General features: G+C 35.8%; 121 protein-coding genes, 6 tRNA genes, 3 rRNA genes, 1 pseudogene and 1 riboswitch (2 of these 132 cut by a window edge). Of the genes and pseudogenes, 14 read left to right on the forward strand and 117 right to left on the reverse strand.

What is annotated here, in order from left to right:
* From FGL66_RS07345 to fdaB, 24 genes are all read right to left on the reverse strand, one after another.
* A protein-coding gene (locus tag FGL66_RS07345; RefSeq protein ID WP_180809190.1) for a F0F1 ATP synthase subunit epsilon crosses the window boundary here: on the reverse strand, positions 1 to 51 show its 5' portion. The gene continues 354 nt to the left of window position 1, outside the view; the window shows 51 of its 405 coding nt (coding positions 1–51); the start codon lies at positions 49 to 51; the stop codon falls past the left edge of the window.
* Positions 52 to 72: 21 nt separating this feature from the next.
* A complete protein-coding gene (atpD, locus tag FGL66_RS07350) occupies positions 73 to 1,485 on the reverse strand; it encodes a F0F1 ATP synthase subunit beta (RefSeq protein WP_180809191.1) in 1,413 nt (470 codons plus the stop codon).
* A gap of 23 nt (positions 1,486 to 1,508) precedes the next feature.
* On the reverse strand, positions 1,509 to 2,375 hold the full coding sequence (gene atpG / locus FGL66_RS07355) for an ATP synthase F1 subunit gamma (protein WP_180809192.1): 867 nt from the start codon (positions 2,373 to 2,375) through the stop codon (positions 1,509 to 1,511).
* A 31-nt stretch (positions 2,376 to 2,406) separates the two neighbouring features.
* Positions 2,407 to 3,918: a F0F1 ATP synthase subunit alpha gene (gene atpA, locus FGL66_RS07360; RefSeq protein WP_180809193.1), complete on the reverse strand. Its 1,512-nt coding sequence runs from the start codon at positions 3,916 to 3,918 to the stop codon at positions 2,407 to 2,409.
* A 26-nt stretch (positions 3,919 to 3,944) separates the two neighbouring features.
* Positions 3,945 to 4,484 (reverse strand): F0F1 ATP synthase subunit delta, encoded by a 540-nt coding sequence (locus tag FGL66_RS07365; protein ID WP_180809194.1) that lies wholly within the window; start codon positions 4,482 to 4,484, stop codon positions 3,945 to 3,947.
* Positions 4,484 to 4,999, reverse strand: coding sequence for a F0F1 ATP synthase subunit B (locus FGL66_RS07370; RefSeq protein WP_180809195.1), 516 nt, complete (start codon positions 4,997 to 4,999; stop codon positions 4,484 to 4,486). The genes FGL66_RS07365 and FGL66_RS07370 overlap by 1 nt, the downstream gene beginning before the upstream one ends.
* A gap of 162 nt (positions 5,000 to 5,161) precedes the next feature.
* Entirely contained in the window at positions 5,162 to 5,374 is a 213-nt protein-coding gene (gene atpE, locus FGL66_RS07375) for a F0F1 ATP synthase subunit C (protein WP_014613343.1), read from the reverse strand.
* A gap of 38 nt (positions 5,375 to 5,412) precedes the next feature.
* The gene (atpB, locus tag FGL66_RS07380; protein WP_180809196.1) at positions 5,413 to 6,132 is read right to left on the reverse strand and encodes a F0F1 ATP synthase subunit A; all 720 of its coding nucleotides are present in this window, start codon (positions 6,130 to 6,132) and stop codon (positions 5,413 to 5,415) included.
* Positions 6,133 to 6,169: 37 nt separating this feature from the next.
* On the reverse strand, positions 6,170 to 6,520 hold the full coding sequence (locus FGL66_RS07385; RefSeq protein ID WP_180809197.1) for an ATP synthase subunit I: 351 nt from the start codon (positions 6,518 to 6,520) through the stop codon (positions 6,170 to 6,172).
* A 158-nt stretch (positions 6,521 to 6,678) separates the two neighbouring features.
* Complete coding sequence (wecB, locus tag FGL66_RS07390; protein ID WP_180809198.1) at positions 6,679 to 7,818, reverse strand: non-hydrolyzing UDP-N-acetylglucosamine 2-epimerase; 1,140 nt, start codon at positions 7,816 to 7,818, stop codon at positions 6,679 to 6,681.
* 23 nt (positions 7,819 to 7,841) lie between these two features.
* A complete protein-coding gene (gene upp / locus FGL66_RS07395; protein WP_180809199.1) occupies positions 7,842 to 8,471 on the reverse strand; it encodes a uracil phosphoribosyltransferase in 630 nt (209 codons plus the stop codon).
* A 23-nt stretch (positions 8,472 to 8,494) separates the two neighbouring features.
* Entirely contained in the window at positions 8,495 to 9,736 is a 1,242-nt protein-coding gene (gene glyA, locus FGL66_RS07400; protein ID WP_180809200.1) for a serine hydroxymethyltransferase, read from the reverse strand.
* Positions 9,737 to 9,756: 20 nt separating this feature from the next.
* Positions 9,757 to 10,284, reverse strand: coding sequence for a TIGR01440 family protein (locus tag FGL66_RS07405; RefSeq protein ID WP_180809201.1), 528 nt, complete (start codon positions 10,282 to 10,284; stop codon positions 9,757 to 9,759).
* Between the two features lie 122 nt (positions 10,285 to 10,406).
* Positions 10,407 to 10,832, reverse strand: coding sequence for a low molecular weight protein arginine phosphatase (locus tag FGL66_RS07410; protein WP_180809202.1), 426 nt, complete (start codon positions 10,830 to 10,832; stop codon positions 10,407 to 10,409).
* Positions 10,832 to 11,878, reverse strand: a complete 1,047-nt coding sequence (locus FGL66_RS07415) for an L-threonylcarbamoyladenylate synthase (RefSeq protein WP_180809203.1) — start codon at positions 11,876 to 11,878, stop codon at positions 10,832 to 10,834. Before FGL66_RS07415 ends, FGL66_RS07410 begins: the two co-directional genes overlap by 1 nt.
* Positions 11,879 to 12,090: 212 nt before the next feature.
* The gene (gene prmC / locus FGL66_RS07420) at positions 12,091 to 12,930 is read right to left on the reverse strand and encodes a peptide chain release factor N(5)-glutamine methyltransferase (RefSeq protein ID WP_258007267.1); all 840 of its coding nucleotides are present in this window, start codon (positions 12,928 to 12,930) and stop codon (positions 12,091 to 12,093) included.
* A complete protein-coding gene (prfA, locus tag FGL66_RS07425) occupies positions 12,917 to 13,993 on the reverse strand; it encodes a peptide chain release factor 1 (RefSeq protein WP_180809204.1) in 1,077 nt (358 codons plus the stop codon). Before prfA ends, prmC begins: the two co-directional genes overlap by 14 nt.
* Positions 13,993 to 14,595: a thymidine kinase gene (locus FGL66_RS07430; RefSeq protein ID WP_180809205.1), complete on the reverse strand. Its 603-nt coding sequence runs from the start codon at positions 14,593 to 14,595 to the stop codon at positions 13,993 to 13,995. The genes prfA and FGL66_RS07430 overlap by 1 nt, the downstream gene beginning before the upstream one ends.
* 200 nt (positions 14,596 to 14,795) lie before the next feature.
* Positions 14,796 to 15,050: a type B 50S ribosomal protein L31 gene (locus FGL66_RS07435; RefSeq protein ID WP_044359146.1), complete on the reverse strand. Its 255-nt coding sequence runs from the start codon at positions 15,048 to 15,050 to the stop codon at positions 14,796 to 14,798.
* A 122-nt stretch (positions 15,051 to 15,172) separates the two neighbouring features.
* The gene (gene rho / locus FGL66_RS07440) at positions 15,173 to 16,498 is read right to left on the reverse strand and encodes a transcription termination factor Rho (protein ID WP_180809206.1); all 1,326 of its coding nucleotides are present in this window, start codon (positions 16,496 to 16,498) and stop codon (positions 15,173 to 15,175) included.
* Between the two features lie 370 nt (positions 16,499 to 16,868).
* Positions 16,869 to 18,296, reverse strand: coding sequence for an aldehyde dehydrogenase family protein (locus FGL66_RS07445; protein WP_180809207.1), 1,428 nt, complete (start codon positions 18,294 to 18,296; stop codon positions 16,869 to 16,871).
* Between the two features lie 165 nt (positions 18,297 to 18,461).
* Complete coding sequence (locus FGL66_RS07450; RefSeq protein WP_180809208.1) at positions 18,462 to 18,788, reverse strand: winged helix-turn-helix transcriptional regulator; 327 nt, start codon at positions 18,786 to 18,788, stop codon at positions 18,462 to 18,464.
* Positions 18,789 to 18,834: 46 nt separating this feature from the next.
* Entirely contained in the window at positions 18,835 to 20,097 is a 1,263-nt protein-coding gene (murA, locus tag FGL66_RS07455) for a UDP-N-acetylglucosamine 1-carboxyvinyltransferase (protein ID WP_180809209.1), read from the reverse strand.
* Positions 20,098 to 20,675: 578 nt separating this feature from the next.
* Positions 20,676 to 21,548, reverse strand: a complete 873-nt coding sequence (gene fdaB, locus FGL66_RS07460) for a class IIb fructose-bisphosphate aldolase FdaB (RefSeq protein WP_180809210.1) — start codon at positions 21,546 to 21,548, stop codon at positions 20,676 to 20,678.
* Positions 21,549 to 21,764: 216 nt separating this feature from the next.
* Between fdaB and FGL66_RS07465 the strand changes: the two genes are divergently transcribed.
* Positions 21,765 to 22,286 carry a DUF2529 family protein gene (locus FGL66_RS07465; protein WP_180809211.1) on the forward strand — a complete coding sequence of 174 codons (522 nt, stop codon included), beginning with the start codon at positions 21,765 to 21,767 and terminating at the stop codon, positions 22,284 to 22,286.
* Between the two features lie 110 nt (positions 22,287 to 22,396).
* On the opposite strand, the gene FGL66_RS07470 is transcribed toward FGL66_RS07465, so the two are convergent.
* The 5 genes from FGL66_RS07470 to FGL66_RS07490 form a co-directional block, all read right to left on the reverse strand.
* A complete protein-coding gene (locus tag FGL66_RS07470) occupies positions 22,397 to 22,753 on the reverse strand; it encodes an MmcQ/YjbR family DNA-binding protein (protein WP_180809212.1) in 357 nt (118 codons plus the stop codon).
* Between the two features lie 98 nt (positions 22,754 to 22,851).
* On the reverse strand, positions 22,852 to 24,210 hold the full coding sequence (glpT, locus tag FGL66_RS07475) for a glycerol-3-phosphate transporter (protein ID WP_180809213.1): 1,359 nt from the start codon (positions 24,208 to 24,210) through the stop codon (positions 22,852 to 22,854).
* Positions 24,211 to 24,499: 289 nt separating this feature from the next.
* Positions 24,500 to 26,107 carry a CTP synthase gene (gene pyrG / locus FGL66_RS07480; protein WP_180809214.1) on the reverse strand — a complete coding sequence of 536 codons (1,608 nt, stop codon included), beginning with the start codon at positions 26,105 to 26,107 and terminating at the stop codon, positions 24,500 to 24,502.
* A 334-nt stretch (positions 26,108 to 26,441) separates the two neighbouring features.
* On the reverse strand, positions 26,442 to 26,978 hold the full coding sequence (rpoE, locus tag FGL66_RS07485; RefSeq protein ID WP_180809215.1) for a DNA-directed RNA polymerase subunit delta: 537 nt from the start codon (positions 26,976 to 26,978) through the stop codon (positions 26,442 to 26,444).
* Between the two features lie 256 nt (positions 26,979 to 27,234).
* Complete coding sequence (locus FGL66_RS07490) at positions 27,235 to 28,095, reverse strand: GNAT family N-acetyltransferase (protein WP_180809216.1); 861 nt, start codon at positions 28,093 to 28,095, stop codon at positions 27,235 to 27,237.
* Positions 28,096 to 28,454: 359 nt separating this feature from the next.
* On the opposite strand from FGL66_RS07490, the gene coaW reads away from it, so the two are divergent.
* Positions 28,455 to 29,252, forward strand: coding sequence for a type II pantothenate kinase (gene coaW, locus FGL66_RS07495; protein ID WP_180809217.1), 798 nt, complete (start codon positions 28,455 to 28,457; stop codon positions 29,250 to 29,252).
* 152 nt (positions 29,253 to 29,404) lie between these two features.
* On the opposite strand, the gene FGL66_RS07500 is transcribed toward coaW, so the two are convergent.
* The 3 genes from FGL66_RS07500 to FGL66_RS07510 form a co-directional block, all read right to left on the reverse strand.
* Positions 29,405 to 30,076: a DUF2750 domain-containing protein gene (locus FGL66_RS07500; RefSeq protein ID WP_180809218.1), complete on the reverse strand. Its 672-nt coding sequence runs from the start codon at positions 30,074 to 30,076 to the stop codon at positions 29,405 to 29,407.
* Between the two features lie 208 nt (positions 30,077 to 30,284).
* On the reverse strand, positions 30,285 to 31,484 hold the full coding sequence (gene ldmS, locus FGL66_RS07505) for an L-aspartate--L-methionine ligase LdmS (protein ID WP_180809219.1): 1,200 nt from the start codon (positions 31,482 to 31,484) through the stop codon (positions 30,285 to 30,287).
* Positions 31,481 to 32,668, reverse strand: coding sequence for a M20 family metallopeptidase (locus FGL66_RS07510; RefSeq protein WP_374757659.1), 1,188 nt, complete (start codon positions 32,666 to 32,668; stop codon positions 31,481 to 31,483). The genes ldmS and FGL66_RS07510 overlap by 4 nt, the downstream gene beginning before the upstream one ends.
* 98 nt (positions 32,669 to 32,766) lie before the next feature.
* Positions 32,767 to 32,873, reverse strand: a riboswitch (SAM riboswitch).
* A 318-nt stretch (positions 32,874 to 33,191) separates the two neighbouring features.
* Here FGL66_RS07510 and FGL66_RS07515 point away from each other — a divergent pair.
* On the forward strand, positions 33,192 to 33,659 hold the full coding sequence (locus FGL66_RS07515; protein ID WP_180809220.1) for an S-ribosylhomocysteine lyase: 468 nt from the start codon (positions 33,192 to 33,194) through the stop codon (positions 33,657 to 33,659).
* A gap of 123 nt (positions 33,660 to 33,782) precedes the next feature.
* Here the strand turns inward: FGL66_RS07515 and FGL66_RS07520 are convergent, their stop codons facing one another.
* On the reverse strand, positions 33,783 to 34,139 hold the full coding sequence (locus tag FGL66_RS07520) for a DoxX family protein (RefSeq protein WP_180809221.1): 357 nt from the start codon (positions 34,137 to 34,139) through the stop codon (positions 33,783 to 33,785).
* A gap of 13 nt (positions 34,140 to 34,152) precedes the next feature.
* Positions 34,153 to 35,454 (reverse strand): pyrimidine-nucleoside phosphorylase, encoded by a 1,302-nt coding sequence (locus FGL66_RS07525; RefSeq protein ID WP_180809222.1) that lies wholly within the window; start codon positions 35,452 to 35,454, stop codon positions 34,153 to 34,155.
* 269 nt (positions 35,455 to 35,723) lie between these two features.
* Between FGL66_RS07525 and deoD the strand changes: the two genes are divergently transcribed.
* The gene (deoD, locus tag FGL66_RS07530; RefSeq protein WP_180809223.1) at positions 35,724 to 36,434 is read left to right on the forward strand and encodes a purine-nucleoside phosphorylase; all 711 of its coding nucleotides are present in this window, start codon (positions 35,724 to 35,726) and stop codon (positions 36,432 to 36,434) included.
* A 132-nt stretch (positions 36,435 to 36,566) separates the two neighbouring features.
* On the opposite strand, the gene rbsK is transcribed toward deoD, so the two are convergent.
* The 6 genes from rbsK to FGL66_RS07560 all read right to left on the reverse strand — a co-directional run bounded on the left by rbsK (position 36,567) and on the right by FGL66_RS07560 (position 42,475).
* A complete protein-coding gene (rbsK, locus tag FGL66_RS07535; RefSeq protein WP_180809224.1) occupies positions 36,567 to 37,451 on the reverse strand; it encodes a ribokinase in 885 nt (294 codons plus the stop codon).
* Between the two features lie 13 nt (positions 37,452 to 37,464).
* Complete coding sequence (locus FGL66_RS07540; RefSeq protein ID WP_180809225.1) at positions 37,465 to 37,848, reverse strand: thiol-disulfide oxidoreductase DCC family protein; 384 nt, start codon at positions 37,846 to 37,848, stop codon at positions 37,465 to 37,467.
* Between the two features lie 94 nt (positions 37,849 to 37,942).
* Positions 37,943 to 39,307, reverse strand: coding sequence for a Na+/H+ antiporter NhaC (gene nhaC, locus FGL66_RS07545; RefSeq protein WP_374757684.1), 1,365 nt, complete (start codon positions 39,305 to 39,307; stop codon positions 37,943 to 37,945).
* 367 nt (positions 39,308 to 39,674) lie between these two features.
* A complete protein-coding gene (locus tag FGL66_RS07550; RefSeq protein ID WP_180809227.1) occupies positions 39,675 to 41,039 on the reverse strand; it encodes an EVE domain-containing protein in 1,365 nt (454 codons plus the stop codon).
* Between the two features lie 76 nt (positions 41,040 to 41,115).
* Entirely contained in the window at positions 41,116 to 41,352 is a 237-nt protein-coding gene (locus FGL66_RS07555) for a hypothetical protein (protein ID WP_180809228.1), read from the reverse strand.
* Positions 41,353 to 41,776: 424 nt separating this feature from the next.
* Entirely contained in the window at positions 41,777 to 42,475 is a 699-nt protein-coding gene (locus tag FGL66_RS07560) for a FadR/GntR family transcriptional regulator (protein ID WP_180809229.1), read from the reverse strand.
* A gap of 167 nt (positions 42,476 to 42,642) precedes the next feature.
* Between FGL66_RS07560 and FGL66_RS07565 the strand changes: the two genes are divergently transcribed.
* Positions 42,643 to 43,545, forward strand: a complete 903-nt coding sequence (locus FGL66_RS07565) for a hypothetical protein (protein ID WP_180809230.1) — start codon at positions 42,643 to 42,645, stop codon at positions 43,543 to 43,545.
* 232 nt (positions 43,546 to 43,777) lie between these two features.
* Here FGL66_RS07565 and FGL66_RS07570 read toward each other — a convergent pair whose 3' ends face one another.
* The 23 genes from FGL66_RS07570 to FGL66_RS07680 all read right to left on the reverse strand — a co-directional run bounded on the left by FGL66_RS07570 (position 43,778) and on the right by FGL66_RS07680 (position 66,074).
* Entirely contained in the window at positions 43,778 to 44,641 is an 864-nt protein-coding gene (locus tag FGL66_RS07570; RefSeq protein WP_180809231.1) for an HAD family hydrolase, read from the reverse strand.
* 76 nt (positions 44,642 to 44,717) lie between these two features.
* Complete coding sequence (locus FGL66_RS07575) at positions 44,718 to 45,497, reverse strand: ABC transporter ATP-binding protein (RefSeq protein ID WP_180809232.1); 780 nt, start codon at positions 45,495 to 45,497, stop codon at positions 44,718 to 44,720.
* A 233-nt stretch (positions 45,498 to 45,730) separates the two neighbouring features.
* Positions 45,731 to 47,533 carry a glutamine--fructose-6-phosphate transaminase (isomerizing) gene (gene glmS / locus FGL66_RS07580; protein WP_180809233.1) on the reverse strand — a complete coding sequence of 601 codons (1,803 nt, stop codon included), beginning with the start codon at positions 47,531 to 47,533 and terminating at the stop codon, positions 45,731 to 45,733.
* 682 nt (positions 47,534 to 48,215) lie between these two features.
* Positions 48,216 to 49,565, reverse strand: coding sequence for a phosphoglucosamine mutase (gene glmM / locus FGL66_RS07585; RefSeq protein WP_180809234.1), 1,350 nt, complete (start codon positions 49,563 to 49,565; stop codon positions 48,216 to 48,218).
* A gap of 23 nt (positions 49,566 to 49,588) precedes the next feature.
* A complete protein-coding gene (locus FGL66_RS07590; RefSeq protein ID WP_180809235.1) occupies positions 49,589 to 50,521 on the reverse strand; it encodes a CdaR family protein in 933 nt (310 codons plus the stop codon).
* On the reverse strand, positions 50,522 to 51,328 hold the full coding sequence (cdaA, locus tag FGL66_RS07595) for a diadenylate cyclase CdaA (RefSeq protein WP_180809236.1): 807 nt from the start codon (positions 51,326 to 51,328) through the stop codon (positions 50,522 to 50,524).
* 81 nt (positions 51,329 to 51,409) lie between these two features.
* On the reverse strand, positions 51,410 to 52,315 hold the full coding sequence (gene rocF / locus FGL66_RS07600; protein WP_180809237.1) for an arginase: 906 nt from the start codon (positions 52,313 to 52,315) through the stop codon (positions 51,410 to 51,412).
* A gap of 451 nt (positions 52,316 to 52,766) precedes the next feature.
* Positions 52,767 to 52,839 (reverse strand) — tRNA-Lys (locus FGL66_RS07605).
* Positions 52,840 to 52,842: 3 nt separating this feature from the next.
* A tRNA-Gln gene (locus FGL66_RS07610) sits at positions 52,843 to 52,917 on the reverse strand.
* Positions 52,918 to 52,921: 4 nt separating this feature from the next.
* A tRNA-Tyr gene (locus tag FGL66_RS07615) sits at positions 52,922 to 53,005 on the reverse strand.
* A 16-nt stretch (positions 53,006 to 53,021) separates the two neighbouring features.
* Positions 53,022 to 53,097, reverse strand: a tRNA-Val gene (locus tag FGL66_RS07620).
* A 10-nt stretch (positions 53,098 to 53,107) separates the two neighbouring features.
* Positions 53,108 to 53,179: transfer RNA gene (locus FGL66_RS07625), tRNA-Glu, on the reverse strand.
* Positions 53,180 to 53,182: 3 nt separating this feature from the next.
* Positions 53,183 to 53,257 (reverse strand) — tRNA-Asn (locus tag FGL66_RS07630).
* Between the two features lie 12 nt (positions 53,258 to 53,269).
* Positions 53,270 to 53,384 (reverse strand): 5S ribosomal RNA (gene rrf, locus FGL66_RS07635).
* Positions 53,385 to 53,457: 73 nt separating this feature from the next.
* Positions 53,458 to 56,382: ribosomal RNA gene (locus FGL66_RS07640) — 23S ribosomal RNA — on the reverse strand.
* A gap of 259 nt (positions 56,383 to 56,641) precedes the next feature.
* Positions 56,642 to 58,192: ribosomal RNA gene (locus FGL66_RS07645) — 16S ribosomal RNA — on the reverse strand.
* The 16S, 23S and 5S rRNA genes sit together here with 6 tRNA genes alongside, the layout of an rRNA operon.
* 530 nt (positions 58,193 to 58,722) lie before the next feature.
* Positions 58,723 to 59,787 carry an iron-sulfur carrier protein/transcriptional regulator SalA gene (salA, locus tag FGL66_RS07650; RefSeq protein ID WP_180809238.1) on the reverse strand — a complete coding sequence of 355 codons (1,065 nt, stop codon included), beginning with the start codon at positions 59,785 to 59,787 and terminating at the stop codon, positions 58,723 to 58,725.
* A 209-nt stretch (positions 59,788 to 59,996) separates the two neighbouring features.
* Positions 59,997 to 61,451: an MDR family MFS transporter gene (locus FGL66_RS07655; protein ID WP_180809239.1), complete on the reverse strand. Its 1,455-nt coding sequence runs from the start codon at positions 61,449 to 61,451 to the stop codon at positions 59,997 to 59,999.
* A gap of 159 nt (positions 61,452 to 61,610) precedes the next feature.
* A complete protein-coding gene (locus FGL66_RS07660; protein ID WP_308413114.1) occupies positions 61,611 to 62,066 on the reverse strand; it encodes a SepA family multidrug efflux transporter in 456 nt (151 codons plus the stop codon).
* Between the two features lie 39 nt (positions 62,067 to 62,105).
* Positions 62,106 to 63,434 (reverse strand): multidrug efflux MFS transporter SdrM, encoded by a 1,329-nt coding sequence (gene sdrM / locus FGL66_RS07665; RefSeq protein ID WP_180809240.1) that lies wholly within the window; start codon positions 63,432 to 63,434, stop codon positions 62,106 to 62,108.
* 174 nt (positions 63,435 to 63,608) lie between these two features.
* Positions 63,609 to 64,310, reverse strand: coding sequence for a PAQR family membrane homeostasis protein TrhA (gene trhA, locus FGL66_RS07670; RefSeq protein WP_180809241.1), 702 nt, complete (start codon positions 64,308 to 64,310; stop codon positions 63,609 to 63,611).
* 11 nt (positions 64,311 to 64,321) lie between these two features.
* Positions 64,322 to 65,512: a UTP--glucose-1-phosphate uridylyltransferase gene (locus FGL66_RS07675; RefSeq protein ID WP_180809242.1), complete on the reverse strand. Its 1,191-nt coding sequence runs from the start codon at positions 65,510 to 65,512 to the stop codon at positions 64,322 to 64,324.
* Between the two features lie 58 nt (positions 65,513 to 65,570).
* Positions 65,571 to 66,074: a metal-dependent hydrolase gene (locus FGL66_RS07680; RefSeq protein WP_180809243.1), complete on the reverse strand. Its 504-nt coding sequence runs from the start codon at positions 66,072 to 66,074 to the stop codon at positions 65,571 to 65,573.
* Between the two features lie 329 nt (positions 66,075 to 66,403).
* On the opposite strand from FGL66_RS07680, the gene FGL66_RS07685 reads away from it, so the two are divergent.
* Complete coding sequence (locus FGL66_RS07685; protein WP_180809244.1) at positions 66,404 to 66,664, forward strand: SunI/YnzG family protein; 261 nt, start codon at positions 66,404 to 66,406, stop codon at positions 66,662 to 66,664.
* Positions 66,665 to 66,720: 56 nt separating this feature from the next.
* Here FGL66_RS07685 and FGL66_RS07690 read toward each other — a convergent pair whose 3' ends face one another.
* The 7 genes from FGL66_RS07690 to FGL66_RS07720 form a co-directional block, all read right to left on the reverse strand.
* Positions 66,721 to 68,091, reverse strand: a complete 1,371-nt coding sequence (locus FGL66_RS07690; protein ID WP_180809245.1) for a YjiH family protein — start codon at positions 68,089 to 68,091, stop codon at positions 66,721 to 66,723.
* A 200-nt stretch (positions 68,092 to 68,291) separates the two neighbouring features.
* The gene (locus FGL66_RS07695; RefSeq protein ID WP_180809246.1) at positions 68,292 to 69,254 is read right to left on the reverse strand and encodes a FecCD family ABC transporter permease; all 963 of its coding nucleotides are present in this window, start codon (positions 69,252 to 69,254) and stop codon (positions 68,292 to 68,294) included.
* Positions 69,251 to 70,276 (reverse strand): FecCD family ABC transporter permease, encoded by a 1,026-nt coding sequence (locus FGL66_RS07700; protein WP_180809247.1) that lies wholly within the window; start codon positions 70,274 to 70,276, stop codon positions 69,251 to 69,253. The genes FGL66_RS07695 and FGL66_RS07700 overlap by 4 nt, the downstream gene beginning before the upstream one ends.
* A gap of 34 nt (positions 70,277 to 70,310) precedes the next feature.
* Positions 70,311 to 71,288, reverse strand: a complete 978-nt coding sequence (locus FGL66_RS07705) for an ABC transporter substrate-binding protein (protein WP_180809248.1) — start codon at positions 71,286 to 71,288, stop codon at positions 70,311 to 70,313.
* 68 nt (positions 71,289 to 71,356) lie between these two features.
* Entirely contained in the window at positions 71,357 to 72,430 is a 1,074-nt protein-coding gene (locus tag FGL66_RS07710) for an alanine racemase (RefSeq protein ID WP_180809249.1), read from the reverse strand.
* A gap of 5 nt (positions 72,431 to 72,435) precedes the next feature.
* Positions 72,436 to 74,202, reverse strand: coding sequence for an IucA/IucC family protein (locus FGL66_RS07715; RefSeq protein ID WP_180809250.1), 1,767 nt, complete (start codon positions 74,200 to 74,202; stop codon positions 72,436 to 72,438).
* A complete protein-coding gene (locus FGL66_RS07720; RefSeq protein ID WP_180809251.1) occupies positions 74,180 to 75,367 on the reverse strand; it encodes an MFS transporter in 1,188 nt (395 codons plus the stop codon). The genes FGL66_RS07715 and FGL66_RS07720 overlap by 23 nt, the downstream gene beginning before the upstream one ends.
* Before the next feature lie 102 nt (positions 75,368 to 75,469).
* Between FGL66_RS07720 and FGL66_RS07725 the strand changes: the two genes are divergently transcribed.
* Positions 75,470 to 77,458 (forward strand): IucA/IucC family protein, encoded by a 1,989-nt coding sequence (locus FGL66_RS07725; RefSeq protein ID WP_180809252.1) that lies wholly within the window; start codon positions 75,470 to 75,472, stop codon positions 77,456 to 77,458.
* 358 nt (positions 77,459 to 77,816) lie between these two features.
* The gene (locus tag FGL66_RS07730; RefSeq protein ID WP_180809253.1) at positions 77,817 to 78,971 is read left to right on the forward strand and encodes an MFS transporter; all 1,155 of its coding nucleotides are present in this window, start codon (positions 77,817 to 77,819) and stop codon (positions 78,969 to 78,971) included.
* Between the two features lie 58 nt (positions 78,972 to 79,029).
* Here FGL66_RS07730 and FGL66_RS07735 read toward each other — a convergent pair whose 3' ends face one another.
* From FGL66_RS07735 to FGL66_RS07755, 5 genes are all read right to left on the reverse strand, one after another.
* Positions 79,030 to 79,521, reverse strand: coding sequence for an Asp23/Gls24 family envelope stress response protein (locus FGL66_RS07735; protein WP_180809254.1), 492 nt, complete (start codon positions 79,519 to 79,521; stop codon positions 79,030 to 79,032).
* A 70-nt stretch (positions 79,522 to 79,591) separates the two neighbouring features.
* The gene (locus FGL66_RS07740; RefSeq protein ID WP_180809255.1) at positions 79,592 to 79,837 is read right to left on the reverse strand and encodes a DUF2273 domain-containing protein; all 246 of its coding nucleotides are present in this window, start codon (positions 79,835 to 79,837) and stop codon (positions 79,592 to 79,594) included.
* Between the two features lie 13 nt (positions 79,838 to 79,850).
* The gene (amaP, locus tag FGL66_RS07745; RefSeq protein ID WP_180809256.1) at positions 79,851 to 80,396 is read right to left on the reverse strand and encodes an alkaline shock response membrane anchor protein AmaP; all 546 of its coding nucleotides are present in this window, start codon (positions 80,394 to 80,396) and stop codon (positions 79,851 to 79,853) included.
* A gap of 401 nt (positions 80,397 to 80,797) precedes the next feature.
* A complete protein-coding gene (gene bglA, locus FGL66_RS07750) occupies positions 80,798 to 82,240 on the reverse strand; it encodes a 6-phospho-beta-glucosidase BglA (RefSeq protein ID WP_180809257.1) in 1,443 nt (480 codons plus the stop codon).
* An 18-nt stretch (positions 82,241 to 82,258) separates the two neighbouring features.
* Positions 82,259 to 84,172: a beta-glucoside-specific PTS transporter subunit IIABC gene (locus FGL66_RS07755; protein WP_180809258.1), complete on the reverse strand. Its 1,914-nt coding sequence runs from the start codon at positions 84,170 to 84,172 to the stop codon at positions 82,259 to 82,261.
* Positions 84,173 to 84,339: 167 nt separating this feature from the next.
* On the opposite strand from FGL66_RS07755, the gene FGL66_RS07760 reads away from it, so the two are divergent.
* The 5 genes from FGL66_RS07760 to FGL66_RS07780 all read left to right on the forward strand — a co-directional run bounded on the left by FGL66_RS07760 (position 84,340) and on the right by FGL66_RS07780 (position 87,916).
* Positions 84,340 to 85,044 carry a GntR family transcriptional regulator gene (locus tag FGL66_RS07760; RefSeq protein ID WP_180809259.1) on the forward strand — a complete coding sequence of 235 codons (705 nt, stop codon included), beginning with the start codon at positions 84,340 to 84,342 and terminating at the stop codon, positions 85,042 to 85,044.
* 162 nt (positions 85,045 to 85,206) lie between these two features.
* Positions 85,207 to 85,659 (forward strand): DM13 domain-containing protein, encoded by a 453-nt coding sequence (locus FGL66_RS07765; RefSeq protein ID WP_180809260.1) that lies wholly within the window; start codon positions 85,207 to 85,209, stop codon positions 85,657 to 85,659.
* 101 nt (positions 85,660 to 85,760) lie between these two features.
* Entirely contained in the window at positions 85,761 to 86,222 is a 462-nt protein-coding gene (locus FGL66_RS07770) for a DoxX family membrane protein (protein WP_180809261.1), read from the forward strand.
* Entirely contained in the window at positions 86,197 to 86,883 is a 687-nt protein-coding gene (locus FGL66_RS07775) for a response regulator transcription factor (protein WP_180809262.1), read from the forward strand. Before FGL66_RS07770 ends, FGL66_RS07775 begins: the two co-directional genes overlap by 26 nt.
* A 4-nt stretch (positions 86,884 to 86,887) precedes the next feature.
* Entirely contained in the window at positions 86,888 to 87,916 is a 1,029-nt protein-coding gene (locus tag FGL66_RS07780) for a sensor histidine kinase (protein WP_180809263.1), read from the forward strand.
* A 74-nt stretch (positions 87,917 to 87,990) separates the two neighbouring features.
* Here FGL66_RS07780 and FGL66_RS07785 read toward each other — a convergent pair whose 3' ends face one another.
* From FGL66_RS07785 to FGL66_RS09980, 11 genes and pseudogenes are all read right to left on the reverse strand, one after another.
* The gene (locus FGL66_RS07785; protein ID WP_180809264.1) at positions 87,991 to 88,719 is read right to left on the reverse strand and encodes an amino acid ABC transporter ATP-binding protein; all 729 of its coding nucleotides are present in this window, start codon (positions 88,717 to 88,719) and stop codon (positions 87,991 to 87,993) included.
* Complete coding sequence (locus FGL66_RS07790; protein ID WP_180809265.1) at positions 88,716 to 89,435, reverse strand: amino acid ABC transporter permease; 720 nt, start codon at positions 89,433 to 89,435, stop codon at positions 88,716 to 88,718. The genes FGL66_RS07785 and FGL66_RS07790 overlap by 4 nt, the downstream gene beginning before the upstream one ends.
* On the reverse strand, positions 89,416 to 90,195 hold the full coding sequence (locus FGL66_RS07795; RefSeq protein WP_180809266.1) for an amino acid ABC transporter substrate-binding protein: 780 nt from the start codon (positions 90,193 to 90,195) through the stop codon (positions 89,416 to 89,418). The genes FGL66_RS07790 and FGL66_RS07795 overlap by 20 nt, the downstream gene beginning before the upstream one ends.
* Positions 90,196 to 90,727: 532 nt before the next feature.
* Positions 90,728 to 90,988, reverse strand: coding sequence for a hypothetical protein (locus tag FGL66_RS07800; RefSeq protein ID WP_258007268.1), 261 nt, complete (start codon positions 90,986 to 90,988; stop codon positions 90,728 to 90,730).
* A 340-nt stretch (positions 90,989 to 91,328) separates the two neighbouring features.
* Positions 91,329 to 92,765 (reverse strand): ATP-binding protein, encoded by a 1,437-nt coding sequence (locus FGL66_RS07805; protein ID WP_180809267.1) that lies wholly within the window; start codon positions 92,763 to 92,765, stop codon positions 91,329 to 91,331.
* Between the two features lie 328 nt (positions 92,766 to 93,093).
* A pseudogene (gene rpsI, locus FGL66_RS07810) lies at positions 93,094 to 93,186 on the reverse strand (30S ribosomal protein S9); the annotation flags it as partial.
* Between the two features lie 115 nt (positions 93,187 to 93,301).
* On the reverse strand, positions 93,302 to 94,093 hold the full coding sequence (locus FGL66_RS07815) for a Shedu anti-phage system protein SduA domain-containing protein (RefSeq protein ID WP_180809268.1): 792 nt from the start codon (positions 94,091 to 94,093) through the stop codon (positions 93,302 to 93,304).
* 392 nt (positions 94,094 to 94,485) lie between these two features.
* Complete coding sequence (locus tag FGL66_RS07820; RefSeq protein WP_180810503.1) at positions 94,486 to 96,105, reverse strand: ATP-binding protein; 1,620 nt, start codon at positions 96,103 to 96,105, stop codon at positions 94,486 to 94,488.
* A 1-nt stretch (position 96,106) separates the two neighbouring features.
* A complete protein-coding gene (locus FGL66_RS07825) occupies positions 96,107 to 97,273 on the reverse strand; it encodes an SIR2 family protein (protein WP_180809269.1) in 1,167 nt (388 codons plus the stop codon).
* Between the two features lie 278 nt (positions 97,274 to 97,551).
* A complete protein-coding gene (locus FGL66_RS09975) occupies positions 97,552 to 97,818 on the reverse strand; it encodes a type ISP restriction/modification enzyme (protein WP_180810504.1) in 267 nt (88 codons plus the stop codon).
* A 108-nt stretch (positions 97,819 to 97,926) separates the two neighbouring features.
* Positions 97,927 to 98,085: a type ISP restriction/modification enzyme gene (locus FGL66_RS09980; protein WP_374757660.1), complete on the reverse strand. Its 159-nt coding sequence runs from the start codon at positions 98,083 to 98,085 to the stop codon at positions 97,927 to 97,929.
* A gap of 87 nt (positions 98,086 to 98,172) precedes the next feature.
* Between FGL66_RS09980 and FGL66_RS07845 the strand changes: the two genes are divergently transcribed.
* On the forward strand, positions 98,173 to 99,189 hold the full coding sequence (locus FGL66_RS07845) for a tyrosine-type recombinase/integrase (RefSeq protein WP_258007322.1): 1,017 nt from the start codon (positions 98,173 to 98,175) through the stop codon (positions 99,187 to 99,189).
* 110 nt (positions 99,190 to 99,299) lie between these two features.
* Here FGL66_RS07845 and rpsI (FGL66_RS07850) read toward each other — a convergent pair whose 3' ends face one another.
* From rpsI (FGL66_RS07850) to rplB, 31 genes are all read right to left on the reverse strand, one after another.
* Positions 99,300 to 99,692, reverse strand: coding sequence for a 30S ribosomal protein S9 (rpsI, locus tag FGL66_RS07850; protein WP_219621802.1), 393 nt, complete (start codon positions 99,690 to 99,692; stop codon positions 99,300 to 99,302).
* 19 nt (positions 99,693 to 99,711) lie between these two features.
* Positions 99,712 to 100,149 carry a 50S ribosomal protein L13 gene (gene rplM / locus FGL66_RS07855; protein WP_180809273.1) on the reverse strand — a complete coding sequence of 146 codons (438 nt, stop codon included), beginning with the start codon at positions 100,147 to 100,149 and terminating at the stop codon, positions 99,712 to 99,714.
* Between the two features lie 209 nt (positions 100,150 to 100,358).
* The gene (truA, locus tag FGL66_RS07860; protein ID WP_180809274.1) at positions 100,359 to 101,165 is read right to left on the reverse strand and encodes a tRNA pseudouridine(38-40) synthase TruA; all 807 of its coding nucleotides are present in this window, start codon (positions 101,163 to 101,165) and stop codon (positions 100,359 to 100,361) included.
* A gap of 14 nt (positions 101,166 to 101,179) precedes the next feature.
* The gene (locus tag FGL66_RS07865) at positions 101,180 to 101,983 is read right to left on the reverse strand and encodes an energy-coupling factor transporter transmembrane component T family protein (RefSeq protein WP_180809275.1); all 804 of its coding nucleotides are present in this window, start codon (positions 101,981 to 101,983) and stop codon (positions 101,180 to 101,182) included.
* Positions 101,973 to 102,839: an energy-coupling factor transporter ATPase gene (locus FGL66_RS07870; RefSeq protein ID WP_180809276.1), complete on the reverse strand. Its 867-nt coding sequence runs from the start codon at positions 102,837 to 102,839 to the stop codon at positions 101,973 to 101,975. The genes FGL66_RS07865 and FGL66_RS07870 overlap by 11 nt, the downstream gene beginning before the upstream one ends.
* On the reverse strand, positions 102,836 to 103,645 hold the full coding sequence (locus FGL66_RS07875) for an energy-coupling factor transporter ATPase (protein WP_180809277.1): 810 nt from the start codon (positions 103,643 to 103,645) through the stop codon (positions 102,836 to 102,838). The genes FGL66_RS07870 and FGL66_RS07875 overlap by 4 nt, the downstream gene beginning before the upstream one ends.
* Before the next feature lie 337 nt (positions 103,646 to 103,982).
* Positions 103,983 to 104,351: a 50S ribosomal protein L17 gene (gene rplQ, locus FGL66_RS07880; protein ID WP_180809278.1), complete on the reverse strand. Its 369-nt coding sequence runs from the start codon at positions 104,349 to 104,351 to the stop codon at positions 103,983 to 103,985.
* 16 nt (positions 104,352 to 104,367) lie between these two features.
* The gene (locus FGL66_RS07885; protein ID WP_180809279.1) at positions 104,368 to 105,312 is read right to left on the reverse strand and encodes a DNA-directed RNA polymerase subunit alpha; all 945 of its coding nucleotides are present in this window, start codon (positions 105,310 to 105,312) and stop codon (positions 104,368 to 104,370) included.
* 77 nt (positions 105,313 to 105,389) lie between these two features.
* Positions 105,390 to 105,779, reverse strand: a complete 390-nt coding sequence (gene rpsK / locus FGL66_RS07890; protein ID WP_014613235.1) for a 30S ribosomal protein S11 — start codon at positions 105,777 to 105,779, stop codon at positions 105,390 to 105,392.
* A gap of 24 nt (positions 105,780 to 105,803) precedes the next feature.
* Entirely contained in the window at positions 105,804 to 106,169 is a 366-nt protein-coding gene (gene rpsM / locus FGL66_RS07895; protein ID WP_044359405.1) for a 30S ribosomal protein S13, read from the reverse strand.
* Between the two features lie 22 nt (positions 106,170 to 106,191).
* The gene (gene rpmJ, locus FGL66_RS07900) at positions 106,192 to 106,305 is read right to left on the reverse strand and encodes a 50S ribosomal protein L36 (RefSeq protein WP_002509257.1); all 114 of its coding nucleotides are present in this window, start codon (positions 106,303 to 106,305) and stop codon (positions 106,192 to 106,194) included.
* A gap of 31 nt (positions 106,306 to 106,336) precedes the next feature.
* Positions 106,337 to 106,555 carry a translation initiation factor IF-1 gene (gene infA / locus FGL66_RS07905; protein ID WP_001118443.1) on the reverse strand — a complete coding sequence of 73 codons (219 nt, stop codon included), beginning with the start codon at positions 106,553 to 106,555 and terminating at the stop codon, positions 106,337 to 106,339.
* A gap of 161 nt (positions 106,556 to 106,716) precedes the next feature.
* Complete coding sequence (locus FGL66_RS07910) at positions 106,717 to 107,367, reverse strand: adenylate kinase (protein ID WP_180809280.1); 651 nt, start codon at positions 107,365 to 107,367, stop codon at positions 106,717 to 106,719.
* 17 nt (positions 107,368 to 107,384) lie between these two features.
* Positions 107,385 to 108,677 carry a preprotein translocase subunit SecY gene (gene secY / locus FGL66_RS07915; RefSeq protein WP_180809281.1) on the reverse strand — a complete coding sequence of 431 codons (1,293 nt, stop codon included), beginning with the start codon at positions 108,675 to 108,677 and terminating at the stop codon, positions 107,385 to 107,387.
* Complete coding sequence (gene rplO, locus FGL66_RS07920; protein ID WP_180809282.1) at positions 108,677 to 109,117, reverse strand: 50S ribosomal protein L15; 441 nt, start codon at positions 109,115 to 109,117, stop codon at positions 108,677 to 108,679. The genes secY and rplO overlap by 1 nt, the downstream gene beginning before the upstream one ends.
* A gap of 16 nt (positions 109,118 to 109,133) precedes the next feature.
* Positions 109,134 to 109,313 carry a 50S ribosomal protein L30 gene (gene rpmD, locus FGL66_RS07925; RefSeq protein WP_180809283.1) on the reverse strand — a complete coding sequence of 60 codons (180 nt, stop codon included), beginning with the start codon at positions 109,311 to 109,313 and terminating at the stop codon, positions 109,134 to 109,136.
* Positions 109,314 to 109,329: 16 nt separating this feature from the next.
* Entirely contained in the window at positions 109,330 to 109,830 is a 501-nt protein-coding gene (gene rpsE / locus FGL66_RS07930; RefSeq protein ID WP_180809284.1) for a 30S ribosomal protein S5, read from the reverse strand.
* Positions 109,831 to 109,850: 20 nt separating this feature from the next.
* Entirely contained in the window at positions 109,851 to 110,210 is a 360-nt protein-coding gene (rplR, locus tag FGL66_RS07935) for a 50S ribosomal protein L18 (protein ID WP_180809285.1), read from the reverse strand.
* 31 nt (positions 110,211 to 110,241) lie between these two features.
* The gene (rplF, locus tag FGL66_RS07940; protein ID WP_180809286.1) at positions 110,242 to 110,778 is read right to left on the reverse strand and encodes a 50S ribosomal protein L6; all 537 of its coding nucleotides are present in this window, start codon (positions 110,776 to 110,778) and stop codon (positions 110,242 to 110,244) included.
* A 28-nt stretch (positions 110,779 to 110,806) separates the two neighbouring features.
* Positions 110,807 to 111,205 (reverse strand): 30S ribosomal protein S8, encoded by a 399-nt coding sequence (gene rpsH / locus FGL66_RS07945; protein WP_180809287.1) that lies wholly within the window; start codon positions 111,203 to 111,205, stop codon positions 110,807 to 110,809.
* Between the two features lie 32 nt (positions 111,206 to 111,237).
* The gene (locus FGL66_RS07950) at positions 111,238 to 111,423 is read right to left on the reverse strand and encodes a type Z 30S ribosomal protein S14 (protein WP_009382778.1); all 186 of its coding nucleotides are present in this window, start codon (positions 111,421 to 111,423) and stop codon (positions 111,238 to 111,240) included.
* 21 nt (positions 111,424 to 111,444) lie between these two features.
* On the reverse strand, positions 111,445 to 111,984 hold the full coding sequence (gene rplE, locus FGL66_RS07955) for a 50S ribosomal protein L5 (RefSeq protein ID WP_044359552.1): 540 nt from the start codon (positions 111,982 to 111,984) through the stop codon (positions 111,445 to 111,447).
* Positions 111,985 to 112,008: 24 nt separating this feature from the next.
* Positions 112,009 to 112,326 (reverse strand): 50S ribosomal protein L24, encoded by a 318-nt coding sequence (gene rplX / locus FGL66_RS07960; protein WP_180809288.1) that lies wholly within the window; start codon positions 112,324 to 112,326, stop codon positions 112,009 to 112,011.
* A 38-nt stretch (positions 112,327 to 112,364) separates the two neighbouring features.
* Positions 112,365 to 112,733, reverse strand: coding sequence for a 50S ribosomal protein L14 (gene rplN / locus FGL66_RS07965; RefSeq protein ID WP_044359554.1), 369 nt, complete (start codon positions 112,731 to 112,733; stop codon positions 112,365 to 112,367).
* Between the two features lie 30 nt (positions 112,734 to 112,763).
* The gene (gene rpsQ, locus FGL66_RS07970; RefSeq protein ID WP_000004086.1) at positions 112,764 to 113,027 is read right to left on the reverse strand and encodes a 30S ribosomal protein S17; all 264 of its coding nucleotides are present in this window, start codon (positions 113,025 to 113,027) and stop codon (positions 112,764 to 112,766) included.
* Between the two features lie 24 nt (positions 113,028 to 113,051).
* Positions 113,052 to 113,261, reverse strand: coding sequence for a 50S ribosomal protein L29 (rpmC, locus tag FGL66_RS07975; RefSeq protein WP_014613220.1), 210 nt, complete (start codon positions 113,259 to 113,261; stop codon positions 113,052 to 113,054).
* The gene (rplP, locus tag FGL66_RS07980; protein ID WP_180809289.1) at positions 113,251 to 113,685 is read right to left on the reverse strand and encodes a 50S ribosomal protein L16; all 435 of its coding nucleotides are present in this window, start codon (positions 113,683 to 113,685) and stop codon (positions 113,251 to 113,253) included. The genes rpmC and rplP overlap by 11 nt, the downstream gene beginning before the upstream one ends.
* Before the next feature lie 2 nt (positions 113,686 to 113,687).
* Positions 113,688 to 114,341 (reverse strand): 30S ribosomal protein S3, encoded by a 654-nt coding sequence (rpsC, locus tag FGL66_RS07985; protein WP_044359571.1) that lies wholly within the window; start codon positions 114,339 to 114,341, stop codon positions 113,688 to 113,690.
* Between the two features lie 24 nt (positions 114,342 to 114,365).
* Positions 114,366 to 114,719: a 50S ribosomal protein L22 gene (gene rplV, locus FGL66_RS07990; protein ID WP_016426354.1), complete on the reverse strand. Its 354-nt coding sequence runs from the start codon at positions 114,717 to 114,719 to the stop codon at positions 114,366 to 114,368.
* A gap of 32 nt (positions 114,720 to 114,751) precedes the next feature.
* Positions 114,752 to 115,030, reverse strand: a complete 279-nt coding sequence (gene rpsS / locus FGL66_RS07995; protein WP_180809290.1) for a 30S ribosomal protein S19 — start codon at positions 115,028 to 115,030, stop codon at positions 114,752 to 114,754.
* Between the two features lie 64 nt (positions 115,031 to 115,094).
* Positions 115,095 to 115,343, reverse strand: the final stretch of a protein-coding gene (gene rplB / locus FGL66_RS08000; RefSeq protein ID WP_180809291.1) for a 50S ribosomal protein L2. Its footprint extends 585 nt past the window's final position; only the last 249 of its 834 coding nucleotides appear in the window; its start codon lies beyond the right edge, outside the window; its stop codon occupies positions 115,095 to 115,097.

Below are 115,343 nucleotides of genomic sequence, written 5' to 3' on the forward strand. Positions count from 1 at the left end.
GTTATAAACAGAACCATTAGGAGTGACGATATCTAAGGTTAATGTATTCATTATCCAAGCCTCCTAATTGTATTATACTTCAACACCCATGTCTTTTGCTTTAGCGATAACATCATCAATGCCACCTACTAAACGGAATGCATCTTCAGGGATGTGATCATATTTACCTTCTAAAATAGCTTTAAAGTCTTGAACTGTATCTTTAACAGGTACATAAGAACCCGGTTGACCTGTAAACTGTTCTGCTACGTGGAAATTTTGTGATAAGAAGAATTGAATACGACGTGCACGTTCAACCGTTTTCTTATCTTCATCAGATAACTCATCCATACCAAGAATTGCAATAATATCTTGTAATTCACGATATTTTTGAAGTGTTGACTGTACTTGACGTGCAACTTCATAATGCTCTTGCCCCACAATCGTTGGCTCCAATGCACGTGAAGTAGATGCCAACGGATCCACAGCAGGATAGATACCCATCTCACTTAATTTACGCTCTAAGTTTGTAGTAGCGTCTAAGTGCGCGAAAGCTGTCGCTGGCGCTGGGTCAGTGTAGTCATCTGCCGGCACGAATACAGCTTGAATTGATGTAACAGATCCTTTATTCGTTGATGTAATACGCTCTTGCAATTGACCCATTTCTGTTGCAAGTGTTGGCTGATAACCTACAGCGGAAGGCATACGACCTAATAACGCAGACACCTCTGAACCCGCTTGTGTGAAACGGAAGATGTTATCAATGAATAATAAAACGTCTTGCCCTTGCTCATCTCGGAAATATTCAGCCATTGTTAAACCAGATAATGCTACACGCATACGTGCACCCGGTGGCTCGTTCATTTGACCGAATACCATTGCTGTTTTTGCAATAACACCACTGTCTTTCATTTCATAGTAAAGGTCATTACCTTCACGCGTACGTTCACCTACACCGGCAAATACTGAAATACCACCGTGTTCTTGTGCAATGTTATTAATCAATTCTTGGATTAATACCGTTTTTCCTACACCGGCACCACCAAACAAACCGATTTTACCACCTTTAATATAAGGTGCTAATAAATCAACGACTTTAATTCCTGTTTCTAAAATTTCTACTTCTGTGGACAACTCATCAAATGTTGGTGCTTGACGATGAATTGGATCACGACGTACAGATGCATCTATCTCACCATCTAAGTCGATATGATCTCCTAATACGTTAAATACGCGACCCAATGTCGCATCACCTACTGGTACACTAATTGGTGCACCTGTGTCTTTTACTTCGGCACCACGTTGAACACCATCCGTAGAGTCCATCGCAATTGTACGCACAACATCATCACCTAAATGAAGCGCCACTTCTAAAGTTAAGCTCTCAGTTTCACCATCTCTAGGTACTTCAATAATGAGTGCGTTATTAATATTGGGCATTGCATCATGCTCAAAACGCACATCGATTACTGGCCCCATGACCTGAGTTACACGGCCTAATCCCATGTTTGTTCCTCCTTATAATCAATTTATTCCAATGCTGCTGAACCACCAACAATTTCGGTAATTTGTTGTGTAATGGCTGCTTGACGCGCACGGTTGAATTCTAAAGATAAATCATCAATCATTTCGGTTGCATTATCAGAGGCATTTTTCATTGCGTTCATACGAGAAGCATGCTCACTCGCTTTAGCATCTAAAATTGTACCGTAAATTAAACTTTCGATATACTGCGGTAACAATACTTTTAATATCGATGCTCTATCAGGCTCAAATTCATAAGATGACATTTCACCATGACCCACGCTTGAATCCTCTTGAGATAATGGTAACAACTGTTTACTTGTCGGTTTGTTCTCAATGACACTAATATAATGGCTATAATAGACATGTAGCTCGTCGATACTTTCATTCACATATAAATCAACAGCTCGTTTAGCAATCGCTTGTACTGCTTTGAATGAAGGCTGATCCGGAATATCCGTTAATGCATTTGCCACTTGGTAACCTCTATTTTGAAGGAATGATACACCAATTTGTCCTAATACAATGATACTATACTCTTCCGGACTATTATGGCGTTGCTCAATATCACGAATCATTTGTTTCAAAACATTGGCATTATAGGCACCAGCTAAGCCTCGATCACTTGTCAATACCATATATCCCACACGTTTTGTCGGACGTTTCACCAACATTGGATGACCTGAAGATGTATTAGATCCTGCAATCGCTGTAATCGCATCTTGCATTTTCTCCATATAAGGACGAAATGTTCTGGCATTACGTTCTGCCTTACGCAATTTAGAGTTTGATACCATGTTCATCGCACTCGTAATTTGCTTCATCTTTTTTGTTGATTTTATACGAGAATCTATTTCTTTTAAAGAAGCCACTATCTCACCACCTTCATCGTTTAATTATCAATTATTGCTCAGTTTTTTTGAATCCTTTTTTGAATTCATTAATAGCAGCTTCAAATTTATCATCTGCTGGTAAGCCACCTGTTTCACGAATCTCAGTAAAGATGTCGTTCGCGTTCATTTTTGTCCATTCAATAATTTCATCTTCAAAGCGCGTAATATCCTCTACCGGAATATCATCTAAGTAACCACGTGTTAACGCATAGATAATCAAAACTTGATGTTCCACTGGCAACGGTTTGTTTTGATCTTGCTTTAATACTTCAACTGTACGTTTACCACGTTCAAGTTTACGAGATGTTGCCTCATCTAAATCTGAACCAAATTGTGCAAACGACTCAAGCTCACGATATGATGCCAAATCAAGACGTAATGTACCTGCTACTTTTTTCATCGCTTTGATTTGTGCAGAACCCCCTACACGAGATACTGATAAACCAGCGTTAATTGCAGGACGGATACCTGAGAAGAACAAGTCTGATTGTAAGAATATTTGTCCATCTGTAATTGAGATAACATTCGTCGGTACATAAGCAGAGATATCGCCTGCCTGTGTCTCAACGAATGGTAATGCTGTAATAGATCCACCGCCTAGTTCATCATTCAACTTAGCAGCACGTTCTAGTAAACGACTGTGTAAGTAGAAAACATCACCTGGATATGCTTCACGACCTGGTGGACGGCGTAAAAGTAATGATAATTCACGGTAAGCTGCTGCTTGTTTTGTTAAATCATCATATACAATTAATACATGTTTGCCATTAAACATAAATTCTTCAGCAATAGACACACCTGCATATGGTGCGATATATAACATCGGTGCTGGTTGTGCCGCAGATGCAGATACAACAATCGTATAATCAAGTGCACCCGCTTGACGTAATTTTTCAACCGATGCACGTACTGTTGACTCTTTTTGACCGATTGCTACATAAACACAAATCATATCTTGGTCTTTTTGGTTTAAAATAGTATCAATTGCAACTGTTGTCTTACCCGTTTGACGGTCTCCAATAATCAATTCACGTTGTCCACGTCCAATTGGTACAAGCGCATCAATGGCTTTAATACCTGTTTGTAATGGTTCATCTACTGATTTACGTGCCATTACACCTGTTGCTTTCTTTTCGATCGGACGTGTTTTTGTTGTATTCAATGGACCCTGTCCATCAATCGGTTGCCCTAATGGGTTTACAACACGACCAATTAATTCGTCACCCACCGGCACTTCCATGATACGTCCTGTACGTTTAACTTCGTCCCCTTCTTTAATTTCATCAAAAGGTCCTAAAATAACGACACCGACATTTGTTTCTTCTAAATTTTGTGCCAATCCAAGAACGCCGTTATGGAATTCTAATAATTCCCCAGCCATAACGTCATTTAATCCGTGAACTAATGCAATACCGTCACCAATTTGAATAACTGTACCTACATCTGTTACCGACATCTCAGACTCATAGTTTTCAATTTGTGAGCGAAGTAATGCACTAATTTCTTCAGCTTTTATGGCCATCTATGTCACTCCTCTTTCATACAAAATTAATAGACTCTGCTAAATTGCTTAACAAGTTGATTTAAATCATTTTGAATACTACCATCATAGACTTTCGTACCGATTTTCACACGTATGCCACCGATTAATTCAGGTTTTACTGTGCTGTGTACATTCAAGTCTTTTAAGCCTGTACGATCTAATAAAGCATGTTTCACTTGTGTTACTTCATCGTCAGAAAGTGCCGTTGCCGATTCGATATATGCATCTGCCAAACCATGAAATGTATAATAGTTTGCTTCGAACGCTTCATATATATAGGGCAACAATCGAAAGTTACGTTGCTCTGCAATCACCTTTAACGTATTCATCAAATAAGGATGTACACCTTTAAAAATATGGTTGATCATTTCACGACGTTCGTTTGCTGTGATTTTAGGCTCATAGTCAACGGTCGCTAAAGTATTTTTTTGATTTTGAATAGCCGTTTGTATTTCAGTAAATTCCTTATATACTTCCGTTAACACTTCTGCTTTCAAAGCAACATCGAAAAGTGCTTGGGCATATTTTTGAGCTACATTAGCCATTATTTATCCCCTACCTCTTTAATGTACTTTTCTACGAGTGCTTTCTGATCTTGCTCAGAGATTTCTTTACGCAAAACTTTTGATGCAATCAATACTGATAACTCAGATACTTGATTATTAATCTCAGCCAATGCACGCTCTTTTTCGCTCTTAATTTCGCTTTGAGCTGTTTCAATCATACCATTCGCACGTTTATTTGCTTCATGGATGATCTCTTCTTGCTGACGACGTGCTTGTAGTTTTGCGTCTTCAATGATTTTATGAACTTCATCTTGTGTTTCTTTTAATATCTTTTGATTTTCTTCTTCTAGCTGTTGCGCGTTAACTTTCGCACGCTCTGCATCATCAATATCTTGATTGATTGAACGCTCACGGTCGTCCATCACTTGTTTTAATGGTCCCCATGCATATTTTTTCAAGAGTATTAACAAGATAATAAAAGTCGCTAAAGTTACGATAATATCACCAATGTTAACACCACTTCCTGCTGCAAAGGTAAATAAGTTGGCAGTCACTATGCTGTACACTCCTTTCAATCATTTCATCTCACTATATAAAACGAATGGCGAAGGTCTATATATCATTAGACTTCGCCGCAGACAATAGCGCTTAGCACTTTAAAAGCAAGCTGTCATCGTCTCGATTATCGTCATGACTTGTACGACATTGTGTCATTATTAAATAAATAATACGATAAATGTAATAACTACGCCGATGATAGGAAGTGCCTCAACTAAACCAATACCGATGAACATGATTGACATTAATTGTGTACGTGCTTCAGGTTGACGTGCTACACCTTCAACTGTTCGAGATACGATTAAACCGTTACCAATACCTGCACCTAATGCTGATAAACCAATTGCGATTGCTGCTGCGATTAAATTCATTATATATTTCCTCCTAAATGTTTAAAGTTAATTTTTATTTAATGGTTATCTGCCACTTTGTGTGACATATATACCATTGATAACATGATAAAGATATACGCTTGGATTGTACCGATAAATATCGAGAAACCTTGCCATACTATAAGACCCGGTATACCGATAATAAAACCAACACCTATAAATGTTACTTTTGCAAGTAAGCCCAATAAAATCTCACCTGCATAAATGTTACCGTAAAGACGTAATCCAAGAGTCAATGTTGATGCAAACTCTTCAAATACATTGATTGGAATTAATGCTGCGTATGGTTTAGCATAACCTTTGACATATGCTTTTGCCCCACGCATTTTCACACCGTAATAATGTGTTAATAATACCATCATTGTCGCAAGTGTTAATGTCACATGTGGGTCTGCTGTTGGTGATTTCCACCATAACGTATGACCGTTAACAAACTGCATTGGCAGTCCAAGCATATTAGCAACAAAAATAAAAAGAATTAATGTCACCGCTAAAAAGTGGAACTGTCCACCTTTTGACCATGCCATATTACTCTCAATGACTCCCCTCACAAAGTCAAATACCCATTCAATAAAGTTTTGAGCACCTGATGGTCTTTTTTGAAGATTGCGTGTACATAAAACTGCAATAACAAAAACAATGACTGCTGTAATCAAAAGCATCATGATTGTAGATAAGTTAAAGTTAATATCTAAACCAAGAAAGTGCCAAGTTACAATAGGATTTTCATGTTGCATTTTTTGATTTCACCTCTTTTCAGTTTAAGAATATCCCCTATCCCCTTTTGATTAAGGGACGAAAAACAACCAATGCGTATGAAATCATTAGTCCAATCAGTACACCCATAATATGTATTTGAGATTGATTTAAAACCCACACAATACAAGTGACCAAAGCGACTAAATATCGCCAACCATTCCCTGTTGATATGTGACCAATCTTTTGTTGTTGCGCTCGCCAAAGGTAATATTCAAATATAAACGTATTGATTATAGAAGCACATGTTCCTACAAGCAATCCTGCAACAAAAGCATGATGATATAACAGATACAAAATAACAAGAACCATTACAATAATAGAATAGTATGTTAAAAATGGTTGTGATTTTTTATAGAAACGTTTCATTTTGAGCCCCTTTTCTGCCGTAAGACACAAATGTGAAAGCCGTTCCACACATACAACTTTCATGATAATATAGGGGCAAAAGTGTGTCAATTGTGCATTGAAAAGGGCTTTTAATCGACTTTCTCTTTGTCACAATTTAGACACAAATTGCCATATCTTTACTTTTCTATTTCAAAAGGTAAAGGTTTTTCATTTAATAAACCTAAAAAATATTGAATATGTGCACAAATACGTTGTGAAGCATAGCCGTCTCCATAAGGATTTTTGGCAATACACATTTTTTCATATAACTGGTTATCATTTAATAGCTGTTTTGTATGATGATAAACCGTTTCTTCTTCTGTTCCAACTAACTTCAATGTTCCTGCTTCAACGCCTTCTGGTCTTTCAGTCGTTTCACGCAACACCAGCACTGGTTTTCCAAGAGATGGCGCTTCTTCTTGTACTCCTCCTGAATCAGTGAGTATTAAATAAGCATGCTGTGCAAAATTATGAAAATCAATCACACCCAATGGTTCAATCAGTTCAATACGCTCATGGTTATTGAGTTGCTCATATGCGATAGCACGCACTTTAGGATTCCGGTGCATTGGATAAATTAATACAACATCTTCCATCTCTTCAACAATTCGACGTACAGCTTTAAAAATATTTAACATAGGTTCGCCAATATTCTCACGTCGATGTGCTGTCAACAAAATAATACGCCTATCTTTATGCTTTGACAAAATAGCTGAATGATAATTGTTATCAATCGTTGTACGCATCGCATCTATCGCTGTATTTCCCGTCACAACAACAGTATGTGCTGCTTTGCTCTCATTCAATAGATTCTGACGCGCTTGTTCTGTTGGTGCAAAATGAAGATCTGCCATATTACTTGTCATTTGACGGTTAATCTCTTCCGGAAACGGTGCATATTTACGATAAGTACGCAAACCCGCTTCAACATGGCCGATACTCACTTCATTGTAAAATGCGGCTAGACTTCCTGCGAATGTTGTTGTCGTATCACCATGCACTAAAACCATGTCAGGTTTTTCTTCTTGAATAACGCGTTCAAGCCCCAATAACACACGAGAAGTCACTTGAGAGAGCGTTTGATCCGGTGTCATGACATTCAAATCATAATCGGGAACAATACCAAATGTTTCTAATACACCATCTAACATTTCACGATGTTGTGCTGTCACAACGACAACTGGTGCAAGGTTCTCTTCCCTTTTAAGCTGCAATACAAGTGGTGCCATCTTAATAGCTTCCGGTCTCGTTCCAAAAATAGTCATGATTTTTTTCATATGCGTCATGCTCCTCGCACAAATTATTTTGTACCGAATAAGCGATCCCCAGCATCACCTAGACCTGGAATGATATAAGCATGATCATCTAATTTTTCATCTAATGCAGCAATAAAAATATCTACGTCTTCATGTGCTTGTTGTAACTTTTCAACACCTTCTGGGGCTGCAATTAAACACATAAAGCGAATATGCTTAGCGCCACGCTTTTTCAATGAAGTAATAGCTTCAATAGCAGAAGCACCTGTCGCTAACATAGGATCTACTACGATAATTTCACGCTCTTCAATATCTTGTGGTAACTTCACAAAATACTCCACCGCTTCTAATGTCTCGGGATCACGATATAAGCCCACATGACCGATACGTGCTGCAGGGACAAGATTTAAAATCCCAGTTGTCATACCTAAACCCGCGCGTAAAATAGGAATAAAAGCTAGCTTCTTACCAGATAAACGTTTTACTGTTGCCTTGGTTACGGGTGTTTCAATTTCAACGTCTTCTAATTCCAAATCACGCGTTACTTCATAAGCCATTAGCATTCCTACTTCATCGACAAGTTCACGAAACGCTTTTGTTCCCGTATTAACATCTCGAATAAAGCTCAATTTATGTTGAATTAAAGGGTGATCAAGTACATGTACATTGCCCATTGTTGTGTATCCTCCATTTTGTCCTATTTATTATATAAAGGGAATTGTTCAGTCAATGCTTTGACACGCTGCTTCGCTTTGTCTAAAACATTTTTGTCTTCATGATTTTTAAGAACGTCACTTATAATATGTGCGACTTCTGCAAAAGCTTTTTCGTCAAAGCCACGTGTTGTTGCTGCTGGTGTACCAAGTCGAATACCACTAGTCACAAAAGGTTTCTCCTGATCAAATGGAATCGTATTTTTATTGCAAGTAATACCTACCTCATCTAATACATGTTCTGCTACTTTTCCTGTAATACCCACAGAACCTTTAACATCTACTGCAACTAAATGATTATCCGTTCCACCTGATACAATACGAAAACCATTCTCTTGTAATGTCTCTGCAAGTGTTTGAGCATTTTTAACCACTTGTGCTTGATACTGCTTGAAGTCTGGTTGTAGTGCTTCACCAAATGCAACTGCTTTGGCTGCAATAACATGCTCCAGTGGTCCTCCTTGAATACCAGGGAAGATTGTTTTATCAATTTCCTTTTGATATTCTGCTTTACAAAGAATCATACCCCCGCGTGGTCCACGTAGTGTTTTATGTGTCGTTGTTGTCACAAAGTCAGCATATTCAACTGGATTTTGGTGTAATCCTGCTGCTACTAAACCTGCAATATGTGCCATATCAACCATGAGTTTTGCACCCACTTCATCCGCAATCTCTTTGAAGATTTTAAAATCAATTGTACGAGAATATGCCGATGCCCCTGCTACAATCAGTTTCGGTTGATGTTTTTTAGCGAGCTTACGAACTTCTTCATAGTCAATACGCTCTTCATCTTTTGTCACACCATACTCAACAAAGTTATAGAACTTCCCACTAAAGTTAACGGGTGAACCATGTGTTAAATGACCTCCATGACTCAAGTTCATACCTAAAACTGTATCTCCATGTTCTAATGCCACTAAATATACCGCCATATTCGCTTGTGAACCTGAATGAGGCTGTACATTAACGTGTTCTGCGTTAAACAATTTTTTAGCACGTTCAATTGCTAATGTCTCTGTTTCATCAACAAAGCTACACCCACCATAATAACGACGCCCCGGATAACCTTCAGCGTATTTATTAGTCATTACAGACCCTTGTGCTTCCATAACAGCTTCCGAGACAAAGTTTTCAGAAGCAATCAATTCAATGTTGTTATTTTGACGATTGAATTCTTTCTGGATTGCATCAAAAACAGATTGATCTTGTTTTGCAATAAATGACATAGACAGTTCCCTCTTTTCTATTAAAGTTGATATTTTGCACGTTCGCCACCAATCTTCTTCGGTCGACTTGTTGCAACTGTGACGATTGCTTCACCTATTCTCTTAATAGAGGTACGAACAGGTACTGCAACATGTTTAAGATGCATACCAATGAGCGTCTGACCAATATCAATCCCTTTGTCCGCACAGATAAACTCTACGACAATTGGATCTTTCATATGACGATATGCATATGTGGCTAATGATCCTCCTGCATGCGTGTCTGGAACAACAGACACTTGTTCCATCACATACGGGTTAAAATCTTTACGCTCAATTGTTAATGCACGATTAATATGTTCACAACCTTGATACGCAAAAACAACACCTGTTTCATGCTGCACTTGTACAAGTGCTTCATAAATTTCTTTTGCAATATCTAGTGAACCCGCAGTTCCAATACGATTGCCTTGTACTTCAGAAGTCGAACACCCAATCACACATAGCTCTCCATTACCAAAGAAAGATTTTGACTTGAGTTCATCTAATAACTGGTTAAAGTCTTCCATTACCATGACCTCCTTATGATTATGTATGACTCAAAACATACAGCTATTAGACACTCTTCTTACATGCTGTATGTTTACTATTATAACTTATTTTTTCTATGACTTATACTGATTACTTAATTTTATTGCATATCTAATTGTTTTGCCAACTGACTAATAAGCGCTGTCAATTGGTCAAATGTTTCTTTGTACATTTCATAACTTCCACCATAGGGATCCGACACTTCATAAGTTGTGCCCACATATTCACTCAATGTTGCAACACGGACATCATCTCCATAAATCATGCGAATATGTTGCTTATGTCCTGAAGTCATAGTCAATATTAAGTCTGCTCGACTGTCATCCTCAGTAAATGGTTCTGAACCTTGTGGCACATCATAATCCCCGGCACTTAATAATGTTTGAGCATGTGCAGAAACACGCATACCTTGTTGTGCCATCAAGCCTCTGGATATAATATTATGCTGAGGTAAAAGCGCACGTGCAATTCCTTCTGCCATTGGACTACGGCATGTATTACCTGTACAAACAAATACAATTTTCATTATAATTCACCCTCTACATATTGGTAATTTGCGGCTTTACACATACGATTGCGTAAGGCTTCAGCTTCTTCATGATGTGGATAACCGTAAATATAGGCTTGTTCAACATCTACAAGTTGATCAACTTTATGTAATGCATCGTATAAATTATAATTGGCTTGCTGTATATCTTCTTCAGTATCACTTAAGATAATAGTATATGCTTCTTCTGGCAACAATGGTATGAATGATTTAGGGACGATAAATACAATATGTGACCATTCTTTATATCTCAACGCATTAATCGAATGTTCTAAGTTCTCGAAAATGGCTATTGGTGTTTCAGGTGCATAGTGTTTATATTTCATCCCCGGTGCAATAGGTTTCTCCATATCTTCTGAACGCACTTCATCTACTGCATTAGGTAAAATATCATTGAGCATATTCCGTGTAATTGTCCCCGGTCTCGCAACACGGTACGGAAATGTACGACAATCCAATACTGTACTTTCTAATCCAGCTTCACTCTGTGTTGAATGTATCACACCATCAATACGACCATTCAAATCATGATATACGTGTTCAAAAGTTGTTGGTGATGGACGTCCGCTTAGGTTTGCACTCGGTGCAGCAATAGGAAGATCTACTAACTTCAATAATTCTCGCGCAACTGGATGACTTGGCATTCTCACTGCAACTGAATTGAGCCCTCCTGTCACACTGTTACATAAAAAACCCGGTTTCAATGGTAATATAAATGTAATAGGTCCTGGCCAAAAAGCCTCCATCAACTTTTCTGTCGCTTCCGGTATTTCAGTTACAAAATCTTTGAGCTGCTCTGAATCATAAATATGAACAATGAGAGGGTTATCAGAAGGACGCCCTTTTGCTTGATAAATTTTTTGTACTGCACTCTCATCTAAAGCATTGGCACCTAATCCATACACTGTTTCAGTAGGTAATGCAACTAAGCCTCCACGTCTATATGTTTCAATAATTTCTGATAAACGGGGGTAATCTGCTAATTGTGTTGTATAAGCACGAACATCCCAAATCTCTGTTTTCATATCATTCAACACCTTTCCTTGGACTCTATTTTACTGCAAAATAAAAGGTTATGCACAGATGAATGTTTCCATACATAACCTTATTACATATTGAATTCAAGACACTCCATTTGAAAAGTTTATGATACGTACATGCACTGTTTCAAATCTGTTATCTTCTCCTCCTAATGTACAAGAATCCCATATTTATAATTTTTAATAAAAAACGATTATCAGAACCAGTTCATATGTAATATACGTGCATGACCATTAATGTCATTTAAAACTTGAGGCTTTAAATCCGGATAACGCGACTTTATCATAGCCATCAAGGTATCTCCTTGTTGATATCCTATTTCAAAAACAATCGGTGCGTTAGCATTCATGACATAGGGTAAATCTTTTAATATTTTATCATAAATGGCATATCCCGATTCATCTGCAAATAATGCAAGATGAGGTTCATGCTTTATCACATTTGTTCCCATGACTGCAACTTCTTCTTTTGCAATGTAGGGCGGATTACTAATCAATCCATCTAAATGTATGTTTTGTGTAATAAACGGCTGAAGTACGTCTCCTTGTATAAAAGTCACATTTGTGTGGAAATGCTGTGCATTATATTTTGCCACAGACAAAGCATCTAATGAAATATCTGACGCAATAACGTCTAAATCTTTTTTTTCATTTTTAATCGTCAATGCAATAGCACCTGAACCCGTTCCAATATCTGCTACAACGCCAGAATTGGGACAAATTCCTAAAAAATATTCAACTACTTCTTCTGTTTCAGGGCGAGGGATTAAAACACGCTCATCAACAAAAAATGTCTGACCGTAAAATGACGCTTGTTGGGTAATATATTGAACAGGTTTTCCTTCTAGCAGTTGCTCTAGTGCCTCTGTTAATTGCTCTAGCTGAGTCTCTGATATTAACTCGTCTCCTCTATATAACAATGTTGTACGTGTCCACTGCATAAAATCCAATAATAGCCACTCAACTGCTGAAACCTCGACACTTGCTCGTTCAGCTTGCCTTTTAGCTTCTACTAACCATTTTTTATAACTCACCATGATTAAGATCTTTCAACTTCTCTGTTTGTTCATGCATTGTAAGGGCATCTACAATCTCATCTAGCTTCCCTTCCATAATTTGATCTAACTTTTGTAATGTTAAACCAATACGATGGTCTGTCACACGACTTTGTGGATAGTTATATGTTCTGATACGCTCCGAACGATCACCTGTTCCAACTGCTGATTTACGCTGTGCAGCATACTTTTGTTGCTCTTCTTGAAGTTTCATATCATATAATCGTGCTTTTAATACTTTCATCGCCTTCTCACGGTTTTGAATTTGTGACTTTTCCGATGATGTCGCAATAACTCCCGTTGGTAAGTGTGTGATACGAACAGCCGAATCTGTTGTATTCACGTGCTGTCCTCCTGCACCACTCGAACGATATGTATCAATTTGTAAATCTTCTTTACGGATTTCAATTTCAACATCTTCAACCTCAGGCAAGACAGCTACTGTTGCTGTCGATGTATGAATACGTCCTCCTGATTCTGTTTCAGGTACACGTTGCACACGATGTGCACCGTTTTCATACTTCAACTTACTATATGCATCTTGACCAGATACTGAAAAGCTAATCTCTTTAAAGCCACCATGATCACTTTCTGTTGCTTCAACAACCTCAGTTTTAAGTTGATGTGACTCTGCAAACTTTGAGTACATGCGAAATAAATCTCCGGCAAAGATTGCAGCTTCATCTCCACCTGCTGCTGCTCGCACTTCAACAATAACGTCTTTTTCATCATTTGGATCTTTAGGAATTAACAACAATTTGAGCTGTTCTTCCAACTCTGGTATTTGCCCTTTTAACTGTACGGCATCTTCTTTTAACATCTCAATTTCATCTGCATCCGTTGTTTCAGCTAGCATCAATTCAACTTCATTCACATCTTCTTTAACTTGTTTATAGTTTCTATAAACATCAACAGTCTTTTGTAAATCAGATTGTTCCTTTGAATACTTGCGCAATTTATCCGCATCACTAACTACATCAGGATCACTTAATAATTCATTGAGTTGCTCGTATCTCTCTTCTACAATATCTAATTGGTCAAACATTACTTCTCTTCCTCCTCTGTCTTATTACTCGGTACAACAACATGATGTGCGCGACATCTCGGTTCATAACTTTCATTTGCACCGACTAAAATAATCGGATCATCTACTTTAGCAGGTTTGCCATCAATAAGACGCTGTGTACGGCTCGAAGAAGCACCGCAAACGGCACATACTGCTTGTAATTTTGTAATATGTTCACTCACTGCAAGCATTTCTGGAACAGGGTCAAAAGGTTCCCCTTTAAAATCCATATCCAAACCTGCTGTAATCACTCGATAACCTTTGGCGGCTAGTGATTGCGCGATGTCTACAATCTCTCTATCAAAAAATTGAATTTCGTCAATACCAATAATATCTACGCCTTTGAAATCGTGCTGCCATATCTCTTTTGCATTCGTTATATTAATTGCCTCTATCGCATTGCCATTATGAGAAACTACTTTTTCTTTATGATAACGATCGTCAATCATAGGTTTAAAGACAACTACTTTTTGTTTAGCATAAACACCACGGCGTAAACGACGAATTAACTCTTCAGATTTTCCGCTAAACATACTTCCAGTAATACACTCTATCCAACCTGAATGGTACGCTTCATACATGAGTTTTTTCCACCTTTTTCAAAACAAATCACTTCATTATATCATAAAATATCAACAATCTTGATGTACACATAAAAGAAAACTTCATTCACTCAAAATTTGATCTTCTTCGTTTGAAATTAAAAGTTTTAAAATATTAATTTTCGTATATACCAATAAAAAAAGCATCCTCGTATATTTTGAGAATGCTTGAATGATCATTAGTTGTTTGATTTGAGACCAAATTTTTTGTTGAAGCGTTCCACACGACCATCGGCTGCTGCGAACTTTTGACGTCCAGTGTAGAATGGATGTGAATCAGAAGAAATATCTAAACGAATAACTGGGTATTCATTACCATCTTCCCATTCCATCGTTTCACTTGTTGTTTTAGTTGATCCACTTAAAAACTTAAAATTAGTCGTTGTATCTAAAAAGATAACTTTACGATATTCTGGATGAATTCCTTGTTTCATTCTTTTCAGCTCCTTTGCCCTGAACCATCTGGAACAGAGTTATTTGTGAGTTTTTACCCAATACTTAGTTATTATAAAGGGAGTCTATTTAAAAAGCAACCCCATGTCATTAAATTCCTCTACTAAATAATAGGACGCCCCGTTTTTGTACTTTCCGATGCACTTTTTTGTAATTCAGCAAAAAATTCTTCGTTTGATTTTGTCTTTTTTAACTTGCGTATAAAACGTTCCGTAAAATCTGGTGCATTAGAAAACATATTGCGAAGCTGCCATAAACTTTCTAATTCATTTTTAGGGATAAGTAACTCTTCTTTACGCGTCGAACTGCGTATAATATCAATTGCTGGGAAAATGCGTCGTTCAGATAAACGACGATCGAGATGAAGTTCCATATTGCCTGTTCCTTTAAACTCTTCATAAATCATATCATCCATGCGTGAACCTGTATCTACAAGCGCCGTTGCTAGAATGGTCAAACTACCACCTGCTTCTATATTACGTGCCGCGCCAAAAAACGCTTTAGGTCCATGTAATGAAGCCGGATCCAAACCACCGGATAATGTTCTACCACTTGGCGGAACAACGAGATTATATGCACGTGCTAGTCGCGTAATAGAATCCATCAGAATAATAACGTCTTCACCGATTTCAACTAATCGCTTTGCACGCTCCAATAACAACTCTGCTACTTTCACGTGATGTTTTGGATGTTCATCAAATGTAGAATGTACGACTTCTGCTTCGTCAACGGAACGCTCTAAGTCTGTAACTTCTTCTGGGCGTTCCCCAACAAGCAAAATAAATAATTTTGCACTTGGTTTATTCGCTACAATAGCATTTGCAATTTCTTTTAATAATGAGGTTTTCCCCGCTTTAGGTGGTGCAACAATTAAGCCACGTTGTCCAAGACCAATTGGCGTCACAAGATCCATAACACGGGTTGAATAATTATGAGGATTCGTTTCTAACTTAATACGTTCTTCTGGATAGAGGGGCGTTAAAGCTTGGAAGTGTGGTCGCTTTTTGACTTCCTCTGCATTTTGATCATTAACAAAATCAACTTGTAATAAGCCATAATATTTTTCATTTTCTTTAGGCTTTCGAACTTTTCCAGTCACTTTATCACCGAGTTTAATTTCAAAACGTCTGATTTGACTGGCAGAAATGTAAATATCCTTTTCTCCTTTGGAATAGTTTACAGTTCTTAAAAAACCATATCCATCTGGCTGAATATCATCTAAGATACCTTCCATGTAATAATTACCATCTTTTTCCATTTGCGCTTCCATAATAGCTAAAACAAGTTCTTTTTTATTCAACTTACTATAATTGACTAGTTTTAATGCCTTTGCTTTTTCTGTCAGGGCTTTTGTCGTATTGTTCTTGTATAACTCATGGAATGATTCATACTGTGGTGAAGTCCTCTCCCTAGTATCCCTTGTAGACATGTAACACACTCATTTCATTAAAAATTTATTATTGACTATGTAACATAACATACAATAGCACGCTTAATATGGCAAACAAATTTTTGGAAATCTTAGAAGGATATCACTCAAATATGACATTTTGTAATGATTCCGTTATATTTTATTTTTTCAGATCATACCGCTTAAAACACCCTCATATGTATAATATAGTCATTATTAACGATATGTGTATTAAAGGTTTTTATCGTCAAAAGCATATTATTTTATTGTCCTCTAATATGTTAAACCTACTCAAATAAAGAGTGGAATTGAAACCCAAATAAACTTAAAGATTCCATTTCCACTCTTACTCTTTAAATTTTCACAACATTTGTATGTGAACCGTCATTTAATTGTAATAACCTGTAATAGATTTTACTTCTAAAAACTCCTCGATACCATAGTCGCCCCATTCACGACCAATACCAGATTGTTTATAACCACCAAACGGTAAATCCGGTGTGCGTTCTGATTCATTAATAACTAACATCCCTGCTTCAATGCTACGTGCTACCTTTCTTAATACTTCTTTATCTCTTCCAAATACATAACCCGCTAAACCATATTTAGTATCGTTTGCGATAGCAATAGCTTCATCTAAAGTTTTATAAGTGATCACTGACATCACAGGACCAAAAATCTCTTCTTGTGCAATCGTCATACTATTGACCACATCAGCAAAAATAGTAGGTTGTGCAAAATAACCTTTCTCTATGCCATCTGGTTTGCCTAAACCTCCTGAAACCAATGTCGCACCTTCATCTATACCTTTTTGGATATACGATTGAACTTGATTATATTGCTTTTCACTTACAATTGGACCGACCTCTGTCTCTGCTTGCTGTGGATCACCCACTTTAACATTCTCCATCTCTGCTTTTGCTTTTTCTAAAAATGCTTCTTTCAATTGCTCTGGCACAAGCGTTCTTGTCCCTGCCGTACATACTTGCCCTGTGTTATTTACAACTTTTGCAACAGCTGCTTGAACCGCTTCGTCTAAGTCTGCATCATCTAATATAATAAATGGTGACTTTCCTCCTAGTTCAAGTGACACTTTTTTAAAATCCTTACTTGCTTGTTCCATAATTTTAGAACCTGTACCGCCAGAACCTGTAAAGGACATCATACGCACATCTCGATGTTGGCTCAATGGTGTCCCCACACCTTCTCCGTCACCATTCACAAGGTTAAACACACCTTTAGGTACGCCTGCTTCATCAAATATTTCAGCTAATATTATAGCCGCAAATGGTGTTAATTCTGAAGGTTTTAATACGACTGGTGAACCAGCAGCAAAAGCAGCCGCAAGTTTTAATGAAGTTTGATTCGTCGGAAAGTTCCATGGTGTTACAAGCCCTGCTACACCAATAGCTTCTTTAATAACTAAATTATTTCCTCGGCGCTCCTCAAACTCAAAGTTTTCTAGCGCATCATAAGCTGCTTGAAAGTGTTTCAAACCACTTTGATAGTGTACTTGCTCAGATTTTGTAACGGGCGATCCTAATTCTAAGGTCATCGCTTCTATTAGATCTTCTTTGCGTGCTTTATACGCTTCAACAATACGACCTAACATTTCTTGTCGCTCTTTAACCGGTGTATTACGAAATGTTATATATACATCTTTAGCTGCTTGTACGGCTTTATCGACGTCCTCTTTGTTGCCTTTTGCAATGACACCAAATACTTCCTCAGTTGCTGGATTAATGACATCGATTGTTTCACCGCTCGCACTATCCATCCATTCACCATTAATATATTGCTTAATATTACGTCTCATAAACACACAGCCTTTCTACTTATTATCATATTAGTAGTATAACCTTTTTATAATCTTATGAAACTTCAACTGCTCATCTACATGCGGTGATGATCAAAAAAGCTAATGACAGAATGTGCCATCAGCTTTGTTAACATTTTTTATTTTTTGCACACAGCAGACATGCTATGAATGATCAGGTAATTCCATGTAATGATGTGCCCAATCTTCTAGTGGTTCGAGTGCGTGTGCTAAAGTCGCACCTTTTTCTGTTAAATAGTAACAAACAGACGGGGGATTTTCTGATATAATCTCTTTCACTAAAAATTGTGCATCAGCTAACTCAGCCAATTTTAAAGATAACGCACGATTTGTTATAGGTTTAAGATCTCGTTTAATATCAGAAAAATGCGCTCGATTTTCCGGACATTTTGATAAATAATGTAAAATCAAACCATTCCAGCTACGTCCTAAAATTTTAAATGTTTCCTCAATATATGGACAAACTTCCATGGTCATCACCTCTTTTGATTAACGGTTGTGATAACAAAACATACACTTAGTCTACATATTCTGTCCAAATATCAGCACCTAGTGACTTCAAAGTATTAACAATATTCGAATAACCTCGATAAATATGACGAACATTATAAATCGTTGTTACACCATCTGCAATCAGACCTGCGATAATCAAACAAGCACCAGCACGTAAATCACTGGCATATACATCCGCACCAGTCAACTGAGAGGGTTTAATCGTTGCTGTCCCTTGATCAGCCGTTATTGCTGCATTCATATTTTGTAACTCTGGAACATGCTTAAAACGTTCTGGATATATTGTCTCAGTCACAAAACTTGGTCCCTGCGCTAAAAAGAGGAGTGGGGTAATCGGTTGCTGTAAGTCTGTCGCAAAGCCCGGGTAGACAAGTGTTTTAATATCAACATTTTGGTAAGGTGCTGATGACTTAACAATCATATAGTCATCACCCGTCTTAACTGTAACACCCAACTCCTTCAACTTCACCGTCAGCGGCTCAACATGTTCAGGAATAATGTTGTCGATATATAATTCTTCGCCACTCGCTGCTGCAATACACATATACGTTCCCGCTTCAATACGGTCTGGTATAATAGCATGTCTGCTGCCAGATAAATGTGCAACACCTGTAATTTTAATCGTACTTGTACCTGCACCAGTAATTTTTGCGCCCATACTGTTTAAAAAGTTCGCAACATCTACAACTTCTGGCTCCTTAGCTGCATTTTCAATGAGTGTCTGCCCTTCTGCACGTGTTGCAGCTAGCATAATATTAATTGTCGCTCCAACACTAACAATATCTAAATAAATATTTGTTCCTATCAAACGTTCCGCTTCTAATTTCATTGATGTTTCATTGGATTCGTCGATTTTTGCACCTAGTGCTTTGAAACCTTTAATATGTTGGTCAATCGGTCTCGGACCTAATGGACAACCACCCGGTAAGCCAATAACACACTTCTTAAATCGACCAAGCATTGCGCCCATCATATAATACGAAGCACGTAAAGATTCCACTTTATTATTAGGTAAAGGGGCATTTTCAATATGTGTTGGATCAATACTTAAAGTTGTCTCTTCTAAATGGGTATGAATGTTTAAGTCCTCAAGCAAGCTGACTAACGTCTCAACATCAGAGATTTTGGGTAAACCATCTAATGTCACAGGAGATTCAGCCATTAATGCTGCTGGAATGATTGCAACAGAACTATTTTTGGCACCACTGATTTCAACCTTACCCTTTAACTTTTGGCCACCTCTTATTTTAATCACTTCTTGTGCCATGTTTCAGAACTCCCTTTCCATCTCTTATAACCCTAGAATATCATATTTAAGGGCATTATAATGTACTTTTTTTCAAATTGCAAAACGTATTATTTATGACTTCTAAAGAATATAGCGTCTGTCAGATTGAGCGATCGGATCATAGAAAACAAACACAAAATACAAATCACAAATAAAGGGTTTGTCCTCTCAATTTCATTTGCCCAATCAACATCACTAAGATAACGTTATCTGATACGTCTCATTCTTATTTAAGCGTTATGGATTGTTGCAACCGACATTATAATCAATCGCTTCATATCAAAGTTTTAAAGCATGATATAAAATGTTTACACCTAAAGTTAACTACAATCGATATAACTACTATGTATGTACAAAATCTTTTTATATTCCAATCTTATTCATTACATTGCTTCATTGAAAGTTCTCATCATATTAGCCATTCTCACTCAATCATAAAGACAGAATATCGTCACTTTGTACTTATCCCCATAATTTTAACAACATAGTAAAAGCTGGAAAACAACATCCAATAGTAGTGTTTCCCAGCCTTTATACTTGCTAAACTTTAAAATGTATTATCCTTTAAAGTTATCAGCTTTATTTGAAGTACCAAATTCACGAATTTTACCGATGACTGTTTCTTTAATTGCTTCACGTGCTGGTCCTAAATATTTACGTGGATCGTAAACTTCAGTATCAGCAGCCAATACCTCACGTACACGTTTTGCTGAAGCGATTTGATTTTCAGTATTTACATTGATTTTTGCAGTACCAAGTGAAATTGCTTTTTTAATGTCATGCGTTGGAATACCTGTACCACCATGTAATACTAGTGGTAAACCTGTTGATAAACCAATTTCTTCCATTTCTTTAAATCCTAAGTTTGGTTCACCTTTATATGGTCCATGTACAGAACCTAATGCTGGCGCTAATGTATCAATACCTGTTTCTTTAACTAAGTTTTGACATTCAATTGGATCTGCATAAATCACACCATCAGCAACAACGTCGTCTTCTTGTCCGCCAACAGTACCTAATTCTGCTTCAACAGATACACCACGTTCATGTGCATACTCTACTACTTTTTTCGTGATTTTAACGTTATCTTCATAGGGTTCATGTGAAGCATCAATCATAACAGATGTAAAACCTGCATCGATAGCTTCTTTACATTTTTCAAAGCTTGAACCATGGTCTAAATGGATCGCAACCGGAATCGTAATATTATAGTCATGCATAAGACCTTCAACCATTTTAACAACTGTGTAGAAACCACCCATATAACGACCAGCGCCCTCAGAAACACCTAAAATAACTGGTGCATTTTCTTCTTGAGATGCTTGCAAAATCGCTTGTGTGAATTCTAGGTTGTTTAAGTTATATTGACCAACCGCATAACCATTTTCTTTGGCATCGATTAACATTTCTTTCATTGAAACTAAAGGCATGTAAGTTCCTCCTTGAGTGCTTTTGCACTAAATTTTATAACTACAGTATAGCAAAATACATACATCAATGCATGAGAAATCACTTTAAAAATCATCGTTTTTGTGAAAAAAATCTCATTTTTAACATGTAAGCGTCATCATTTTTGCAAATTGCTAAATATAGTTATTTTATTATAAAATGAAGCTATCTATTCATCTTTTAAGGAGGCCCATAACGTGTCAAAAATGTTAACTACGCAATTGACTGGTGTTTTTAATCGTTTAGATACCCAATCTCTTGATATACAAATGGCTGCACAAAGTTTAATCCAAGCGATTGGTGGAGAAGGTCATATTTTTATTAAAGGTTATGGTGACTTGAAGTGTTTTGAAACTTATATATTACAAAGCGAAGAAAAATTAGAAAGCAGTCTCTCACTCGAATGTTTATCATCATTTTCAGATCTTGATTCCACAGATCGTATCCTTTTATTTGGTGCTTACTATACCGAAGAGATGGCTAACGATTTAGCACAATTACTCAAAAATAACCATGATGTTGTTATGATTACAAACAAACCAAAATCAATAGAAATCCCTGATCATCTTATTCACTTTGTAGACTTATCGACACCTCGTCCTCTTGTTTTTACAGAAGACTACGACAAGGTTGTTATTCCCCATATGATGGCTTTGAATTATATTTACTATGAAATTTATACACAAATGGTTGAAATGATTCGTGATTTAAATTTATAGTCCAAAGGCAAATATCAAATATATAAAACCATTATGATAGAGCAGAGGGGAATCTTAATGATAAAAGGATTCTCCTTACTCATTGTATTTATAAGAGACTTCTCCTCATTTTACACTGTCAGTTCATAGCTCTCTTTAATCAAATCTTCAATTTGATCAATCTTCTCAATTTCTTCCAAATCAATCGTAATCCAATTCGCTTTATTCATATGATATGCCGGGTAGATCCCTTTTTTCTCCCTCAATCCACCGATAAATGCTTTGTTCACTTTAATATTGATTACATCAATTTTCTTACTACGCTCTAAGCCCAACTTATCTGCTGTGATATCCATTACTAAACAAAACCACTTTTGATTTTCTTTATGCCGAAATACTGCGTAATTAGGATGATTTTTCCATGGATAGTCCGGTGTGACTGCATATGTTTTCACAATAAAATCAAATACTTGCTTTTGAGTTACCATTCGAATCCCCCATCAAAACTTTATTTATATATATTATAAACAAACGAGTGAAATACCTAATGTATTTCACTCGTTTATTACATCTCATATTTATTATATTAATGCACAATTTCTTGACCACGTTTATTCCATGTAAAGATGAAACTTACCATAGCTAAAATACTTACTACAAGAAGAAGTATAAATCCTGCATCCCAGCCCATATTATCAACGACAATACCCATGATAATATTAGCCATCACAGCACCACCTAGATAACCGAATAGACCTGTCAGCCCTGCTGCTGTTCCAGCTGCTTTTTTCGGTACATAATCCAAAGCTTGTAGACCAATTAACATAACAGGCCCATAAATTAAAAAGCCGATTGTAATTAAAGCAAGGTTATCAACTAATGGATTTCCCGGTGGATTTAACCAATATACCGCTACAGCAATTGTTACACCTACCATGAAAATAAAACCTGCTGGCCCTCTACGTCCTTTAAAAACTTTGTCAGACAACCAACCACACAGAAGTGTACCCGGTATACCTGCCCACTCGTATAAGAAATAGGCCCAACTTGAACCTTTCATATCAAAATGTTTAACATCGCTCAAGTATAATGGTGCCCAATCAAGTACACCATAACGTACAAAATAAACAAAAATATTTGCAATAGCAATTATCCATACCCATTTGTTATTCAATACATATTTGAACAGAATTTCCTTTGTTGTTAATTCAGTTTCAAATGTTTTCTTCTCTTTAGTTGGATAATCATTGCGATATGCTTCAATTGGTGGTAACCCCACAGACTGAGGTGTATCACGTACCAATACATATGAGATAATCGCTGTAATAATAGCGATTATTGCAGGAAAAATAAACACACCTTCATAACCTTTTAAATAACCAAATCCAAACATGGATACAAGATACACACCAAATAATGCAAAAGGTGCCATTAAGCCACCACCAACATTGTGTGCAACATTCCAAATAGCAGTTTTACTTCCACGCTCACTTACACTAAACCAGTGGACAAGGACACGACCAGAGGGTGGCCATCCCATACCTTGAAACCATCCATTAAGAAATAGCATAATGAACATAATGGTAATCCCTGATGTAAATGCAGGCACAAATCCCATTAACAAATTGACAATTGCTGTTAAAACTAATCCTAATGTCAAAAATATTCGTGCATTACTTCTGTCACTCACCGTTCCCATTACAAATTTACTAATACCATATGCAATAGAAATTGCTGATAATGCAAAACCAAGACCTGTTGTTGAAAAGCCTTCATCTGCTAAATATGGCATTGCAATAGAAAAGTTTTTACGTAATAAGTAATACCCCGCATAGCCAATAAAAATCCCCATAAAAACTTGAAAACGTAATTTTTTATACGTCTCATCAACTTGTTGTTCTGCCACCGGTTCTGCTGGCTTTGGTGGTCTTAAAAACTTTAACATACACAAACCTCCCATAATCTATTGTGATATAAAAGCAGTAATTCATATAAATTTTAAATATCTACAAATTCTTTGTCAATGTCATTTAAAATAATATTCACTAATAAAACTTTTAATGATTTAAATATTTTATAATAGTTATCTTTTTGTAAGATGAAATCATATTATTATCATAAAATACCAACCAGATAATGATATGTACGAGAAACACTATTAAAAAAGACTAAATGTACCTCTACAAATATCTCTGTTGGATACATTCAGTCTTTAAATACTTTGATACTATATATTATTTATTTTGTTGTGCTACTGCAGCTCCTATAAAATGTTTGAAAATATGTTGTGGTCGATTAGGACGTGATAAAAATTCTGGATGGAACTGACATGCAATAAAGAATGGATGCTCCGCTAATTCCACCATTTCAACTAAACGACCATCTGGACTTGTTCCTGAAAAAATCATACCTGCTGCTTCTAATTTTTCACGATACTCATTGTTGAACTCATAACGATGGCGATGGCGTTCTTCAATCTTTGTTTCACCATAAATTTGCTCTGCTAATGTACCTGGTTTAATCTCACAAGGATACAAACCAAGTCGCAATGTCCCACCAAGGTCTTCAATATCTTTTTGTTCCGGTAATAAATCAATAACTGGATACGGCGTATTAGGGTCTAACTCTGCTGAATGTGCATCTGCTAAACCAACAACATGACGTGCATACTCTACCGTTGCCAACTGCATACCTAAGCAAATACCAAAGAATGGTACTTTGTTTTCACGGGCATATTTAATCGCTGAGATTTTACCTTCACTTGCACGGAAGCCAAAACCACCAGGTACTAAAATACCATCAACATCACTGAGATACGTTGCTGCGTTTTCATCTGTAACTTCACTTGAATCAATCCAACGAATCTCAATATCTTTCATAAATTGATACCCTGCATGTTTTAAAGCTTCAGCTACCGATAAGTAGGCATCTTGTAACGCAACATATTTACCAACTAGTGCAATTGTCACCTTGCCTTCTAAGTTATTAACAACACTTAGTAAATGCTTCCATTCATCTAGTTGTGTGTCACGCTCTACTTCTAATCCCAATCGCTCAATCACAATATCATCCATGTTTTGACGACTTAACTGCAATGGAATTTCGTACAATGACTCTGCATCACGACATTCAATAACACTCTTCTTATTAATATCACAGAATAACGCAATTTTATCTTTTAAATCTTGTGTCATTTCATATTCTGTACGTACAACGATCAGATCAGGTTGAATACCTAAACCACGTAATTCTTTAACACTATGCTGTGTCGGTTTAGTTTTCATCTCACCTGCTGCTTTAATATAAGGCAACAACGTACAGTGCACATACATGACATTCTCTCTGCCTAAATCACTACGAATTTGACGAATAGCTTCGATGAATGGTAATGACTCAATATCTCCCGTTGTTCCTCCAATTTCAGTAATAACAACATCTGCATTTGTACTTTCTCCTGCTAGCAATAAACGTGACTTAATTTCGTTCGTAATATGAGGAATAACTTGCACTGTTCCACCTAAGTAGTCCCCACGACGTTCTTTTTGTAAAACATGTGAGTATACTTTTCCAGCCGTTACATTAGAATATTTATTTAAATTAATATCAATAAAGCGTTCATAATGTCCTAAGTCTAGGTCTGTCTCAGCTCCATCATCTGTAACAAAGACTTCTCCATGTTGATATGGGCTCATCGTTCCCGGATCAACATTTAAATACGGATCAAATTTTTGGATTGTCACTTTCAGTCCACGGTCTTTTAACAAACGTCCAAGTGATGCTGCTGTAATACCTTTGCCAAGCGAAGATACAACGCCACCCGTCACAAATATAAATTTAGTCATGCTCAATTTCCTCCTCATTATTGATTCATCTTATGTTTAATGCAATATACGTAACTTAATCTATGTAGTTGTATGCTGAAAATAAAAAAAGTCCCCTCTCACAACCATCAATTTGTAAGGGGGAACATTATTACGTCATTTGTGCTCATCCGCACAATAATATCAATCTTTGAAGAAATTATTTCTAACTTCTGACGCATTTCTTTATTCATTCGTCCTCATTAAAGTAGCCCGAATAAAATTCTATCACTTTGATACGAAAAGTCAATAAACTTCCCAAATGAATTCGTAAAAATTTCTAACGATGTGTTACCTATCATTTTTAACATCGATATTAAAATGATTCTTCCTCTTCTTCGAGTTCATCATCTTCTAACTCATCGTCACCTTCATATGCCTCATCGTCTTCAACAACAAGATCCGATTCTTCTATTTCATCTTCAACATGTTCATCTTCTGGATCTTCTAATTCTTCTTGATCATCTGTACGATTTGGAATATTATCGTCACCTTCAGCTTCATCTTCACCGAGTAATGTTAAATTTTTATCTTCCTCATCATCTTCATCTAAAATATCAAACTTTTGAATTGTTGGTGCAATCTTTTCTTCAATATCATCAACAGAGTACCAATCACGTAAACCCCAGACATTATCACCCACACTTAAAAAGCGACCGTCTGTATTTAAATCCGTATAAAATTGAACAATTCGGTCTTCAATGTCTACATCTTCATAATGCCCGATACGCTTAAATGCATCGATAATATCGTATAAGTTCATTGTTTCATTTTGTTCATTTAGTAATGTATAAGCCATATCAATAAATGACTTTTCATCCATCATTTCTTGTGTATAATCTTGTAATTTCATCAGCATATCTTCCCTTCAAAGATTCGCATTTATTCTCTGTTACATATTACTTCTCACAAATCATCTTACTTTATATTATTCCTATGTCATTAACTATAACAAAAATAGATTATAAAGGACTCTAGCGCTTTTCGCAATGGTCAAACGACAGAAACATCAAAATATATCCTTTCCACTTTTATCCTTATAAATTCAATATATGACAGTCTCGACACATCATAATTGGAAGATGATTCAAGCCTCTATCGGATCATCCTCAATAGTTAATGTACTTCTCAAATGCATGATAATCTTCTGTTGTTATCGTTTCAACAAAATTGCTTTTTTCAAACAACGGTTTCAATTGATGATGTGGTCCGAATAATGTTACTTCGATTACTGTAACATTTTTAAAATGCTTGCGAACATACGTAGCAAGTTGTCTCAATGCATTCTGTGCAATACCTGCTGATTGATAATCATCATACACATGAACTGAACGAATAATTAAACGTTTATCAAATTGCTCTAATGCGATAAACCCTACTTTCGTATGATTTAACATTAAATTTACAATATTAATTGAACCCTCCTGAGAACACGAGCTATATTGCAGCTTTAACGACGATACATATTTGGCATCTAAATCTAAATAATAAAGTCTCTCTTTACCAATAGGTCCTAATTCTTTCGTTGCTGCATGCATAAAACCAGCACGTTCGTATACGTTCCACGCCGCTTCATTTTCAGCGTCTACAACTAAATAAAGATGATTAAAATCCGGAAAAATACTTTGAACATATTGAGGGAGATTCATCATAATTTTTGTGCCGTAACCATATCCTTGATAATGCTCATTAACTGATAATGAACGGACATATACAACTTCGCTTGGTGTCTCATACCCTTCATGTTGATAATATTGATGCAACACAAAAAATCCAATCACTTCTCGATTTTCATTCAACACAACATTGGCTACACGATCTACGTCTTCTATTGCATCATCTAATACTTCTAATGGTAGCGATGAATAGATACGTTGACGTTCACTTAATTGAAAGCGGGAGAGCGCTTCACGATATTGTGGCTCATATATCTGTATCGTCATATCATCAAAGCGTTTAATTTTAGTCATTGAAAAGATCCATCCCTTTTATATAATTTATATTTTATTTATTAATACACTATTTGTGGCCATTTAAAACGTACTATCATATTTTTCAATATATGAACACTTAAACAATCGAGATAGAAGTGGTGAAAAATTTTAGTTTTTTAACATGTTGCGCTATACCATTGCCCACTTTTTGACCGGGACTTCTCGCCGATGAACAGCTTATGCTATGAACATACGAGATACTTCAAAATAATGTATATGAATCAAAATCATTTAAATATCTAAACGACATAACAAGACAATAGAAAATATGAATTGGCATTGCAGCAGATTTCAGATAAGATAAAAACGTAAATATTATGAAGAGGTGACGCAGAATGCGAATTGGTATTGACGCTGGTGGGACACTGATTAAAGTTGTTATAGAAGATAATAATACCCGCACGTATCAAACTTATTTATCTACACAGCTTGAGGAAGTAGCCGCATGGCTTAACACTCAACCATGCGAAAAGTTTCACATTACAGGTGGTAAAGCTAAAATACTCAACGACTTACTAAATTGTGAAGCACAGATGTCTATTGAGTTTGATGCTGCAAACAAAGGCACTCAAATTTTACTTAAAGAACAAGGTATTCATTTAGATCGTTATATATTTACAAATGTAGGAACAGGTACATCTATTCATTTATCTGAACACGATGGTCAAAAACGCGTGGGGGGAATAGGTACAGGTGGCGGTATGATACGTGGCCTTGGTTACTTATTAACACAGATTAGTGACTATGAAACTTTGACAAACTTGGCCCAAAAAGGAAACCGTGACATTATTGATTTAAAAGTCAAACACATCTACAAAAACGATACGCCTCCTATTTCAGGTGAATTAACAGCCGCAAACTTTGGTCATGTTTTACACAACTTAGATCAAACATTTACAGATGCAGATAAGTTAGCTTCGGTAATCGGTGCTGTCGGTGAAAGTGTTACAACAGTGTCTATTCATGTTGCACGTGAACACCATGCAGAAGATGTTGTATATATCGGTTCATCTTTCCACAATAATCCTTTACTCCAAAAAGTTGTAACGGATTATACTATTTTACGTGGATTCAAACCGCATTATTTAGACAATGGTGCTTTTTCTGGTGCTCTTGGTACGCTTTATTTATAAATAGCAAAGGCATTTGAATAACGCTCTATAAATAACAATAGATGACTATAAGAGAAACTGTGTATTAAAATACAATTTCTCTTATAGTCACCCTTACCAAATCACGTTTACGAAAGTTTTTTGCAAAAAGACATTTTCTGCCTCACTCTCATTTAGAACGTCAACGCATTAGCTAATTTTTGTGCAGAAACGATTGTTCCAACAACGCCTGGCTTAACATCAATTGCAACATAACGATTGTCATCACGTAATTCATCAAGCCATTCTGCAAAAACTTCACCTTCAACATCAATGAGTTCGAATGATTCAAAATCTTCTTGCGCCACTGCTTCTGCACGTTTATTTAAACTCCAAACTGGCATAAAGTGTGATTGTTCAAAGTTATCGTTTTCATCGTAAACAACAGCAAATTGATTCATATTTTTTTGGGTTAAACCATATACTGTATCTGTTTTAGCAACATCTTGGACAAACTCACGAATACGAATGTTGTCTAAGTCTGTCATAATATCATTGACAGCCTCCACAATTTTAATTTCATGACCGGCAGCTTTTTTCGTTATGTTAACAAGTGCCTCATCTTCTTGATCAAACATTTCGTCTAGCTCGTATGTTGCAAAACGATCAATATCCATTGTTTTAATTTTATCATATGCAATATCTAAAGTTTGCAAATATTCTTCAGCTAACGACTTACGTGTCCAAAAACAAAAATATTGACGACCATTATAAGTATGCTTAATAATCTTTTTATCTTTGACTGCAATAAAAAACTGTTCGTTCGTTAATATATCTTTATAAAAACGCTCACTCTTGTAAGACATGACATAACTCCTTCTCTGTTCCATTCTTTTCCGTTCAAATACCCATACTGTTCTAACCATTAGCTTATGATATAAAACACGTCCAATTAGTTAGACTATAACATATTTTACACATCTTGCATAAGAGGAATCGCTCATACCTTATTACCATAAATCAAGAGATTTTACGCTTTTACACATACTTTATAAAAAATACAATTTATAGATACTACTTTTCTTCAATACCTGCTTTTACTAAAAATGCTTGTTCATATTGTGTTAACGCTTCTTCAGATTCAACATGCCATACACAACCAAACCTAGAGTTGACATGTCTATCTGTATACCACTCTCCATCATAATAAGATAACGGATATAGTACACCTTGTTTTACAAATTCTACAATAGCATTATAAAAACGTGTATTATCTCCATTTGCAAAATAACTATAAAATTTATGATATTTTCCACTTAATACAGGTTCAAGTAACAACATACTGGTTGAACCATTTTGTCTGTAATTCAAATCAATGGCATAGACATCGTCTTGTGCATCTACTAACAAATCAAAACCTGCAATACCTATAAATCCTTTGTCAACACCTTTTTGCATCAATTCATATCCTGCTTCAATGACTTGTTGCGGTACATCTTGTACATTTGTATTGCCATTATAGAAACCATACGCATTCGTTAATTGCTTAGCTGCACCAAGATAAACAATCCCTTTATCTGGATGTTTCGCAAATTGAACACAATAATTTTCGACTGCATCAATACACTGTTCGATAATTAGTGTCTCTGTCGCTTCTCGTGCTTTTTTCACACGTCCAATCGCTTGCTCTAAATCCTCTTGTGTGTAACAAATCATAACACCATAACCACCAGCTGTCGGTAATTCATCACCAGGCTTGATAACGAGCGGTAATGACCAACGACGCACTGTACTTTCAAAATCATCAAAAGATACAATTTCTCGTTTGGGTAAGTACTTACCTCCTGTCCATTCCGGGATACGTGCTTTATTGTTTAAATCAATAAAGATTTGTTTATCCATCGCATAATGTTCGGGTGCAACAATATCCTCACCATGTACATATTGAAAATAAATTTTACGCCCTTCTTCAGCTGTCAAGTGTTGTAATAATGTTTCATACGTTTGTTGATCTCGGAAGCGGTACACATGATTAGGAACCTCGCGTCCAATCAGTTGAAATAATTTTTCGAGCTTTTGCGTTACACTCGCTTCATGTACAATGACCGGCATATCGGCAATTAATAGCTCTCTTGCTGATAAAAAGTTAGATTGATGTTCGTCTGGTTCTAACCACGGATTAGATACATAAGAGGGTCTTGATGAATAAACAACATCTTTCTCATATAACGTCCCCATTGTGAGGTCTGGATACTTATTTTTCACATCTGTCATAATAATTTCTCCTTCAATAATTGATGCTCTTGTTGTATCGCCTCAAGATGTACAGTGTCTTGTATGAGTTTTGCACCCATTAACGCAATAATCTTCGCTCCTTTGATGAGTGCTTTATCTCCCATAGGGCTTGCTGCTGCTTCTCTAAAACGATGTGTATGCCCTACTAAACTCCTCGGTCCAATTTTAACGTGGGGATGAATTGTCGGCACAACATGACTGACGTTACCTGTATCTGTTGAACCAAAACCAAAGTCATCATGACTCACTTCTTCTCCTAATTCTGTAGCATAACGCTCGAACAATTCATCCAACAGTGGAGATTTTATAAATTCATTAACACCATTTTGTATCGGACCAAACTCATACGTACAACCGGTTTGCAGTGCGGCACCTTTAGCCACATCATGAACTCTCTCTGTCAAAATATCTAAAGCTTTACGCGTCGTTGCTCGTGTATAAAAGCGTGCATGTGTGAAGTCTGGAATAATGTTCGCTGCCTTACCCCCATCCAATATCACACCATGTACGCGTTCTGATTGTTGAATATGTTGGCGCAATTGCGCTATGCCATTGAAAAAACTCAACATTGCATCTAGTGCATTACGCGCTTCATAAGCATTTTCTGATGCATGTGCACTACGCCCATAAAATTTAATATCCAAAACATCCACAGCCAATGTATGAATTGTTGGATACGTTTCGTTCCCCGGATGTACCATTAATGCTACATCCACATCATCTATAATACCTTCTTTGACATATGATGCCTTAGCTGAACCATTCTCTCCGCCCTCTTCTGCTGGGCAACCGTAAACGATAACCGTACCCCCAATTTCATCTATGACTTGCTTTAAAGCTACACCTGCTAATACGCTTGCTGTACCAATGATATTATGACCACATGCATGACCTAATCCGGGAAGTGCATCATATTCTGCTAAATAACCGATTTTAGGTCCAGGCCGTACAGATTCATATGTCGCAATAAAACCTGTCGCATGTCCTGCAATATCACGCTCTACTTTGAAGCCTTGTTCTTTCAAATGATCAATAAGTAAGCGCGATGCAAATAACTCTTCATTCCCTATTTCAGGGCGCTCATGTATTTGATGACTCATATCTAAATAACATAGTCTATTATTATCTATATAATCTAAAATTTGTTGTTGGACTGTAATCACGTTAAAAACCCCTTCCATAAAAAAGACCAGTTTTGTACATATATGTCGCAATAATTATCAAGTGCGATGTGTACAAAGCTGGTCGTTTTTCGCTTTAGCATTTATCTGTCAGCATCTCTTTGCTGTTGGATTTAGCACCTTTATCGTTTCCGATGAGGTTGCAGGGTTTCACAGGGCCAATTCCCTCCACCACTCTTGATAAATAAATATTGAATTAGTACTCATTCTATCGGATTTAAAGTCATTTGTCATGTGATTTTTTCGATATTTCACAATTTTCTTTCCTAAACTTTTTTATTATTACAACAAAATATTTTATGTAGCCATAATAACTATTAAAAACTTATTTATGATTCATAATTACAATAAAGATACATCATGCAACTATAAACTTTATAATCTTAAAATAATTTAATGTATATCTCAAATTAAACACGGGATACCTACTATCAAAAGTCATTAATATTTCTGTCTTATACACAGTATGTTAAAATAGCGTTAATAATAAAGGAGGTCTTAAACTATGCCAAAAATGAATGTTGAAAGCTTTAATTTAGATCATACAAAAGTCGTTGCACCTTATATTCGTTTAGCAGGTAAAATGAAAGGGGTAAATGGAGACGAAATTTATAAATATGATATTCGTTTCAAACAACCTAATCAAGAACATATGGATATGCCTGGACTGCACTCTCTTGAACATCTTATGGCAGAAAATATACGTAATCATACAGATAAAGTGGTGGATTTAAGTCCTATGGGATGTCAAACAGGATTTTACGTATCATTCATCAATCATGATGATTATACAGATGTTCTCAATATTGTTGAAAAAACAATTCATGATGTCCTCAACGCAACAGAAGTCCCTGCCTGCAATGAAATACAATGTGGATGGGCTGCTTCCCACTCATTAGAAGGCGCAAAAGCCATCGCTCAAGATTTTCTTAATAAACGTACACAATGGCACGACATCTTTGGTGAAGGTTAATACCTTGTCTTTAGGCAATTTTGTACTACCGTTCCAAAAAGACCTGATTTTATGCGAACAACATAAAATCAGGTCTTTTGCGTAAGAAGTGTTAAGATGATTCATCTACACTTCAAATTTATTTTATAGTCTTCTAATCCAAGCCATCAATACAAATTGCAAAGGTAATCTACCATATAATATCTTATTAGGAAGTGACTTATCACCTAATGGTAACTTTTTACGTGCCATATAAATATTTGCTGGAAAAACTGCCCATAAAAATGCAATCATTACATGTTTAAACGCATACCCGGGTTTTTTCACAATTAATAGTAAGCCAAACATAACTTCAAATATACCTGTAATCCATACCGCTTCTTTTCTCAAAGGTAAATAATGCGGCACAATCTTACGAAAATTTTCTTCTCTTTTAAAATGTAGTATGCCTGCTGTTAAAAACAATAATGCAACAATCTGTCTATTTATAAACTTTAGCATGTATAACGCCTTTCTATTCTGTAATGACTTTATGAATCAATGTTGGCACTTCACCGTGATCTGCAATTGTAATATTATCATATAACTTTTGTTTAACTTGCTCAACGTCTTCTTGATTCGCATAGATCGTTAACAACGACTCACCCTTTTCTACTGTGTCGCCTACTTTTTTGTGCAATACTAAACCTACTGCTAAATCAATCGTATCTTCTTTCGTTTGACGTCCCGCACCTAACATCATAGAGGCAATCCCTATTTCATTAGCGATCATCTCAGAAACCACACCTGATTGTTGTGCTGGTAATTCAAAAGTAAATTGTGCCGTTGGAAGTTTTGATGGATCATCCACAACTGATGCATCGCCACCCTGATTACTTAAAAATGTTTTGAACTTTTCAAGTGCTTTACCATTTTCTATAACACCTAATAGTTGTGTTCGCGCTTCCTCCAATGTAGATGCCTTTTCTGCCAGAACAACCATTTGTGAGCCGAGTGTAAGTACAAGCTCTGTTAAATCTTCAGGTCCTTCACCTTTTAATGTATCGATGGCCTCTTTCAACTCTAATGCATTACCAATCGCTCGTCCAAGAGGTTGTCCCATATCCGAAATAATAGCCATTGTATTGCGACCGACTTGATTACCGATTTTAACCATGGCATGTGCCAATTGTTCTGCATCTTCTACTGTTTTCATAAATGCGCCATTTCCTGTTTTAACATCTAATACAATCGCATCTGCACCCGCTGCAATTTTTTTACTCATAATAGACGAAGCAATTAAAGGAATAGAATTGACTGTTCCTGTCACATCACGTAATGCATAAATTTTTTTATCTGCCGGTGTTAAGTTACCCGTCTGACCAATAACTGCAAGGTGATCTTCATTTACAAGCTTAATAAATTCGTCTTCTGCGATCTCAACATGAAAGCCATCCACTGCCTCTAACTTATCAATGGTTCCACCTGTATGACCTAATCCGCGTCCACTCATCTTTGCTACTGGGATATCTAATGCTGCAACGAGTGGTGCAAGTACAAGTGTTGTTGTATCACCCACACCCCCTGTTGAATGTTTATCTACTTTAATGCCTTTAATCTCTGAGAGGTCGATTTGATCACCAGACTTTACCATTGCCATTGTCAGGTCTGCTCTCTCTTCATCTGTCATATCTTGGAAAAAAATAGCCATTGCTAAACTCGACATTTGATAATCTGGAATATCACCCTTTGTATAGCCATCTACAAAAAATTGAATTTCTTCTGTTGTTAAAGCATGTCCGTCTCTTTTTTTGGCGATAATGTCTACCATTCTCATGATTATTCTCCTCTTCTCTCTACATAATTGGAATTTGAATAAAGCTGTTCACATCATTATAAGCTTTGATTCATTCCTTTTTGTAAGCCTTTTCCTCTTTTATTATAAATGATTTCATCCCATTTGATAAATGTTATGAGAAGTGAAAATTTTAATATAAATATTATCTTCATCTTATGCACTTCAAAATATTAACTCTAATCGACATTTGATAGTCGGTCTGTTATCTTTAAAGTGATAACATTAATAAGATAAAGGAGCTGTTTGTTATGACACAAGGTACACCACATATTCAACCTAATGGTACAAAGATTGCTAAAACTGTTTTAATGCCCGGAGATCCTTTACGTGCAAAATATATTGCAGATCACTTTCTAGAAAATGTTGAACAATTTAATGAAGTTCGCAATATGTTTGGATATACAGGCACATATAAAGGTAAAGAAGTTTCAGTCATGGGTTCCGGTATGGGCATACCAAGTATTGGTATTTATTCATATGAACTTTATAATTTCTTCGATGTAGATACAATTATTCGTATTGGATCATGTGGTGCGATGCAAGATGATATTCAATTATATGACATTATTATCGCACAGGGCGCATCAACAAACTCTAACTATGTTGATCAATTCCAAATTCCAGGTCACTTTGCGCCACTCGCAGATTTTGACTTAATTGTAAAAGCAAAAAATACAGCAGATAGAATCGGTGCACGTACACACGTTGGAAACGTCTTGTCTTCAGATACATTCTATAATGCTAACCCAGACTTTAATCAAAAATGGATTGACATGGGCATCTTAGGTGTAGAGATGGAGTCTGCAGGTCTCTACTTAAATGCGATTAAAGCGGGTAAAAAAGCTTTGGGTCTCTTCACTGTATCAGACCACTTATTACGTGATGAAGCGACGACACCAGAAGAACGCCAAAACTCATTTACACAGATGATGGAAGTTGCACTAGAAATCGCTGAGTAATCATTACAAAACATGGGACGGCAAATAAGATAAAACAATCTTTTTGAGCTATTAAGATTTTTATCCTTATCCGTCCCAATTTATTGATATAAAGTTTCACTATCATGTATATTGATAGGCATTGTTCTCTTTTTATTTTAATGCTTGATCTACTTCTTCTCTCGTGGGAATTCCTCCTTGCGCGCCAAGCTTAGAAACAGCAAAGCAAGACGCCATATTGGCAAAATACAATGCTTCAGATAACGTCTTTTCTTCACTTAACGCCACCGCAAATGCACCATTAAATGTATCACCTGCTCCAGTCGTATCTATAGCTTTACATTGATAAGCAGGAATAATATGCTTATTTTGATCATAATACGCCACACCTTTTTCACCTAATGTAACAATTAATTGATTTGGATAATCTTTTATCGCCTCATCCCATGGCTTTCCAAATAACTTCTGGCATTCATACTCATTAGGTGTTAAATATGTAACTTTATCCAATAACTTAGCATCTATTGCTCGATATGGGGCAGGATTCAAAATAACTTTCAATCCTAACTCTACTGCCTTTTCAATAACTGCTTCTACTGTATTTGAAGGTATTTCCTGCTGCATTACAACAATATCGCCTTTATCAAATCGCGTTAAGAGTGGAACGACTATTTCTGGTGTAATAGCATTATTTGCTGCCGGTACGACAACAATGCGATTATCTTGATCGTATAATGTAATATGTGCAGTTCCGGAGTGTTCTCCTTTTACTACTTGCACATGTGACGTGTTAACATCGTACTGACGCAAATTCGTTAAAATTTCTTGACCAAAAGCATCTTGACCTACTGCACCAATCATATAGACTTCCTGAGTTTTGGCCAACTTTGCTGCTGATACTGCCTGATTTGCCCCTTTACCTCCCGGCGCCATAAAAAATGATGTGCCTAGAATCGTTTCACCTTGTTCTGGTAAAGCATCTGTACATACTGTCAAATCCATTGAGGCACTTCCTATTACAATAATATGTTTGTTCATAAGCCACCCCTTTCTATTCTATAAAGAATGATTGTTCATATTGTGTTGCTTTTATCCATTCTGCTCGCCATAACTTATTTCTATTTTCTGCAAAAGTTCTATAACCTAAATTACGAATAGGCTTTGGAACGATCCACAATAATGCACTCAACCACTTATAGTGATCTAGCGTATAAAGCATACGAATAATTGCCGTAGACTCATAAGTTAAGTGATCACCTTCTTGCAGTATCACACTATTATAATGTACTGTTTCTGGATGTGTTTTTTCTAGCAGGCGACCTGCTTTACTATTAAGAGGTATAAATTGATAATTTCTAGGTAAACCTTGACGTATAAGCCAAATGGCATAGTTATAACAATAAACACAACTGTCATCATAATAAATAATTGGCACTTTAATCACCTCATCTCTATACTAACTTTTATTATCGAGAATAGAAATTAAAAAGCTAAAACATCCTTTAAATGCCTTAGCTTTTCTCTATTTATTATTCAACTGCTTCTTGCTGACGATAATATGTTTGTTGTTCTTCTGTCATTTTCACAATTTTAAAACCTATAAATGCATAAAGAATTGAAATTAATGGAACAATGTAGTTTAAAATTGCGAATGGTGCATATTGCCATACTTCAACATTTAGTGTAGTCAAAATAAACACACCACATGTATTCCATGGAACAAAGACTGATGTTAATGTTCCACCATCTTCTAATGCTCGTGACAAGTTTTTAGGATGCAATCCTTTATCAATAAACGTAGAAACATACATACGTGATGGTACAATAATTGAAATATATTGTTCAGAACAAGATAAGTTTGTACCAAAACACGAAATAATAACCGACGCAATAAGTGTTCCTGTATTTTTAGCAAACTTTAATACAACAGAAATTAATGCTTTTAACATACCTGAGTATTCTAGCAATCCTCCAAATGTCATAGCAACAAGTGTTAGAGAAATTGTATAGAACATAGACTCAAGGCCACCACGATTAAACAGTTGGTCTATAATTTTATTTCCTGATTCTAACTCATAGCCTGTTTGAAGTGCTTTCACTGCATCTGCCAATGAGTCTCCTTGAACGCCAATTTGTGTAAAGAAACCTAAAACAATCCCTAAAACGATTGCTGGAATTGCAGGTATTTTCAATGCCACAGCAATAATAACAATAAGTGGTACAACCAATAGCCATGGCGATATAAAAAACGAATCATCAATTGCGTTCATAATACTATCAATGCGCCCTTGGTTTAAATGATCACTACCATACATTTGACCCAGAATAAAAAATACAACTAAACTAATAATCAAACCAGGTATCGTTGTGTAAAACATATGTTTAATATGTTCAAACAAATCAACATTTGTCAAACCTGCTGCCAAGTTCGTTGTATCTGAAAGCGGACTCATTTTATCACCAAAATAAGCACCTGAAATAACAGCACCTGCTACCATACCAGGTGATAACCCCATACTAATGCCGATACCCATAGAGGCTACGCCAACTGTTGCCATCGTTGACCAAGAGCTCCCGATAGCCAATGCAACAATCCCACATATTACAACAACAACTGCTAAAAAATAAGTTGGAGAAATCAGTTTGAGACCGTAATATATCATCGCAGCAACGATACCGCTACCAATCCATGCACCAATAATTAATCCAACGAGCATGATAATGACAACTGCTGGCAACGCATGTTTAATCCCCTTATACATCATTTCTTCAACTTCATCCCATTCATAACCATGGCACATCGTAATAATAATGGCAACCGTTGTACCAATTAGCAATGGGATATGCGGTGCCTGTTCAAGTTTTACAACGGTAAATAGCATAGCAGCAATCATAATACCAAGCGTCAAAAGTGCAAACCAAACACTAATTTCCTTTTTTTCTCGTTTTTTGATATTCAATTTTAACCTCTCCCCTTCACTTAAAACATAAGCGATTAAAAATATCATACTATTTCTTTTTTTAACTCGCAAGAATTTTTTGAATATTTTGAGGTTAAAAGTTAAACGATTCTTATCTTAATATGTAGCCTTTTCAAATACAGCAAGACGACGAATTTTTAATATGTTAAAAAATTCGTCGTCTCGAGATAGCGTCTATAAGAATGAAATACTTAATGGTGTAAAAAGGCTATTCTATCTTACTTTTTTATTGTATATACTTTGTACATATATCAATTCCTTATTTTCAGCCCGATTCACATTATTTTTTGACTTGTACAATGCGTGTATATTTCAACATTTGTGATGTATATTTTTCTTTCACCTCTTGCGGTGTTAAATAAGTTACGCCTACAATATGCCAGTTCGGATTGAAACGATAAAATGAATCTTTTTTTCGACTCCATTTAATCATACTTCCATCCTTATTATAACGTGGTAACGTGACTTCATATCCTTCTAATACATTGATAAAAGTTTGAAATACGTCTGGATCAATACGCTCAAACTGATCAATAATAAGATATTGGCGATCCGTTCTAGGCATTAAATCTGTAATAAAACCTTCTCTATAATATAGCGCTCCTGATTCATTAGGTAAGTATCGACCATATAACATTTCTTCCATAAAGTCAGGATGCCCCACCGTAATAACAGAGGTCGCATTCGCCTTTTCTACAAGAGATTCTGCTGCCTTTACGCCTTCTGACTTATCATCTACCAACAATAAAATAAACGGTTTTATATCATCTGATTCATCTAAAACATGTTCAGACTTAACCGTCTCAAATTGACCTTTTAACCCATCATTTTCACTCATATCCATCATTGCATGATACTGTGTCGGTGTTAAACTCGCAATAGCTTGTTTCGCATTCTCTTGTAAAAAGTAAAGATTTTTAAGCTTCGGATGTTTATTTAAATTCATCAAACTGATTGGATGAATATCTTCTAAGTAACGTATCTCAATCGCAGTGCTATTTGTACGCCCTGCTTCAGGAGGACGCGTATGTATGTGGTGTGCTACTTCTGCTCTGCCTACGATAGATTGATTCATATGTCTATTATAAATAATAATTTGATCGCCAATCTCAAGCTGTGTGTAATGGTGGTATCCATTGCGCTTGATCCCATTACGTGTATGTGTATAAATCGTATATGTTTCTTCAGGTTCAAATGTTTCTGTTTCCGCCATAAAGAAATAGCGTGGAATTGTCACATCACCCGTACCCAGACCTTTGATCAATTCAAACTCGTCATATGAAATTTTATTAAATAACGTTTCTTTCATATTATTCATGCGAAACTCTAATGCTTCACTTCGCTTTAAATAATCCGCCGTGAGTGGCTTAAACGTTTCATTGAACTTAAATTGCACATGTATTTTATTTTGTGCTCCCGTGGTAACACTTGTAATTTCACCGCATCCTAATAAACCAGCATCTGTTTGCACTTGATAAAAAATGACCTTATCTCCAACTTGTGCTTGCTTAAACGCACGAAATCCTTGTGTTGGATTGAATTGTGCACCTGATTCAAAGACAGTGGTTTGTCCTACTAACGGTTCATTATGATTCCATCTATTATAACCACAATTTAACCAAAAGTAATTTGTTTCTGCTGTCATAGCATATGAATCTCCTTCTCATATATTTATCTTATCCATTATAAGTGTTTCTAACTTAAACAACAACAGCTTTTCGCTAGTTTCCAAAGAGCTGTATCAATCCAACAATCACTGGGAATAAATTAATAAAGATGCCTCCTAATTTGAGCATGTTGCTAATATGTGGGTTGGGCAGTGTCCACAATGTAGCAATAATGCCAATCATTCCAAGAATAATAGGTATAATAGTCGATGAGAACACGTTTATATCAAAGAAAATACTTAATCCTGAAAACACACCACAAATCAATGCAATATATAATCCGATCTTCAAATCATACACCTCCTCTAAACTTCACACATCATTAAAACTTCAAAGGTATAATTTAAACCTTGTACAGTTAAAATAATGGGTACAAATGTATGCAAAAACTCAAATTAAATACTATTTTAGCAATAAATTATTCTGATGACTTTGTATCTTATCATCCGTTTCACTGTCAATCATCCATTCGCACGTTTTCATAACCTAAAGCGACAATTCATTTATACTTAAATTTGTTTCGATATATTTTTCTAATAGCAATAATTTGAATGCTACCTCTTAACCTTTAATGATTCTGCACCTTCTCAATCTTATATTCATTATAAAAAGAAAACATTGAAGTTGACTAAAATATTATTTCTTATGCTTTACTCGTATATATACAACAACCAAGTAAGCGTTTGCAAAAACAAGTAGAAAATTTTGCTATTATTTACTGCACCACTGCATGTTCTACTAATGTTTTACGCACCTCAGCCAAGTGGTGTGCCATCTGTTGACCTGCTAAAACACCATTTTGTTGCTCAATGGCTTCTAAAATAGCACGATGTTCATCTAATAACTTTTCCATTGTTTTCTGACGTTTATATAAATAGATATGACGTGTCCCCTTCATTGTTTGTTGAATCAAATCAGAAATATTATGTAATAACTCATACAATAAAGGATTATCTGAGGCTTTGGCAATTGCTAAATGAAACTTTAAATCAGCCTCTTCCCCAGACTTGTTTTGACTGATTGCTTTGACCATATCATCTAGTGCTAAGCGCATTTCTGTCAATCTATCATTCGTTCGTCGTTCTGCCGCAAATTGAGCTGTCGATAGCTCAACCACTTCACGCAGTTCTAAAATCTCTTGAACATGCTTTTCTGTCAAAGTTTGTGTTGTAAAATCAAATAGTTGAGGTGTTTTTTGTTTAACAAACGTCCCATAACCATGTTTAATCTCTACAAGACCAATCATACGCAATGCATTTAGCGCTTCTCTAACAGAAGCATTGCTAACGCCATATTGCTTTGCCAACTTTTGGATAGAGGGTAGACGCTCTCCTTCTTGAAGTACACCACTTTCAATTTGATCAATCAAGCGATTAGCAATTTGCTCATATAATTTTTGGCTCGATATCTTCATCTTTTTCCTCCTTGCTATATTCTTTTTTATTGTATCAAAATTTTAGCTTTGCAAACGTATTATTTTACGTCCTTATATGGATAAATCTAAATATTCCTTACCATTTTTATTTTCAAATGAGACTGTTTTTGATATTGTTTAATATATGTCGAAAGGAGTGCTTCACATTGTTTAAATTTACAAAGCAGTTTTGGCAACATATCAAAGCTCAGCGAAATAAATTATTAAGTATGAATATTGTCAACTTTACGTTGATGTTACTGATCTTCAGTCTTTCTATTTTTCCACTTAGCTTCATTGTGAATATGTGGTTACTGATGTTTATGACAGGGCAAGGCAACACAGCATCCCTTATTTTAGTCAGTATTGGTGGTGTACTCTTAACCGTATTACTCTTTTTAATGCTTATATTTCCATTGTTCACAGGATCTATCCGCGCATTATACAATGGTATTTCACATCAACAATCTGTACAATGGATAGATTTATTCCGTTCTTTCAAAGGAAAAGTATGGGGTAAAAGTGTACGCATTGGATTATTGACAGTTTTACTCTTTATTATCACTATGGTTATCAACTATTTCATAGGTCAAGCTGTATCCGTATTAACAACAAAAGGTATAGAAGCACTAAAAACTCATGATATTGACAATACATTATTACAAGTATTATCTTCATGTGGTACACTGATTGTCTCAGCTGTGACAAGTATCTTGACATTATGCATTACAATATTTATTACACTAACTGTTACAGCACTCATTCACGATACACAATACAAAGTAACACACTATATCAAGTCTGCATGGCACCTTATGAAAGGCGGGCGCAAATCTTTTGTATTATTTTTTATCGGTCTCTTTTTATTAAACTTTCTACTATTGGTGATTGCGGGACCTCTTAATACATGGATTCATTTGAGTCTTGCACATATCTCTCAAAATGTAGCTCAAGTCGTAATATGGATTGTGAATATTATTTTGTATTTAGTACGATATGTTATCTACTTCTTAATAATCGGATCAATTGTAATGTATTACTATGATAAAAATAACAACAAAATAATATAAACCGAAGCGGGACAGAAAGCTCATTTTTGAAAAAACTTTCTTAGTCCCGCTTCAATAATAGTGATTAGCAGCGAAAATCCCCTTAAAACCAATTTACATTTTAAAGATTTACTGCCATTTACAGATATGAGCTTACTCATTAAAAACAATTTTTACTACGCTCTTTTCATAATACTAAAGTTACTTTATAGCAAAAATTATATTCTTTTTAAATGTTAAGATGTCACTTGCTCTATACATCTTTTAAAAAATGTTGTTCAAGAAATACCGCAGCACCATCCTGATTATGAGTTAAAGCTGTTATATGACAAGCCATGTCTTTAATCGTATCATTAGCATTTTTCATTGCAACAGCAGAGACATCTTTTAATTTAAACATTGTATAATCATTATAACTGTCCCCCATGACAAGTGCTTCAGATAAATTCATCTCAAATTCTGCGCACATCTCCTGAACCCCCGTCCCTTTATTGACTTGATATGCCATCGTTTCAACATTATTTGGCGTTGATTGTGATACTTCAATATCTAGTGTCTGCGCCTCTCCCCTTATCTTCTCTCTAAACATAGCAATTTTTTCAAGATCTGGATGAAATAAATAAATTTTAGAATATCCAAGGTGATCAGGAATACGATCTTGCCATGTCAACTTACTCTCGACTGCTTCCTGTCGTGATAACCACTCACTCATCCCAACAGACTCAGGTTTATCACCTTCTACTAATGGTAACATCCATGTCTGATCTTCTGTACATGCAAAACGCGGTGCATCAAATGGAAAGATCTCATAATAAATCCCAGCCTCTTGTGCTTGTTTGACAATAGCTTGTACTGAAGAAACACTTAGGCCATGCTGGAACAATATTTGTTCACCTATATGACCCACTGTTCCATTCGATGTAATCATACCATCAAAACGTAATGTCTCAGGTATAAGAAGATGTATTTCTTCTTTTGCCCGTCCTGTCGCTAAAAACACTTTATAGCCTACACTTCTTAAACGTGCTATCGTATCCGCTGTGTATGACGATACGCGATTATTTTCTCTTAAAATCGTCCCATCCATATCTAAAAATATTGCCTTTATCTGTTGCATTGCCCATTTTCCTTTCATCAGTATTCTCGACTAAAGTGTGGCATCTTCTATAAATAAAAGCAATTAAAACCCCTTCTTACTGTCTCACAATTTGATAACGCTGTTTATGACGGTATAAGTCTACCTTCATATCCAATAGTTGAGAAAGTTGGGGTGCTGTTAAAACATCTTCAACCTGTCCTAAAGTTTGAATACGTCCCGCTTTTAATAACAAAGCGTGCGTAAACTCTGATGTGACTTCTTCCATAAAATGGGTTACATAAATGATTGCAGTCTGTGGGTACGACTGTTTAATATTAGAAAGCATCTCTAATAATTGTTCACGTCCAACATAATCTAATCCATTACAAGGTTCGTCTAAAATTAAAAGCTTAGGGTGATCTACAAGCGCACGTGCTAACAACACGCGCTGCTGTTCTCCCGTCGATAACTGTCCAAAATAATGCGCCTTAAAATGCGTCATATTCAAATCTTCTAACACTTGTTCTACACACTTCATATCATGATCAGTCGGCTTTTCATATAAACCAATAGACTTGTAAATACCACTTAATACAACATCCTGTACAATTTCTCCTTCTGCAAAGCGATCACGTAAACTACCTGAAATATAGCCTATTTGTTTTCTTACATTATGTGCTGAATACCCTTGATGTCCGGGAGATGTCCCAAACAGTGATACATCTCCTTGTGTCACAAAATCATAAGCATTGATAATATTTAGTAAAGTGCTTTTTCCTGCTCCGTTTAAACCATAAATCAGCCATCTCTCTCCTTCGTTCACTTGCCATGTTATGTCACGTAATAACATTCTTCCTTTTTTTATTTTATCTACATGATCTAATAAAAAGAGCATATCCATCTCCCCTTTTTGCTTGCGATATGATGATATAATTGTGATTTATCATAACATTATTGTTATAATATGAGAACTTATTTTTTTAAATATTCTAAATTTTATATGTATAAACAAGTATTAAAGTACAAAAAGCCGAATAAATCATAAAAAGATTAAAAGGCATTCATAAAATCGTAAATAAAAATTTAAGAGCTAAGACAAATATATGTCCTAACTCTTAATGCTATCTATTATTCTACTGTTACAGATTTTGCTAAGTTACGTGGCTTATCTACGTCTAATTCACGATGTAATGCTGCATAATAAGAAATTAATTGTAATGTTACTACCGATACAAGTGGTGTTAATAATCCATGTATATGTGGAATAACGTATGTGTCTCCTTCTTTTTCAAGACCTTCCATTGAAATAATACATGGGTTGGCTCCACGTGCAACAACTTCTTTGACATTACCACGAATTGATAAATTCACATGTTCTTGTGTTGCCAATGCAATAACCGGCGTTCCCTCTTCAATGAGTGCAATGGTACCATGTTTTAACTCTCCACCTGCAAATCCTTCTGCTTGGATGTATGAAATTTCTTTCAGTTTCAATGCACCTTCAAGGCTAACATTGTAATCTGCTGCACGTCCGATAAAAAAGGCATTACGTGTTGTTGCTAAGAAATCTGTCGCAATTTGTTCCATTTTTGGTGCATCATCTACAATTGTTTCAATTGCTGTTGTAACTTTAGCAAGTTCAGGTAATAAATCAATATCCGTTTGACGTCCACGCGCTTGCGCAACAACTTGTGCCAAAATAGATAATACTGCAATTTGTGCTGTGTACGCTTTCGTTGATGCTACCGCAATTTCTGGTCCAGCATGTAACAATAATGTGTGATCTGCTTCACGCGATAATGTTGAACCTGCAACATTTGTAATAGTCAATGAATGATAGCCTAACCGAGTCGTTTCAACTAATACTGCACGACTATCTGCAGTTTCTCCAGATTGCGAAATATAAATAAATAATGGATTCTCAGATAATAATGGCATATTATACACAAACTCTGATGATACGTGTACTTCCGTTGGTACACCTGCCCACTTCTCTAAAAATTCTTTACCTACAAGTCCAGCATGATAACTTGTTCCAGCAGCAATAATGTAAATGCGATCTGCTGCTTCAACGTCTTTTACAATAGCTGGATCTACTTTTAGATGCCCTTGTTCATCTTGATAAGCTTGAATAATACGACGCATTGCTGCAGGTTGTTCGTGGATTTCTTTCAACATATAGTGATCATATACACCCTTTTCAGCATCTGATGCATCAATTTCTGCAGTATAACTCTCACGATCGACCACTTGACCTGCTAAGTCTTTAATCACAACTTGATCACGTTGTACGAGCACAATTTCTTTGTCTTTTAATTCTTTATATTCGCTTGTTACTTGAATCATCGCTAATGCATCTGATGCGATAACATTAAAGTTCTCACCAATTCCCACTAGTAATGGTGATTTGTTTTTTGCAACATAAATTGTATCATTATCTTCACGGTCTAATAGTCCTAATGCATATGAACCATGTAATAACGACACTACTTTTGTAAAAGCTGCTTCCGTTGTCATATCTTTATTTGCAAAATACTCAACCAATTGTACGATAATTTCTGTATCTGTTTCTGATATTAAAGTGACCTCTGGAATATATGTGTCACGTAATTCTTCATAGTTTTCAATCACACCATTATGCACAAGTGTAAAACGTTCACTCGTTGATTGATGTGGGTGTGAGTTTTCGTAGCTTGGTACACCGTGTGTCGCCCAACGTGTATGTCCGATACCTGCTTGTCCATCGATATCATTATCTGCTGCTTTACGCAATTCTGAAATACGTCCTTTAGCCTTTGTTACTGTGACCCCTTGCGCATCACGTGTCGCAATACCTGCTGAGTCATAGCCACGATACTCTAACTTTTCTAATCCACTTAATAATAATTCCTTAGCTTGTCCATATCCAATATATCCTACAATTCCACACATAAAAATGCCTCCATGTTAAAACAGCGATACGTTTGTTTCACTTGTTTGCTGTACTCCGTTGCCATACAGACTTATATTGTGAAAATATCTCATATCGCTTGTACTTTATTTTTCTAATCTTTTAGCGATCTTATCAACTTTGTCCAAAAAGTTACCCTTTTGTTTTAATTAATAAGCTAACGAATGAGCCACATCCGGGATAGCATCCGCCGATTTATTCGATCACTATCCTCCTCGTCTACAAGTCGCAGTATTTCATCTGAATACATATTCTGTTTTAATATGTCTTTTAACAACAAAACCTTACAACTTGTACTGGCGCTTTAAATGATACTGCATTCTGTCCTCCTTTCTTTCACACTATACCTCATTGTACACTTTTAAAAACAATCAATGCAAATAAATTTATAATCTTCATATGATCAGATTGATTCCTTTCATGATTTCGTCAATCTTGTATTCGCTTTCTTATCAGAATTCCAATATTTTGAGTTAAAATACTATTATAAAAACAAGAGCGAGACGGAAAGCTCATGCGTACAAAAGCTTTCGTAGTCCCGCCCCGACAGTTGAAAAAGGTTAATCAAACGTATTTCACGTCATAGACCTAATGCCATTTATAGATATTTACGCACTGATTTAGAACAGATTTTCTATGTCCTAGCCTTATGCTGTTGTTATTTTATAACCCCATTTTGGCTTCAACAACATCTGCAATTGTTTGAGCAAAACGTAACGCATCTTCATCTGTTTTTGCTTCAACCATGACACGTACAAGTGGCTCTGTTCCTGAAGGGCGTACTAATATACGTCCTTCTCCATTCATTTCTTTTTCTACACGCATCATCACTTCTTTAACATCTTCATTTGCTTCAACACCATATTTATCTGTCACTTTAATATTGATAAGTGCTTGTGGATATTTTTTCATTTGGGCTGCAAGCTCACTCAATTTCTTACCAGAGCGTTTCACCACAGCTGCTAATTGAACACCTGTCAACAAGCCATCTCCAGTCGTATTATAGTCCATTAATACGATATGACCTGATTGTTCTCCACCTAAATTGTAATGACCTCTACGCATTTCTTCTACAACGTAACGATCACCCACTTTTGTTTTATTAGATTGAATACCTTCTGCTTCTAATGCTTTATAAAAACCTAAGTTACTCATCACAGTGGAAACAATCATATTATCATTAAGCTCTTGATTTTTCGCCATTTCTTGTCCGATGATAAACATAATCTGATCTCCATCGACAATCTGTCCTTGTTCATCTACTGCAATTAAGCGATCTCCGTCACCATCAAAAGCAAGTCCAAAGTCACATTCCGTTTCCAAAACTTTGTCTGCCAGTAATTCAGGATGTGTAGAACCTACGCCTTCATTGATGTTATATCCATCTGGACTACAACCTAACGTGACTGTGTCTGCTTCAAGGTCTCCAAATAGGAATGGTGCAAGTGAAGCAGTTGAGCCATTCGCCCCATCTAAACCGATTTTAAGCCCTTCTAAATTCACTTCAATTGTTGATTTTAAATAACTTAAATACTTTTGTGCTCCCTCAAAGTAATCAGAAGTATGCACAATCTCTGACCCTGTTGGGCGTGGTAAAGAACGATTAGGTTCATCTAATAATGCTTCAATTTCTTTTTCTTGTTCATCTGATAGTTTGAAGCCATCTGATCCGAAAAACTTAATGCCATTATCTGCCACAGGATTATGCGATGCAGAAATCATAACTCCTAACTCTGCACCCATTTCTCTTGTTAAATATGCTACACCTGGTGTTGAAATAACACCTAAGCGCATAACTTCTGCACCGATTGACACAAGACCAGCGATCAAAGCATTTTCTAGCATTTCACCTGACACTCGTGTATCTTTCCCCACTAACACACGAGGATGTGCTTTGTTTGCATCGTGTGCTAATACATAACCACCATATCGTCCTAATTTAAAGGCCAACTCAGGTGTTAACTCCTCATTAGCAACGCCTCTAACGCCGTCTGTACCAAAATATTTACCCATAATTTATATCTCCTTTATCTCCATCATTTTACTGAAATTGTTGCCGTTAAGTTATCAGGTTTTGCATATGATACTTTATCTGGTAAGTCTAACTTTACTTCTCGTGTCACAACGCTTGCAACATCATTGACATCAACTTCACCCGTTATTTCATCGATATCCTCTAAATCTTCTCTATTCCCATAAATTTCGACATGCTCTTGATCAAGTTTCGTTTCACTTACTGTATAACCACTTGCTGCTGAACCTTTTGTCGTCAAGTTCACTTTTACTTTTTTATGGTATGGCTCAACATCGGCTGTTAAGTCAACACTTGATGGTTCAACTTGCACATCTAACTTATTCATATTCTTATCAAAAACCGCTATTTTAGCTTTAGTCGTTGTTTTTTGTGAAATAGGTGTTTCTTCATTAAAGTTTGCTTTTACATAAGCAATGCGATCTAATTGTTCTTTACCACCAATGACTTTGACAGTATGAGGCGAAACTGTTGTCTCTGAGATTTGATAGTTGGCATCAACAGAATATCGACTCACATTAGGTTCTACTGCAACTTTTCGCGTTTCTTTTTTCTCAATAGAAAGTGTCGCTTCTTTTGGATAAACACGATAGTGAATATCTTTATCTAAACCACGAACTTGAAAAGCAACTGTTTGTTCACCCATACCTGCATCAGTAACATCTAAAGTCACTTTATAATTTTCTGTTTTTTGTGCTTGCAAAACTTTAGACTGTGGCCCATTCAACTCGATATCAACTGTATCCGGCGCACCCGTTACATATAAATTTTTATTGTTATTTATAATTTCTACAGGTACATTTTTTATTGTTTTGCTACCATCTTGAGCAATACTGTCTGTACTAAATGATTCTCCAAATACATTGTTGACTGATAAAAAAAGTAATAATGCTAAAATAAATGCAAAAAAACGTAAACCCCATTTGGATTCTAACATCTAACTCACACCTTTCTTAGCAAAGTGTGCTCCAAACCAATGTTCAGACAATAACTCTTCAAACACTTCAACCGAAATATCTTTGCGTAGTTTACCATCAAAAGTAACAGAAATTGACCCCGTTTCCTCAGATACAATAACAGTAAAAGCATCGGATACTTCTGAAATACCCACTGCTGCACGATGACGTGTACCTAAACTCTTAGCAATTTTAGGACTATCTGACAAAGGTAAGTAACTTGCTGCTGTCGCAATCTTATCTCCTTGAATAATCATCGCACCATCATGTAATGGTGTATTCGGAATAAATACATTCGTCAAAAGCTCTTGTGAAATATCTGAATGCATCGGAATCCCAGTTTCAATATAATCCTGTAATCCCGTTTCTTTTTCGAATACAATTAGTGCTCCTATACGACGCTTCGCCATATATTGAACGGCTTTAGATACAGCTTCGACAAGTTTCGGTACTTCCTCTGAGGATGTCATTGTATAACGCTTAAATAAACTGCCTCGTCCCAATTGCTCCAAGGCACGTCTAATCTCAGGTTGGAAGATGACGATAATCGCCAAAAATCCCCACTGCATCACTAAATCAAACAATCTTGAAGTTGTTGTTAACTGTAAATATTCACTTATGCCTTTACCGACAAGAATAAATAAAATTCCTTTTAATAATTGGATGGCTTTAGTACCTCTGAAAACTGTAATCAATAAATAGATCACATACCAAACAATTAATAAATCTAGAATACCAGTAATCACTTCAAGTGTACTTACATTTTCAAAGAGACTTGAAATTTGCATAGCATCTCCTCCGGTAATCTATTCCCATAACCTTTATTATAACAAGGATCCACCTCAAATGTCATATATCAATTACACAGATTATAATAATGTTTCTCCAAAAAATGAACCTAACAGTGCAACAGCTTGCTCTGCTGTATAATTACCTTGATCTAATAAAGGATTCACCTCTACTAAATCCATAGATGTAATCAAACCAGATTGCTGAAGTAATTCTAAAGCATAATGACTTTCTCTATAAGTTAATCCCCCTAGTACTTTTGTCCCTGTTCCAGGTGTTTCATTAGGATCTAATGCATCAACATCTAATGATAAATGAACACCATCTGTCCTATCTTTTAAGTAACTGATACTCTCTTGTATCACTTGCTTAATCCCTAATTCATCAATATCTGCTATTGTATACGTTTTAATATTATGTTTCTTGATATATTGACGTTCTCCATAATCTAGGTCACGCATACCAATCAAAACAATTCGATCAGATGTGACTTTGGGTGCATAACCTCCTAAGTTTACAAGTGTCTCATCACCTTCACCAGCTAAAACACGTAATGACATACCATGAACATTACCCGTCGGTGATTCTTCTGGAATATTTAAATCACCGTGAGCATCATACCAAATAACACCTAAAGATTGATAATGTTCGCACACACCAGAAATCGAACCAATTGCTAGAGAATGATCGCCCCCTAAAACTACTGGAAAATAGCCATTTTGAATACTTTTAGAAACTTTTGTCATAAGTACTTGACTATATGCCAAAATCTCATCATAAAAACGTAAACCCATTTGATGATTTTGAAACGTTTCAATTTCTACTCGAGGTACATCAATATTTCCACTGTCTATAACTTCATGACCAATACGTTTGAGTCTTGTTATAATTCCAGCATAACGTATTGCTTCTGGACCCAAATCTACACCAAATTTTTGTTGTCCAAACATAACTGGCACACCAATCAGCTCTATTTTTTTATTCATATGTATTAACCCCTTTAATTTCAATTTCGACTCGATAAACCCCTTATTTTTATCAAGAGCCATATTATCAGAATAATTCACTACTTCTATTAAAAGCAAATATTAGATAGAACGTGTCATTATCATACCTTATTAAAGGAAACATAATGAGCCTATGTATAATGATATATTAAAGTGACTTAAAATATATAAGGGGGATGGTCAAATCTAAATACTTCAAATAAAAGCGTTTATGAGTTCGAGCGAGGCCTGCAGGAAAGTGAGCCATCAAGAAACGATAGTACTGAAAAAAGCGCACAACCCATCAAGATTGTACGCTTCGGCATGCCTAGCTATTTCTACGTATATGAAATTATCATAAAAATAAAATGAGGTACTTTTAATGATCTATCCACCACAGAAAATGGACAGCCCCAAAAAACCCTACCTCGATTGAGATAGGGTTTACAAGTGAGCCATAGAGGATTCGAACCTCTGACCCTCTGATTAAAAGTCAGATGCTCTACCAACTGAGCTAATGGCTCATATGGCTGGGCTAGCTGGATTCGAACCAGCGAGTGACGGAGTCAAAGTCCGTTGCCTTACCGCTTGGCTATAGCCCAAAGATGGTGGAGGGGGGCAGATTCGAACTGCCGAACCCGAAGGAGCGGATTTACAGTCCGCCGCGTTTAGCCACTTCGCTACCCCTCCAGCTATTCAACTAAAATGGTGGAGAATGACGGGTTCGAACCGCCGACCCTCTGCTTGTAAGGCAGATGCTCTCCCAGCTGAGCTAATTCTCCAAATTAATAATGACCCCTACGGGACTCGAACCCGTGTTACCGCCGTGAAAGGGCGGTGTCTTAACCGCTTGACCAAGGGGCCATATGGCTCCACAGGTAGGACTCGAACCTACGACCGATCGGTTAACAGCCGATAGCTCTACCACTGAGCTACTGTGGAATAATAAAAGAAACCTGGCACCGTCCTACTCTTGCGGAACGTAAGTCCGACTACCATCGGCGCTAAAGAGCTTAACTACTGTGTTCGGCATGGGAACAGGTGTGACCTCTTTGCCATAGGCACCAGATAAAAGAATGTTATACATTCAAAACTAGATTGTAAGTATAAAAGTTTCACAAGAGAAACCGAAAGAATAAAAATTGATTAAGTCTTCGATCGATTAGTATTCGTCAGCTCCACGTATCACTACGCTTCCACCTCGAACCTATTGACCTCATCATCTTTGAGGGATCTTATAACCGAAGTTGGGAAATCTCATCTCGAGGGGGGCTTCATGCTTAGATGCTTTCAGCACTTATCCCGTCCATACATAGCTACCCAGCTATGCCGCTGGCGCGACAACTGGTACACCAGAGGTATGTCCATCCCGGTCCTCTCGTACTAAGGACAGCGCCTCTCAAATTTCCTACGCCCACGACGGATAGGGACCGAACTGTCTCACGACGTTCTGAACCCAGCTCGCGTACCGCTTTAATGGGCGAACAGCCCAACCCTTGGGACCGACTACAGCCCCAGGATGCGATGAGCCGACATCGAGGTGCCAAACCTCCCCGTCGATGTGAACTCTTGGGGGAGATAAGCCTGTTATCCCCGGGGTAGCTTTTATCCGTTGAGCGATGGCCCTTCCATGCGGAACCACCGGATCACTAAGTCCGTCTTTCGACCCTGCTCGACTTGTAGGTCTCGCAGTCAAGCTCCCTTATGCCTTTACACTCTATGAATGATTTCCAACCATTCTGAGGGAACCTTTGAGCGCCTCCGTTACACTTTAGGAGGCGACCGCCCCAGTCAAACTGCCCGCCTGACACTGTCTCCCAGCACGATAAGTGCTGCGGGTTAGAAATCCAATACAATTAGGGTAGTATCCCACCAATGCCTCCACGTAAGCTAGCGCTCACGCTTCTAAGGCTCCTACCTATCCTGTACAAACTGTACCGAATTTCAATATCAGGCTACAGTAAAGCTCCACGGGGTCTTTCCGTCCTGTCGCGGGTAACCGGCATCTTCACCGGTACTATGATTTCACCGAGTCTCTCGTTGAGACAGTGCCCAAATCGTTACGCCTTTCGTGCGGGTCGGAACTTACCCGACAAGGAATTTCGCTACCTTAGGACCGTTATAGTTACGGCCGCCGTTTACTGGGGCTTCGATTCGTAGCTTCGCAGAAGCTAACCACTCCTCTTAACCTTCCAGCACCGGGCAGGCGTCAGCCCCTATACGTCACCTTACGGTTTAGCAGAGACCTGTGTTTTTGATAAACAGTCGCTTGGGCCTATTCACTGCGGCTCTTCAGAGCGTGAACCCTAAAGAGCACCCCTTCTCCCGAAGTTACGGGGTCATTTTGCCGAGTTCCTTAACGAGAGTTCGCTCGCTCACCTTAGAATTCTCATCTTGACTACCTGTGTCGGTTTGCGGTACGGGCACCTACTTTCTAGCTAGAGGCTTTTCTCGGCAGTGTGAAATCAACGACTCGAGAAAACGTGTTTTCTCTCCCCATCACAGCTCAGTCTTTATGAGTGCCGGATTTGCCTAACACTCAACCTCACTGCTTGGACGTGCACTCCAACAGCACGCTTCGCCTATCCTACTGCGTCCCCCCATCGCTTAAAACGAAATTAGGTGGTACAGGAATATCAACCTGTTATCCATCGCCTACGCCTGTCGGCCTCAGCTTAGGACCCGACTAACCCAGAGCGGACGAGCCTTCCTCTGGAAACCTTAGTCAATCGGTGGACGGGATTCTCACCCGTCTTTCGCTACTCACACCGGCATTCTCACTTCTAAGCGCTCCACATGTCCTTGCGATCATGCTTCAACGCCCTTAGAACGCTCTCCTACCATTGTCCAAAGGACAATCCACAGCTTCGGTAATATGTTTAGCCCCGGTACATTTTCGGCGCAGTGTCACTCGACTAGTGAGCTATTACGCACTCTTTAAATGATGGCTGCTTCTAAGCCAACATCCTAGTTGTCTGGGCAACGCCACATCCTTTTCCACTTAACATATATTTTGGGACCTTAGCTGGTGGTCTGGGCTGTTTCCCTTTCGAATATGGACCTTATCACCCACATTCTGACTCCCAAGTTAAATTATTTGGCATTCGGAGTTTGTCTGAATTCGGTAACCCGAGAGGGGCCCCTCGTCCAAACAGTGCTCTACCTCCAATAATCATCACTTGAGGCTAGCCCTAAAGCTATTTCGGAGAGAACCAGCTATCTCCAAGTTCGATTGGAATTTCTCCGCTACCCTCAGTTCATCCGCTCACTTTTCAACGTAAGTCGGTTCGGTCCTCCATTCAGTGTTACCTGAACTTCAACCTGACCAAGGGTAGATCACCTGGTTTCGGGTCTACGACCAAATACTCATTCGCCCTATTCAGACTCGCTTTCGCTGCGGCTCCACATTTTCTGCTTAACCTTGCATCAGATCGTAACTCGCCGGTTCATTCTACAAAAGGCACGCCATCACCCATTAACGGGCTCTGACTACTTGTAAGCACACGGTTTCAAGTTCTCTTTCACTCCCCTTCCGGGGTACTTTTCACCTTTCCCTCACGGTACTGGTTCACTATCGGTCACTAGAGAGTATTTAGCCTTAGGAGATGGTCCTCCCAGATTCCGACGGAATTTCACGTGCTCCGTCGTACTCAGGATCCACTCAAGAGTGTCTATGTTTTCGACTACAGGATTATTACCTTCTTTGATTAACCTTTCCAGGTTATTCGTCTAACATAGCCATTTGTAACTCCGTATAGAGTGTCCTACAACCCCAACAAGCAAGCTTGTTGGTTTGGGCTTTTCCCGTTTCGCTCGCCGCTACTCAGGGAATCGATTTTTCTTTCTCTTCCTCCGGGTACTAAGATGTTTCAGTTCTCCGGGTCTACCTTCTCACATGCTATGTATTCACATGTGGATAACACGACATAACTCGTGCTGGGTTCCCCCATTCGGAAATCTCTGGATCAAAGCTTACTTACAGCTCCCCAAAGCATATCGTCGTTAGTAACGTCCTTCATCGGCTTCTAGTGCCAAGGTATTCACCGTGCGCCCTTAATAACTTAATCTTATTGTGATATTGCCAAGTCTAACGACTTGTCAATCACCAGTTATTAATTATGTGAGTCGTCTATTGACGACTAGCGATCATTTAGTTTCAAGCTTTCGCTATTCACTCGGTTTTGCTTGGTAAAATCATTTATACTTACTTATCTAGTTTTCAATGTACAATATTGAATCCTCAAATATGAGCATTCAAAACTGAATACAATATGTCACGTTAATCCGCTATCATCATCTGAGATGATGTTCCGTATATATCCTTAGAAAGGAGGTGATCCAGCCGCACCTTCCGATACGGCTACCTTGTTACGACTTCACCCCAATCATTTGTCCCACCTTCGACGGCTAGCTCCAAAAGGTTACTCCACCGGCTTCGGGTGTTACAAACTCTCGTGGTGTGACGGGCGGTGTGTACAAGACCCGGGAACGTATTCACCGTAGCATGCTGATCTACGATTACTAGCGATTCCAGCTTCATGTAGTCGAGTTGCAGACTACAATCCGAACTGAGAACATCTTTATGGGATTTGCTTGACCTCGCGGTTTCGCTGCCCTTTGTAATGTCCATTGTAGCACGTGTGTAGCCCAAATCATAAGGGGCATGATGATTTGACGTCATCCCCACCTTCCTCCGGTTTGTCACCGGCAGTCAACTTAGAGTGCCCAACTTAATGATGGCAACTAAGCTTAAGGGTTGCGCTCGTTGCGGGACTTAACCCAACATCTCACGACACGAGCTGACGACAACCATGCACCACCTGTCACTTTGTCCTCCGAAGAGGAAAACACTATCTCTAGTGCGGTCAAAGGATGTCAAGATTTGGTAAGGTTCTTCGCGTTGCTTCGAATTAAACCACATGCTCCACCGCTTGTGCGGGTCCCCGTCAATTCCTTTGAGTTTCAGTCTTGCGACCGTACTCCCCAGGCGGAGTGCTTAATGCGTTAGCTGCAGCACTAAGGGGCGGAAACCCCCTAACACTTAGCACTCATCGTTTACGGCGTGGACTACCAGGGTATCTAATCCTGTTTGATCCCCACGCTTTCGCACATCAGCGTCAGTTGCAGACCAGAAAGCCGCCTTCGCCACTGGTGTTCCTCCATATCTCTGCGCATTTCACCGCTACACATGGAATTCCACTTTCCTCTTCTGCACTCAAGTTTTCCAGTTTCCAATGACCCTCCACGGTTGAGCCGTGGGCTTTCACATCAGACTTAAAAAACCGCCTACGCGCGCTTTACGCCCAATAATTCCGGATAACGCTTGCCACCTACGTATTACCGCGGCTGCTGGCACGTAGTTAGCCGTGGCTTTCTGATTAGGTACCGTCAAGACGTGCACAGTTACTTACACGTTTGTTCTTCCCTAATAACAGAGCTTTACGATCCGAAGACCTTCATCACTCACGCGGCGTTGCTCCGTCAGGCTTTCGCCCATTGCGGAAGATTCCCTACTGCTGCCTCCCGTAGGAGTCTGGACCGTGTCTCAGTTCCAGTGTGGCCGATCACCCTCTCAGGTCGGCTACGTATCGTCGCCTTGGTGAGCCGTTACCTCACCAACTAGCTAATACGGCGCGGGTCCATCTATAAGTGACAGCAAGACCGTCTTTCACTGTTGAACCATGCGGTTCAACATGTTATCCGGCATTAGCCCCGGTTTCCCGGAGTTATTCCAGTCTTATAGGTAGGTTACCCACGTGTTACTCACCCGTCCGCCGCTAACGTCAGAGGTGCAAGCACCTCGTCTGTTCGCTCGACTTGCATGTATTAGGCACGCCGCCAGCGTTCATCCTGAGCCAGGATCAAACTCTCCATAAAAGAAGTAAGCTTGATATAGCTCGTTTGATTGTTTAAGTCAATCACTCTCGAAAGTACTATCGTTAGTACTCAATTTATCGGAATTAACGTTGACATATTGTCATTCAGTTTTCAATGTTCATATCATCATCTCTTGCATTTTTTAACATTGCAAAGACTTTTATAATCATAAGCTATTTACTATTTCGTTTCAATAGTAAGTTTTACACTTTCAGAAGCGAAATGTTTTAACTTTTCGTTCGCACTTATTAACACGACTTTGTTATCATAACAACTTCTAAGTTTGTTGTCAATAAAAAATAAAATATTTTTTAGATTTCCATATTTTATTCATGTAAGCTTTGGCTCACAAGAAAACATTCTAATACCTATTCACAGAAAATGCAATACTTTTTTTCATTTTTTTAATTTAATATTACCGATCTTAAAGAATAGGGATAAAACAACTAAGAAACGATAATTGTTTCATCCCAACAAGAAAAATGCACTCAAAAAAACTTGAATCTATATCTTTTTATACGAATACTTTTTTAGTTTGATGTTTTTTCAATAATTTTTTTGGCAATATCTCGATAGATTTTTCCAAGCTTATCTTCAGGTTGATAAATAGATGGTGCAAAATCAACAGGTTTCCATGAAGGTTGTTCTAACGGCAATTGCCCTAGTAAGTCTGTTTGTAGTTCATCCGCTAGTTTTTGCCCCCCGCCTTGACCAAACACATATTCTTTATTTCCTGTTTCTTTACTTTCAAAATACGACATATTCTCTATTACACCTAAAATCGAATGCTCCGTATGTTTGGCCATTGCACCAGCACGTGCTGCTACAAATGCTGCTGTTGGATGAGGCGTTGTGACAATGACTTCTTTACTAGACGGTAGCATTGTATGTACATCTAGTGCCACATCTCCTGTTCCAGGTGGTAAATCTAGGATAAGATAATCCAAATCCCCCCATTTTACATCAGTGAAAAAGTTTGTCAGCATCTTACCTAGCATAGGTCCACGCCAAATGACAGGTGCATTTTCTTCAACAAAGAACGCCATAGAAATAACTTTAACCCCGTGACGTTCAACTGGGACAACTGACTTCCCTTCAATACCAGGTTTTTCATCTATACCCATCATATCGGGCACACTGAAACCATATATATCAGCATCAATAAGCCCTACACGTTTTCCTTCTCGTGCGAGAGAAACAGCTAAATTTACAGCTACTGTAGACTTGCCGACCCCTCCCTTACCAGACGCTATGGCAATAAACTCTAAATCATTACCTTGTGCTATAAATTGTTCGATCGTCTGCTGTTCTTCTTCTTTGTTGCCACGATACTTTTCAACAACTTCTTCTGGTAACGCTTCAAATCGAATACCAACTGTTTTAGCACCATTTTCTTTTAATTTTTCAACAATTGCCATTTGTAAGTCGAGTTGTGTTTGTCCGCCAAGTTGTGCCATCGCAACTTTGACACTCACATGTTCTTTCTCTTCTTTTACCGAAACTTCTATAACACCACCTGTTTCACTTAATGGCACATTAATAATTGGATCATTGATTTCTCCCACTAGTGCTTTAACTTGCTCTATTGTTAACACGAATGACCTCTCCTTTTATACACATTTGTTTATAGTTTAACAAAATACCTGATGATTGCATAAGGTAAAAACCCTTATTTTTCTAAAAAAGCCCCCTACTCAAACAATAACACTGAGTCAGAGGACTTTTCCTATACTAGAATATATAATGTCTAGCGCTGTAATATTGAAAACGCTTCTATCATATATCACTAGTAGTTATTTATAAATTATGCTCTTCTCACATAATTTTGTTGATAATCTTTTGGTTTTTTACCACGATCATAAATGAAAAAGCTTAAAATAAAACCAACCAAGACAAAAGCAGAAGTAACGTAAAAAGCTAAGTTTACACCACTAGCCATCGCTTCACGTGCAACTAAACTGCTTGACAGTGTAGTCGAAGGAGTATACAGCATTGCACCAATTGACATCATCGTTACCATTAATGCTGTACCCATAGATCCTGAAATAGTTCGTAAAGCATTCATAATGGCTGTACCATGAGAAACCATACTATTTGTTAATGAGTTAATACCCGCTGTATTTAATGGCATCATCAACAAGGAAACTGAAAATAATCTTAGAGTATAGACAACAATAACATAAATATATGAAGTATGTGCTGTAAGCTGTGCCATCATAATGGTAGAGATGAGCAATAATGCAAACCCTGGAATGACAAGAACGCGTGCACCTACTTTGTCATACAAACGTCCTGTAATAACAGACATCATACCATTAATTAATGCTCCTGGTAAGATGACTAAGCCTGAAAGCATAGCCGATAAGCCCAAGGAATTTTGGACATAAAGTGGGATGAGCAAAGCAGGGCCCACCATAGACGTAAAGACAATCATTGATGCGACAGATGTTAACGCAAACGTACGCGTTTTAAACGCATGAAGATTTAAAATCGGATTATCAATTTTTAATTGACGTAAAATAAACATTCCCACAATAACTAGACTGACAGCTAAACTCACAAATACCGTTGGGTGGTGAAAACCTTGTGATCCTGCCATGCTGAATGAATAGAGCATTAAACCAAAGCCGATGGTTGATAAGACAACAGAAGCTTTATCTAACTTAACTTCTTTAATTTGACTAAAATTTTGCATATATATCATTCCAAATATATAACCAATAATCGCAACAATAACGACTACAAGTAAAGGTGCTCTCCATGAAAAATGATCAACTAAAACACCTGAAAGTGTCGGTCCAATCGCAGGCGCAAACTGTATAACAAGACCTGAAAGCCCCATCGCAAATCCTCGACGATCTTTAGGAAACAATGAAAACATAGTAAACTGACTTAATGGTAAAATAACACCTGCTCCCATGGCTTGAATAACACGCGCCAACATAAGTACAAAAAAATTAGGTGCTATAGCAGCTGTAATAGATCCGACTAAAAACGCCCCCATCGCAAGTAAATATAATTTACGCGTGGGGATACGATCCATAAAATAAGCTGTCAATGGAATCATAATACCATTAACGAGCATAAAACCAGTCACTAACCATTGAGATGTATTTTCATCGATATTTAGCCCTTTCATAATCGCCGGTAAAGCTGTATTCAATAATGTTTGATTCAAGATGGCTATAAAGGCACTGACGAGCATAACCGCAACAATGATATTGCGCTGCTCGCGTGTCACCTGAATACCTGATGTCATAAACATCCTCCTCTACCTTTTAATCATTTCTACATTCTACGACTAAAAGGTTAGCTTAGCAAATCATTTACATTATTTTAAAATTGCTCACTCTAGTGATATTTATATAAAAGGTGATTTTCTCTCATTCTCCCCTAAAACCCAAATTGATGACTATCATTATAAGTGTTTATTTAAATTTTTAGAGTTAGGATAAAATATTTCTTTGCATAGGTATAAAAAAGCAATAATCAGCATAATGACCCAGTAATCAATTTGAATCTTGTCATAATGAATATGAATCATAAAGAAAAAAAGAATCACCATGAGTGTATACGTTATTAAATGGAATGTTATACCTTGAAAATATGGATTCGTTGCTAATTTTTTTCGAAAAACATCCATGATAAATTCAATACAAAAAATCAAAAAATATCCCAGTATGATATAGCTACCATAATATAACAAATTATCGTAAAACCCTTGATTGTATTCGAAAGTTCCTAAATTAAGCATAATCAAAATACGACTTACACCATATAAACCCAAAGCTAATACAACTAAAAATAGTGCACCAGATACGATAAAAATAGAGAGTACAACTAATAAGGAAATCCAATTAAAATTACCTCTCACTATGTTCCCTCCATTCCTATCGTTGATTGCTCAAACCATCTAAAGTCCATGTACATCAATACGTCTTAGCCAAATAAATATTAATCCCATAATAATGACCATACTTGCTATCATCACATTTTGAATCGGCCATTTTATAAATTCGAGGTGCCATGCATAAATAACACCAATCATTGCTGATCCAGATGCATTCCCGAGGTTACGTGTTAGTGTAAATAACGATACCATTTTCTTCATTTGGTTTGTTAATGAATGCTCTTGTACAATCACACTGTCTTTTGTATATACCACACCAAAGCTCATTCCTACACAGAATAATACAATCGCTATACTATATATGTGACTTGGCATCACATAAACCATTAAACTCCCGACACCTATAAGGGTAAAAGCCAACATATAGATGCGGTATAAAGATAGACGTGCTTCAATTTTATCCAATGTAAAATTAATAATAAGCCATCCTACTGTTAACGGGAAAATAATCAATCCGCTTTGTAAAGGGGTTAAACCTACATAATCTTGCAAATAAGTCGGTACAAAAACGTTAAATCCAATCAGCATGAATGCAGTAAAAAAATCAGTAAAAAAGACACGAATCATAATGGGTTGAAAAGATTGTGTGGGTATAAAAGATGTATGCCTTTTCTGAGAATAACGCCAGAGCCATACACTACATACTAATACCAAAACACCTATTAATAGACTAAATAGTATCGAAAGTCTTCCAACAACAACCAACATCAATCCTATAATGACTAAATAAAAAAACAACATCCCTTTATAATCAAATGCGTGTTTAACCGTTGTTTCATTATCAAAGTGATATGCATATAATACGAATACAGCTGCAACGACACCAATCGGTATATTAATAAAGAATAGCCAGTGCCACGTTGTCACTTCTAATATAAAGCCACCTAAAAATGGTCCTAGAATACTTGAAATTCCCCATACACTCCCCACAATTCCCATGACCTTATAACGAAAAGGGATATTAAAAGCAAGTTTGGGAACAATTTGTGCAAGAGACATATTAACACCTGCACCAACACCTTGAATAAAACGAGCGAATATAAGCATTCCAAAAGTCGTACTCACTCCTGATAGTAAACTACCACTCACAAATAATATTAATCCTAAAATTGTAATATAAATGACTCTTACACGGGCCATCAATTCACTTAATATCGGAATGACGAGTACAATACCAATGAAATAAGCTGTGAATACAAATGAAACGGGCCATATTGCATTCAAATCATCCCTCATTGTTGGTAATGCTAATGATACAATAGACGTTTCTATTGCAGACATAAACATAATGAGCACAAGTGACACAATCACACTTATATTTTTAAACGTCATATAACAACACCTTCCTTACTTCATTGAATATCACTGGTGATTACCCAATAGGTATTTCAGTTATTTTTTTATTTAACTGATCTCATATTGTGTCCATTCCAACAAAGGCTAGGGTTCATCTTATTACAATGAAGTCCTAGCCTAAGCTTACATATTTAACAATAGCGAACAAGATTACACTTGCATAAAATATAAAATACCTACAAAGTGAAATAACGATGCAATTAATATAAAAATATGCCAAATCATATGAAAGTAGGGGCGATTTTTTTGTGCATAAAACCATGCACCGATAGTATATGAAATACCACCTAACAAAATAAAGATAAGGAACCACCATAATCCTTTACTTATAATAATGGGTAAATAAATAATACCAACCCACCCCATTAATAAATAAATCAATAAACTCAATTTAGAGTTCACCTTTGTAGCAATAGCCTTATATAAAATCCCCCAAATTGTTGTCCCCCATAAAACAACCATTATCGACCAACCAAGCCAACCACCAACAAGTACTAATGATACAGGTGTATAAGTTCCAGTTATTGCCACATAGATCATACTGTGATCGATAATTCTCATAACATATTTATGTGGTGATGCTTGTTGCATAGTATGGTAAACGGTAGAAGACATGAACATTAAAAATAAGCTAATGACAAATATAGAAACGCCCACTGACATTAGAACACCGGACGATGCATAGCTATAAACCGCTGCATATGGTAGAGCAATAAGCATTAATAACGCTGCTACACCATGTGATACAGAATTTCCTATTTCCTCTCCAAAAGTTAATGGATTGATATCTTTAAATGTTTCTAGTGCTGTTTTCTTTTTAACTTTTACGCGCTCAGCTCTCACTTCAGTCATATAGCCAACCCCTATTCTATTATTTTCATACGTCTTAAATCTGCTGTCGCTGTTTCAACACTATCTTTACCTTCTTTGTTTTTTAAAGGACTGAATTCTTCATCACGTAAAACTTGTAATGTTATAAACGAATTAGCATATTGAAAAATATCAAAGTAAAACAACTCAAATTTTAGTGTTGGCCGTGTCACTATTCCAAAATCTTCATCTAACTGTTCCAATTGCTTAATAGCTAGATGATAAGGTAAGTGCTTATCAACAGCTTTGTCGATAAAAGCAAGACGAAATGCATGAATGCCTATATTTGCATTCATTAGCTGATCTGCCATTTTATCATCTAATTCAGAGTATTCCAGCACAGTATCCTTACCATTTTGTACAACAAGACGCCCTACTGACTCTCCTTGCTTAGCTTTGATTGATTTAGATGTTACATCTTTATGATGGTATACTGTAAAACCTGCAAAAAGTGGGTCTAATACACGTACGAGAACATTATCAATATTATTCATAAAGACGTATTGATTGCCTCTATCAATCATTTGATTTAAATAGCCCGCTTGCTTTAAAGATTTGAATACACCACCATTACCGTTAGGCGTTTCCATAATTTGTCCTGTTTTATCAAAAATTAATTGACCTGCTTCATTAAGTGCAACCATATTGTCTTGTTTGAAAAAGAAAATATGCTCTTGAGGATAGTTAAAATAATCGTGTTTTTCAAAGAAGATACGTGTCTCGGCATCGTTAATATCACTCGTCATAATATACCAGTCGATATAGTAGTCTGTTTGTTGATACAATTGGACAAGTTGTTCAGCCTGTAATTCAAAAAGACTCTTATTACCAATTGTATATGTTCCTTTAGGTCCTTTATGACCCAATCGTGTTCCTTGACCACCTGCTAATAACAATACAGCAAATTGACCATTTTTAATTGCCTCAAGCCCTTGTTTGACATATGTATCAACTTCTTTATCTTTTAGAGCTTTACGCGCTTCAAAGTTCACTTCATGTACATGTGAAATATCTTGGATATTCTCTTTATTCATATATACTTCTTCATATAATGCTTGTATGTCTTCTAAATTTAGAGATTCGACCTTTTGATATAAGCGTTCCTTTTCATTTGTACTCATCATTTTTTCGTATTCACACAAATGATGTTGATTAACTTTCTCTAATTTATTTTTTTCTAACATAACTTTAAACTTCTCTCCTTTTGAACAGAACTTTACACTTTACTTACAATCATAATCATTACATCAATAATTGAAAAAAGTAATGAAAAGCTTCATCAAATAGCATATAAACCATCATTAGACCAAAAGCTGTCGCCAATGATACATCCAAGAGTCCCCCCGTTTTAAAACGAATTGGAAAACCAATACTTATAGGCAAAGGGAACAACAGACGTACACCTCTTGGCGTCAACATATCTAATATTACATGTGAAAGCATACCATATATTATAGAAATCATATAGTATATCGGCGTTTCAATAAAATGCAAAATCATATATATAAGAAATAAAAACAACAGAGAATGTGTGAGTGTCCGATGACCAAAAAACTGTTTAATTAACCAACTTATTATAGGAAATTTACGTCCAATTTTACTTTTCGTATGACATATATCTGGAAAGATACTAGCTATACCTGCTAAAAAAATACAAGTCGCAGTACTATAAATATCAAGATTGTAATGTAGCGCAGTAGCCGTACCTACACATAATCCTGCAGCAATATGCGTTTTACCTGTCATAACCTACTCCTTATTATTAATTAATACTGAAATTATAGCACAAACGCTCTGGTTATACGAACATATTTTCGGTATGCAGATAAAATATTTTACATTCATGTTCTTGAAAAGCTCTTCTTCCCTGTCTTCTTATTATAAGAGCAATCCATTATTTATTCCCCTTCTATTATTTAAACTTATAATATCCTAACGTACTTCACGCTTTTCAATAGATTTATACGTTTCATTAGTATGTCACATTTGTTAAAAAGTATCTCATATTACTTGCAAATTAAATTGAAATAAGTTATGATACACCTAACAAATTAATTAAAGGATGTGTCGGTCTAATGGCTATGACAGTTAAGAAGAACGATAAAGAAGTACAAATTCAATGGAGAGTTGCAGATATCCGTATTCCTAATGATGCAATTAAAAATGTTTCAGAAGATAGAGATATTCATGCAGTTCCAGAGTTAGACAGCAAAAACGTTTCTCGAATTGGCTCAACATTTGGTAAAACAAATCGCGTCATTATCGATACGGATGATCACCAATACATTATTTATACATTTAATGATAAGAAAGTCTATAATGAAGTAACAAAATAAAATAAAACGGATGCCCTTTAGCCTACAAGCTAAAAGGGCATCCGTTTTTTAGTTTTCTAAAAAATAATATGTGCAAAAAGAACAATAATAGGTAATGTAATCACTGTGCGGATCAAGAAAATAACAAATAATCTCCAAATACTCACTGGAATCTTAGAACCAAGTATCACACCACCTACTTCTGATAAATAAATGAGCTGACATACGCTTAAAGCACCTACAACAAAGCGGGTCAAATCACTTTGTACACCTTCAATTAAAATCGATGGCAAAAACATATCTGCAAAACCAATAATCATCGTCTCGGATGCTGCGGAAGCTTCTGGAACTTGCATTAATTCTAAAAATGGAACAAATGGTTTACCAATGATTGTAAAAATTGGTGTATACGTTGCTAATATGGTTGCTAAGGTTCCAATTGTCATAACAACCGGTATAACGACGAGCCACATATCCAATACTGTTCGAACAGCTGTATGTAAATACATTCGCAAACCCGGTGCATCATAGCCTGTTTTTACTGCATCTGCATACCCACTCTTCAATGCTTGCATATATGTATATCGTTTTTCTGGACGTTCTTGAGCTGAGACACCATCCACATAACAATCTTCTACCGAACGAAGTGGCCATATACGTGGCATAATTAACGCCGCTACAAAACAAGCAACAATAACCGTAAAATAGAATACCGCAAAACGATCAATCAACCCAATCGTCTCTGCAATCACAATCGCAAACGTTAATGATACAACACTGAATGTTGTTGCGATAACAGTAGCTTCTCTCCGAGTATAAAAGCCTTGTTCATATTGCTTACTCGTAATCATAACACCTACTGTGCCATCCCCGATAAATGATGCTAAATTATCTACAGTTGAACGCCCTGGCAAAGTAAATAACGGACGCATAATAGGTCTAAATATAGGACCTAAAAATTCTAATAAACCATATTCTAACAATAACGGTAGAAAAATTGCCGCAAAGAAAAATACCGCAACCAATGTTGGGAGTAATCCTGTAAAAATCAAATCTCCAGTATCTTCTGAATAAATCCATGTTGGTCCTACTTTTAAAAATGTTAACCATGCAAAGATTACAGCTATTAAACGAATCATTACCCAAGGCCATGTCACTTTGAAGGTATTCACCATAAAACTTGATGTCGTTGATGTTGATTTAATCAATAAGCTATATATCATTGTCAACAAGCCAGATAATGTAATAATCAATACAATGAGCCATGGCATTGCACTACCGATTATATCTTTAAAAACTTTAGCTAAAAAAGCAATAGGTAAAGTTGTTGTTGATTGTCCCTTTTCTACAATAGGTATTGGAATTAAAAATAAAATAATCCCTATAAGTGACAGTAGAATAAACTTCCATTTCCCTATCTGTCGCTGTTTTTTTGTTAATTTCTCCATTATTATTCACCCTCTCAGTTCACATAATATCTACGGTTAGAGAAATAGATCAAAGAGGTGTTCTCATTATTTCAATTCCTACTTATATTCGACCTATATCAAAACACCTTTGTACTCACGAGTATAGATTATACAGAGTACAAAGGTGTTATGCAACGTCTTTTTGAATATTGATACAAAATGATGCATATTATTTTAAATCACATTTTTCGTAATACGTATAAAAAGTATGGTGCGCCTATGATTGCAATCAATACACCAACCGGGATATCAATAGGTGGTGCAATCATGCGTGCCAATCCATCTGCAAATGCCATCAACACACCACCAATTAATCCTGACATTAAAACAATATGCACATGTTTATGACCTACAATACTACGTGCAATATGCGGTGCAATGAGTCCAAGAAAACTTAAACCTCCTACAACAGAAATAGCTGATCCCGCCAACATAACTGCTGCTAACAATAATATCATCTTAATATGATTCACTTTAGCACCCAATGCTGTTGCTACATCATCACCTAAATGTAGAATATCTAATTTATAACTATAATATAGGATAACAGGTATAGACACACATAACCATGGCAATATCGTCAATACATGTTGCATTGATCGACCAAACAAACTACCAGTCAACCATACAAGTGCAATGTTTGCTTCCATCGGGTTACGAATGAGTAAGTATTGTACAAGCGCCATGGCAATCGCACCGAGTGCCATACCTATTAAAGCCAGCTGAGATCCTTTTACGCGTTTAAAACTAATGAGTAATGATAAAATAATACTCATTCCTAATGCACCAACAAATGATGCAAGCGGTAAAAGAAAAAGTGGTGCCGTTGGAAAAATAATAATAACAATTACAGCAGCTAAGCTTGCACCTTTCGTGATACCAATAACATCTGGTGATGCAAGAGGATTGCGCACTACTCCCTGTATTACTGCCCCTGAAATAGATAGCGCAGCACCAACTAAAATTGCTAGTAACATACGTGGGACACGATATTCAGATAAAATAAAGTTTTCTCCTGACCAGACCTCTCGAAGCACTTGTTGTGGCGAGATCCAAACTGCACCGGCACTCAAACTTAAACATGCACAAACTATAAGTAAAATCCCTATAGTTATATAACGTCTTTTTAAATGTTGTATCATCTTGTCCGCACTCCCCTCAATGTAATCCATAAGAAGTAAAATGCACCGACAAATGATGTTACTATTCCGACTGGTGACTCGAAAGGAAAAGCAATGAGACGACTCAGTACATCAGAAATCAATAATAGATTCGCCCCCATCACCATAGAGAGTAGAATAATAAGAAAATAGTTTCGATTTAAGTAATACTTCACAACATGTGGCACAATCAGTCCCACAAAACCAATGGGACCTGCAATCGCTACTGATGCCCCGGCTAAAATAACAACGAGAAAGCCAGCCAAAGCCCGGACTAACTGTGTGTTTTGACCCAGTCCAGTAGCAATTTGATCTCCTAAATCTAAAATGGCTAGTTGTCTTGCTAAAAACAATGCACCGACTAAACCACTCACTAAAAACGGCAATATTTTTATAATATGTCCCCATTTAATGGTATGCAGTGCACCTACCAACCAAAACATTACTGTTGTGGTGGCGTCTTCATGAAGTAAAATAATTCCTTGCGTTAAACTTGTAAAAAAGAGGTGTATCGTCATACCTGCTAACGCCAGTTTGATGGGTGTCATACCTTTTGTAGTATCTGCCAGCATATATACAGCCAACCCACCTATAAATGCACCGATAAATGCAAAATATACGTTATACGCAGCAAATGAAGGAATCATCACAGTAAACAATACGACAACAAATGACGCACCCGCATTCACACCAAATATTTGAGGAGACGCTAAAGGATTTCGCGTAATCGCTTGCATTAACACTCCTGCAACGCCTAATGATGCACCAATCATTGCACCTGCAATCATACGTGGCATTCGAACATGGTGTATTAAAAAAGTTTCTTTTGTATTCGTTGTTGAAAAAAAGTAGTCAATTAACGCCTGAAATTTTATGTTTGACGAACCTATTGCAAGATTTAAGTACATTGCAAAAATAAGAAAGCACACGCTCACGATGAACGTAAGCGTAGTGCGTTTCTGTTGGTGATGTTCATCAAATGCTTTTAATTTGAGTTTTGACATACACATTCACCTTTATTTAAGTCTTTAAAATGGCTTATTTTTCTGATTTTGAGATCTCAGCAAGCTCTTTAGCAATTTCTTCTGAAGAAATCAAACCACGGAATTTCGCCCAAGTTAAACGATCCACAACGTGTACACGATCATTTTTCACTGCATCTAATTCATTCCAAACTTTATCTTCTTTCATCTTAGCATAGAATGGATCATCTTCACCATTGACCATAATAAACATGCGCTCAGGATTAACTTCTGAAAGCTGCTCTGAGTTCATATTTAAGTATGGTGCATTTAAATACTCTGGAAGTTGATCTGCAACTTCTTTTGTTAAAGCTTCTTTAAATCCTAATTCATGTAAAAACTGACCAACATATGACTTATCAGAGTGTGCCAATAAACCAGATTGAGAGATAACAGCTGGCAATACTTTTTTATCTTTATCCATTGTAATTTCTTTTTCATATTGCTCAATTTTTTCTTTATGTTCATCTAAACGTTTACTTGCTTCATCATCTTTAGAAAGCGCTTTACCAATAGTTTTAAACGCTTCCAAATTTTGTTTATAATCAGAATCTAAACTTGGTAATAAAATCGTTGGTGCGATCTTACTTAATTGTTCATAGTTCCCTTTATGACGGTTGCTATCTGCAATAATAAGTTCTGGCTTCAACTCGCTAATCACTTCTAAATTAGGTTGTTTACGATCACCTACTGATTTATAGTCACCCACTTTGTCGCGAATTGGCTCGATAATATTTGACTTGTCCCCATCATCAGCAATACCTACCGGCTTCACACCAAGTGCAACAAGTGCATCTACAAATGAATATTCAAGCGCAACAACTTTTTTAGGTGTTTTCTCAATTTTTGTTGTGCCTCCATCATGTTTCACTTCAACGCCTTTACCTGATTCAGCAGTATCTTTATCGTCTGAATCTTTTGCACCACCACATGCTGCAACAAGTAACATCACTGCAATAACAGTGAATAACCCCATCCATTTCTTTTTATTCACAGTTTAACGCTCCTTTTGTTTTCAAAGTGTACTTCACTAAATATATTAATTGAAAACGATTCTCATTGTCAATGGTGATAAATAAATTTTTCTTTTTTCTTATTTGTAAAACCTTCGATCAATGCAGTAATTCCTTTGTCTTCATGATATATTCTGGATAATTGTTCATTGTGCATACTTTGGGCAATGGCAGCATAACCCAATTTAAATTCGATTACATCACCGATTTGATAATAGTCAGCCTGTCCTAAATGAATCAACAAGACGTCACTCGTATAACCAACAATACGCAACTGCGTATCATAAGGCGTAATATCTTCAACAGCAGTATCTAACTGTCCTATATTAACAACTGCCTGCAAATATGATTGATGCGTTCTCAAGTCTAGACGTGGTTTAATTTCAATAATTTCTCCAGTTATCATGACAACATCATCATACAACTGTGGCAGTCGCATATTGTAGGCCGTTTCATATCCACGGAATATGGCTTCACCTATACGCAGTTCATTGATTCGTCCTAAGTTTTGATACATCGCCAATATTAACATACTGGAATTACCCCCAGAAATGGTTTGAAAACGCAACTGTGTATCTTTCTCAACCGCTTCAATAAAATGATGAATATAAGGTAAATCTTCTTCAGTAGGTGGCATTTGGCGATAACACATAAAATTAAAGGCTAAGCCTTTTAAATTAATCCCCTTTAATTTCATGATTTCCGAAACATAAGATACCACTTCATAAGTCAGTACGCCTTCACGCCCATCTTTCCAATCAACCATCAACAAAATTTGATGCTTTATATTTTGTGCCACTGCGGCTGCATTCAGCGCACGAATCGTCTCCATTTCTGTTTGCAAACTGATTTGTGTGTATCGAACAGTCAGCTCAGCATCTTCTGGTACGATACCTCTAATCAACATATAATGCTCTGTCGGCTCTTGCTGTACATAAATGTGATTAAGTCTGGACTCTGCTAACATATCAAAACCGATATCACGCAACATTTTATGTACACGTAAGTCACCAGCCATACATTTGGTGACAGGTATCATACGGATGCCTTTTTCTTGTAACATCTGTTGTAAAATCATTGCATTATATTGCATCTTATTCAAATGAATATGTATATGTGGCATTCAACTCACCTCTTCGTATACAGTGGATTATCGAGTGATATATTGACATATTTTTTAACTTGTTGTGCTATTCGCATACTTAACAATGCTTTAACATTTACTCGTTCATCAAATAATACACGCTCTAATACATCAGCGTGAGCATCGTAAGGTTGTATGGCTTGGCAAACAACATCCCCCACAATACGATAAAGTACTGCATCATTACTTTTATGCACATGTTTAAAATGGTGGATAAGCGTCCCCAGTTGATTTTGGATAACAGCATGTTGAAACTTAGCGATCACCGCTTCTATATCCTCAGCAATTAAACTATGATTTGTTAGCTGAATATTAGGCACAGCTTTTTGAAGTGTCTGTACATCAATCCGTGATCCTCCCAAATCTCTTACAATAAAGGAGAACTTTTGGTCTTCGCGATTAATTTGTAGAATTGTATTTTGTTGATGCGCTTCTAGTGCAATACCGTATTTTTGAATATAACCCACTAACGGTATGATTAATGCACGACTATACTCGCGAATAAATTGTCTAATCGTGTCATCACTCACAACGCCATATAAATACTCTATAAGACTATCAACCACCACTTGTTTGTCTACCGGATTACGCTCTATTAGACAAGCTGTAACAAGCTGTGTTATATCAGAAGATGTCGTCTCTGGAGTTTGACGTACAATCATAGCAAACTGACGTGCCGTGTCTGCTGGTGCATCGACATACACACCATATGGCTCCATCGCAACTTGTAGTGTTGGATATTCGTTTAACAGTTCTTGTAATTGATAACTCAAGTGTGGACCATCCACTGTTGTTACCGTTGAAACCGTTCTAACTGCACTTGTCGCTTGTACATTCAGTGGCAACTTAATATGATAAGGTCGCTTTAACAAATACATTGTTCGAAAAGATAATGTTGCCTTTGCATCCACCGTAAAAGGTGTCGGTATAACTTTATGTAAACGTATTGCCTCATCAAAAGCCTGTACAATGACATTTTCATATTGCCATGGATGTACAAATAGTACACGATAGTTCGATAACTCTTTTTCGTATGGTTCAAGAAACTGGCGTAAAGGTCTTGCCATATCTGGAATAACAGTATTAATCATAAAATTCGATATAGTTTCCATGGATGTTTCACAAACAATTGCTTGATCTACGAGTACAATTTTTAGCGGTACAACACGCATAAACTCCGGTGCATAGGCTTGTATTTCTGATGATGTAAGTGGGCGCTTCGTTTTGGTCAAAGGATGTGATGGATGTCCATGCCAAACCATCCCTTCTGTATACCCGAGAACTGAAAAATCCTCATCTTCACCCATATGTGTCAGCCATGCAATAAAATTGAGTTCGCTAGGCATTCTTGAAAACTTGGATGCGTGTTCCATGGCCACTTGTCGATGTGTATATTGACGATAACTCAACTCCAACCCCAACACACTATGCTGCAATTCTGCAATAAGTTGTTCGTGAAATTTGATATTAAAATGTTGACTCAATATATCAATGAGCTGTTCTAAACTTTGGATATTTTGAGAAGTATCCCCTACTTTATATACAATTTCACCCTCCATCGTAAACTGATAAAATGCACTTTGTGTCGCATAGTGTGCATAGAGTACATGCTGATGATAACGTATTTTAATGATCTGTTCAGCAATATCAATCTGCGTATTTTTCGGAAAAAGTGATTCTTTTATGCATGCAATAAGTACACGATACTGAATCATTAAATCTGCTTCTTTATGATGATATGTGACTGTCATTTGTTGTGCCTCCATTAAACTTAATAGTCATAATAAAACTCATCAATGCGATGATTGTCGTTAAACAGCCCATCGTTAAAAATGTTGCTACAATGCCAAACTGCTCTGCTAATAGACTCATCAACAATGCACCTAATGGAATCATGCCTCTATCCATCATGATTACACTTAAAATCTTCCCTCTATGGTTAGGATCGACATCTCCTTGAAAATAAATACGATTGGTCGTTCGTGCCAATTGACCAAATAAACCTACAAAGAAGATTGTAATTAATAATCCATATGCCCCCAATGGATAAATAAGGATTAAACTTATTCCAAATAGTATAGAACTGATATAATATAAATGTTGTGTATGTATATATTTTAGAACAATGGGAATGCAAAGTGTCGCAATAATACCCCCAATCGCACTTAATGCCATGGCGGTTCCAAATAATGTTGCATCATTAGGAAATTCAGCATCCGTTAATATCGGTAATAAAGTTGAGTAACAATAACCTGTTGACATAATGAGTAATGCTGTTATAAATATGCGTCTCGCGTTTGTATTTCTTTTAAAATACTGATACGTCGTTGCTAAAGAGAACCCTTTTGTACATTGTTCCTTTTTTTCATCAAGATCAATAGGTAAGCTTGCAATCAATGATAAAGCATAACATACTACTTGCACGGTAAATGCACGCTCCACACCAGAAGAAGCAATTAAAAATCCCGATATTGCTGGTCCTACCGAGCGACACGTATTCAATATAAAAGAGTGATAAGACACAGCTTGAGACATAGTTAATCGATGAGATAGGTCTGGTAACACAGCCTGTCTAACGGGCGTCTCAATAGCGCTCATACAACCACGTAATAGGGCATATATATACAAATAGTACATCGGAACCTCTCCCATAACTATGACCATTATCGTTAATATCGTAGTCACAACTAGTGAACTGCCTACACTTAACTTTATTAATGTACATCTTCGGTAACGATCAGCAAGTGCACCTGCCCATATGCTCAATAAAAAAATAGGAGCTAGTCGAAAAAAATTAATCCATGCAAGATCAAAAGCACGATGGTGTAGTTGGTAAGCATACCAGTTTAATGTAATCTGACCTATCCAATTGCCAAGAAAAAGTAAAAATGTACCGGAATAGAACCATTTTGCCACGTTATCCACTCCCCTTTTAATTGATAACCGTTCTCATTTCCGATAATATGGATTATACGAATCATTACAACTTTTGTAAAATAAAAAGAATGAGGTGCTCAAATGAATGCCGAAAATAATCAATATAAGATAACATCTGTTGAATTCACCAAAGACGAACGCCTAAGTTACGAAACACTTTGTAAAACTCATCCACAATGGGCTCACTACTTTGAAAAATATCTTATGGAAGGTCGTGACCTTGTAACGGCACGCTTGATTGCGTCGATTTATCGCGAAAACTTAGTACAAGGGTATGTAAACAGTGACTTTGTCGATCATTCAAACAATGTGACTTCACCATTGCAACACCACGATATTTTAATGATTCGTTTTACATATACGCAACAAACCTTATACGCTAAAGTTACTGGACACCATGCATTTAATCGTATCAATGTAACAGGTCCTTTTTATTGGCATACAGATACAGGGTACGAACGTATTATGCACCCGAATGATATACTTGATGTTATTATTCAAGAAAATATAAATTATCGAGGTCAAGCTGCTGAGCAATTCCAAGATGACCTTGAAAACAGTGCCTGCTATATGACACTTGCACTGAGTTATCAATATATGAAATATGGTCAAAACTGTACATCTTTATTAAATTATATTGAGAATCAAGATGACCCTTACCTTTCTTCTGAACAAGCTGTTGTTGAAGGTCATCCGGTACACCCGGGAGCTAAATTACGTAAGGGTATGTCACCACAAGAAACGATTGACTATTCATCTGAGTATGAGCAGGCAATTCCATTACGCTTCGTTTTAGTGCATCATGACTATATTCGTCTACAAGCGTTAGATCAAGTATACGAAACAATTTTATATGACTCATTTCATGGATTACGTGAGGCTTGCGACACAGTATTGCAACATCATAGACTTAACCCACATGACTACACCATAATGATTGTACACCCTTGGCAATACGAACATATTTTACAGTCTGAATATCAGCAAGAGCTAGATAACGCAATGATAGTACCACTCGACTATACATGTCACTATTATGCAGGTTTGTCATTTCGAACATTGATGCCAAGCTATCCAAATTTGTCACCACACATCAAGTTATCAACAAATGTTCACATTACAGGTGAAATTCGAACATTATCTGAACAAACAACGCACAATGGTCCATTAATGACTCATATTTTACAGCAGATTACATCAACAGACCCACTATTTCAGGATGTACCTACGCATGCTATTCCTGAAATTGCCGGCGTTCATTTTTTCAATACATATGATACACCTGAACATCAAGAGCGTCGAAGTGAGCAGCTGGGAACTTTACTTCGTCAAAATATCTATCATGATATCGACATAGATCGAGCATTACCGCTCATTCCTTCAAGTCTTATTGTTGGAACACCATCGCAAACATCTTGCCTAATGATTGAATTAATTGAACGCTATAAACAAAGTTATTCGATTTCAAATGACCGTATTGCCATTGAACGTTGGTTTACACGTTACGCACACGCACTTATTGATTATGTTATGCCATTACTCATTAAGTATGGCGTTGCACTAGAGGCACATCTTCAAAACACAATTGCTGTCTTTAATAGACATGATGGCCTACTCCAAACAATGTACATTCGGGATTTTGAAGGGTTGCGCATTGATCGCAGTCAATTACAACATATGGGATTTGACACATCAAACTTCCACCATAAATCTCGTATTTTAACAGATAGTGAACAATCTGTTTTCAATAAAGCCTTTTACTCAACAATTCAAAATCACCTTGGTGAAATCGTAAGTACATTAAGTCGTTATTATTCTATCGAAAATCTTGAACAACTATTATGGCAAATTGTTCGAACACGTATACAACACCTAATCGAAACTTGTCGACATTGTGATGTTAATCATGATCGCTTAAAAGCCATAGCATCTACCTTTTTTGATACAACAATTGATTATAAATGTGTAACAACGATGCGCCTATTAGATGAAGCACATACTTATACTTATATCAAAGTAGATAATCCTTTAACTTTAAACTATACAACTGTGACATCTCGTCAAAAATAAAATATTAAACATGGCTCATACAACCTAGAGTTTTTTATGGCAGTTAGAAACAAGTGAGTCTCTATCTATACATTGCAATATGATAGACCTCTCCCTAAATAAGGATGATTAAGTTTGAAGCAAATTTAGTACAATCAAATATTCAAACTAATCATCCTTTTTACAATCGTCATCCCAAATTGAATCACCAAAACTACTGTGTACGCACTTCTTTATAACAACCTGATCTATTCTTTTTACCTTTTCCTTTATTCGTTAAATAAAAATCAATTTTTTATTATATGATCCATGTTTCTTATTTCTAAGTTATATATTAGAATAGTGTCCAGAGACTATTTTTAAAGGAGTCCTGATACTTATGACACTTATGCGGACATTCACTTTTATGCTTAGCATTTTTATTGTTGGAATGGTAGAGATGGTTGTTGCAGGGATTATGAGCTTAATGAGTGTAGATCTTCATATTTCTGAAGCTTGGGTTGGACAGCTGGTCACCGTATATGCTTTTACTTTTGCACTGACAGGCCCTATCTTAGTAAAATTAACAGAACGTTATGCACCTAAACCAGTACTGGTCATTACCGTACTTCTTTTTATTATTGGCAACTTTATGATCGCATTATCTCCTAATTTTATTATTTTAGTGATCGGACGTATCCTTTCATCTGCTGCCGCTGCACTCATTGTTGTTAAAATTTTAGCAATTACTGTCGTTCTTGCGGCACCACATAAACGTGGTCAAATGCTTGGGCTCGTTTACACAGGTTTTAGTGCCTCTAATGTATTCGGTGTTCCAATTGGTACACTTATTGGCGACTGGATAGGTTGGCGTTTTACATTTGTATTAATCAGTGTTATCGGTATTATTGTTGCGCTATTATTAATGCGCTATCTTCCTAGTGAATTACGTATTCATCATGAACATAGTCACGCTCCAACAACAGTTATACATAGTAAAAAAGAAGTGATTAAACTCCTTGCTGTAACATTTATTTTTCTTACTGCCAACTCTATTGTCTATATTTACATCAATCCACTTATTTTATCCGGAGGACATACATTACAGTTCGTGTCACTGGCACTTCTCGTTATCGGCATTGCAGGTATGTTAGGCACATCAATGGGAGGATACTTTACAGACAAATTATCTTTTAAAACGTGGCTTATTGTAAGTAGTAGTACTTTTATGATAATCCTACTTATTTTGGGACAACTTTGGACAACTTCTGTGTTACTTCTCATCGCATTATTTATTTGGCATTTAGTCGAATGGGGCACAAATCCTGCTATACAATCAGGACTTATCGATCAAATTCAGGGTGATCATAGTCAGATCATGAGCTGGAATATGTCCGCACTCAATGCCGGTATAGGTTTTGGTGCATTATTAGGCGGACTTATTGTTACACATATCAGTTTACAATCAACTATTTATATCGCTTCTTTTATAGGATTTATTGTTTTTATAATCGTTTTAACATTAAATACATATACAGCCGAGTCCACAAAATAGCATAAAACATTAAAGAACCGAGCACATCACTGTACTCGGTTCTTTTGGTTATAACGGCTTATTGTAAACCTTTATTTTCATTGCTGTCTTTGCTTTTGTCGTTCTTTTGTTGCCACTCTTTACGTGTCATGACATCATCTACTTGCATATTTACTTCTACAACTTCTAAACCAGTCATATGTTTGACTTGTTCTTTGATTAGCTCTGTAACTTTACGGAAGATTTTTGGTGCTGATTCACCATATTCTAAAATCACTTTCAAGTCAATTGCTGCTTGTTTTTCACCAACTTCAGCTGATACACCTTGTGTCACATTTGGACCACTTGTAAATGAACCACTGATGCTGTCTACAAATCCGCCTTTCATATCTAAAATACCTTTAACTTCACGTGCTGCAATACCTGCAATTTTTTCGATAACTTCATCAGAGAATGTTAAGCTATTTGAGAATTGTGGCCCTTGGTTTGCTTCGCGTTGTTCTTGTTCTTTTTGATTCACACCTGTATTGTTATTGTATGCTTCTTTTGCTTTATTGTTATCTACTGTCATCATAAAAACTCCTTTTATCAAAATTTTATAAATCTATCATTCTTAAAAGTTTATCAACTTTGTGCTTATACTAGCTTAATCGATTGAGTAAATTTAAGAAATCTTGTGTACGGTCTTTAATATACCCTACACCAATCCCTATTAAACATAAAATAATAATTAAAATTGTTTTCCAAAAACCAAGTGTCAAAAAGAGAATCGCAATGAGTAAGAATGTGAAGAAACCCATGATGCGCCATTTATAACTTTTTAATAGTGCGATAATCTGTTCATTTGAAGCTTGGTCACCTTGACTATTTTGGTTTTGATTCGCCATAAGATTCCCTCCTTTACACTACTCGCGGTTCACCATTGTTTTGACGTTGATCACGAACATTGATGTCCAATTTGCGCACTGGCATCTCAGAGAAGCGTTCTACATTTTCCTTGATATCTGCTCTTACTTGCTCTGTTAAAGTTTGAATATTGACTGTACTTGTTGGCACTAAGAAATCTGCTTTAATATCTACAAAGTTATGATGTTTCTTATGGTATAACTTCGCTACTGCATTAGGTTGACGAATGTCGTCATATTTCTTCAATGTATCCAACACTGTATTTTCAAGTGATTTACGCGAAATATAAATATGTCCATCACTATAATCTTTATATAATCCCGGTTTGCGATGTGTTGGTTTGAAAGCACTGAAAAATAAAATAAGCCCAATTAAAATTAAAAATGCAGATAAACCGATGAGCAATGGTTCAAACCACTGATATTGATAGAAATAATTTTGGTATTGTGTAATAGGTTCATATTCAAGATACATAAACAATAAGAACCCAATAATGACAACCATTAATAATCCCAGACAGAAATTTTTGAGTCGTCTCACGTTACATACACCTCCTATTTTGTTGTACATTTATAGTTTCTCACATTCAAAGTATACCCTTGTTTTGTTATTGAAAACTTAATTTCTTATAAATTTAAAATATATTTACTAAGTATTTCGATAACAACTTATATCTCTAAGCGTAAGCTGATTTCTTTTACCCTTTATTGTTATGTTTAAACATAAAAACTGAGGTGAGGACATAATGTTTCAATTCCGTAAGAAAAACACCACAAAATCCTTTGAATTGAATTTTGTGGTGTTTTTCATTTGTATTCTTTTGAAAATTAGTACTTACCTTGCTCTTTTCTTATACTTAGCGTCATAAGAGCAATTCTCATCTCACATTAGTAGAGATTCATTTCATAATCTCCATCACTACTATTCATTAACATACTATCTTACGCTAAGTCTTCACCATTTGATTGAATCACTTTTTTATACCATTCGAATGATTCTTTTTTCATACGCTTCATTGTACCGTGACCTTCATTATCTCGATCAACATAAATCATACCATAACGTTTTTTCATTTCTCCCGTTGTAAATGAGACAATATCAATAATTCCCCATGGCGTATAGCCTATTAAATCAACACCATCTTCTGTTACTGCTGCTTTTACTTCTTCGATATGTGCACGTAAATAATCAATACGCGCTAAATCATGAATACGACCATCGGACTCTACCATATCTACTGCACCAAAACCATTTTCTACAATAAAAAGTGGAATTTGATAACGATCATAAAAGCGATTTAATGTATAACGTAAACCTACTGGGTCAATACCCCATCCCCAATCACTTGATTGGATATGTGGATTATCAACGCCGTGTGGTAATCCACCATTCGCTACGATATCTGTAGTACTTGGCTCAACTTCACTACTCACTGTTGTTGACATATAGTAACTAAAACCTAAGTAATCTACTTTACCTTCCATTAAGATATCATTATCTCCTTCTTGCATAATGATGTGATAACCTTGGCGTTCAAATTCTTTTAATGCATAATTAGGATAATATCCACGTACCTGAACGTCTGGGAAAAAGTAACGCTCACGCATATAAGTTTCTGCCAGCATAATATCTTCTGGCTTAGAACTATATGGATAAATTGGCACGTGTGAAACCATTGCTCCAATTTTGAAATTAGGGTTAATTGCTTTGCCTTTTGCTACAGCTAGGGCACTTGCTATTAATTCGTGATGCGCAGTTTGATACATCACTTCTTTTGCGTCTTCCCCATCTTTTAATTCTACGCCTGAATTCGTCCATAAGAATAATGGGTTTCGCACATCCATTTGATTATTGATTTCATTAAATGTCATCCAATAACTTACTTTATCTTTATAACGTTCAAATACAGCTTCAGCAAAATTCACAAAATAATCGACCACTTTTCTACTACGAAAACCTCCGTATTCACGTGCCAAATGCAACGGCATTTCAAAGTGAGATAATGTTACAACTGGTTCAATACCATATTTCAATAACTCATCAAAAACATCATCATAAAATTGTAGTCCTTCTTCGTTTGGCTCTGCCTCATCACCATTAGGGAATATACGTGTCCACGCAATTGATGTTCTCAAACATTTCAAGCCCATCTCAGCAAATAAAGCAATATCCTCTTTATAACGATGGTAAAAGTCAATAGCTTCATGATTAGGATAAAATACATCCTCTTCTATATCCTGTGTAATCTGTCTCGGTACACCATGCGCACCAGCAGTCAGTACATCAACTACACTTGGACCTTTTCCTCCTTCATTCCAGCCTCCTTCAAACTGACTTGCAGCAACAGCGCCACCCCATAAAAATTTTTTCGGTAATGTTTTCATCGTAATATCTCCTCACAACTATGATTTAATTAAATTTAATAATTGCTGATTAACTTTTACTTCTTTTAATTCTTCAACTATAATTTGATTATATTGATCAGAATTTGTTACAACAATTGGTGTAATTGTAGACATACCTTTATCCTGTATCATCAAACGGTCAAATGTTAATATTTTTTCTCCCTGCTTAACTGTTTGTCCATCTGATATATGTAATGTGAAGGGTTTACCTTCTAAAGATACAGTTTCAAGACCGACATGAATGAGCAACTGCTCACCATCATAACCTTGAATTCCTATTGCATGTTTCGTTGGTGCAATAAAAACAATTTCTCCTGATATCGGAGCATAAACGTCATTATCAGTAGGTTCTATCGCGACACCTTGCCCCATCGCACCTGAGCTAAATACCGGATCAGGGACATCCGACAATACAAGCATACGCCCTTTTAATGGTGCGTAAATAACTGTCTCTCGATCTCCATTCATAGTGATTGCCTTATCATTTTGACTTTCAATTCCATTATTATTTAAATCTGAAGCCACTTGTTTAGCACTATCTTCTCCATAACCAAAAATTTGTATTAAAATTATAGGCAAAATTAGAGCAATTAATGTACCAAGCAAAATTCCCCATATCGACATAGGATAATCCTTATCCATACCATTTAAAAGTGTAATGGGTCCCGGTAATCCTGCATAAGCGAAATATTTCGGATTAAAAAAGCTTGCTGCAACTGCACCTACTGCACCTGAGAAACTTCCAAAAATAAATGGCTTTTTAAAGCGCAAAGTCACACCATATATCGTTGGTTCTGTAATACCAAAAATACCTGTAATACCTGCTGATGTACTTATTTTACGTGTTTCCTTATTCTTTGTTTTAAGAATAACACCTATTACTGCCCCTATTTGTGCAATAACTGCAATCGTTTGATATGCTTGGAAAGAGTCCATGCCATACTGTTCATAGTTTGCAAGTACCATCGGTGTTACTCCCCAATGCACACCAAAAATAACAAACACTTGGAAAAAGCCACCAATAATAGCACCTGCTAAAGGCGGGAACGTATCCGCTAAAAAGTTATAGCCATTTGCGATTGCATTGGCTGCTCCTGCTGTAATAGGTCCTATAAACATTAATACTAGTGGTACCATAATTAAAATACTAAAAAACGGTACAAATAAAGCTCTTGTCACCTCAGGAATCCACTTATTTAAATATTTTTCAACATAAGATAACAACCAAACAAGAAATAGTGGTGGTAGTACCGTTGAAGCATATGTCGTTTCAGACAAACTCACACCTAAAAATTTAATAGATTCTCCATCTGCAATACGCTGTGCCATGTTTGTCCATTCCGGCGTTAATAAAGCTGCTGTTATAGCCATCGCAATATATACATTGACTTTAAAATGTTTTGCAGCAGTTAATGTAATAAAAATAGGTAAAAACGTAAAAGGGGCCCATGACATCATACTTAAAATATGATGTGTACCTGTTTCGGAAAACGTCGGAAAAATCAGACGAAGAATAATTAAAAAGCCCTGCAAAATACCAGCAGCAGCGAGTACATAAATAAAAGGCGCAAATACTGCTGACATCGTCGCAATAATACGATTAAGTATTGTCCCCTTACTTTTCTCCTGACTTCCTACCATGTCTAATTTATCTTCTACTAATAAAATAAATGCATCATATACTGTACCTACGTGTTGACCTATCACCACTTGAAATTGTCCATTGTTTTCAACAACTGTGATAACACCTGGCAGAGATGAGACAACTTCCTTTGCCTTAGGCTTTGAACGTTTTAACACAATGCGCAATCTCGTCGCACAACGTGTTACATTTACAATATTATCTTCACCTCCCACTGCCTCTAATATTTGTTGAGCCAGTGCTTTGTAATCCCTCACTTTTTTCGTCATATTTATTCATTCCTTTATTTTTATACTCACATTATAATTGTTAGTGTATAATTTATCAAGAGGCGTATAATATAATTGTGATTGTATTTTATATTAATATGGTATACTCTTTTTAATTACTTTAATTATTATCAAAATATGAAAGCTTAACAGAAATGAGTGTTACCATGCTAAAATACCAAACAATTGCAAATGAAATTGAGAATTATATTGAGACACACCAGTTACAACACGGCGAAAAATTACCCGTTCTAGATCAATTAATGACACAATTTAATACGAGTAAAACAACGATTATTAAAGCATTAGATTCATTAGAAAAACAAGGGATCGTATTTCAAGTTCGAGGAAGTGGTATTTTTGTCCGTAGAAAAAAGAGAGCTGATTATATCAGCTTATTGTCAAATCAAGGCTTCAAACAAGAATTAGAACAATTTAATATTACATCTGACATCATTGAATTTAATATTCAAAAACCTACACATAAAATTGCTCAAAACCTACATATTTCATTAGATCAAGATATTTACTATGTCAAACGTGTACGTCATATGGATGGTAAGCCATTTTGCATAGAATCTTCTTACTATAATAAAGCTTATGTTACTTATTTAAATAACGAGATCATTCAAAATTCCATCTTTAGTTATATTCAAGAAGGTCTAGGTTTAAAAATAGGATTTTCTGATTTTTATATGCAAATGGATAAACTTACAGCATTCGAAGCAACGCACCTACATCTTCAAGAGAATGATCCAAAACTTATTGTTGAGCAATTATTTTACTTAACAAATGGTGTACCTTTTAATTATTCCGAAATACATTACCATTACCAATATGCCAAATTTTATGTTTTTAGTACAAATCATTAATAATGATAACTCACTGACTAGATATCTATAACGGTGCAACATTAATTCCTGCACTTCGATTTAAGATTTAGTTAAGAATTGTTAACACTTAGTTAATGTCAATTTCTTTCATTGCTTTGTAACATAGATAGTGTAAAAACAAAGCGAAAGAGGGAAATCAAAATGAAAATCAAATCAATCTTATTATCAACAACTGTTGCAACATCTTTACTTTTAGGCGCATGTGGCAATATGGATGACGACAAAGAAATGAAAAAAGACGACAAAATGATGGAAAGTAAAATGGAAGATAAAAAAGCTGACATGAAGTCAATGATGAAAGAAGGTATGTTCAAAGGCGAAAACGATCAAGAAGTTGAAGGTAAAGCGATGATTAAAGATGGCAAATTAATGCTTTCTGATTTTAAATCTTCTAAAGGTCCAGACTTACACGTTTACTTGACTAAAAATGGCGATGTCGAAAAAGGTATGAAAATTGATAAAATCAAATATGATGAAAAAGAACAAACTTTCGACCTTAAAGATGTTAATGTTGACGACTATGATACAGCAACAATTTACTGTGACAAAGCACACGTTGTCTTCGGTAACGCTAAATTAATGGACACTAAATAATTCATTGAACATTTAATATAACCCAACATATTGCATGAGATAGAATTCTAATAACATAGGGTTCTATCTCATTTTTATCAATTTATAAAGGAGCAGATACAATGACAATGGTTTGGAAAATAATAATACTGTTAATCAGAATGGGATCTGGGTTAATTATGCTTATGCAAGGTTTTGAAAAATTAACAGGTGGTTTTACAGTCAGTGGACTAGTTCCCGTCATCAAAAACAATCAAGATACACCTGATTGGTATAAATCTTTTTTTGCAAATATCGTCAGTCAACAGTTGGATCTATTCCAATGGTTTATTCCGCTGGGTGAGATTGCGATTGGCTTGGGCTTATTACTTGGTATCTTATCTTATATCGCTAGTTTCTTCGGCGCTTTTGTGATGTTAAATTATCTTCTGGCAGATATGATTTTTACGTATCCATTACAGCTATTTTTCTTTATAATATTATTAATGAATAAAGAAACACTGTGCAAACTAAATTTGATGCACTTCTTTAAAAGAAAAAAGCTAAGGGATGATAAACATGACGCACCACGTATTGATTGTTGATGATGAACCCGACATTTGTGATATATGTAAAACATATTTTGAGTTCGAAGGTTATCGTGTATCCATTGCCTCTAACGGTCAAGAAGCAATCGATATGTTAGACCAGCATATTGATTTGCTCATTTTAGATATTATGATGCCCCAAAAAGATGGCTATGCTGTCATCAAAGATATGAAAGCACGCCACTTGGATATTCCATATATTTACTTAACCGCTAAAACGACTGAGGCTGATACAATCTATGGTTTAATGCTGGGTGCAGATGACTATGTAAAAAAACCATTTAGTCCAAGAGAGTTGGTGATTCGTGCTAAAAATATTTTATCGCGTACATGTCATCAATCTATCGATCACGAAACATTAACTTTCGGTACACTCACTCTGAATAATCTCACAAAAACTGTGACGATTGAAGGGCAAAACATCGACTTGAGAGTGAAAGAATTTGAATTATTATGGTATTTTGCAACACATGAAAATATAGCGTTATCTAAAACTGATCTCCTAGAACAAGTATGGGGATATGATTATTATGAAGATATGAATACTTTAAACGTGCATATACATCGTCTACGTGAAAAATTAGAACACTATCATTATAATGACTACCAAATCAAGACGGTGTGGGGACTTGGTTACAAATTCCAGAGGGGGCATTAGAAAGATGACAATACGCAAACAACTCTTTATATCTTTTGTCACTTCTATTATAATTACAACATTATTTCTCTATATTTTTTATAAAATGATGTGGTTCAATGGTCAACAAACAATTGTATTAACATTATTTTCATTGATTTCAAGTATGATGACAATGATGATTGCGATGACCTTTTCTGTGCCAACCATTCATAAAATCGAACGTTTAAATAACGAAACTCAAAAGATATCCAATGGTAATTTCAATATTGATCACCTCAATATTCAATCTCCTCTTGAAGTCAAAGAACTAAACGAATCTTTTGAGCAAATGGTGACACAAGTTCAAGCACAAATGACACAAATTAAAAATGATGAACTTGAAAAGATGCATATGGTACAAAATTTAGCCCATGATTTAAAGACACCATTAGCAAGTATTAAATCTTATTCTGAAGCATTACAAGATGGTATAATACAAGACTATGAATCACAGCAACATGCTTATAAAGTATTGATTAACCAAACAGATCGACTCAGCCATATGTTCGATGACTTAACAACAATGGTTAATGTCGCCACGCACACGAAAAAACAAGAACAACTACAAATTGATCAATTGCTTCTTTCTATATTAGAAGGTTATCAACATCATTTTGAACAACAGCAACGCCATATCAATGTTGAAGTAGAAGACCATATCCCTCGCTTCATACAAGATCAAGTCGCGATCGAACGCATTATCTCTAACTTTTTAGATAACGCCTTAAAATTTTCTGAAAGTGGTACACCTATCAGTATTAGCGTACACAAAACAAAAAGCGAACAACTTGCCATCGCAGTTAGTGATCAAGGACAAGGGATCCCATCTCGATATATCTCACGTATCTTTGAACGTACCTATCGCGTTGAAGGCTCACGGAACCTCAATAGTGGCGGTTCCGGCTTAGGACTTTATATTGCTCAAACACTTGCACATCAAATCGGTGGTCAAATTACTGTTGAGAGCCAACCTAACATGGGTTCAACATTTACATTACAATTCCCAATATAAAATAAAGGTTTGTTGCGCATTCTAAAATGGCGAACAAACCTTTATTTTGAGTTATATAGTGTTTTAATCTTTCTTTATACTTCTATTACATTTAAAAACCTTTGTAGTGCTTCTGTTTGGGGTTGTGTAAATAATGTTTCTGGAGGTCCCTGTTCACCGATTAAGCCATCATTTATAAAAACAGTTCTATCGGATACCTCACGTGCAAAACGCATTTCATGTGTCACAATGACCATTGTCATTCCCTCATTGGCTAATTCTTTTATAACTGCTAATACATCATTCACCAATTCTGGATCAAGCGCAGATGTCGGTTCATCAAATAGCATAACTTTGGGATTCATAGCTAATGCACGTGCGATAGCGACTCTCTGCTGTTGACCACCAGATAAGGCATGTGGACGTTGATCTTTCACACCTTCTAATCCAACTTTAGTTAATAATTTTAACGCCTCATCATACGCTTGTTGCTTTTTAATTTTTTTAACTGTAACTAAGCCTTCCATGACATTTTCAATTGCTGTTTTATGTGGAAATAAATTATAACTTTGAAATACCATACCCGATTGTTTTCTCACTTCAATTTGTGCCTTTTTATTATCTGCCGTATACGTTTTACCATTTACATATACGGCACCTTCAGTAGGTACCTCTAAAGCATTCATCATCCTTAACAATGTCGTCTTACCGGAACCTGATCTGCCTATTAACGTAATAACTTCACCTTGTGCTACTGAAAGATCAATACCTTTAATAACTTCTTTACCATTAAAAGACTTTTTTATATTTTGAAGTTCAATCATGAGTGATACCCTCTTTCAATATAAGATTCATAGTATGATTGAACCACGGATATGATAAAACATGTGATCCAGTATAACAGTGCGACTAATAAATAAATAGTCAAAAATTCATAGCTTGTAGATGCTACTTCTTGTGCTTTTCTAAACATTTCTGCAACTAAAATAAATCCTAATAATGATGTGTCCTTGATTAGACTTAAAAAGGTATTGCCCAATGCAGGTACCGACACTCTAATTGCTTGAGGTAAAATAATACGTTGGATTGTTTGTTTATAACTCATACCAATAGAGTACGCCGCTTCTGTCTGTCCTTTAGGTATCGACATAATGCCACCACGTAGTATTTCAGATGCATACGCGCCAACGTTAAGCGACAACCCAATAATTGCAGCAATAACTGGTGACAACGTAAGCTGATTATCTGCATCTCCTGTTGCCAACCTACCTATCTCAGGAATACCATAAAAGATAATAAATAGCTGTACAATCATCGGTGTACCTCGAATGATTGAGACATAAAAACGTGCAATACCTCTCAATATTTTACTACTAGAAATACGCATCAAAGCAGTAAATAGCGCTAAAATTAAACCAATAGCAAAAGTCACTAATGTAATCGGTATTGAATATTTGACTAACCCCTCTAACATAGGCAGAAAAGCTTGTTTCGCAGCATTTAGCGCGTGGAGTTGCTCATCATTTAGGTTCTGAAACATTTTCACCAAACCATTTCTTACTTATTTTTTCTAACTCACCGTTCTCTTTGATTTTTTTCAATCCTTTATTGAAATCATCAACTATTTTATCATCTGTTTTTTTACTAAATGTAAACGCCGATTGACTTTGCTCTGCGTCACCATCAATGGCTTTAATTTTAGCATTAGGCTTTTGCTTTTTATAATCTAAGTATGAAATATTATCATTAAATGTTCCTTCAACGCGTTTAGATTGTAATAAATCCATCGCTTGATTAAATCCATCTACTTTTGTAATATCTGCACCTTTAGATTGTGCCAACTTACCATAATTTGAAGTTAATGTTTGGGCAAGTTTTTTACCTTTTACATCATCAAATGATTGAATATCATTATTATCTTCATTTACAACTAATACACCGTTTGAGTAAGTATACGGCTCAGAAAACTTATATTTTTCTTTTCTTTCGTCATTAATACCCACTTGGTTTGCGATAACATCAAAACGACCTGCATCTAAACCTGCAAACATTGAATCCCACTGTGTCTCTTTAAATTCAACGTCATAACCCATTTCTTTTGCTACAGCTTTTGTAACTTCTACATCATAACCTGTTAACTTGTCATTTTTATCGTGGAATGTGAACGGCGCATAAGTTCCCTCAGTTCCAACAATAATTTTCTTATCATCTTTCTTACTGTTCTCTTTAGTATCATTACCATTACCACATGCAGCTAATACAACCATTAGTGCAATAACAAGAAATAAACCTTTTTTCATATTTGTATCCTCTATTCTTAGTATTTTAATCAGATTAATTACAGTTTAGACTGAAATGTTTATGCTGTCAATGACAAAACCTTACACCATAAAAATCACTGATTTCGTCATCACAACAGTCATTTGGGTAACTCATATATTGTTACCTTATTTCTAACGTAACTTCAAAAAAGCACCTCTCGAATATTTTCGTGAAGTGCTGTAAACGTGCTTTCAATTGAACACAATTACCAAATCTGTCAGCGAATAGACTTACAACAACTTTGGTAATTAACGTTTAAGAATTATGGTGAACAATGTGTTTTTAAGATCTGGTTTTTTACGTTTAGAAAATCTCATTTCAAAATTTTTCGATTACATAGAATTACAGTAAATATCACTCAAGGGTAACTAAATAAACTGCTGGCTGGTGATAAATACTCTCGTTTCGTCCGGTTATCGTCCGGTTATCGTCCGGTCGTAAATATATTGATTTATCAATGTTTTTATGTATATCAATAGGTTATCGTCCGGTTATCACTTAATGACTTTATTAGTCTCTAATTAAATAATATCTAGTTCCCGGACCTCTACCTTCAGATCCGATAATCTCTAACTTCTTCAGTTCAGCAATTAACTCAGATGTATAGCTTTTTTGAAGTCCCATTGTTTCTTGAATTTCTAGCCTACTGGCTAACTTACCATCTGATAAAAATTCTACAATATCTGACAACTTTTGATTAGTTGGTATTTTATTTAACTTATAATTCTTATTAAATAATATTACAGTGAATAGATTATCTGTTGCTATCAAAATAGGTTATTCATTAAAATAATGAACAATTCTTCCTTTAACTTAGATAATAACACTCGAAAATTTTCCTCTTTACTCGAAAGTTCATAAATCCCTTGGTATCATTGGTTTCCCCATAATTTTTTAGTGCTTTTCTTTTCAGTTACTCGAAAATTTTCCTCTTTACTCGAAAGTTCATAAACCCCTTGATATCATTGGTTTCCCATAATTTTTTAGCATTTTTCTTTTCAGTTACTCGAAAATTTTCCTCTTTACTCGAAAGTTCATAAACCCCTTGATATCATTGGTTTCTCATAATTTTTTAGCATTTTTCTTTTCAGTTACTCGAAAATTTTCCTCTTTACTCGAAACCAAGTAAATAATATGTTCTCTTTGGATCATTTTTACTTGATCCATGTGTCGATATAATATTCATTGCTTCTAATTCTTTCAATCTTTTTCTTGCAGTAGGAACAGATCTTTGAATAATATCTGCAATTTTAGATGCTGTTAGTTCCCCTTGATTATATAAATGTCTCACAATTAATTCTTGTTGTTCATTTAAGCTTTCAAATAATTCAGGTGTTATTATATTACTCACTCTGCCTGTTTCTCTTTCTTTTCTAGCTACGATGTTATTCTTCAAAGTCAGTTGTACCGAACTATTATTAGGCTCTGAATAAACAGGATCATCTAAAAAATAGTCCTTCATTTCATCAAATATACGTCCTACACCCTCATTTGATTCTCGAACCCATTTATATTGAGTTAATGCTGCAGCTAATTTTGGATTCCTTGAATATCTTTCTTCTTTAATATTCTTTAACGTAACAGAAGCAGGCAGTGCACCAGGACTACTAATTTCTAATCTGTCGTCAAACATTTTTATTCTTATATGATCGCCTTGATTATCGTACCTGCGATGTACAATAGCATTTATCATCCCTTCAAACCAAGCAAATTCAGGATATTCAGGAAGCGTTACAAATTTCCCTTCTTTTCCTAAGAAAGTATATTCTCGTAATTGTGTATTAATAAAAGCTCTTGTCTCCCTAATTGCTATCGGTAGAGCTTTATCAAAAGTAATATCTTTAACTACATTAAGTCTTGGCCCGGATTCTTCTTTAGTACCTTCATATCTCATAAAACGAATTCTAGCACTAGGGAAATAAGCATTAATATTATTACTAAACAGTAACAATCCTGCAACTGTCAATTTTCCTTCACGCATGAATCCTCTAGCTTTTAGTAATTTTTCATCATCTACATTTGTATTAAGTAATTGCTTAAATTCACTCACTAGCATTTCATCTACATCTTCAATACTAGAATTCTCTACTAATTCTTCTTCAAAACGGCGTGAACCACGATCATATTCCAAATTTGTGATTTGATTATGAGTCAATTTTCTGCTTTTATCATTAATTCTTAAATATACTGAGTCATCTTTTAAGGTGATAATGGCATCATAACTAGGTTCAATATCAAAAACAAGGATTTCATCCATAGTTCCATCAAGTTTCTTCACTTCTATTATTTCATGAGTATATTTCGGTATTCTATATAAATATTCGAAAGGTGCTTCAATATACAATTCTTTCTTTTTTGCTTTTATATGGTTAAACCCTGAAATCTCACCATTATCTTCAATACCAATTACAAGTTTTCCACCTTCCGCATTTGCAAATGCACCAATGTGTTGAGCTACATCTTTAGGATTTATAGACGCTCTCTTTCTATCTAGAAGCTGTCCTTCAACTTCAGTTTGTAAATATTCAATATACTTTCTACTAGCCATCTCTAAACCTCTCAATCATGCATCTTATTGAGTTTATTATATCATCCAATCCTATATCTATCGATTTTTATTATCTCCCCTATCTACTTACTACATGAACCCCAGAGAAAACCAGGTCATTTCATATAGATTCATCCAGTTTAATATAATTAAATTTTAGCCAGTTTAAAATATAATTCTTCTGAAAGTATATATAAGTACCTCTACGAAAATAAAAAAGCACTCTCCAACAAAAGTTGGAAAGTGCTGAAACGTATTTGAACACAAATTGCTGATACAATTTGTATACCAAATCTGTAAGAGAATAAATTCGCAACAGCTTTGGTAATTAACGTTTTGAGAATTGTGGTGAACGACGTGCTTTTTTAAGACCTGGTTTTTTACGTTCAAAAAACTTTAGGTTTTCGTACAGTTGTATAGACCGTTGTAAGCGTTGATATTAAAGGATTTCTAATTTTTAGATTGCATAGAATTGCACCAAATATCACTCAGGGGTAACTAAATATACTGCTGGCCGGTAGTAAAAATTAAGTAAATTATTCATTAATTGTTAAAAAGTTATATAAATTTTTAGCGCGTTCTAATAAATCGTCATATGTCAGTATTAACAAAGAATTTTTTAAAATAATATTACGCCTTCTTAACCTTCCCCTATCTTTTTCTGAGAGGTCTTTACTTCGACCAATTATAATGTAACCTGTTGGTGTATAAAATTCTTTTAATGTTTCTCTTGCATATGAATTATTATGTTCTATCCATTCTAACCAATCATATATTTGTTGCTCTGCGTGGGTGAGTTTGCTCGAAGGATTGCCGTCCTTTGTATACAACTTATGTGTACTAGCTTCTAATTCTATAACATCGTATAAACCATTATTTCTTTTTAAAACATAATCGGTTTCAAACTCACCTCCGAGTTTATGTTTCGGTATCACTTCCACATATTCTGTTCCAAATAAAATAGGATATTCGCTAATACACTTTTGTATATCGTTTTCATTCCTCACATCTTGCTTCAAAATATTTTCTAATTTTTGAATAGCTTCATTTAAGTTGTTCAATAATAAATAAGCTCTATCATAGCGTTTGATTTTGTCTTGTAAAATTTCCTTCAACAACTGTGTCTCTCCATATGATAGAGCTCTGTTAGGCATTTTGAGTTCTAAGGAAGTTTGATCATTTATCAGAAACGTATCTGTAAATCTGTATTTAATATTATCTTCAGGAAATATAACATCATTATTATATATTTTTCTATAATAGTTTATTAATATAGGTTCTAAATCTTTAGTATTTGGATAGACAGGTATATCATGCACAATATACATTAGTAACTCTGCTAGGAAATCATCCTCATTAATATATATTCCCTTTAATGTATTTACTAACTCTAATCTATTGTATGTATCATTTATAGTGTAAGTTATTAAATAAGTAACTGGTTCATCATTATTAATGTCAAAAATAACTTCTTTTATAATGTCGTATAGCGAACTCAGATCCTCATACTTTTCTAAATTAACTTCTAATTTTCCATCTGCATCACTTATTGGATTTTCGTCACTAGTAATAAAAGTTCTTAATAATTTTGATTTATTATAAATATCTTTTCTTTTAATATTTATCTTCCTTTCTAACTCAAATTATAAATATATTTTGAATGTTATTTTAAGATATTATAAAATTGAGCCAAATTTTAATTTCATCCACTTTTAATTTATTATAAAGTGGGTGTTGAATTTGCATGTATTCTATTACTTTTTATTATTTCTATTTGGATATCTCTAATTAGATTTATACTTGTAAGTATAGCTTCACCTTGATTGAGTTTTTTTATTTGCCTAATTGATTGATCTGACAAATGGTTCTTTATAACTTCTATTTCGTTTTTATGAGTAAGTCTGTGAACTAAAAGTGTCCCGATTTGACCTAATAGTTCTTTTGGAACATCATGGGGATTTTGAGTGGTTAAAAATAAAAATATACCTTTTTTTCTTCCTTCTCGTGCAATATTTGTTAAACCAAATTGAAAATTATTCTCATCATTAACTTTGGAATAGCGATGAACTTCATCAATGAACATGACAAATGCTATATTATTTTTTTGCTTTTTGTCAATTATATATGTACTAATTAAATCTATTATCATTCCTCCAATACTATCACTTACACCAATAGTAGAAGTGTTAATATATAAACTATGATTATCTGTATTATTTAAAAATTTATCCATTTCTTCAATCAAATCGAATTTTCCATCAGTTTTTTGAGAGAAAAATTTCAATAAATTAGTGTTAGTTAATTTATAATCAATTTTCTGAACTAGCCATTGTTTTTGATTAAATTGAAATGATCCAGTAATATATTTTTTCATTGACTTATCAAGTTCAACTGCCTCTTCAGTAATCTGACTAGAAAGTAATGACAACTCAAAAGATGTATCTTCCTCCCTTAACTTTGAAAGTTCATTTGCTACATCAATAGGAGTTTTCCCAACCTTTATATATGTTTTGTTAATACCCTCTTTTTTTTGATAACGAAGACTTTTTATTGCATCAGCTAAAACAGCAGGTTGACTTGAATCATTTGTTTCAAATAGTGTAGCCCATTGACTAAATGTTAATCTACCTGCATCTACAACTGTATCTATACCTAAGCTTAGCTTTTTTATATTTTGATTTTCATCAAATGAATCTGAGTATTCTCCGGTAGGATCTATTATTAATAATTTTTTATTGTTATTAATTAGTTTATCTAGAATAGATAATGATGAGGTAGACTTACCACTATTTGTAGTACCAATTGCCATAAGATGTCTATCAAATAAAGTACTTGAATAAAGAGAAACTTCTTCAGATGGTGCGTTTGAAAGTTTTGCGAACGATTTCAACTTACTATCGGTACTGTCTGCATATTTTGGTCTAAGTTCTATGGATTGTAAATAAATTTCTATTATTCTTTTATTTGCAAAGTAAACTCTATCTGTCAATCCTACATTAGAAAAACCTGGAAGTTTAAATTTATTACTATCACTCGATAAAACTCCGATTAAATCTATATTTAATTCAGGATAAATTTTTTCAGAAATATTATTTAGTAGTGCATTATGAACACTGTCTGAATTTGGAATTTTCGATTGATAAACTTCTCCTAAGAATAAACCTGACACCGATTCAACTATAACTAAATAATTTATTGTATTTGGTATGATTAACTCTTTCCTAATTTTTTTAAATTTTAACCATGAAAGATTTTCAACTTGAACAACACTAGTATCTTTATAAACCTGTGAGATCATACCTAAATAATAATTATTTTTATCATTATCTGCATACAACATATCAATCACTATTCTCACCTCTAGAGAAGAAATACGTTAAATCATTATTCATTGTGGCTTGAAGAAATGAGATATTGTAGTCACTTTTCATTAATTTCAATAGCTCTTGCCAATTTTCATTAGGTTGTTCAGGTTCAATAATGTAGTCTGTAACTAATAATGTTAAACTTGGATTTGTTTTTATTGCTTGAATAATCATTTGAGAAATATGATTGTCTGCAAAACTAAATCCTGAGGTGATAAGAACAGTATTTGATTTACGAAGTAAAGATTGAAATTTTGTAAATAAATCAAAATAAGGTTTTTCATAGCTCTGCATATATTTATTTGAACTAGGAAAAATCATTATTGGATTAATAACTTCCCCCTTATTTTTTCTGATAATATTATTATTTTGTCTTTCCCAAGTCAACGAACCGTGAATTTTCAATAAATTCAATACGTTTTTTTTATAAGACTCTTTTTGTGATCTTACTTCCGATATTGGCTTAGATAAATGCCATTCAAACATGTCGATATCAAAAATTGGTGTATGAGCAAAAGTAAATCCATCAAATACTGTATAGTTTAAACTATATGCACTTTCTTCAACTACAATATCATAATTAGTAGTTACTACTGAAAGACGATTTGGAGCTTTATGTAAGTTTGTTAGTTGATTAATTAAAACTCCATGCTTAAACTTACTTTCATCATAATCATAAGATGTCTTTTCTTTGATAATTTCTATAATTTTTTTGAATGAATTGTTAAATTTTGATTTATCATTTCCTGATACAAAGGGTGAAAATGATTGTAATTGAGATAGAAAATCTTCTAAATTAAAATAATCCTCTGAACTTTGGCTATATTTGCACATTGAAGTTAGCTTATCTAAGGTGAAACAATAAGGCTCTTGTAATTGATTCCTGATTTCTTCACCTAACATATCAACTGTATATCCATAATTTTTATCTTTGTTCCCTACTACTGAAGCTCCAGCTCCAACTAAAAGTATTATATTATCAAAAGGACCCATAAAAGCAAAAATTTCATTAGCAATTAATTTGTTGAATATGTCCTCATTTATGGATTCATCTTTGTCTAAAAGTTCTTTTTCATCTTTATAATATTTATTACTATCATCTTTTGAAAATATTACACTTTTACTTATAAATTTGTTGTTCATCGTTATCCCTCTAATCATCTCACAATATGAACTTATTAAATAATGTATTTCCAAATATTATGGCAACATTGGAAAATGATTAAGTCAAAAATGCTTTATACATAACTACATTATTATTTTATCAATTATTTATTATTGAAAGTAAAATTTCAATAATATTCTTTACTTCCATAACTAATAATGAAGTAATTGTAAATACTATTACTGCTTATATAGAAAATCTCTTTATCAAATAATATACCCCCTATATTCCTCATTTTCAAGAAAATTCTATATCTTTATTTCAATTCATTGAGCTCATATTCAGGTAATCTATTTATCAATTCCATTGTTCTAACACTTACAGTAATTGTTGATAATAAAAGATTGAAAATATATTCTGGGTATTCACTATATTCATTTGGATCTTCATATATTCCTGATTTCTTGTCAGTCTTTAATTCATACCGATCCATAACCCATTCCACGGGCGATTTGCCATTAATAATATATTGATGCACTTCTAGAGGTATGGTTTCAATTATAATATAATTATTAAATGAAATATATTATTCATCTTTTTTGTTCAAATATTTAATTTTAGGAACCTTATAACTATGGAGTTTAGTTTTTTATTAATAACTACACTTTCTAATTTTTTTGATTTTCATAATTCAAATGTAATTCAATAAGCTTTTCACCAATTGTAAATTTGTAGAATATTTTTCTCTATAAACTGGTGAGTGTAACACACCGTATATATATTTAAATACATCATTTTTTATCAAAAACATGTAATTTCTCATGTATATTGAAGTTATTTTTAACATCATTTAAAGGAAAACATTGAGTCTCTGCATCCATCATATTAGCATCAGGAGTATTTCTTGTAATAAATACACTAAATTCTTTTCTTGCACTTGTTCCATTTAATACAATACACATGTTTTCAAAAGGAACTGGATGCCTATGTCCCAGCCCTTTATGAAGATGTTTATTTAATGTGGATAGAAAATCATAGAACTGAAATTAGAGGAACGACATTAGCTAGTAAAGAAAGTAAATTTAAAAATAGGATATTGCCTAAATTCGGGCGAATCCCGATTAAAGAGATTTCTCGTGTATATTGTCAAACAGTTGTAAATGAATGGTCTAAAGAGATGAAAGCTTTTAATGATTATGTAATACAAGCAAGATTAGTTTTCAATTATGCTATGAAACTTGAACCCATTGATAAAAATCCTATGGAATATATAACTCTTCCAAGCCTATTAGAAGACAAAGTATTTGTAAAGCAATCTCGCAAGTTTTTAACTAAAGAAGAATTGAAACAATTTATGATCTATCTCGAAGAAGAGAATAAAACACCGAATACATGTCTTTTTAGACTACTCGCTTTCACTGGGATGCGTAAAGGTGAAGTGCTTACCTTACACTGGTCTGATATAAACTTTGTTAATAAGGATTTATACGTTAAAAAGACAGTGGCAAAAGTGAAAAATAAACATATTCTACAACCACCTAAAACACATGAGTCTCAAAGGTGGATAGATATTGATAATCAAACTATCAGTAAACTTTTACAGTGGAAAGAAGAGCAAAAACTTCAATATGAAGAATACGGATTTTTAGTCGCTAGTGATAAAGAGCAACCTATTTTTTCAACTTACCATACTAGACTAAATAAAATAAAGTACATGCGTGTATCGACACCAAATGACAAATTAGAGGCATTTTCAGATCTTCATAAGATACACGTACATGGCTTCAGGCATACCCATGCTTCGCTATTATTCGAATCAGGGGTAACCCTAAAAGACGTACAAACTAGATTAGGTCATAGTGATATAAAAACGACAATGGACATTTATACGCACATTACTCAATCATCTAGAGAAAAGTCAGCTGAAAAATTCCAAAATCACATAAATTTTTAATATATAATATGAACTTATTAAGTCCAGGGGTATTATCATGCAAAAAGCATATAAAAAGCACTTCTCGAGTATTTTCGAGAAGTGCTGTAAACGTTGATATAACAACGATATTAACGTTTTGAGAATTGTGGTGAACGACGTGCTTTTTTAAGACCTGGTTTTTTACGTTCTTTCATACGTGGGTCACGAGTTAATAGACCTGCACGTTTTAATGAACCTCTATATTCTGGATCAGCTTCTAATAACGCACGTGCGATACCATGACGGATAGCTTGTGCTTGACCAGTGAAGCCACCACCATGAACGTTAACTAAAACATCGTAGTTTCCTTTTGTTTCAGTTACATCGAATGGTTGATTTAAGTCTAAGATTAATGATTCAAATGGTAAGTAGTCACGTACATCTTTACCGTTTACTGTGATATGTCCTTCACCTGGTACTAAACGTACACGTGCTACTGAGTGTTTACGACGGCCTGTGCCTTTATATTCAACTTGTGCCAATGTAATTTCCTCCTTTTAATTAACCACGTAACTCGTAGTTTTCTGGTTGTTGTGCAGCGTGTGGATGTTCAGCGCCACCATATACAAACAATTTCTTACCTTGTTTTTCGCCTAAGCGTGAACTTGGTAACATACCTTTGATTGATTTTTCTAATAAACGTTCTGGATTCGTTGCTCTTAGCTCACCAGCAGTGATTGATTTTAAACCACCTGGGTGATTTGAGTGACGATAGTAGATTTTATCCGTTTCTTTATTACCAGTGAATTGGATTTTTGAAGCGTTGATGATGATCACATAGTCACCTGTATCAACGTGTGGTGTGTAAGTTACTTTATTTTTACCGCGTAAGATAGCTGCTACTTCTGATGATAAACGACCTAAAGTTTGTCCTTCAGCATCAACAACATACCATTTGCGTTCAATGTTTGATTCGTTAGCCATAAATGTTTGACGCATAATTGAGTCCTCCTAATGAATAAATCTTTCTTTTAGTTTCAACCAGTTGTATTAAACAACCTGCAATGCGATTATTTATTCCGTTAACTGTTGATCTTTCCTGCTTCTATATCTTGTAACACAATAAGTTTCCGGGGCTTATCGTGGGGTGGATATAAAACAATACCGTTAACTATGATATAATTTATCCTCTCAAATGTCAATCTCTTTTAAGGATTTTGCAGTGATTTTTTATAATGAATCCGTATATCCGAACCAAAGTCTTTCTTCAATGCAGATGGTGTCAAATATATCTTTTCTAGGTACAATCCTTCAGCAGGTGCCGTATGCGGAACGAGGTTGCGATCTTTAGCTTCAAGTATAGTAGAAACCTCTTTTGCTTGTCGTTTCCCTTTACCTACTTCTATTAAAAATGCCATAATCACACGTACCATATTATATAAAAAGCCTGACCCCGTAATAATAAAATCTAAACCCTCTGATGTTTCTATAACATAGCTTTCATAAATGGTACGTTCTTTACTCTCTACTTCCGTCTTTTGAGAACAAAATGATGTAAAATCATGTGTACCTATAAAAGACTGTGCTGCTTCGTTCATTGCTCCCCAATCAAGAGATGCCGGCTCATATGTTTTAAGTTGTGCAAAAAAAGGATTGCGATGTTCGGCTTGATAAATAGAGTAGCGATACGTTTTACCCACACAATCATAACGACAATGAAAGTCATGGTCAACAAACTGTACATGATGCACATAAATATCATTGGGCAGTCCTCTATTTAAGGCATATTGCCATTGTACTGCTGAGATATTCAGAGGCGTATCAAAATGAAAATACTGTTCTTTCGCATGTACACCACGATCTGTCCGACTCGATGGATGAATGCGTATCGCTTCCTTATGCATACGTTTTAATATTTTCTCCAAACAGCCTTGTACCGTACGTCCTTGATTTTGAATTTGAAATCCTAAAAAATCTCCTCCATGATAGCTTATTTTTACTAATACTCGTTGCATATCATTAGTCCTCTCTATATCAAATAGCGTATAGATAACGCAATAACCGCAATCGGTATAATGCATAGTAACGCAATCGTATCACACCATACCCACTGTAACTTTCTAAAGCTCGTTCGCTGTATATTGGCATCGTAGCCACGCACTTCCATCGCAATTGCTAATTCTTCTGCACGTTGAAATGCTGAAATAAAAAGTGGAATAAGTAATGGAATAAAAGCTTTTATACGTGCGCTAATTGATCCACTGCTTAACACTGTCCCACGTGATTTTTGTGCACTCATAATTTTATCAAGTTCTTCCATAAGTGTCGGAATAAAGCGCAAGGCAATCGCCATCATCATACTCAAAGCAGACACAGGTATTTTTATATATGTCAATGGTTTGAATAAACGATCGAACGCATCTGTCAAATCTAATGGACTGGTCGTCAATGTTAAAATTGTAGAAATAATCATAATAAATGATAATCGCAAAACAATAAGTGTTCCCTCTTGTAACCCACCTGTATCTATTGATATGATTCCCCACTCAAATAGACGTATGCCCCCTTTAGTTAAGAACATATGCATAATAAATGTTAAACTCAAAAAGAAAAAGATTGGTAATAACCCTTTCAATAAAAACCACAATGGGATACGACTCATTTTTACAATTATATATATTACAAAACCTAGCCATAAGTATGAGAACCATTCATGACTCAAAAAGATAACAACAATAAATAAAAAAACAAATAAAAATTTACTCCGTGGATCTAATCGATGTATGAGTGAATCGATTGGCAAGTAACGACCAATAATCAACTTATCTTTCATGATTATGCTTCCACTCCTTATACATCTTAACGAATTGTTCCTCCGTCAATGCAAGCTGTTTGAATCGATCACCGAGACGTGCTTCAACATCTCTTTGTAATTGTACAATATCAGGTAATTCCAGATGAAATGATTGGACATACTCAGTATCACAAAATAGTGCCTCTGGTGATAAACTATTCATAACACGCCCCTTATGCATTACTTTTACTTCATCTGCATAAGCTGCTACATCATTCATATCATGTGTTACTAAAACAATAGTTTTATGTTGTTCTGTTTGTATATTTTTGAAAAGTTTCATCACTTGTTTTTTACTTCGCGGATCTAAACCAGCCGTGGGTTCATCTAATACTAGAATATCCGGATCCATTGCTAATATGGCAACGATTGCTATTTTTCTCATTTGTCCACCAGAAAGCATAAATGGTGATTGCTGCATTATTCTTTCAGCATCAAATCCTAAAATCTCAAGCCATGTTACTGCTTGTTTACGTGCAGCAGCCAAATTCATATTATAATTTTTAGGTCCAAATAATATTTCACGCTCAACAGTCTGCTCAAACAATTGAGATTCCGGAAATTGAAAAACCATACCAATACGTTGGCGTACAGGATGAATGACTTTATCTTTTGTTTTATGTGTAACTGATACATCTAATACTTGAAGCTTTCCTCTACTTGGTTTGAGTAACCCGTTAAAATGTTGAATTAAAGTAGATTTACCCGAGCCTGTTTTTCCAATAATGGCATAGTATTTACCTTGTTCAAAAGAAGTGGTTACAAGGTTCAATGCTTGATACTCATAGGGTGTGTGCTGCTGATATGTATATGAAACTTCTTCAAAACGAATCATGTCAAACACTCCAATAAATCATGATAAGTTAAAAATTGTGTACGCCAGCCCATTAATTTTGCAATTTTCATCTCAAATGGTATATCTAAGCCATATGCAGTCAACATATCAGCATGTTCAAATATATATTCTACACTTCCTGATAGGACGATATGCCCCTTATTCATTACGATAACTTGATCAGATTCAACTACTTCTGATAAATCATGTGTAATCGATAGAACGGTTACACCATGCTCTGTATTGAGTCGCTGAATTAATGTTAAAATTTCTTTTTTACCTTCAGGATCTAACATAGACGTGGCTTCATCTAAAATAATCAACTTGGGTTGAAGTGCCAAAACACCTGCAATGGCTACTCTTTGTTTTTGTCCTCCAGATAATGCCGCTGGTTCATGATTTTGTTTGTCATGCATATCCACGTCTTTCAGCACACGAGGGACAATATCATGCATTTCAGAATATGATAACTGTTTATTTTCTAAACCGAATGCAACATCATACTTCACAGTAGAGCCTACAAATTGGTTGTCAGGATTTTGAAAAACAATACCAATATGATTGTGAAATGCAGCCATATCCACACCTCTAATAGTTCGTTGTTCTATCAAAATCTCTCCTTCAAATGTTGTCTCAATACCTGCAATAAGTTTAGCTAGCGTTGATTTTCCTGAACCATTATGACCGACAATCGATACCCATTGTCCACCATTTATCGTAAAAGAAATGTTATTAAGGACATTATTGGTTGATGTTTCATAACGAAACGATACATTTTTAAACTGTAATAACGGTGTACCCATCATATGTCCCCTTTCAACATTACTTTTATCTCGTAATATATTATACTCAATTCACAATTTCGGATGATACTTTTCATTTTACATAACTTTATAGTATGTGTACATCTCTTTAGAATATAAATACTCAAATAAAAAATAAGACCTACAACAATAGCAGGTCCTAAAATCATCGTTTGTATTCTTCTGAATCATACATAAAAAAGCGCGCACCCCATCTTATTGAGATCACGCTTTATCATCAATATTTAGTTAGATGGGGTGCTCCTGAGCTAGACAATATCTGTATGTGGCAAACATTATCGTTGCACTCATTTGCTTTAAATGTAGTAGTGTGTATTTATTATACTAATTCAATAATTACTTTTAATGCACCGTCACCATGACGTGGCGCAACTTTAACGATACGTGTATAACCACCTTGACGGTCTTGATAACGTTCAGCAATTTCACCGAATAACTTTTGTAACGCTGTTTGTGTTGTTTCATCTTCGTTTAAGATTTCAACATTGCGTAATGTTTTAGCAGCATTACGACGAGAAGCTAAATCACCTTTTTTACCTAAAGTAATTAATTTTTCAACTACGCTACGAAGTTCTTTAGCACGCGCTTCAGTCGTTTCAATGCGTTCGCTAACGATTAATGATGTCGCTAAGTCACGTAACATTGCTTTACGTTGATCTGATGTACGACCTAATTTTCTGTAACCCATGAGTTGACCTCCTTTATCAATCTTCTTTTCTTAGGCCTAAACCTAAGTCTTCTAATTTATGTTTTACTTCTTCAAGAGACTTACGACCTAAGTTACGAACTTTCATCATATCAGCCTCTGATTTATCAGCGAGTTCTTGTACTGAGTTAATACCAGCACGTTTTAGACAGTTATAAGAACGTACAGATAAGTCTAATTCTTCAATAGACATTTCTAGTACTTTTTCTTTTTGGTCCTCTTCTTTTTCAATCATAATTTCTGCATTTTGTGCTTCGTCAGTTAAACCAACAAAAATGTTTAAATGCTCTGTCATGATTTTAGCAGCTAATGAAACAGATTCTTGTGGTGTGATAGAGCCATCTGTCCAAACATCCAAAGTTAATTTATCGAAGTCTGAACTTTGACCTACACGTGTATTTTCAACAGTATAGTTCACACGCTCAACCGGTGAATATAGTGAATCCACTGGAATAACACCAATAGGTAAATCACTTGAATTGTTTTGATCAGCTAATGCATAACCACGTCCTGTATTTGCAACTAAACGTAGCTTTAAATGACCACCTTTAGAAACTGTTGCAATTTTAAGATCAGGGTTTAAGATTTCAACATCACTGTCATGTGTGATATCTTTTGCAGTAACTTCGCCTTCTTCTTTAATATCAATCTCTAATGTTTTGTCTTCTTCTGAATAAATTTTAAGCGCTAGCTTTTTAACATTCATAATGATTGTAGAAACGTCTTCAACAACATTATCAATTGCAGAGAACTCGTGTAAAACACCTTCGATTTCGATATATTTCACAGCCGCACCTGGTAATGATGATAGTAGGATACGACGTAAGGAGTTTCCTAGTGTAGTACCGTAACCACGTTCTAGTGGCTCAACAACAAACTTACCGAACTTAGCATCATCACTAACTTCAATTGTTTCAATTCTAGGTTTCTCAATTTCAATCATTTACATATCCTCCTTAAAAACGCCGATTTGTATAACCTGTAAATTTAGTGATTTAGGACATAATAAAAAATTTAAAATTATACGCGACGACGTTTTGGTGGACGACAACCATTATGTGGTACTGGAGTAACGTCTTTAATCGCTGTTACTTCTAATCCTGCTGATTGTAACGCACGGATAGCTGATTCACGACCAGGTCCCGGTCCTTTTACAGTTACTTCTACTGATTTTAAACCATGCTCCATTGCAGCTTTTGAAGCTGTTTCTGAAGCCATTTGTGCTGCGAATGGTGTAGATTTTTTTGAACCTTTAAAACCAAGCGCACCAGCAGATGACCAAGATAAAGCATTACCAAATTCATCTGTGATAGTTACAATTGTGTTATTGAAAGTAGAACGAATGTGTGCAACACCGTTTTCAATATTCTTTTTCACTCTACGTTTACGTGATACTTGTTTACGTGCCATAGTAGTATTTGCCTCCTTTACCTATTATTTTTTCTTGTTAGCAACAGTTTTAACTGGGCCTTTACGCGTACGCGCATTGTTTTTAGTTTTTTGACCGTTAACTGGTAAGCCACGACGGTGACGAATACCACGGTAAGAAGAAATTTCCATTAAGCGTTTGATGTTTAAGTTTGTTTCACGGCGTAAGTCACCTTCAACTTTATAACCATCAACAACTTCACGAATACGACCTAACTCGTCATCAGTTAAATCTTTAACACGTGTATCTTCTGAAACATTTGCTTCTGAAAGAATTTTTTGTGCTGTTGCTTTACCGATACCGTAGATATAAGTTAATGAAATTACTACGCGCTTATCACGTGGGATATCAATTCCTGCAATACGTGCCATTATATTTACACCTCTCTTTTAATTAACCTTGTTTTTGTTTATGCTTAGGGTTTTCACAGATTACCATTACTTTACCTTTACGTTTAATGACTTTACATTTTTCGCAAATAGGCTTTACTGATGGTCTAACTTTCATTTTTATACCTCCTTCAATGATGGAGTGACAATTATTTATAACGATATGTGATTCTTCCGCGTGTTAAGTCATACGGAGACATTTCAACTGTTACTTTATCGCCTGGTAGAATACGGATATAGTTCATACGAATTTTACCACTAACATGTGCTAAAATTTCATGACCATTTTCTAATTCTACTTTAAACATTGCATTTGGTAAAGTATCTAGTACTGTACCTTCAAGTTCGATTACGTCTTGCTTCGCCATTGATTAACTCCTCCTTTTCAGTTATAAGGATGCTAGAATATCAACTCGATTATAGTAGCCTTGATTTCCACTTCAAAATCATCATTATAATTAATGTCACATCTCATACGTTCCAACTAATCTTTAATTAACGACTTAAAAGCGAACTGCACAAGTCGTTACTATTTAAGTGATTCTAAAATCTGAATAACATCCTCTGAAACAGCATCGATATTTTTGGATCCGTCAATATTTTTCAGTACACCTTGTTGACTGTAAAAATCTAAAATAGGTTTAGATTGTTTCACATTGACATTCAAACGATTCGCAACTGTTTCTGGATTGTCATCTTCACGTTGATAAAGTTTACCACCATCAAGATCACAAATACCTTCAACTTTTGGAGGATTGAAAACAAGATGATACGTTGTCCCACAAGTTTCACAAATACGACGTCCTGTAAGACGATTCATTAATTCCTCTTCTGGAACTTCGATATTTACAACAGCATCAATTTCTCTGCCTAATTCATCTAAAATCGAGTTCAGTGCTTCAGCTTGTTCAATAGTACGAGGAAAGCCGTCTAACAAGAAACCTTTCTTTGCGTCATCTTCAGAGATACGTTCTTTAACAATTCCTACTGTAACTTCATCTGGTACGAGTTCTCCACGATCCATATAAGACTTAGCTTCTTTCCCAAGTTCAGTCTCATCTTTAATCGCTTTTCTGAACATATCCCCAGTTGAAATATGAGGAATTGGATATTTTTTTACGATCTCACTCGCTTGAGTTCCTTTACCAGCACCTGGCAATCCCATTAAGATAATGTTCATATATGCCCTCCTACGAATTAACGTCTACCAAAGCCTTTATACTCTCTCTCATTCACTTGAGCTTCTAAACTTTTCATCGTCTCAATAGCAACACCGATAACGATAAGCAAGCTTGTTCCTCCGACTTGAATGGATTGTGGTAAGTTCATAAATTTTGTTGCGATGATTGGCAAAATAGCAATCACTGCTAAGAAAATAGAACCTACAAAAGTTAAGCGATAAAGCACTTTAGTAATATATTTTTTAGTATTAATACCTGGGCGAATCCCGGGTACATAACTCCCTTGTTTCTTCAGATTTTCTGCCATCTTCTCTGGATTTACTTGTACAAATGCATAGAAATAGGTAAATGCAATAATTAATACGACATAGACAATCATACCAATATTATTGGAAGGATCGGCATACTCACCTACTGCCTTCGCCCAATCAGCTTTAGGGAAGAACAATGTCAATGTCTTAGGTAACAAGAAAAATGCCATTGCAAAAATGACAGGAATAACACCTGCAGAGTTTACTTTTAACGGTAAATACGTTGCTTGTGAACCCAGTCGCATTGTCGATTGTTTCTTTGCGTATTGAATCGGTATTTTACGAATAGCTTGTAGTACATAAACTGCACCGACAGTAAGAAGTATCATACCAGCGATAAGTCCGACTACTTTTAGCCAAGCGAGTGTAACATCATCCTGTCCAATAAACTCTTGTTGATAAAATTGAATCAACGATGATGGTAGTGTTGATAAAATACCCGCAAAGATGATAATAGAAATACCATTACCAACACCATATTGCGTAATTTGTTCACCTAACCACATTAAAAATGCAGTTCCTGTTGTTAGTACAATTGCTATTAATAGATACGACCAAACATTTTGGTTCTTTATTAAAGCACCATCCAAATAAGTATTAAATTGGAAAGACATACCTATTGACTGAATGAATGCAAGTACAATCGTAAAATAACGCGTAAAAGTACTTAACTTTTTACGCCCCGTTTCACCTTGTTTTGCCCATTCTGTAAACTTTGGTACGATATCCATTTGTAATAATTGCATAACAATGGAAGCTGTGATATAAGGCATAATCCCCATTGCAAAGATAGAAAAGTTCTTCAAGGCTCCGCCACCAAATGTGTTTAACAAGTCAGTGACGCCTTGAGAACCTTGTTGATTATCAAAAGCTGCTGGATTAACACCAGGGGCTGGAATATACGTACCTATTTTGAAAATTACTAACATTGCAAGAGTAAAAAGTATCTTGTTTCTTACTTCTTTTGTTTTAAAGAAGCTAACAAGCGTATGAAACATTAGATCACCTCGTGTGCTCCGCCTTTCGCTTCAATTGCTTCTTTGGCTGCAGCTGAGAATTTGTGTGCTTTAACAGTCAATTTTTTTTCTAATGAACCATTACCTAAAACTTTGATGCCAGATTTTTCATTTTTGACTACGCCTGTTTCGATTAATAATTCCGGTGTTACCTCTGTACCATCTTCAAATTTATTAAGCTGTTCTAAATTAACGATGGCATATTCTTTACGGTTAATATTCGTGAAACCGCGTTTAGGAATACGACGGAATAATGGTAATTGACCACCTTCAAAGCCTGGTCTTACACTACCACCTGAACGGGCTTTTTGACCTTTTTGACCGCGTCCACTTGTTTTACCGTTACCTGTTGCAGCACCACGACCTACACGGTTGCGTACTTTACGTGAACCTTCTGATGGTTTTAATTCATGTAATTTCATTTGGGCACCTCCTTAATTATTTTTCTTCTACTGATACTAAGTGACTTACTTTATTAATTTGTCCACGAATTGCATCATTGTCTTCAACAATTACAGAAGAATTAACTTTTTTAAGACCTAAAGCTTCTACTGTTTTACGTTGTGTTGCAGGACGTCCAATAACACTTCGAGTGAGGGTGATTTGAATTTTAGCCATTTATCTGTTTCCCTCCTTAATTATATAATTCTTCTACTGATTTACCACGTAAACGGGCAACTTCTTCAGCATTTTTTAAGTTTTGTAAACCATTGATTGTTGCACGTACCATATTAATTGGTGTGTTAGAACCTAATGATTTACTTAAGATATCAGTAATACCTGCAAGTTCTAATACCGCACGAACTGGTCCACCTGCGATAACCCCAGTACCAGGTGCAGCTGGTTTCATTAACACGCTTCCTGAACCAAAGCGTCCAGTAATTGTGTGAGGTGTTGTACCATCAACACGGTGAACAGTAATAAGTTCTTTCTTAGCAGCTTCAACTGCTTTTTTGATTGCTTCAGGTACCTCTTGTGCTTTACCAGTACCGAAACCAACGCGACCATTTTTATCGCCTACTACTACAAGTGCTGTAAAACGGAAACGACGTCCACCTTTAACAACCTTTGCAACACGGTTAATCGTAACAACGCGTTCTTCAAATTCTTTAACTTCTTCTTCTCTACGAGCCATTGAGTTGTCCCTCCTTTAAATTAAAATTGAAGTCCATTTTCACGAGCTGCATCTGCTAGTGCTTTCACACGTCCGTGGAATAAGTATCCACCACGATCAAATACAACTGCTTCGATTCCTTTTTCGTTAGCTTTTTTAGCGATTGCTTCGCCTACTTGAGTTGCCATTTCGACTTTAGTAGCTGAAGTATCTACGCCGTTATCTTTAGTAGAAGCTTGTGCTAACGTTACGCCTTTAGTATCATCAATGATTTGTGCATAAATATGTTTATTAGAACGATATACGTTTAGACGAGGCTTTTCGCTAGTACCTGACAATTTCGTACGCACGCGTGCATGTCTTTTTAAACGTACTTTATTTTTATCAATTTTGCTGATCATGTCAATACTCCTTTCTTATAGAGTTTATTTATTATTTACCAGTTTTACCTTCTTTACGACGAACATATTCGCCTTGGTAACGAATACCTTTACCTTTATAAGGTTCTGGTGGACGAACGTCACGAATTTTTGATGCTGTTGCACCTACTAATTCTTTGTCGATACCTTCGACTTTAACAGTCGTGTTTTTCTCTACTGTGAAAGTAATACCTTCTGCAGCTTCGATTTCAACTGGGTGAGAGTATCCAACATTTAATACAAGTTTGCTTCCTTGTACTTGTGCACGATAACCAACACCGATAAGCTCTAGTGTTTTTTCATAACCTTTAGATACACCTTGTACCATGTTATTGATTAACGCACGAGTTGTACCATGAACAGTTCTGTGTTCTTTAGAATCTGATGGTCTTACAACTTCAAGTGTGTTTTCTTCTTGTTTATATGTCATTTCTTCATTTAAAGCTTGTGATAATTCACCTTTAGGTCCTTTAACTGAAACTGTACTACCATCGATAGTTACAGTTACGTCACTAGGAATCTCAATAATTTTTTTACCAACACGGCTCATGTTATGGCACCTCCTTATTTATTAAATATTACCAAACGTAAGCAAGTACTTCTCCACCAACGTTACGTTTTCTTGCTTCTTTATCAGTGATTACACCTTCAGAAGTTGATACTAATGCGATACCAAGACCATTTAATACTTTTGGTACTTCGTTTGCTTTAGCATATACACGTAAACCTGGTTTTGAAATACGTTTTAAGCCTGTAATAACACGCTCATTATTTGAACCATATTTTAAGAATATACGAATAACACCTTGCTTATCATCTTCGATATACTCTACATTTTTGATGAAACCTTCATTTTTAAGGATTTCAGCAATTTCTTTTTTAATGTTTGATGCAGGTAACTCAAGTTTTTCATGACGAACCATGTTTGCGTTTCTTACGCGAGTTAACATATCTGCAATTGGATCTGACAATGTCATAGTTTGTTGCCTCCTTTCAAGGGTTTAATATTTTACCAGCTAGCTTTGCGTACGCCAGGAATTTGACCTTTATAAGCTAATTCACGGAAACAAATACGGCAAAGTTTGAATTTACGATATACTGAGTGTGGACGACCACAGCGTTCACAACGTGTATATTCACGGACTTGGAACTTTTGTTTACGTTGTTGCTTAGCAACCATTGATTTTTTAGCCACTTATTTAGCCTCCTTCAGAGATTATTTTTGAAATGGCATACCGAATTGTGTTAACAATTCACGAGCTTCCTCGTCAGTGTTAGCAGTCGTTACGATAACGATATCCATTCCACGTACTTTCGATACTTTATCATAGTCAATCTCAGGGAAAATTAATTGTTCCTTAACACCTAATGTGTAGTTACCGCGACCATCAAATGCATTTTTAGATACACCACGGAAGTCACGTACACGTGGAAGTGAAACAGAAATTAATTTATCTAAGAATTCATACATTCTTTCGCCACGTAATGTTACTTTGGCACCAATTGGCATACCTTCACGTAAACGGAATGTCGCAACTGATTTTTTAGCTTTTGTGATTAAAGGTTTTTGACCAGTGATAGCAGTTAATTCCTCAACAGCAGTATCTAATACTTTTGAGTTTTGTACTGCGTCACCAACACCCATATTCACTACAATTTTGTCGATTTTAGGTACTTGCATTACTGAACTGTAATTGAATTTTTTAACTAAGTTCTCTGTAACTTCTGAGTTAAATTTTTCTTTTAAACGATTCAAAGTGGATCCTCCTTTCAACTATTATTATTTATTAGACTTGATTTCTTCGCCTGATTTTTTAGCGATACGAACTTTTTTACCATCAACAAATTTGTAGCCTACACGTGTAGGTTCATCTGTTTTAGGGTCTAATACTTGTACATTAGAAACATGAATAGCAGCCTCAGTTTCTAAGATTCCACCTTCAGGATTAAATTGTGTTGGTTTTTGATGTTTTTTAATCATATTAACACCTTCAACAACAACACGGTCTTTTTTAGGCTCAGTTGCTAAAACTGTACCTTTTTTACCTTTATCTTTTCCTGCGATAACGATAACGTTGTCACCTTTTTTGATATGCATGTGGGCACCTCCTTGAATTTGTTTCGTTTATCTATTAATTATAGTACTTCTGGCGCAAGGGAAACGATTTTCATAAAGTTTCCATCACGTAATTCACGTGCAACTGGTCCAAAAATACGTGTACCACGTGGACCTTTATCATCACGAATTACAACACATGCATTTTCATCAAATTTGATGTATGAACCATCTTTACGACGTACACCAGATTTTGTACGTACAACTACCGCTTTGACAACGTCACCTTTCTTAACAACGCCACCAGGTGTAGCATTTTTAACAGTTGCTACGATGACATCACCGATGTTAGCTGTTTTACGGCCAGATCCACCTAATACTTTGATTGTAAGAACTTCACGAGCACCAGAGTTGTCTGCTACTTTTAAACGTGTTTCTTGTTGGATCATGATTAAACCTCCCTTATCTTTAAATAGTCATTAAATAATTACTGATTCTTCGACAATTTCTACTAAACGGAAACGTTTTGTTGCTGATAAAGGACGCGTTTCTTGAATTTTAACGATATCTCCTAATTTAGCTGAATTGTTTTCATCATGTGTTTTATATTTTTTAGAGTATTTAACACGTTTACCATATAGTTTGTGTGTTTTGTAAGTTTCAACTAAAACAGTAATTGTTTTATCCATTTTATCTGAAACTACTTTACCAACGTAAACTTTACGATCATTTCTTTCGCTCACTTTAGTAACCTCCTCTTTCAATTATTATTGATTTGCTTTACCTTGTTCTAATTCTCTTTCACGTGCAACAGTTTTTAGACGCGCGATCGTTTTTCTCACTGTTTTGATGCGTGCAGTCTCTTCTAATTGACCTGTAGCTAATTGAAAGCGTAGGTTAAAAAGCTCTTCTTTTGAAGATTTGATTTGCTCTTCGATTTCTGAAGTGGTTAAGTCTCTAATTTCCTTAGCTTTCATTTGATTCACCACCCAATTCTTCACGTTTTACAAACTTCGTTTTTACTGGAAGTTTATGGCTTGCTAAACGTAATGCTTCACGCGCAACTTCTTCAGATACACCAGCAACTTCAAATAAAATTCTACCTGGTTTAACAACTGCAATCCAGCCTTCAACCGCACCTTTACCGGCACCCATACGTACTTCTAAAGGTTTTTGTGTATATGGTGTGTGAGGGAAGATTTTAATCCAAACTTTCCCGCCACGTTTCATGTAACGTGTCATAGCAATACGAGCTGATTCGATTTGACGAGAAGTAATCCAAGAAGTTGTAGTTGCTTGAAGACCAAACTCACCAAATGTTACAAAGTTACCGCCTTTTGAACGACCTTTTGTGTCAGGACGATGTTGACGACGATATTTTACACGCTTTGGTAGTAACATAATTATTTTCCTCCTTCACTATTTTTCTTAGTAGGAAGAACTTCACCACGATAAATCCATACTTTAACACCTAACTTACCATAAGTTGTGTCAGCTTCTGCATGTGCATAATCAATGTCAGCACGTAATGTATGAAGTGGTACAGTTCCTTCTGAATATTGTTCAGCACGCGCGATGTCAGCGCCACCTAAACGACCTGATACTTGAGTTTTAATACCCTTTGCACCTAATTTCATTGCTCTACCAATCGCTTGTTTTTGAACACGACGGAATGACGCACGGTTTTCTAATTGACGTGCAATATTTTCAGCAACTAATCGTGCATCAAGATCTACTTTCTTGATTTCAACAACGTTGATGTGAACTTTTTTATCAGTAAGTTGGTTCAACTTGTTACGAAGTTTTTCGATTTCTGAACCGCCTTTACCAATTACCATACCTGGCTTACCAGTATGAATTGCAATATTAATACGATTAGCAGCACGCTCGATTTCAACATGTGATACAGAAGCGTCTTTCAATGCTTTATCGATAAATTTACGAATTTTTAGGTCTTCGTGTAAAAGTGATGCGAAGTCTTTTTCAGCGTACCATTTAGCTTCCCAGTCACGAATTACACCAACACGAAGTCCGATTGGATTGATTTTTTGACCCACAATGTTCCCTCCTTAATGATTTAATTAAGCTTCTTGAGCTTCTTCCTTGCCATCACTTACTACGATAGTAATATGGCTTGTTCTTTTGTTAATAGCACTTGCACGTCCTTGAGCACGTGGACGGAAACGTTTTAAAGTTGGTCCTTCGTTAGCATACGCTTCTTTAACAACTAATTCATCAGTGTTCATACCGTAGTTGTGTTCAGCGTTAGCTAAAGCGGACATTAATAATTTTTCTACTACTGGAGAAGAAGCTTTATTTGTTAATTTTAAAATAGCTACTGCTTCTCTTACGTCTTTACCTCTGATTAGATCTAATACTAATCTAACTTTACGAGGTGCGATTCTGATAGTTCTAGCAACCGCTTTTGCTTCCATTCGTATTTCCTCCTCTACTTACTAGAAATAATTTATCTTCTTGTTTTTTTATCGTCTGCAGCATGTCCTTTGAATGTACGTGTTGGAGCGAACTCACCTAGTTTGTGACCAACCATATCCTCTGTTACATATACAGGTACATGTTTACGTCCATCGTATACTGCGAATGTGTGTCCGATAAAGTTTGGGAAAATTGTTGAACGACGAGACCAAGTTTTAATTACTTGCTTCTTCTGACTGTCGCCTTGCGCTTCTACTTTTTTCATTAAATGATCATCGACGAAAGGTCCCTTTTTAATACTACGAGCCATAATGGCGCCTCCTTTCTTATTATGTGCGTGCAGCGATTACGCCGCACACCCAAATAAGCTATTTTTATTTTTTCTTACGACCACGTACGATAAGTTTGTCTGAACGTTTCTTACCACGACGTGTTTTCTTACCAAGCGTTGGTTTACCCCAAGGTGACATAGGAGATGGGCGACCGATTGGTGCACGACCTTCACCACCACCATGTGGGTGATCGTTAGGGTTCATTACAGAACCACGTACAGTAGGTCTCTTACCTAACCATCTTGATTTACCAGCTTTACCAACATTAACGAGTTCGTGTTGGAGGTTACC

It is taken from the genome of Staphylococcus sp. 17KM0847 (assembly GCF_013463155.1).
In the GTDB taxonomy this organism is placed as follows: domain Bacteria; phylum Bacillota; class Bacilli; order Staphylococcales; family Staphylococcaceae; genus Staphylococcus.

Excerpts from the sequence above, each read along its gene's own strand:
- atpD (WP_180809191.1), bottom strand. The coding sequence starts at position 1,485 with ATGGGATTAGGCCGTGTAACTCAGGTCATGGGGCCAGTAATCGATGTG.
- atpA (WP_180809193.1), bottom strand. The coding sequence starts at position 3,918 with ATGGCCATAAAAGCTGAAGAAATTAGTGCATTACTTCGCTCACAAATT.
- FGL66_RS07365 (WP_180809194.1), bottom strand. The coding sequence starts at position 4,484 with ATGGCTAATGTAGCTCAAAAATATGCCCAAGCACTTTTCGATGTTGCT.
- atpE (WP_014613343.1), bottom strand. The coding sequence starts at position 5,374 with ATGAATTTAATCGCAGCAGCAATCGCAATTGGTTTATCAGCATTAGGT.
- atpB (WP_180809196.1), bottom strand. The coding sequence starts at position 6,132 with ATGCAACATGAAAATCCTATTGTAACTTGGCACTTTCTTGGTTTAGAT.
- FGL66_RS07385 (WP_180809197.1), bottom strand. The coding sequence starts at position 6,520 with ATGAAACGTTTCTATAAAAAATCACAACCATTTTTAACATACTATTCT.
- wecB (WP_180809198.1), bottom strand. The coding sequence starts at position 7,818 with ATGAAAAAAATCATGACTATTTTTGGAACGAGACCGGAAGCTATTAAG.
- upp (WP_180809199.1), bottom strand. The coding sequence starts at position 8,471 with ATGGGCAATGTACATGTACTTGATCACCCTTTAATTCAACATAAATTG.
- glyA (WP_180809200.1), bottom strand. The coding sequence starts at position 9,736 with ATGTCATTTATTGCAAAACAAGATCAATCTGTTTTTGATGCAATCCAG.
- FGL66_RS07405 (WP_180809201.1), bottom strand. The coding sequence starts at position 10,284 with ATGGAAGACTTTAACCAGTTATTAGATGAACTCAAGTCAAAATCTTTC.
- FGL66_RS07410 (WP_180809202.1), bottom strand. The coding sequence starts at position 10,832 with ATGAAAATTGTATTTGTTTGTACAGGTAATACATGCCGTAGTCCAATG.
- FGL66_RS07415 (WP_180809203.1), bottom strand. The coding sequence starts at position 11,878 with ATGAAAACAGAGATTTGGGATGTTCGTGCTTATACAACACAATTAGCA.
- prmC (WP_258007267.1), bottom strand. The coding sequence starts at position 12,930 with ATGGTGAGTTATAAAAAATGGTTAGTAGAAGCTAAAAGGCAAGCTGAA.
- prfA (WP_180809204.1), bottom strand. The coding sequence starts at position 13,993 with ATGTTTGACCAATTAGATATTGTAGAAGAGAGATACGAGCAACTCAAT.
- FGL66_RS07430 (WP_180809205.1), bottom strand. The coding sequence starts at position 14,595 with ATGTATGAAGCGTACCATTCAGGTTGGATAGAGTGTATTACTGGAAGT.
- FGL66_RS07435 (WP_044359146.1), bottom strand. The coding sequence starts at position 15,050 with ATGAAACAAGGAATTCATCCAGAATATCGTAAAGTTATCTTTTTAGAT.
- rho (WP_180809206.1), bottom strand. The coding sequence starts at position 16,498 with ATGTCTACAAGGGATACTAGGGAGAGGACTTCACCACAGTATGAATCA.
- FGL66_RS07445 (WP_180809207.1), bottom strand. The coding sequence starts at position 18,296 with ATGAGACGTAATATTAAGCAATATATTAATGGTGAATGGATGGATAGT.
- FGL66_RS07450 (WP_180809208.1), bottom strand. The coding sequence starts at position 18,788 with ATGGAAGTTTGTCCATATATTGAGGAAACATTTAAAATTTTAGGACGT.
- murA (WP_180809209.1), bottom strand. The coding sequence starts at position 20,097 with ATGGCACAAGAAGTGATTAAAATAAGAGGTGGCCAAAAGTTAAAGGGT.
- fdaB (WP_180809210.1), bottom strand. The coding sequence starts at position 21,548 with ATGCCTTTAGTTTCAATGAAAGAAATGTTAATCGATGCCAAAGAAAAT.
- FGL66_RS07470 (WP_180809212.1), bottom strand. The coding sequence starts at position 22,753 with ATGGTAACTCAAAAGCAAGTATTTGATTTTATTGTGAAAACATATGCA.
- glpT (WP_180809213.1), bottom strand. The coding sequence starts at position 24,210 with ATGTTAAAGTTTTTAAGACCACCAAAGCCAGCAGAACCGGTGGCAGAA.
- pyrG (WP_180809214.1), bottom strand. The coding sequence starts at position 26,107 with ATGACTAAATTTATATTTGTGACGGGTGGCGTTGTATCTTCGCTTGGC.
- rpoE (WP_180809215.1), bottom strand. The coding sequence starts at position 26,978 with ATGAAATTACAAGATTATACACAAGAAATGATGGATGAAAAGTCATTT.
- FGL66_RS07490 (WP_180809216.1), bottom strand. The coding sequence starts at position 28,095 with ATGACTAAAATTAAACGCTTTGATGATATGACGATACAGATATATGAG.
- coaW (WP_180809217.1), top strand. The coding sequence starts at position 28,455 with ATGCGAATTGGTATTGACGCTGGTGGGACACTGATTAAAGTTGTTATA.
- FGL66_RS07500 (WP_180809218.1), bottom strand. The coding sequence starts at position 30,076 with ATGTCTTACAAGAGTGAGCGTTTTTATAAAGATATATTAACGAACGAA.
- ldmS (WP_180809219.1), bottom strand. The coding sequence starts at position 31,484 with ATGACAGATGTGAAAAATAAGTATCCAGACCTCACAATGGGGACGTTA.
- FGL66_RS07515 (WP_180809220.1), top strand. The coding sequence starts at position 33,192 with ATGCCAAAAATGAATGTTGAAAGCTTTAATTTAGATCATACAAAAGTC.
- FGL66_RS07520 (WP_180809221.1), bottom strand. The coding sequence starts at position 34,139 with ATGCTAAAGTTTATAAATAGACAGATTGTTGCATTATTGTTTTTAACA.
- FGL66_RS07525 (WP_180809222.1), bottom strand. The coding sequence starts at position 35,454 with ATGAGAATGGTAGACATTATCGCCAAAAAAAGAGACGGACATGCTTTA.
- deoD (WP_180809223.1), top strand. The coding sequence starts at position 35,724 with ATGACACAAGGTACACCACATATTCAACCTAATGGTACAAAGATTGCT.
- rbsK (WP_180809224.1), bottom strand. The coding sequence starts at position 37,451 with ATGAACAAACATATTATTGTAATAGGAAGTGCCTCAATGGATTTGACA.
- nhaC (WP_374757684.1), bottom strand. The coding sequence starts at position 39,307 with ATGATTGCTGCTATGCTATTTACCGTTGTAAAACTTGAACAGGCACCG.
- FGL66_RS07550 (WP_180809227.1), bottom strand. The coding sequence starts at position 41,039 with ATGACAGCAGAAACAAATTACTTTTGGTTAAATTGTGGTTATAATAGA.
- FGL66_RS07560 (WP_180809229.1), bottom strand. The coding sequence starts at position 42,475 with ATGAAGATATCGAGCCAAAAATTATATGAGCAAATTGCTAATCGCTTG.
- FGL66_RS07570 (WP_180809231.1), bottom strand. The coding sequence starts at position 44,641 with ATGCAACAGATAAAGGCAATATTTTTAGATATGGATGGGACGATTTTA.
- FGL66_RS07575 (WP_180809232.1), bottom strand. The coding sequence starts at position 45,497 with ATGCTCTTTTTATTAGATCATGTAGATAAAATAAAAAAAGGAAGAATG.
- glmS (WP_180809233.1), bottom strand. The coding sequence starts at position 47,533 with ATGTGTGGAATTGTAGGATATATTGGATATGGACAAGCTAAGGAATTA.
- glmM (WP_180809234.1), bottom strand. The coding sequence starts at position 49,565 with ATGGGTAAATATTTTGGTACAGACGGCGTTAGAGGCGTTGCTAATGAG.
- FGL66_RS07590 (WP_180809235.1), bottom strand. The coding sequence starts at position 50,521 with ATGTTAGAATCCAAATGGGGTTTACGTTTTTTTGCATTTATTTTAGCA.
- cdaA (WP_180809236.1), bottom strand. The coding sequence starts at position 51,328 with ATGCAAATTTCAAGTCTCTTTGAAAATGTAAGTACACTTGAAGTGATT.
- rocF (WP_180809237.1), bottom strand. The coding sequence starts at position 52,315 with ATGAATAAAAAAATAGAGCTGATTGGTGTGCCAGTTATGTTTGGACAA.
- FGL66_RS07655 (WP_180809239.1), bottom strand. The coding sequence starts at position 61,451 with ATGACATCAGGTATTCAGGTGACACGCGAGCAGCGCAATATCATTGTT.
- sdrM (WP_180809240.1), bottom strand. The coding sequence starts at position 63,434 with ATGACGTTTAAAAATATAAGTGTGATTGTGTCACTTGTGCTCATTATG.
- trhA (WP_180809241.1), bottom strand. The coding sequence starts at position 64,310 with ATGACTGAAGTGAGAGCTGAGCGCGTAAAAGTTAAAAAGAAAACAGCA.
- FGL66_RS07675 (WP_180809242.1), bottom strand. The coding sequence starts at position 65,512 with ATGTTAGAAAAAAATAAATTAGAGAAAGTTAATCAACATCATTTGTGT.
- FGL66_RS07680 (WP_180809243.1), bottom strand. The coding sequence starts at position 66,074 with ATGACAGGTAAAACGCATATTGCTGCAGGATTATGTGTAGGTACGGCT.
- FGL66_RS07685 (WP_180809244.1), top strand. The coding sequence starts at position 66,404 with ATGGCTATGACAGTTAAGAAGAACGATAAAGAAGTACAAATTCAATGG.
- FGL66_RS07690 (WP_180809245.1), bottom strand. The coding sequence starts at position 68,091 with ATGGAGAAATTAACAAAAAAACAGCGACAGATAGGGAAATGGAAGTTT.
- FGL66_RS07695 (WP_180809246.1), bottom strand. The coding sequence starts at position 69,254 with ATGATACAACATTTAAAAAGACGTTATATAACTATAGGGATTTTACTT.
- FGL66_RS07700 (WP_180809247.1), bottom strand. The coding sequence starts at position 70,276 with ATGTCAAAACTCAAATTAAAAGCATTTGATGAACATCACCAACAGAAA.
- FGL66_RS07710 (WP_180809249.1), bottom strand. The coding sequence starts at position 72,430 with ATGCCACATATACATATTCATTTGAATAAGATGCAATATAATGCAATG.
- FGL66_RS07715 (WP_180809250.1), bottom strand. The coding sequence starts at position 74,202 with ATGACAGTCACATATCATCATAAAGAAGCAGATTTAATGATTCAGTAT.
- FGL66_RS07725 (WP_180809252.1), top strand. The coding sequence starts at position 75,470 with ATGAATGCCGAAAATAATCAATATAAGATAACATCTGTTGAATTCACC.
- FGL66_RS07730 (WP_180809253.1), top strand. The coding sequence starts at position 77,817 with ATGACACTTATGCGGACATTCACTTTTATGCTTAGCATTTTTATTGTT.
- FGL66_RS07735 (WP_180809254.1), bottom strand. The coding sequence starts at position 79,521 with ATGACAGTAGATAACAATAAAGCAAAAGAAGCATACAATAACAATACA.
- FGL66_RS07740 (WP_180809255.1), bottom strand. The coding sequence starts at position 79,837 with ATGGCGAATCAAAACCAAAATAGTCAAGGTGACCAAGCTTCAAATGAA.
- bglA (WP_180809257.1), bottom strand. The coding sequence starts at position 82,240 with ATGAAAACATTACCGAAAAAATTTTTATGGGGTGGCGCTGTTGCTGCA.
- FGL66_RS07755 (WP_180809258.1), bottom strand. The coding sequence starts at position 84,172 with ATGACGAAAAAAGTGAGGGATTACAAAGCACTGGCTCAACAAATATTA.
- FGL66_RS07760 (WP_180809259.1), top strand. The coding sequence starts at position 84,340 with ATGCTAAAATACCAAACAATTGCAAATGAAATTGAGAATTATATTGAG.
- FGL66_RS07765 (WP_180809260.1), top strand. The coding sequence starts at position 85,207 with ATGAAAATCAAATCAATCTTATTATCAACAACTGTTGCAACATCTTTA.
- FGL66_RS07770 (WP_180809261.1), top strand. The coding sequence starts at position 85,761 with ATGACAATGGTTTGGAAAATAATAATACTGTTAATCAGAATGGGATCT.
- FGL66_RS07775 (WP_180809262.1), top strand. The coding sequence starts at position 86,197 with ATGACGCACCACGTATTGATTGTTGATGATGAACCCGACATTTGTGAT.
- FGL66_RS07780 (WP_180809263.1), top strand. The coding sequence starts at position 86,888 with ATGACAATACGCAAACAACTCTTTATATCTTTTGTCACTTCTATTATA.
- FGL66_RS07785 (WP_180809264.1), bottom strand. The coding sequence starts at position 88,719 with ATGATTGAACTTCAAAATATAAAAAAGTCTTTTAATGGTAAAGAAGTT.
- FGL66_RS07790 (WP_180809265.1), bottom strand. The coding sequence starts at position 89,435 with ATGTTTCAGAACCTAAATGATGAGCAACTCCACGCGCTAAATGCTGCG.
- FGL66_RS07795 (WP_180809266.1), bottom strand. The coding sequence starts at position 90,195 with ATGAAAAAAGGTTTATTTCTTGTTATTGCACTAATGGTTGTATTAGCT.
- FGL66_RS07805 (WP_180809267.1), bottom strand. The coding sequence starts at position 92,765 with ATGGCTAGTAGAAAGTATATTGAATATTTACAAACTGAAGTTGAAGGA.
- FGL66_RS07815 (WP_180809268.1), bottom strand. The coding sequence starts at position 94,093 with ATGTATATTGTGCATGATATACCTGTCTATCCAAATACTAAAGATTTA.
- FGL66_RS07820 (WP_180810503.1), bottom strand. The coding sequence starts at position 96,105 with ATGTTGTATGCAGATAATGATAAAAATAATTATTATTTAGGTATGATC.
- FGL66_RS07825 (WP_180809269.1), bottom strand. The coding sequence starts at position 97,273 with ATGAACAACAAATTTATAAGTAAAAGTGTAATATTTTCAAAAGATGAT.
- FGL66_RS09980 (WP_374757660.1), bottom strand. The coding sequence starts at position 98,085 with ATGATGTTAAAAATAACTTCAATATACATGAGAAATTACATGTTTTTG.
- rplM (WP_180809273.1), bottom strand. The coding sequence starts at position 100,149 with ATGCGTCAAACATTTATGGCTAACGAATCAAACATTGAACGCAAATGG.
- truA (WP_180809274.1), bottom strand. The coding sequence starts at position 101,165 with ATGCAACGAGTATTAGTAAAAATAAGCTATCATGGAGGAGATTTTTTA.
- FGL66_RS07865 (WP_180809275.1), bottom strand. The coding sequence starts at position 101,983 with ATGAAAGATAAGTTGATTATTGGTCGTTACTTGCCAATCGATTCACTC.
- FGL66_RS07870 (WP_180809276.1), bottom strand. The coding sequence starts at position 102,839 with ATGATTCGTTTTGAAGAAGTTTCATATACATATCAGCAGCACACACCC.
- FGL66_RS07875 (WP_180809277.1), bottom strand. The coding sequence starts at position 103,645 with ATGATGGGTACACCGTTATTACAGTTTAAAAATGTATCGTTTCGTTAT.
- rplQ (WP_180809278.1), bottom strand. The coding sequence starts at position 104,351 with ATGGGTTACAGAAAATTAGGTCGTACATCAGATCAACGTAAAGCAATG.
- FGL66_RS07885 (WP_180809279.1), bottom strand. The coding sequence starts at position 105,312 with ATGATTGAAATTGAGAAACCTAGAATTGAAACAATTGAAGTTAGTGAT.
- rpsK (WP_014613235.1), bottom strand. The coding sequence starts at position 105,779 with ATGGCACGTAAACAAGTATCACGTAAACGTAGAGTGAAAAAGAATATT.
- rpsM (WP_044359405.1), bottom strand. The coding sequence starts at position 106,169 with ATGGCACGTATTGCAGGAATTGATATCCCACGTGATAAGCGCGTAGTA.
- rpmJ (WP_002509257.1), bottom strand. The coding sequence starts at position 106,305 with ATGAAAGTTAGACCATCAGTAAAGCCTATTTGCGAAAAATGTAAAGTC.
- infA (WP_001118443.1), bottom strand. The coding sequence starts at position 106,555 with ATGGCGAAGCAAGACGTAATCGAACTTGAAGGTACAGTACTAGATACT.
- FGL66_RS07910 (WP_180809280.1), bottom strand. The coding sequence starts at position 107,367 with ATGAACATTATCTTAATGGGATTGCCAGGTGCTGGTAAAGGAACTCAA.
- secY (WP_180809281.1), bottom strand. The coding sequence starts at position 108,677 with ATGTTTCATACGCTTGTTAGCTTCTTTAAAACAAAAGAAGTAAGAAAC.
- rplO (WP_180809282.1), bottom strand. The coding sequence starts at position 109,117 with ATGAAATTACATGAATTAAAACCATCAGAAGGTTCACGTAAAGTACGC.
- rpmD (WP_180809283.1), bottom strand. The coding sequence starts at position 109,313 with ATGGCTAAAATTCAAATCACCCTCACTCGAAGTGTTATTGGACGTCCT.
- rpsE (WP_180809284.1), bottom strand. The coding sequence starts at position 109,830 with ATGGCTCGTAGAGAAGAAGAAGTTAAAGAATTTGAAGAACGCGTTGTT.
- rplR (WP_180809285.1), bottom strand. The coding sequence starts at position 110,210 with ATGATCAGCAAAATTGATAAAAATAAAGTACGTTTAAAAAGACATGCA.
- rplF (WP_180809286.1), bottom strand. The coding sequence starts at position 110,778 with ATGAGCCGTGTTGGTAAAAAAATTATTGAGATTCCTAGTGACGTAACT.
- rpsH (WP_180809287.1), bottom strand. The coding sequence starts at position 111,205 with ATGACATTGTCAGATCCAATTGCAGATATGTTAACTCGCGTAAGAAAC.
- rplX (WP_180809288.1), bottom strand. The coding sequence starts at position 112,326 with ATGCATATCAAAAAAGGTGACAACGTTATCGTTATCGCAGGAAAAGAT.
- rplN (WP_044359554.1), bottom strand. The coding sequence starts at position 112,733 with ATGATCCAACAAGAAACACGTTTAAAAGTAGCAGACAACTCTGGTGCT.
- rpmC (WP_014613220.1), bottom strand. The coding sequence starts at position 113,261 with ATGAAAGCTAAGGAAATTAGAGACTTAACCACTTCAGAAATCGAAGAG.
- rplP (WP_180809289.1), bottom strand. The coding sequence starts at position 113,685 with ATGTTACTACCAAAGCGTGTAAAATATCGTCGTCAACATCGTCCTGAC.
- rplV (WP_016426354.1), bottom strand. The coding sequence starts at position 114,719 with ATGGAAGCAAAAGCGGTTGCTAGAACTATCAGAATCGCACCTCGTAAA.
- rpsS (WP_180809290.1), bottom strand. The coding sequence starts at position 115,030 with ATGGCTCGTAGTATTAAAAAGGGACCTTTCGTCGATGATCATTTAATG.